Below are 115,343 nucleotides of genomic sequence, written 5' to 3'. Positions count from 1 at the left end.
GCCCTGATGGAGCAGTTCGGGGCCGACACGGGGCAATATGTAGGAGCTCATCCCTGGGCGTCCCGTCTCGACCGCAGCGTCAATCTGGCCACGAGGCGCATTGCCGGAGACATGCGCCTCAACGTGTTCCATTACCCGATCAACGGCTGGGTCGATGCGGTGGTGATGAACTGCCTGATGGGGCAGGCGACCGTGGTGCAGCTCGACGAATTGACACGCGGCTCCTACCAGCCGCTCGCCGACGTCCTTGCCGAGATCCTTCCTGTAGAGAGGCGCCACGCGGAACTGGGGGAACAGGGATTGCAGGCGGCTCTCGAGAGAGGCCACGACAGGATCGATGCTCAGGCCTCCGTCAACTACTGGTATCCGCGCGTGGCCGACACCTTCGGCAGCAGCGCGTCGGATCATTTCTCCCAGCATCGGAAGTTCGGATTGCGCCAGAAGGGCCGGGAGGAGCTGATGGCGCAGTGGCAGAGCCACGTTCATCCGTTGCTTTCGCGCTTCGGGCTCGAAGTTCCGGGCCATGGGTCGCGCGAGATCGGCGATCAGGTCTCGCTCCAGTAATCGTTTGACCATCGGGCCGGATGATGGACCGGGCTTTCCACGGACGCGGTGTCCGGTTCGCTGCGGGACGCCGAACCCTGGTGCCCCCATCTTGCCGCGCGGTTTCGGTTTTAGGAGTCTTCTATTCCGCCGCGCTGATGCGCCGGGACGCGGCCGCGGGCTCGGCCTGGAGATTGCGGGTTCCATCCACGATGAGCCGGGACACCAGCGCTGCATAATCTGCACGGGTGATCTCGCCGGTGCTCTTGAACCATAGATAATGCCAGTTGATCATGCCGAAGAGGGACATGGTCACAGGCTTGAGCAGCTTGGTTCCCTTGAGCTGCGGCGCAACGCCCGCCACCGCATCGGAGAAGATCTTGACCAGGTCCCGCTCCACCGCCTTGAGCTCGGCCTGGCGGTCGGTCGGGAGCAGGCGCATGCCGTTGATCTGCACGTTGTGCTGGGCGTCGGCATCGCGATAGGCCTCGAGCAGCGCCGCCACCAGCTCTCTCAAGCGGTCATCCGCAGCAAGGTCCGGGCGGTCGGCCGCCTCCACGACCTCGAGCAGTTCTTCGAGGTGGAAGCGGATGACGTCGAAGAGCAGCGCTTCCTTGTCCTTGTAGTAGTGGTACAGGTTGGCTTTGGAGACCCCGCAGGCCTCTGCGATCTTGCTCATCGAGGCGCGGTCGTAGCCGTGCTCGGCAAAGAGTTCGGCCGAGCGATCGAGGATCGCGCGGCGCTTGTCGTCGTAATCGGTGGCACGGGTACGGGCCATGGGGTTCTTCTATTCCTTCGGTCTGCGGTCGATCACGCGCCGCGCCTTGCCGAGCGAGCGCTCGATTCCTTCCGGGTCGAGGACATTGACCTGAGCCGTGATGCCGATGGTGTCCTTGATCGCCTGGGTCAGGCGGTCGGCGGCGGCTTTCCGCGTTTCCGGATAATCGGCATCCGGCCGGATCTCGGCCCTGATCTCCATCTGGTCCATCCGGCCCTCGCGGGTCAGTATGATCTGGTAATGTCCCGACAGGGTCGGGATGGCGAGGAGCTTCTCCTCGATCTGGGTCGGGAACACGTTGACGCCCCGGATGATCATCATGTCGTCCGTGCGGCCGGTGACCTTCTCCATGCGGCGCATGGTGCGCGCCGTGCCGGGCAGCAGGCGCGTCAGGTCCCGGGTGCGATAGCGGATGACGGGCATCGCCTCCTTGGTCAGGGAGGTGAAGACGAGCTCGCCTTCCTCGCCGTCCGGCAGGACTTCGCCCGTCACCGGGTTGATCACCTCGGGATAGAAATGATCCTCCCAGATGTGCAGTCCGTCCTTGCTCTCCACGCATTCGCAGGCAACGCCCGGCCCCATGACCTCGGACAGGCCATAGATGTCGACCGCATGGATGTCGAAGGCCTCTTCGATCTCGGTCCGCATGGCGTTGGTCCATGGCTCGGCGCCGAAGATCCCGACCTTCAGCGAGGATTGCCGCGGATCGAGGCCCTGCTTCTTGAACTCGTCGAGGATCGCCAGCATGTAGGACGGCGTGACCATGATGATGTCGGGCTGGAAGTCCTGGATGAGTTGCACCTGGCGCTCGGTCATGCCGCCGGACATCGGGATCACCATGCAGCCGAGGCGCTCGGCGCCGTAATGCGCGCCCAGTCCTCCGGTGAAGAGGCCGTAGCCGTAGGCCACGTGCACCTTCATGCCGGGACGCCCGCCGCTCGCCCGGATGGATCGCGCCACCACGTCCGCCCAGGTGTCGATGTCGCGCTTGGTGTAGCCGACCACGGTGGGCTTGCCGGTGGTGCCCGACGAGCCGTGCACGCGGGCGATCTGATCCTGCGGAACGGCGAACATGCCGAAGGGATAATTGTCCCGCAGGTCGGCCTTGGTGGTGAACGGGAACTTGGAGAGATCGCCTAGATCCCTGAAATCGTCCGGATGAACGCCTGCCGCGTCGAACTTCGCCCTGTAGTGCGGCACGTTCTCGTAGGCATGGCGCAGGGACCAGGCGAGACGCTCGCGCTGCCAGGCGGCCAACTCATCCCGCGACGCCAGTTCGAGGCGATCGAGCTGGGTCGCCTGGGGCTTGAGTTCGGACAGCTTGCGGTGCGGGATCTGAAGCAAGGGAACCTCCCATTCGTTCGTTCTTATGGGGTCTTTTCGGTGTCATCCGACGCGAGAAGCGTGCCCGCGATCGTGCGCGAGTGCCCGCGGAATTCGGCCACCGTTTCGCCCTGGCCGTTGCGGACGGTCACGTCGTAGATCCCCGAGCGGCCCGAACGGTGGCGCTCGACCGCATGGGCCGTGAGCGTGTCGCCCCGCCGGCCCGGCTGGAGGAACGTCACGGCGCATTGCTGAGCGACCGTGCGCTGGTCGTAGGTGTTGCAGGCGAACGCGAAGGCCGAGTCGGCGAGGGTGAAGATGAAGCCGCCGTGGCAGATGCCATGCCCGTTCGTCATGTCGGGGCGGATCGCCATGGACAGGACGGCCTCGCCGGGCGACACGCGCTCGACCCTCATCCCGAGCCCTTGGCTCGCCTGGTCCTCGGCCCACATGGCGTCGGCGCAGGCTGAAGCGAGGTCGTGGGCGGCACGTCCTGCGCGGGTCGATCCAGCGTCCATCATGCCCTCCCGGTGAATTTCGGCTGCCGCTTCTCGAAGAACGCCGTGACGCCCTCGATGTAGTCGGGCGTGCGGCCCGCCTGTCCCTGGAGATCGCGCTCCAGATCGAGCTGGCTGTCGAGATCGCGGGTCTCGGAGGCATCGAGCGCCTGCTTGATCAGACCGAGCCCGACGGTCGGCTGAACGGCGAAGTGGGCGGCAAGGCGATGGGCCTCGTCCATCAGGGCGCCGTCCTCGACCGCCTTCCAGATCATCCCCCAGGCCTCCGCCTGCTCGGCCGGAACAGGTTCGGCCAGGAGAGCGAGCGCGCGGGCGCGCGCCGGACCGACGAGGCGCGGCAGAAACCAGGTTCCTCCGGAATCGGGCACGAGGCCGAGCTTCGCGAAGGCCTGGATGAATTTGGCCGAACGCGCTGCCAGGACGATGTCGCAGGCCAGCGCGAGGTTAGCTCCGGCGCCCGCCGCGACGCCGTTGACCGCGCAGATGACCGGCATCCGCAGAGCGCGCAGCTTGCGCACGAGCGGGTTGTAGAGGCGCTCCAGGGTGGAGGAGAGATCCGGAACCTGGCCGGGGCTGAAAACCCGGTCCGACAGATCCTGTCCGGCGCAGAAGCCGCGTCCTGCTCCTGTCAGGACGAGAGCCCGGCAGGCCTCGTCCGCTTCGGCATCGAGAAGGGCCGACATCAGGGCCGCATGCATCGCCTCGTTGAAGGAGTTCAGACGATCGGCCCTGTTGAGGGTGATCACCCGATAACCCTCCCGGCGCTCCGTGATGACGAGATCGTTCTCCACCATGGCCCTCCCGAACATTCGCTGATGGCAAGCGGGTGGTCTTGCGACTTGTTTACTATTGACCAACCGTCCGGTCAATTATATTGATGGAACAAACAGCGTCAATAAGCCAACACTCGGCCCTTTACGGAGCGAAACGGGATGGCAGGTTTCGACGGCCGCCAGGATGCACGCGCACAGCAACGCCAGCGTTGCGCAGTCCTGTCCCATTGCTCCGTTCCCGCGATGACCGGCAGGCTCCCGGCAGCCTGACCCCTTGCGCAACAACAAAATCGGTAAACGACAAAGAACCTCGGAGGAAACACATGAACGCGAAGGCAACTCACAAGATCCTGCTGGCCACCTCTGTCATGGGCCTTGCTCTGTCTCATGGCGCGCTCGCGCAGGACACCGTCAAGATCGGATCCGTTCTCTCGGTCACCGGGCCGTCGTCCTTCCTGGGTGAGCCCGAGGACAAGACGCTCAAGCTCTACGTCGACAAGATCAATGCGGCCGGCGGCATCGCGGGCAAGAAGATCGAGCTCGTGATCTACGACGACGGTGGCGACGCCAACAAGGCACGCACCTTTGCGACCCGCCTCATCGAGGACGACGAGGTGATCGCCATGGTGGGCGGCACGACGACCGGCAGCACCATGGCGATGATCCCGGTCTTCGAAGACGCGAAGGTCCCGTTCATCTCGTTGGCCGGCGCCATCGAAGTCATCGACCCCGTGCGCAAGTTCGTCTTCAAGACGCCGCACACCGACAAGATGGCCTGCGAGAAGATCTTCGAGGATCTGAAGAAGCGCAATCTCACCAAGATCGGCATGATCTCCGGCACGGACGGCTTCGGAGCGTCCATGCGCGCGCAATGCGTCAAGGTCGCGCCGAATTACGGCATGCAGATCCTCATCGACGAGAATTACGGCCCTCGCGACAGCGACATGACCGCCCAGCTCACCAAGATCAAGAACACGGCCGGCGTGCAGGCGGTGGTCAATCCGGGCTTCGGCCAGGGGCCGGCCATCGTGACCCGCAACTATGCGCAGCTCGGCATGACGAGCATCCCGTTCTATCAGAGCCACGGCGTGGCCTCGAAGAGCTTCATCGATCTGGCGGGCCCGGCGGCGGAGGGCGTCCGTCTGCCGGCCGCCGCGCTCCTCGTCGGCGACAAGCTGCCCGAGAGCGATCCGCAGAAGAAGGTGGTGACCGAGTACAGGCAGGCCTACGAGGGTACCACGAAGCAGCCCGTCTCGACCTTCGGCGGCCATGCCTATGACGGCCTCTTCATCCTGGTCGAGGCCATGAAGCGCGCGAACTCGACCGACCCTCAGAAAATCCGCGACGAGATCGAGAAGACCAAGGGCTTCGTCGGTACAGGCGGCATCGTGAACATGTCCGCCACCGACCATCTCGGCCTCGACCTCTCGGCGTTCCGCATGCTCGAGATCAAGGGCGGCGACTGGAACCTGGTCGCCTCCGGAAGCTGATCCCACGCTGCAACCGATCGGACAGGAGGCTGCCGGTCAGCCTCCTGTCCGGCAACCTGAAGGTCGCGGGGCTGCATCATGGCCGAGTTCCTCCAGTTCCTCATCTCCGGTCTGACGGTGGGAGCCGTCTACGCGCTGGTCGCACTCGGCTTCACGCTGATCTACAACGCCTCGGGCGTGGTGAACTTCGCCCAGGGCGAGTTCGTCATGCTAGGCGGCATGGTGACGGTGTTCGCGTCGGCCGTCGGAGTGCCCCTGCCGCTGGCGGCCCTGGTCGCCATCGCGGCCGCCGTGGCAATCGGGCTCCTGCTCCACCGCTTCGCCATCGAGCCTGCGCGCGGCGCGTCGGCCGTGACGCTCATCATCATCACCATCGGAGCATCGATCCTGCTGCGCGGCGTCGCGGCGATCGTCTTCGACAAGCAGTTTCACAAGCTCCCCGCCTTCACGGGCGACACGCCGGTCGACGTGCTAGGGGCCGCCGTGCAGCCGCAGAGCTTCTGGGTGCTCGGCGGAACGGCCGTCGTCGTCCTGGCGCTCTACGTCTTTCTCGAACATACGCTCGTCGGCAAGGCCGTGCTGGCCACGGCGGCCAACCGTCTGGCCGCGCGGCTCGTCGGGATCAACACGACCACCATCATGGCGCTCGCCTTCGGCGGCTCCGCGGCCATCGGGGCGATCGCCGGCATCCTGGTCACGCCGATCACCCTGACGAGCTATGATGTGGGAACGCTGCTGGCCCTGAAGGGCTTTGCCGCCGCCATGCTGGGCGGCATGGGCAATCCGGTCGGTGCCGTGGTCGGCGGGCTCCTGCTCGGCCTGCTGGAGGCCTTTGGCGCGGGCTATCTCAGCTCGACCTACAAGGATGCCTTCGCGTTCCTGGTCATCCTCATCGTCCTGTTCGCGGCGCCCCAGGGCCTGTTCGGACGCCGGGTCGTGGAGAGGGTGTGAGCATGCGTGCACTCGTGAACCAGCGATTCGTCACCCTGCTCATCCTGGCCGTCGTGATCGCCATTCTCCCGTTCGTCTTTCCGTCGAGCTACTATTTCCGCGTCGCCTCGCTCGTCTGGGTCTCGGCGCTCGCGGCCATCGGGCTCAACATCCTCATGGGACAGGCGGGTCAGGTCAGCCTCGGTCACGCGGCGTTCTTCGGGATCGGCGCCTATGCGGTCGCCATCGGACCGACGCATCTCGGCATTCCCCCCTGGGCGGCGCTTCTCATCGGGGCGGTCCTCTCCGGCGTTCTGGCTTATCTTGTGGGGCGTCCCATCCTGCGCCTCAAAGGGCATTATCTGGCCATCGCCACCCTGGGGCTCGGGGTTCTCGTGGCGCTCGTCATCACGACCGAAAGCCGCTGGACCGGCGGCCCGGACGGCATGCCCGTCGAGCGGCTCACCCTGTTCGGCTGGCGGGTCAGCGGATCCTACACCTGGTACTGGGTGACCGGGGGGCTCCTGCTGGTCGGGACCTGGATCGCCCTCAACCTCGACGAGACGCCGACCGGGCGAGCCTTCCGCGCCCTGCACGACAGCGAGATCGCCGCGCAGGTGGTCGGCGTGGACGTGGCGCGCTTCAAGCTGCAGGCCTTCGTGATCGCCGCAATCTATGCATCCCTCGCCGGATCCGCGCTGGCCTTCATGAACGGGTTCATCAACCCGGATCAGGCGGGCTTCCTGCATTCGGTGGAGCTTGTGACGATCGTGGTGCTCGGCGGGCTCGGATCCGTGGTGGGGAGCATCGTGGGCGCCGCCGTGCTCGTCACGCTCCCGCAGGCTCTCACCGTCTTCCAGGAATACGAGCATCTTCTGCTCGGTCTCATCATCATCGTGGCGATGATCTTCATGCGCAACGGGATCGTCCCGAGCCTCTCGAACCTGCTTCTCCGGAGGGCGCGCTCATGAGCATCCTGAAGGCGACGGATGTGGGCATCTCCTTCGGCGGCGTGAAGGCCGTCGACGGCGTGAGCTTCTCGGTCAGCCCCGGCCAGATCGTGTCCATCATCGGGCCGAACGGGGCAGGGAAGACGACCTTGTTCAATATCGTGTCCGGTGTCTACGTGGCGAGCCGCGGGTCGATCCATCTCGCCGACGAGGACGTGACCGGGCTTGCGCCGCACAAGCTGGCGGCGCGCGGCTTGTCCCGCACCTTCCAGAACCTGCAGATCTTCCAGCGCATGACCGCCTGCGAGAACGTGATGGTAGGCCGTCACCTGCGGGAAAGGTGCAGCCTTCTGCCGGCTCTGTTCAGAACCCCTTCCGTCACGCGTCAGAACCGTGAGACGCGGGCCGCGGCACTCGCGCTCCTGGCCGATGTCGGTTTGAAGGATGTGGCGGACACCTCGGCAGGCTCGCTGCCCTACGGCGCCTGCAAGCGCCTCGAGATCGCCCGTGCGCTCGCCGCCGAACCGCGCGTGCTACTTCTCGACGAGCCGGCCGCCGGCTGCAACGCGGTGGAGACCGAGGAGATCGACCATCTCATCAAACAGGTTGCCGATCGGGGCGTGGCCGTCGTTCTCGTCGAGCACGACATGAAGCTCGTGATGAAGATCTCCGACAGGATCCTCGTGCTGGAGCGCGGCCGTCCGCTCGCCGAGGGAACGCCGCGGGAGGTACGCGATGATCCACGGGTCCTTGAGGCTTATCTGGGGCAGCACGGCGCACGGGAGGCCGCCCGTGCTTGAGGTGCGGGATCTGCGCAGCGCCTATGGGCGCATCGAGGTGCTCAAGGGCATCAGCCTCGAGGTCCGTTCGGGTGAGATCGTTGCGCTCGTCGGCTCGAACGGCGCGGGCAAGACCACGCTGCTGCGCACGCTGTCCGGCGTTCAGCCGATGACCGGCGGCGAAATCCGCTTCAAGGACCAACGGATCGACCGGCTGCCGCCGCACCGAAGAGTCGGGCTCGGCATCACGCAATCGCCGGAAGGCCGACAGGTGTTCGGCCCCCTGACCGTGGAGGACAACCTGCGCCTCGGTGCCTATCGTCGTCGAGACCGGGAGATCGACCAGGACCGCGATCGCATCTTCGCCATGTTCCCGGTTCTGGCCGAAAAGCGGCACCTTCTGGCCGGAGGCTTGTCGGGCGGTCAGCAGCAGATGCTGGCGATCGGCCGCGCGCTCATGGGCCGGCCGAGTCTTCTGCTTCTGGATGAGCCGTCTCTCGGCCTGTCGCCGCTTCTGGTCGACCAGATCCTCGATGCCATCGTGTCTCTCAAGAACGACGGCATCACGGTTCTTCTCGTCGAGCAGAATGCCAGTGCGGCTTTGGCCATCGCCGACAGGGGCTATGTGCTGGAGACCGGCAAGGTCGCCTACAGCGGGGCGGGCGCGGCCCTGCTGGCCGATCCACAGGTCAAGGCCGCCTATCTCGGCATCGCGTGATCAGACCGCTTCGCCCTGCGTCCGATTCAGGCTCTGCCGGGCGAGGGCGAGAGCCTCCTGCAGCACGGCGTGGTCGCCGATGTGATTGGCCAGGATCAGAACGAGGGCGCTGTTGAGAGCTGCGCTGTCCTCATCCGACAATCCCCGATGAGATTCGATCAGCGCACGATAGGCGCGGTCCGGATCGGGGAAGCGGCTGTCGGTCATGAGCGAGGTCATGCGCGATCCCCCTCCGATCCTCTGAGGCGGCGGGAGGCGCGCTCGATCTGTGATCTCGCCGGATGACGCCAGCGTGCCGCGAGATGCTGGTCCGGTCGCACGAGATAGGTGCTTCCGGGCGTCGAGTCGAAACGTCGGGCGAAATAGCCCTGCGCATCGATGAGGTCGTCCCCGATGACGAGCACGCGCTCGCCTGCGGGCTGCGGGGCACCGTCGGGCACATGGATGACGGTCTCTTCGCTGCCCAGTGCTTCGAGCAGCCAGACAGGCTGGCCGCTGCGGGTCCGCATCGGGGCATCGGGCAGGGGAGCGCCGAGGCGGGCGGATCCGGACCAGGTCTCACGATCCGGCGTCGACAGAGGCGTCTCATAGGTCGAGGGCAGCGACAGCCGGCCGGAATTCACCATTCGCTTGGCAAAGGGGGTGTGGCGCGCGAGAGCAAGGGTCGCATCGCGAAAGCGCCGTTCCTGCGCCGAGCGCGGGGCGATGAAGTCGGTCGAGCGGGTCGAATGACCGATGTTCTCGTCGGCGGCCGCCGAACGTTCGATATCGTAGGTGTCGATCAGGCGCTCCGGGGCCTCGCCCCTGACGACGAGCGCCAGCTTCCAGGCGAGGTTCTCCGCATCCTGAATGCCGGAATTCGCGCCGCGCGCGCCGAAGGGGGATACTTGGTGGGCGGCGTCGCCGGCAAAAACCACGCGTCCATGAACGAAGCGCTCCAGTCGGCGGCATTGGAACGTGTAGACCGACACCCATTCGAGCGTGAAGTTCTCATGCCCCAGCATCTGCCGAAGGCGCGGCATGACGCGCTCGGGCGTCTGTTCCGCTTTCGCGTCCGCATCGGGGCCGAGCTGCAGGTCGATGCGCCAGACATCGTCCGGCTGCTTGTGAAGGAGGGCCGAGCGGCCGTCATGGAAGGGCGGGTCGAACCAGAACCAGCGCTCGGGCGGAAAGTCGCCCTTCATCCTCACGTCGGCGATGAGAAAGCGATCCTCGAAGACCTCGCCCCGGAAATCCAGGCCGAGCATCCCGCGCAGGGCCGAGCGGGCGCCGTCCGCCGCCACCACCCAATCGGCCTCGAGATCATAGGCACCTTCCGGCGTCTCGATGGTGAGCGTCACGCCGTCGTTGCGGCGTTGGAGGCCAATGACCTTGTTGCGCCAGCGGATGTCGAGATCGGGCAGGTCTGCGGCACGCTCGACGAGCGCATGCTCGAGATAATACTGCTGAAGATTGATGAAGGCCGGCATCTTGTGCCCATCCTCGGGCAGCAGGTCGAAGGCATAGAGCTGGTCGTTGCGCTGGAACACCTTGCCGAGCTTCCAGGTCACGCCTCTCTCGAGACATGGCTCGGCGACGCCGAGCCGGTCGAGGATCTCGAGCGTGCGCTTGGCGTAGCAGATCCCGCGGGATCCCTCGCCGATCCGGTCTGCATCGTCGAGAAGCACCACGGGCACGCCGCGTTGCGCCAGGTCGATGGCCGTGCAAAGGCCCACGGGACCCGCGCCGACCACGATGACCGCATGCCGGGCAGGGGACGGGCGATCCTGATCCGCGCTACGGCGATAGCCGAACTGGAAGAGTGTCTTGCGGCTGTTCATCGCGGCTTCCTCCCGTTCGTCAGAGACTAGCCTTGCAGGGCCGCCCACATCTCCCGGTCGCGCTCCGCCGTCCAGATGACGGGATGATCGATGCCGGAAGCTTCGTCGAAGGCCCGCGAGACATTGAAGGGCAGGCAATGCTCGTAGATGGCGAAGCTTCCGAACTTCGGGTCCATCACGTCGCGCGTCGCCGCGAAGGTCTCCTTGAGAGAGCGTCCACGCGCCACCGACAATTCGGCGGCGCCATAGAGCGTGCCCACGAAGTCGCGCGTCATCGCCGCCGCCTCGCGCACCGCCTGCCCGCCCTGCAGCGCATCGCCCCGACCCGGGGCGATCGCCTTTGGTTGGAAGTCGAGGATCGAATCCAATGTCTGCGGCCACTCGCGCAGGTAAGCGTCGCCGCAATAGCAGGCGGAGTGGTACTCCACGAGATCGCCGGTGAACATCACCTCCGCGTCCGGCACCCAGGCCACGATATCGCCCGCCGTGTGGCCGGCACCGAGATGGAACAGCTTGACCTCGCGCTTGCCGAGAAAAACCGACATGCCGCTCTCGAAGGTGAGCGTCGGCCAGGTCAGACCGGGCGGGATGCTGCTCTCGCCGCGGAACAGGCGCGGGAAGCGGCCGATTTCGGACGCCTTGTCCTGCTCGCCGCGCTCGACGATCAGATCGTAGGTGGTGGTCGAAGCGATGATGCCCTGCGCCTCGTAAGCCGAGGCTCCGAGCACGCGCACGGCATGGTAGTGCGAGAGCACCACGTACTTGATCGGCTTGTCGGTGACGGTGCGTACGCGGGCGATCACGTCCTCGGCCATGGCCGGCGTGGCCTGCGCGTCGATGACGATGCAGCCGTCGTCGCCGACGATGATGCCTGAATTGGGATCGCCCTCGGCCGTGTAGGCATAGAGATCCGGGCCGATCTCCGTGAACGATACCGTCTTGGCGGCGGTGTCGCTTGTCGAGGCGAAAGCCTTATCGGCCATGGCGATTCTCCCTGTCCTGGAACGCAGCTCATGCCGTCGTCTTCAACGTCGAAGGTAACGGCCGGCGCCTTTGACCGACAGGGTAATGGCGATCCCGCGACCGTCAAGGTCGCGACCGTGGTTTGGCTCAGCGGATGTTGAAGCGCAGCGGCACGGTGAAGGTCGATTGCGGGATGAAGTCCGGAATGGGCGGCAGGGACGAACCGGGGCTCGCCGCAGCAAGCGCAGCCTGATCCAGCGCCGGATGGCCTGCACCCCGCACCAAGGACGCGCTGACGATTCGACCGGACCGATCCATGGTGAAGCGCACGGTTGCAACGCCCGTCACGCCCTGGCTGCGCGCGACGTCCGGATAGCGCAGGCGATTGCGCAGCGAGGCCACGAGGCTGGCCAGGTAGCGATTGCGTGCGGTCGGATCCGCGGAGGCCGCCTGGCCGCCCGTATCCTCGCGCGAGGCTGAAGCCTGGCCCTGGCGGGCATCGGAGGGAAGCGGCTTCGGTTCCGCGACGGTTCGGCGCGGAGGAGGCTTGCGCTCCACCAGCTTCGCCAGGGGCTTCTTCTCCGGCTTGGGCGGCGCAGGCGTCTCGAGCGGCTTGGCGACCACCGTGTCGGGGGGCGGCAGGATGACGGCCTCGGTCCGCGCGGTCTCCTGTTCGACCGGAACCGCTTCCACCGGAACCGCTTCGGTCGCGTCCTGAGGCTGGGCTTCGGCGATTTCCTCGGGCGGCGGCTCCTCGACGCTTTCCGTCTCGACCGGCAGGGCTTCGGTTTCGGCGGGAGGCACCTCCTGGGAATGTTCGAGCGATGGCGCGACCAACACGAGTTCTTCCATGGCGGGCGCGAGATCGATCGTGATCTCCTGCTCCCCGGGCGGCTTCTCCGCATCGGATGGCCACAGAGTCACGGCGGTCAGCGCCGCCCCGTGCAGCAGGAGCGCCGCGAGAAAGGCGATCCCGAGCCGGTTCGGCTCCTGCATCGGTCTGAGAATGTGTGCGGACATCGGGCTTGCTGCGGATCCTAGGGAGACGGTGATCCGCTCGGGGCCTGCGCGATCAAGGATACTTTGCTGAAGCCCGCGGCGTTGATCTGGCCCATGATCTCGATGATGCGCCCATAAGGAACGGCCTTGTCGCCACGGACGAGGACGACCTGGCTCGGATCCACGCCGGCGAGCTGCCGCAGGCGCGGCATCATGGTCTCGGGAGCGAGCGGCTCCTTGTCGAGGAACGGCTGGCCCTGCGCGTCGATGGTGACCACGACCGGCTGCTTCGGCTGCGACACCTTCGGGGCTGCCGTCTTCGGCAGCTGCACGGGCACGCCGACGGTCATCAGCGGTGCCGCCACCATGAAGATGATGAGCAGAACGAGCATCACATCCACCAGCGGCGTGACGTTGATCTCCGACAGGGGAGCGGACCCGAACTCGTCGTCCGTATCCTGCGCCCGGATTGGCCCCATGCCCATTATTCGGCAGCCTCCGCCCGAACGTGGGACTTGCGGTCGCGGGCGAGCCGGTCGCCGAGCGCCGTGATGCCGGCCGCGAAGGATTGCTGCAGGCGTCCGAGATCGGTCGTCAGTTTGTTGTAGGCCATGACGGCCGGAATGGCGGCCACGAGACCGATGGCGGTTGCAAACAACGCCTCGGCGATGCCCGGCGCCACGACGGAGAGGCTCGTGTCCTGGCTGGCGGCGATGGCCGAGAAGGAGTTCATGATGCCCCAGACCGTTCCGAACAGGCCGATGAACGGTGCCGCGGAGCCGATCGTGGCGAGGAACGGCAATCCAACCTGAAGCTGGCGCATGTCGACGGACAGGGCAGCCCGCATGGCCCGTTCGATGCGCTCCCGCCGCTCGGCGCGGCTCTCGGAGACGTCCTGATCGCGCCACGCCTCGTGACCGGCCGCGACGATCCGGCCCGTCGCCCCGGGCATCTGCGGATGAAGCCTATCACCCGAGCGCGCCGCAGCTTCGAAAGCGCGGGCCTGACGACGGATGCTTCCGAAGCGAAGGAGCTTCTCGATGACGATGGTCCAGCAGCCGAGGGAGGCCAGGACGAGCAGGATCATGACGCTTTTGACGATCGGATCGGCTTGCAGAAACAGGCCGAGGAAGGACATGTCATGCGTTGCGGCAGGCATGATCTCATTCATGAGGGCAATCTCACTTCACGAAGGATACGGCGTCGATCTTGGAGGCCGTCTCGATTCCGGACAGGCATTCCTCGCGCGCGCTGGTCGCGCCTTCGCAGGTCAGGACGTCGTTGAGCAGAACACGTCCGAAGCGCGAACAGGTCAGTCCCGGAAAGTCGAAGAGCTTGATGAGGGTTTTGCGGCGAGGCACCGGACCCACTTCCACCGCCAGCCTCTTGGCTGCCACGCCATCCGTATCCAGCGCGAAGAGATCGAGCTTCAGAGATTTCCAGCCCTCGCCCTTTTGATTGTCGATGAGAAAGTAGGTCCGGCAGTTCTCCCCCGATGCTTCGATCTTGTTCAACTCGATCCGCAAGGGGCTTGAAGCCGACGCATTGTCCTGGGCGAGCGCCATCCCGCTGAAAGGCAGGAGCAGAGCCAAGCAGGCGAAGACGCTTCCTGCTGCAAACCCAGGCTCATTCCATGTGCTCATGCCCATGAACTCATTCTCCTCATGCTGGCGAGCGACCGCCGGACGTGATGCGCAGTTCTGGATCCTTCAGCGAAAGAGCTGAACGAACGCACTTGCCTTCGGCAGATCGAACGAGTGCCCGAGACCGGGAGAATTCCCGCAGGGGCGTCCGATGAGATATCTGAAAGAATTGAGATTGATCAAGGGCTTAGCCAAAAATCAGAGGTGTTCTAAAACACCCGCTACAGCCTTGAGATCGGGGTGGTATTCGCTTCCTTAAAAGTGCTTCAAAGTAATTTTCTTCCGATTTGCCGCGCCATTCGGCGGCTGGCGGGACCTTGGCCCGGCTTCATCTTAGGCGGCCGCCCGCCGCACGAAGCTCGGCCGTTTTCGTTTGGATTTCACGAAAAGACCATTTTGCATGAAGAAGAGGAAGAAGAGAGAGCATGCCCTTGATTCAGGAGAACCTGCTTGAGCTTCAACGGTCACGACAAGCCCTTTCCCACCTGGTATCCCTATGCATTCGTGGGTGCGCTGGCAGCGATTGGCGCGGCGTTCTACGTGCTCGGCTAAGCCCACCCGATTATCGATTGGCCGTCCCTTGCTGCCGATGGCGGTGCTCGACGTCCTAAAAACGGCCGATGCGCGTAGTTCGACTGCATGCCGGGATGGGGCGGCACGGGCTCCAGCACTGCATCCCAAAGCGAAGCGAGGCGGTACATCCGCGCCCCGTTCGCATTTGGGAGAGTGTCGATCCGGCGAGGGATCAGCGGGAAGATCATCGCCCGGTGATGGTTAACAACGGGTTAACGGGCCTCCCGAGGAACGATGTGTCGCACTCGCCGCCCGTCCGGGATCATCGGACGGTCGGCGCCGCGCTGCGCTTACATCGTTGCGCCGACCTGCCACGGGACGAACTCGAGATCGCCGTAGCCGAGATCCTCCGACTTCGTGTGCTCCCCGGAGGCGACCCGGAGCAGGATCTCGAAGATTTCCTGGCCCTTCGTTTCCAGGGACACGCCGTCGAGAACATCGCCGCAATTGATGTCCATGTCGTCGAGCATGCGACGGTAGATGTCGGAATTGGTGGCGAGCTTCAGGGACGGCACGGGCTTGCAGCCGAATGCCGAGCCGCGGCCGGTCGTGAAGGCGATCAGGTTCGCGCCGCCGGCCACTTGGCCGGTCGCCGCAACAGGATCATAGCCGGGCGTATCCATGTAGACGAAGCCGTGGTCCTTCACGGGTTCGGCGTATTCGTAGACAGCCCGAAGGGTCGAGCGTCCGCCCTTCGCGGCGGCGCCCAGGGATTTCTCAAGGATCGTCGTCAATCCGCCGGCCTTGTTGCCGGGTGAGGGATTGTTGTTCATCTCGCCGCCGTTGCGGGCCGTGTAATCCTCCCACCATCTGATCCGCGACACGAGCTTCTCGCCGATGTCCGGGGTGGCGGCCCGCCGGGTCAGAAGATGCTCAGCACCGTAGATTTCAGGGGTTTCCGACAGGATCGACGTTCCGCCATGACGGACCAGCAGATCGGACGCGACACCCAGCGCCGGGTTGGCGGTGAGGGCTGAATAGCCGTCGGAACCGCCGCATTGAAGGGCCAGCACCAGTTCCGATGCGGGGCGCGTCTCCCGCTGAGCCCGAGCGACGATCGGGAGCATGTCCTTCACGGCCTCGACGATGGCCTGCACGGTGCGCCTCGTGCCGCCCGTCTCCTGAATGGTGAGGGTGCGGAAGGTTTCGCTTTCTGTAAGGCCGTATTCCTGCTTCATCCTGCCGATCTGAAACACCTCGCAGCCGAGACCGACCATGATGACGCCGGCGAAGTTGGGGTGGCTGGCATAACCCCATTGCGTACGACGCAGGATGTCGAACCCTTCGCCGTAGGCGGCGTGGCCGCAACCCGTCCCGTGAACGATCGCAACGACGCCGTCGATGCCGGGATAGTCGCGAAGAAGACCTGAGCGCTCGACTTCGGCGGCTGCGAAGCGTGCGACGGACGCGGAGCAATTCACCGATGTCAGAATGCCGATATAGTTCCGCGTGCCCGTTCGACCGGACGCGCGGCGGTACCCCTGGAAGGTGGCGCGCAGTCCGGGCGCAAGCAGATCGTCTTCCCGGGCATCTGCGCTGAAGGCGTAGTCCCGCTCGAAGTCGTGCAGACCGACATTGTGCTCGTGCACCCATTCGCCGGGCGCGATGTGGGTCTTGGCGAAGCCGATGATCTGGCCGAACTTGCGGATCGGCTCGCCTTCCCGGATCGGCTGCGCGGCCATCTTGTGTCCGCGCAGGATACGTTCGCGGGCCGTCAGTCCAGCCGCGCTCGCGCCCTGGTTCACGAGGTCGATGGCGATGACCACATTGTCATCGGGCGAGAGGCGGATGGTGCGGGGAGTGCTCATGAGTATCTCAATAATCGGTTAGGAATGTCTATCGAACGATCCACTATCGTCCCAAACCCATTTTCTGCGGGAGCCAAAGCGTCAGTTCCGGAATATAGGTGATCGCGATCAGCGCGAGCATCAAGGGGACGAGCCAGGGAAGGATCGCCACCGTGGTGCGCTCGACCGACAACCTGGAGACCCGCGCCAGAACGAAGAGCACCATGCCGAGAGGCGGATGGAGCAGGCCGATCATCAGATTGAGCGTCATGATAAGGCCGAAATGGATCGGGTCGATGCCAAGCTTGAGCACGATCGGCAGTAGGATCGGAACAAGGATCGTGATCGCCGCGATGGTGTCGATAAAGCAGCCGACGAACAGGATGAGGATGTTGGCAAGCAGCAGGAACACCCACTTGTTCTGCGTGAAGCCCAGGATCGCATCCGAGAGGATCTGCGCCGCCTGGCTGACCGTCAGAAGCCATGCGAAGATCGACGCCGCCGTGACGATGAAGAGAACCGATGCTGTCGTTTCGATGGTGTCGAAGGTCGCTTTGGCCAGGCTCCTGAACGTCATGGAGCGATAGCGGACGAGGCCCAAGAACAGCGACCAGATGACGGCAGCGACAGCCGCCTCCGTCGGGGTGAAAAGGCCGAGCGTCATGCCGCCGATCAGGATGACCGGCGCCATAAGGGCCATCACGGCCGAGAAGTCGAAATACCAGTCGAGGGCGAGCAGGACAGCGAGGGCGATCCCAATGGAGACGTTGGCGGAAAGTCCGGCCTGGATCATCAGCCAGACGGCGACCGGAAAGGCCAGAACGATGACGACCTCGATGGTGGCATTGCCCAGTTGAGCCCATGAGAAGGGAGTATCTGCGCCCCATCCGTTCCGATAGGCGAAGTAGGCTACGGTCCCCATCATCAGCAGGGTCATCACGATGCCCGGAATGAGGCCTCCCAGGAAGAGGGCACCGATAGAGACATTGGCCATCATCCCGTAGATCACGAACGGCAAGGAAGGTGGGATGATCGGCCCGAGGGTCGCAGATGCCGCCGTGACGCCGACGGCGAACTCCGTCGAATAGCCATGATCCTTCATGGCCTTGATCTCGATCGTGCCAAGGCCGGCCGCATCGGCGATGGCCGTCCCGGACATGCCCGAGAAGATCACCGATCCGATGATGTTCACTTGTCCGAGGCCGCCCTTCATCCACCCGACGAGGGCAACCGCAAACGAGTAGATGCGGCCCGTGACGCCGGCGATGTTCATGAGGTTGCCGGCCAGAATGAAGAACGGAACGGCCAGAAGCGGAAAGCTCTCGACGCCGGCAATCATGCGTTGCGCAACAATGACGTCCGGCACCGTGCCGCTGGCGATGATATAGAGCAGGGACGCGACGGCCATGGAGATGGCCACGGGCAGGCCGAGGACCATCAGAACGAGGAAAGAACCGATCAGGATGAGCATTATGTTTCCGCCACCAAGGGTGCATCGAATGCTTCGGGCCGCTCGAGCACGGAATAGCCACGGCGCCAGTTGGCGACAGCGACCTGAACGGAGCGGAAGAACATCAGGACGAACCCGATGAAGACAAAGGCGTAGCTGAGGTTTTTCGGGAGAGCGATGGTCGTCATCTGCTCGTCGCCGATGATGCTCATGAAGCGCCAGACCAGGAGGGCGCCATAAGCGAAGAAGGCGACGCGGATGACGTCGATCAGGGTTGCCAGCACGCGGGCGAGACCGGGTGATAGATAGCGATAGAGGAAGTCGACCTGGATGTGGCGGCTCATGCGCACGCACATGGCCGACCCGATGAAGACGAGAGCGACCAGGAGATTGGTCGCGATCTCCTCCGTCCAGGCGAAGGAATCGTTCAGCACGTAGCGTGTGAAGAATTGAACGAAAACCGCGAGCGACATCGCCCAGAACAGGGCTAAAGACAGCCAGTCCTCGAAGGCATAGCCCGATAGATCGACCGGTGCGTGCTCGCTCTCGTCGAAAGTCTGCGCCAGCTCCTCGGCGCTGACCTGGGTGTGAACCTCAGTCGTCATGTCTCAGTGAGCCTCGTTCCTGGAGGTCTGAAGTGATCCCTGCCGGGGCGGGCGGTGGGATCCTTGAACGGCGGAAAGGCGGGCCGCCGGAGACGGCCCGCCCGAAACCTCAAAGACCTTCCGACTTCAAGGCCTGGATCTTGTCGTAGTCGGCCTTGCGATAGCCCAAGGATTCCAGGGTGACGTTCTTCATCACGGCTTCCTTGAACTCGTCCTTGTTGACCTCGGTGATCGTCAAACCCTTCTGCTTGAAAGTCTCGATCAGTTCCTTCTCCTTCGCCTGGATTTCTCCCGAGGCGCGGACGGCCGCTTCCTGGGCGACTGTAGCGAAGATCTTCTTGTCCTCGTCCGAGAGCTTTGCCCAGAGCTGCTTGGAGACGATCGTCGCAAGATGATCGACGATATGGCCGGTCAGCACGATGTTCTTCTGGACCTCGTAGAACTTCTTCGCCTCGATCGTCGTCAGCGGGTTCTCCTGCGCGTCGACCGTGCCGTTCTGAAGGGCCAGGTAGACCTCCGCGAAGGCGATGGGCGAAGTATTGGCGCCGCAGGAGCGCGGCATGGCCAAGTAGGCGGGGGCATCGGGCACGCGGATCTTGAGACCCTTCATTTCGGCACAGGTCTTGAAGGGCTTGTTCGTGGAACTGTGGCGCACGCCATAATAGGTGAGGGCCAGCATCTGGTGCCCTGTCTTTTCAGCGTAGCCGGCGCTGAGCTCCTTGAAGACGTCGCTCTTCGCGAAGGCGAGCAGGTGGGCGGAGTCGCGGAAGATGTAGGGATAATACCCGATGCCGATCGGCGGATAGCTGCGCGCGGCGAAGCTTGGACCGGAGATGATCATGTCGACCGTGCCGAGCGACAGGCCCTGATTGATGTCGCTCTCCTTGCCGAGCTGCGATGCTGGATAGACGTCGATCTGATAGCGGTTGTTGGTGCGCTTCGCGATCTCCTGTGCCGCCCACACCGACTGGGTGTGGAAGGGCTCCGAGGTTTCGTAGACGTGAGCCCATTTCAGCTTCGTCTGGGCATTCGCCGGCAAGGTGGGAAGAATGGCGGCTGCGGCTGCGACGAGGCCGAACGCAAGGCGGCGGGTCAGAAATGGCATAGGCGTTTCTCCGAATGCCGGCTCTGTGGCCGGTTGAAACATGATCACGAGCGGTGCCGCTCGTAGGAGCTATCCGACGAGACGGTGGCGTCCGCTCAACGGTTCGGCTAACATGTTAGGCAAATGGACGCCGTGGACAAGAGAAAAAGTTATGTTTTCCTTGCTCCCCTCGAGCGAGGGAGCCGAGGCCATACGACGGATCTGGTGGAGCGCTCCTTGCGCTCGGCCATCGTGGCGCTCGACTTCGCCCCTGGCGAGTTCATCGACAAAGGTGCCGTCTGCAACGCGCTCAGGGTGTCCCGGTTCCCGGTTTCGGAGGCGCTGACACGCCTGGCCGCGGAGGGGCTCGTCGAGATCCTGCCTCAGCGCGGGTCGAGAGCGGCGCGCATCCGTCTGGCGGAAATCAGGGAATCCATGCTGATCCGTCAGGCTCTGGAAGGCATGGTGGCGGAGAATGCCGCACGGCATCTGTCCTGTCATGACATCGAGGCCCTGCGCGGCAACCTGGAGGCGCAGCAGGAGGCCGTCTTGAGGGGAGATCGTCCGGGCTTCCACGTGCTGGATCTCGAATTCCATACGATTCTCGTCGAAGGGCTCAAGCTGCCGCGGGTGGCCGCCGTGATCGACGCCTCCCGGGCGAACATCGATCGTGTGCGCCGTCTTCTCTCCTCGCCCCGCCGGCATATCGTGACCCTTGCCGAGCATTGGGAAATTTTCCGGGCTCTCGAGGCCCACGATGCGCCGGCCGCGCGCCGGGCCATGGAGGCGCACCTGGAGGCCGTCGTTGAGGAGTTGGGCCGATTCTCCGTCGAGCACGCGGAGGTGTTCGTGGAGGCTTGAAACCGTCTCGCAGTCCAAGGTGCCGATCCGGTGCCTGCGACCTGCCGCGGACACGCAGCCGGTCCTGCTCCGGGCGCCACTTCACCGGCAACGCTCTGCGGTATATAAGGGTCGGATTGCTTGCTCGATGCCCGACGAAGGGGCCAGGACGATCGTTCCGCAACCCGAGGCCCGATGGCCTTCCGTCCGCTGGTGGATGCCTGCGACCAGCGCCGCACCGCGTGCCGACTACAGGTTTGCGGCGACGCCGTCCGTTTTCGCCTCAAGGAGTGGAAGCCATGAGCACAGCGGCTTATCCGCAAGCAGGACCGGATCGCTCGGCTGGTCCACCGCAGGTCGAGGCGTTCTTCGATCAACGGACCTGCAGCATCCAGTATATCGTGGCCGATCCTGCAACGGGACGCTGCGCTCTCGTCGATCCCGTTCTCGACTATGATGAGAAGTCGGGATCGATCGCGACCGCGTCGGCCGATGCACTGCTGGCTCACGTGAGCGAGAAGGGCCTCACCGTCGATTGGATCCTCGATACGCATCCCCATGCAGATCACATGTCGGCCGCGGGCTATCTCAAGGACAGGACAGGGGCAAGGACGGCCATCGGAGAGCGGATCGTCAACGTGCAGCGGCTCTGGAAGGAGATCTACAACCTGAAGGAGTTTGCGGCCGACGGCTCGCAATGGGATCGCCTGCTCGCCGACGACGAGGTCTTTCAGATCGGAGACATGGATGCGCGAGTGATGTTCTCTCCAGGTCACACCCTCGCATCCATCACCTATGTCGTCGGGGATGCCGCCTTCATCCACGATACGCTCTTCATGCCGGATTTCGGCACGGCTCGGTGCGACTTCCCCGGCGGGGATGCAAGAGCCTTATGGCACACCATCCGGCGCATCCTGTCGCTGCCGGACGAGACCCGCCTGTTCTCGGGCCACGATTACAGCCCGGGAGGCCGGGACCCTGCCTGGGAAAGCACCGTCGCCAGCCAAAAGGCTTCCAACATCCACCTCGTCCGGGCTCGCACGGAGGACGCGTTCATCGCCATGCGCCAGGCACGGGATGCCAAGCTGCCGATGCCGAAGCTGATCCTGCATGCCCTGCAGGTGAACATGGCAGGAGGACGGCTGCCGGCCCCCGAGAGCAATGGAATGCGCTATCTCAAGATTCCGCTCGATGGGCTTGCCGATGCCGTCTGGGAGTGACTTCGCCACGTAGGCGGCGGAATGGCCACGGCCCGGAGTAGATCCGTTCCGGTCTGACGGCCTCCACTCGAGATCTGCGCTCTTCGCACGCCCGTCCCGGTGCTATAATGGGTTTCGCCCTGTAACGTTCTGACAAGAGCGCAAGCCTCCAGAACCGACCGGTGTCATCCGAGGGGGCCGAGGGAGCGCCGTCATGCTGCCGCAGAACGATCCTGCGCCTGTCCAGGCCCTGCGCCCGCCCGTCGAGGCGCCAGCTTTTCCCAGCACCTCCAGCGAGTTCGTCACCGTTATGGCGCATTACCACCGCGCCGAGATCGCCCGCATGGCCGGGTGGCGCGATCGGATCGACCGAACGACCAACTGGGCCATTACCGTGGTGGCCGCCATGCTGTCGGTCTCGCTCTCCACGCCAACGGCCCACCATGGGGTGCTGATCTTCGCCATGGTGCTTGTCCTGCTGCTCCTGGTGATCGAGGCACGCCGCTATCGCTTCTTCGACGTCTATCGCAATCGCGTGCGCCGGATGGAGCGCAACTACTTCGCCCAGATCTTCTCGCCCGAGGAGGGAACCACGGCCGACTGGGTCCAGAAGCTGGGCGACGACCTCAGGCGCCCCCTGTTCCTGACGAGCACCAGCCAAGCCCTCTCACGCCGCCTCCGCCGGAATTACTGCTGGATGTTCCTGATCCTGCTGTTCGCCTGGATCGTCAAAACCACCTTCATCAGAATGCAGGAAAATGCCGTCGACGCCCACCTCGTCACGTCGATGGAGGAATGGGTCCGGAATGCGGCGATCGGGCCGGTTCCCGGATGGGCGGTGATCGCCGCTCTGGCGATCTTCTATGGCTGGATTCTCTACGCCACGTTGCGCAAGCAGACAGGGGAAGGAGAGCTGGCCTTCGGCAACGTTCATGTCTGAGGCCCAGTTCATGTCTGAGACCCAAGGCTCGACGAGGAGTGGAGAAGATTGGATGTGCCGAAAGCGGAGTTCGGGAGTATAATGTTCCCGGGGCATCGGCTCGCAGGCTGACCGAGGTGGTTGCCATGAAGGCCATTCTGGTTCCGGTTGAGCAGCACAGCTTCATTCGCTCGGTCCTTGACGCCGCCCTCCTGGTGGCCGGCCGCTTCGGGAGCCATGTGGAAGGCCTGGCGCTCGGTCCCGACATTCCTGACGTCATCGCGTTCGATGTCCCGGTCGGATGGACGATCCTGAGCGAAAAGGAGCAGCGTGAGCTGGTGGAGCGCGCGCGCCACCTTTTCGAGGAGTTCATGCTCTCCTGCGCGGTGCCACGAAAGACGGAGGTGCCGGAGGAGGTCTCCTGTGGATGGATCGGCCCGCAGCTGTTTGGAGACAGCTACATCGGGAATTTCGGCAGGGTGTTCGATCTGATCGTCCTTGGTCGCCCGGGGGCAAGGGACGAGCCGCCGCGACTGGCTACCCTCGAGGCTGCCCTGTTCGAGGGAGGGCGGCCGGTGCTGATGGTTCCGCCCTCGACTCCGGCATCAATCGGCGAGACCATCGTGATTGCCTGGAACGGCAGTACGGAGACGGCTCGAACCGTGGCGCTCGCAATGCCTCTTCTGGCGAAGGCCGATCGCGTCGTCGTTCTGACCCTAGACGGATGGGGCGTGGATGGGCCGAGCGGCGCGGAACTGGCGCTTCGCCTCCAGCGGAACGGCGTCCGGGCCGAGACGGCGGCACGCAGGCTGAACACGCGCGCTCCCGGCGAAGCCATCCTGGAGGACGCGGCCTCGTTCCATGCGGACCTGCTCGTCAAGGGAGCCTATACCCAGAGCCGCCTCAGGCAGATGATTTTCGGCGGAGCCACCAGCCATATCATTGCCCACGCGGGTTTGCCGGTCCTGATGGCCCATTAGCGGGGCCATGGTCGCCTGCAGCGATCGACGGCGGTCGTCGTCGCGGGAGTTGTCCAGAATGGCTCCCTTGCGTTTGGGGTTGTGCTCGTCTGCGAAAGATGGAGGCATTCATGTATGTCGTCATCCGGAAATTCAGGAACATGCGCTCCGTGCCCGAAGCAGCTCGACGCGCCGAGAGCGGGATCGGCCAGATCCTGCGGCAGTCTCCTGGCTTTCAGCAGTATCATGTCTTCGATTGCGGCAACGGCATCGGCGGCTCGGTGACGCTGTTCGACAGCCGCGAGGCCGCGCTTGCGGCCAATGAGAAGGCTCTGACGTGGATCCATGCGAGTCTGGCCGATCTGATTCAAGGCGAGCCTGAAATCACGGCGGGCGAAGTTCTGGCGACCGTGAAGCCGTAACGGCCCGGCAGATTGGTCGGCGCTTCCGGAGCCTGTCGATAACCGGTCTCACCCTCTTTTGAAACGGCTCAGCCTATGGCCGAATGGTGTTTCGTTCCTAGTTCTCTCGGGAGGAGAACGAAAGACCATGACCGATTACGGACCGCTGACCCTTCACGTGCCCGAACCAGCCGTTCGACCCGGGGGGACACCCGACTTCTCGAATGTGAGGATCCCGAAAGCCGGCGCCGTCCCCCGGCCCGAGATCGACGTGGATCCGGAATCCATCCGCGATCTCGCCTTCTCCATCATCAGGGTCCTCAATCGCGCCGGAGAGGCGGTCGGCCCCTGGGCCGGGCTCCTGAGCGACGAGGAACTCATCGAGGGCATGCGCAACATGATGACGCTGCGCACCTTCGATGCCCGCATGCTGATCGCCCAGAGGCAGGGAAAGACATCCTTCTACATGCAGCATCTGGGCGAGGAGGCCATCAGCTCTGCCTTCCGCAAGGCGCTCCTGCCGGGGGACATGAACTTTCCGACCTATCGGCAGGCAGGCCTCCTGATCGCGGGCGGCTACTCGATGGTCGACATGATGTGTCAGGTCTATTCGAATTCCCGCGATCCCCTGAAGGGACGCCAGTTGCCCGTCATGTACTCCTCCAAGGAGCACGGGTTCTTCACGATCTCGGGCAATCTGGCCACGCAGTACGTTCAGGCGGTCGGCTGGGCGATGGCCTCGGCCATCCAGAACGATACCAAGATCGCCGCGGCCTGGATCGGCGACGGATCGACGGCGGAGTCGGACTTCCATGCGGCGCTCGTCTTCGCGTCCACCTACAAGGCCCCAGTCATCCTCAACATCGTCAACAATCAATGGGCGATCTCCACCTTCCAGGGCATCGCCCGGGGTGGGGCGGGGACGTTCGCCGCCCGTGGCCTGGGTTTCGGCATTCCGTCTCTTCGGGTCGACGGCAACGATTATCTCGCCGTCTATGCGGTGGCGAAATGGGCCGCCGAGCGGGCGCGGCGCAATCTCGGCCCGACGCTCGTCGAATACGTCACCTATCGGGTCGGCGCCCACTCGACGTCCGACGATCCCTCGGCCTATCGTCCCAAGACGGAGTCCGATGCCTGGCCCCTCGGCGATCCGGTCATCCGGCTGAAAAACCATCTGATCCTGCGCGGGGCCTGGTCGGAGGAGCGCCACAAGCAGGCGGAGGCCGAGATCCTCGACACGGTGATCACCGCGCAGAAGGAAGCAGAGAGCTACGGCACGCTCCACGCCGGTGCCAAGCCCTCGGCGCGCGAGATGTTCGATGGCGTCTATGCCGAGATGCCGCCGCATCTGCGCCGTCAGCGCCAGCAGGCAGGAGTCTGAGCCATGGCGCGCATGACGATGATCGAAGCCATCCGCGACGCGATGGACGTGATGATGGCGCGCGATGAGCGCGTGGTCGTCTTCGGCGAGGATGTCGGCTATTTCGGCGGCGTCTTCCGCTGCACCGCCGGACTCCAGCAGAAATACGGGAAGACGCGCTGCTTCGACGCGCCGATCAGCGAGGCCGGCATCGTCGGAACGGCGATCGGCATGGCGACCTACGGCCTGCATCCGTGCATCGAAATCCAATTCGCCGATTACATGTATCCGGCCTATGACCAGATCGTGTCCGAGGCGGCCCGGCTGCGCTATCGCTCGAATGGCGAATTCACCTGTCCGCTGGTGATCCGCATGCCGACCGGCGGCGGTATTTTCGGCGGACAGACCCACAGCCAGAGCCCCGAAGCCCTGTTCACCCACGTGGCGGGGTTGAAGACAGTGGTGCCGTCCAATCCCTATGACGCCAAGGGCCTTCTCATCGCGGCCATCGAGGATCCGGACCCGGTGATCTTCCTGGAGCCGAAACGTCTCTACAACGGCCCTTTCGACGGTCACCACGACCGTCCTGTGACGCCATGGTCGAAGCACGACCTGAGCGAAGTCCCGAGCGGCCATTTCAGCCTGCCGCTCGGCAAGGCTTCCATCGTGCGCGAAGGCGCCACCGTCACCGTGCTGGCCTATGGAACAATGGTCTATGTGGCGCAGGCCGCTGCCGCCGAGGCCGGGATCGATGCGGAAATCATCGATTTGCGGACGCTGATCCCGCTCGACATGGAAACGATCGCGGCATCCGTCCGGAAGACGGGCCGCTGCGTGGTGGTCCACGAGGCGACGCTGACGTCCGGCTTCGGAGCAGAGCTGGCAGCTCTCGTTCAGGAGGCCTGCTTCTTCCATCTGGAGGCTCCCGTCGCGCGGGTCACCGGGTGGGACACGCCTTACCCGCATGCTCAGGAATGGGATTACTTCCCGGGGCCGGCCCGTGTCGGACGCGCCCTCGTCGAGACGATGGAGGCCTGACATGGGCGAGCACCTGATCAAAATGCCCGATGTCGGCGAAGGGATCGCCGAGGCCGAACTCGTCGAGTGGCACGTCAAGGTCGGCGACCTCGTCCGCGAGGATGCCGTGCTCGCGGCGGTGATGACCGACAAGGCCACTGTGGAAATTCCCTCTCCCGTTGACGGCGAGGTGTTGTGGCTCGGAGCCGAGATCGGCGATGTGGTCGCCATCGGTTCCCCTCTGATCCGCTTGAAGGTCGAGGGGGAGGAGCGCGCGTCTTCCGAGAGCAGCCCGCCGGAGAAGGCCGCCGAGGCGCCCGCTCGGACTGGGGAGATCGAAGCCCAGGCAGACGGCGCCGTCAAAGTTCCGGAAGCCATCGTCGAACGGCAGGCTCGCAGCACGCCGCCGCAACCGGTGGAACGGCCGCCGGCACCGCCGGCGAGGATGCATCGCGCCCCGGCGATGCGCCCCGAGGGCGAGAGGCCGGTCGCATCGCCGGCCGTCCGGTTGCGCGCGAGCGAGGCTGGCGTCGATCTCCGGCAGGTTCCGGGTTCCGGTCCTGCGGGTCGGATCACCCATGAGGATCTCGATGCCTTCCTGACCCATGGCCGTCAGGTTTCCAAGGCACCGGGGCTCGCGCAGAACACGGGCGTCGAGCACATCAAGGTCATTGGGCTGCGGCGCAAGATCGCCGAGAAGATGGCGCTTGCGAAATCGCGCATCCCGCACATCACCTATGTGGAAGAGGTCGACGTGACGGCGCTCGAGGATCTGCGATCTTCGCTCAATGCGAACCGGCGGGGTGACCGGCCGAAGCTGACCCTTCTTCCCTTCCTGATGCGCGCGATGGTCAAGGCCATTGCCGAGCAGCCGCATCTGAATGCTATCTACGACGACGACGCGAGCGTCGTCCACCAGCATGGCGGCGTGCATATCGGCATTGCGACGCAGACAGGTTCCGGCCTCATGGTGCCGGTGGTGAAGCATGCGGAAGCCCGCGATCTCTGGGATTGCGCCACCGAGCTGAACCGTCTGGCCGAGGCGGCGAAGTCGGGCCTCGCGAGCCGTGAGGAGCTGAGCGGATCGACGATCACCATCACGTCGCTCGGCGCCATGGGGGGGATCGTCACGACGCCGGTGATCAATTATCCGGAGGTCGCGATCGTAGGGGTCAACAAGATGGTGGTGCGGCCGGTCTGGGATGGCTCCACGTTCATCCCCCGCAAAATGATGAACCTGTCCTCCAGCTTCGATCACCGGATCATCGACGGCTGGGACGCGGCCGTTTTCGTGCAGCGCATCAAGGCGCTTCTGGAGACGCCCGCCATGATCTTCGTGGAGACCTGAGACCGATGAAGGACATTTCCTGCAAGCTTCTGGTCATCGGGGCCGGACCCGGCGGCTATGTCTGCGCCATACGGGCCGGTCAACTGGGGATCGACACGGTCATCGTCGACGCGGGCAAGCCCGGTGGAACCTGTCTGAATGTCGGGTGCATTCCCTCGAAGGCGCTCATCCATGCGGCGGAGGAGTACGACAGGATCGTCCATCTTTCGAACGGTCGCAATTCCCTCGGGATCAGAGCGACGAAACCGGAACTCGATCTCGCTCAGACAATCGCCTGGAAGGACGGCATCGTCGGGCGGCTCAACAGCGGGGTATCGGGCCTTCTCAAGAAGGCGAAGGTGAAGATCGTTCAGGGACATGCACGCTTTCGCGACGGCAAGACGATCGAGGTCGAGACGGAAACGGGCCGGCAGATCGTCCGCGCCGAGACCGTCGTGATCGCAACGGGGTCTGCCCCCGTCGCATTGCCGAACCTGCCGTTCGGAGGAGCCGTGATCTCCTCCACGGAGGCGTTGGCACTGACTTCGGTTCCGGAGCGCCTTGTCGTGGTCGGGGGCGGCTATATCGGCCTGGAGCTCGGCACCGCCTTCGCCAAGATGGGAGCGAAGGTCACCGTCGTCGAGGCTCAAGGCCGCATCCTGCCGCAATACGACGCCGAGTTGACGCGTCCCGTGTCCAAGAGGCTGCAGGCTCTCGGCATCGACGTGATGACCGGGGCCAAGGCCAAAGGCTTGGCCAAGGCCGGCAGCACCCTGCTGGTCGAGGCGGAGGACGGATCCGAGACGTCGCTTACCGCAGACGGGGTCCTCGTCACGGTCGGGCGACGGCCCGTGACGCAGGGCTGGGGGCTGGACGAGCTCGTCCTCGACATGGACGGGCCCTTCATCCGCATCGACGAGCGGTGCCGGACATCCATGCGCGGGATCTATGCCATCGGCGACGTGACCGGGGAGCCGATGCTGGCTCATCGCGCCATGGGGCAGGGCGAGATGGTAGCCGAGATCATCGCCGGTCATAAGCGCGTCTGGGACAAGCGCAGTATTCCTGCCGTGTGCTTCACCGACCCCGAGATCGTGACCGTCGGCCTGTCACCGGAAGACGCTCGTCGAACGGGGATCGAGATCACGATCGGTCAGTTTCCGTTCTCGGCCAATGGTCGGGCGATGACCAAGATGGGTGAGGATGGATTCGTGCGGGTCGTTGCTCGCCTGGACAATCATCTGGTCCTCGGCATACAGGCCGTCGGTCATGGCGTCTCCGAACTGGCGGCAGCTTTCGGCCTCGCGGTTGAAATGGGCGCGCGCCTCGAAGACATCGCCGGCACGATCCATGCTCATCCGACCCAGGGCGAGGCGTTCCAGGAGGCGGCTCTCAAGGCGCTCGGACAGGAGCTTCACATCTGATCCGGTCCCGCGCTTCCGCGCGACCGAGCGGGGACGACCCGGTAGGCTTCCAGAACGCCTTTCCCTTTGATCGGCACCGGGCCCAGGGGGGAGGCGTCGATCCGGGTCTTCACCTGTTCCCATGCGGCTGCGCTGACATTGATGCTGGCGCTCGTGCCGTAGGCCGCCAGGCGAGCCGCGACGTTGACCGTGTCGCCCCAGATGTCGAAGCTGAATTTCTGACGGCCCACGACGCCGGCCACCACGGGGCCGACATGGATGCCCACCCGCACGTCCCACGGAATCGGCAGGCGGGATGCTGACGCGATGGTCGAGGCCGCGCATGCGATGCTGGACATCACCGGGTCCGGGTTGGACAGGAGAAGGCCAGCGGTGGCGAGAAGGCCGTCGCCGACCGTCTTGATCTTCTCGAGGCCATGTTCCGCCGCATTGTCCTCAAAGGCAGTGGCGAAGACGTGAAGGTTGGCGACGATCTCCTCGGGAGCGAGGAGGTCGCAATAGGCCGTGAAGCCCACCACGTCCGCGAAGAGCACGACGACGTTCTCATGCCGGCGCGGCGTGACGCTCTGAACGCTTTCGAGTTCCTCCACCGCCTGCGCCGGAAGGATGGCATGGAGAAGCGCCTCGGCTCGGGACCGCTGCCGCTCGATCTCCTTGAGGTAGCTCAATTCCTGATCGTGCAGCCTCTTCTTCTCCAGGCAGGCGCCGACCCTGGCCCGCAGGAGCGCCGGATTGAAGGGCTTCGGCAGGTAATCCTCCGCTCCGAGCTCGATGCAGCGGACGACGCTCTCGAACTCGGACAGGGCCGAGATCATCAACACAGGGATATCGCGGGTCGCGGGATTGGATTTCAGGTGCTTGAGAACCTCGTATCCGTTCAACTCGGGCATCATGATATCGAGGAGAATGAGGTCGAACCGCTCCTCAGCGACCCTGTCGAGGGCCTCGCGCCCGTTCTCGGCGGTGACCACGTCCGCCCAGCCTTCCCGCTGCAGGCGCCGCGTCAGTGTGTACCGGTTGTCCTCGTTGTCATCGACGACCAGGATACGAACGCCAGTATCGATCATGGTGCCGTCCGATCCTGCAGAAGGCTGTCGATCTTCGCCAGGAGCCTCTCGAATGCGATCGGCTTCGCGTCGTATTCGTCGCAGCCTGCCGCCAGGGCCCGTTCTCTGTCTCCTGGCATCGTATGGGCGGAGAGTGCGATGATCGGAATTCGCCGGGTGTCGGGTGCTCCCTTCAACAGACGGGCGGCGCTCCAGCCGTCGAGGGACGGCAGGCCGAGATCCATCAGGATGAGATCGGGCTTTTCCCGGCGGGCCGTCTCGACACCCTGCTCGCCGTCGCGGGCAACGAGAACGTCGAAGCCATGCCGCTTCAGGCGCTGAGACAGCATGTACACATTGTCCTCGTTGTCCTCGACATACAGAATCCGGATCATGCTCGCTCCCGATGCCCGGCATGTCCAGGCCGCATGCAATCGGCGATGACCTCCCGCAGGCTGGACAGCACCTCATCCTTTCCGCCGAGCCGCTTGCGCAGGATTTTGCGGATGCCGCCGCTGAGGCGGCGGTGGTCGTCGTCGCTGAGATCCGCGGCCGTCAGCACGATCAAGGGGAGATGGCGGGTTTTCTCGTCTCGGCGAATTTCGTCGACGAATTCGAACCCGTCCATCTCGGGCATCATCAGGTCGAGAAGGACGATATCCGGACCCACGACGGGAAGCCTTTCCAGGGCGACCCTTCCATTCTCCGCCTCGGCCGTTTCCCATCCATCCTCCCGGAGGATGCGCGTCAGCCAGCCGCGGGTCTGGGCATCGTCCTCGATGACCAGGACACGCGGGTTCGCATGCTCGGGACGGCATGACGCAAGCGCCTTCAGGAGGCACTCCCGGTTGACCGGCTTCGTCAGATAGGCTGCGGCGCCAAGCGCGTAACCGCGGTTCTCTTCATCCACGATGGTGACCATGATGACGGGGATGTCCCACAACGCGACATCCCGCTTCAACTCCTGAAGAGTGCTCCAGCCATCGGGATCCGCCATCAGCACGTCGAGCGTGATGACCGAGGGTCGAAAGTCCCGGGCCAGTTCGATTCCCCGACGACCGCTTTCGGCCGTTACGACCTCGAAGCCCTCCCGCGTCAGGAGCTGCCTCAGGATGTCGCGCGACGTGTCCTCGTCGTCGATGACCAGCGCGCGCTGCCCGCGTCCGACCGGGCGGGTGCCGATCGGCAGACGCTTCATGTCGGACCGCAGGCTGCGCATGCCTGGGGGACTTCGTCCAGCCGGCAGGGTGACGCTGAAGGTGCTTCCGCTCCCCGGGGAGCTGCGAACGGTGATATCCCCGCCCATGATCCGGCAGAGCCGGCGACTAATGGCGAGGCCCAGCCCGGTTCCTCCGTACTTCCGGGTGATCGAGCTGTCGGCTTGCGTGAATTCCTGGAAGAGATTGGCGCATTGAGCCTCCGTCAGGCCGATTCCCGTGTCGTGAACGGAAAGAACCACCTGGTCGCCGCCTGGACCGGTCTCGCGCCCGGCACGGAGAGTGACCGTTCCGCTCCTGGTGAACTTGCAGGCATTGCTCAGAAGATTGAGAACGACCTGACGGATCCGGACGGGGTCGGCATGGATGCTGCCGAGGTCCGCCGCGAGTTCGGTGACGAGACGGTTCTCGTTCTTGGCCGCAAGGGTCTCGGCCGTTCGAGCCGCGTCCTCCAACAGGCAGCCGAGCTCGATCTCCTCCGTATGGAGCTCGAGCTTGCCGGACTCGATCTTGGCGAGATCGAGAATCTCGTTGATGAGAGCCAGAAGATGCGCCCCGGCGTGGTGAATCCGGTCCAGCGGCTCGATCATGGTCGTCTCGCCCGTCTCCACCGCATCTTCCTTCAGCATCTCGGTGATCCCGATGATGGCGTTGAGCGGCGTTCTCAGCTCATGACTCATGTTGGTGAGGAACTGGCTCTTGGCCCGGGTCGCCGCCATGGCCTGGTCGCGGGCCAGTTCGAGCTGCGCCGCATGTCGCTTGACCTCGGTGACATCCGTATAGACGGCAACGATTCCGCCGCCGGCGATCCTGCGCTCGCTGACCTGGATCCAGCGGTCGCCCTCCCGGTGCTGCACTTCGGCCACGACCGGATTCCGGTGGCGGGCCAGTCGCTCGACCACCCAGGGGTCGATCCGTCCTCTCGCCTCCTTGATGAGCCCGAGCTCCGCGGCACGCCGGATCACCGTCTCGAACGATGTCCCGGGGGCCATGGGGACGTTCGTCGCGGGATAGAGAAGCTCCTGATAGCGGCTGTTGCACAGGACGAGGCGGTCATCGGCATCGTAGAGCGCAAAGCCCTCATTGATGCTCTCGATGGCGTCGATCAGACGCTGCCGGGCGTTGGCGACCTCGCGCAGGTTCTTCTCCTCGACCTCGATCGCCGTGTCGCGGAAGACGGCGAGCGCCTTGGCCATCTGTCCGATCTCGTCGCCGCTGTCGCCCGGCAGGGGAGCCCGCAGGTTGCCGCCGGCGATCGCCAGCATGCTGTCGCTCAGATTGCGCAGGCGTGCGACGAGGTTGCGGTCGACATAGAGCCAGACGATGAGAAGCGAGCTGAGGAGGCTCAACGCGACCACGCCGCGCAGCACGTTGTTGCCGACGCGCTGCGCCGTCAGCGCCTCCCGGCTGGCCGCCTGGATATCCAGCCGGGCCGCGGTGACGAGACCGTCGACGGCCTGGGTGAGCTGGGACGACAGGCCGGCGTTTTCCTGCAGGAGGCGCTCGGCATCCTCGATCAGGCCGAGTTCGGTCCTTCGCGCGGACAGTAGGCTGTCCGGTCCCTCGACGAGCTTGGCGAAGTCGGCGATGCGCTGCTCGAAGCGCGCGCGAAGGCGGGGATCCGCCAGGTCGGTGGAGATCTGGCGCAGGGCTGAGAGCGAGCGGTTCAAGGGGAAGCCGAGAACCGCGATGTCGGCCGCGTTGTCCGTCAAGGAGGCCTTGAGCAGGCCATCGCCGATCGCGGCGAATTCGAGCTGCGCCTTCTGCATCAGCAGATCGTCGGCGATCTCCTGAATGACCACCGCGGGAGGCTGCGGGGCCCCTTGTGTCGGTTGTTCGCGCCGTGAGGCGGCGAACTTGGAATCCAGCACGACGAGAGCCGGAGCAACCAGACGCTGCGCTGCGACCGTGGCGTTGGAAAGACGCCGCAGGAGCGCGTCCTTGTGCGTCGAGACGACGATCCGGCCGGCGACGAGGCCGGCGAGTGCCGTGAGATTGCGACGGAGCCGCTCGACGGCTGGCTCCATGGTGGTCCCTGTCGCGGGGTCGACATCGCTCTTGATCTCGGCGAGCAGAGCCTCGAGATGGTCGACCTCGGCCGTGATCGAGGCCGAGATCTCCCGGTACTGCATCTGTGAGCGCGCGCTCAGCAGAGTGGGGGCCGCCGCGACGATCCGTTCGGCCTGTCGGGACAAATCGAGAGCCGTGATGGCCGAGGGCACGCGCTGCTCCGTGATGCGCTCGATCACGAAGGCCATTTGGCGGAATGCGTAGGTGCCCGCCGCGGCCGCCAGTAGCGCGAAGGCGCTGATTCCGAGAAACGCAAGAAGGAGGCGCCAACGGACGCTCAGCCAGACGGGCATGATGGTAAGGGCATCGCCCCTCCCTTACTCCAGGGGAACATACCGGTCGCTCCGCCAGATGAACCATTCGAAACCGGGCTGCCGGACATCGCCTTTGTCGTCGAATCCGACCCGGCCGAGGATCGTATCGAACTCGCTGCCGCGCAGGGCATCGATGACGGTCTTGGTTTCCGTGGATGCTGCCCTCATGACCGCTTGGGCCCAGGCCTGCACGGCGCCGTAACTGTAGAGCGTGTAGCCTTCGGGTTCGAAGCCCTGTCGGCGGAAGCGCTCCACCACCGGTGCGGCCACGGGGCTGCGCCGCGGATCCCGGAAGGACGTGAAGAGGGTGCCCGTGCCGGCTTCTCCCGTGACCTGCACGAAGGCTTCGCTGGCGATCCCGTCCCCGGATACCAGTTGCAACCGATAGCCGTCCTCGCGTGCGCCTCGGATGAGCAATGCGGCTTCACGGTAGTAGCCGCCGAAATAGGCGACCTCGATCCCGGCGGCCCGCAATCTCGCGATCAGCGGAGAGTAATCGTTCTGTCCGGGGACGAGGGTCTCGAATACCGTCTCCATGACGCCATGCCTGTGGAGCTGGCGGCTCGTTTCTTCGGCGAGGCCCTTGCCGTAGACGGAATCGTCGTGGACGATGGCGATCTTGCCGCTTTTCCAGCGCGCTGCGAGGAAGTCGCCGGCGATAGCGCCCTGCTGATCGTCGCGCCCGCAAATCCGGAAGGTATTGGTTCTCCCCTCTTCGGTGAGGCGCGGATTGGTCGAGGCGGGGGTCATCTGGATGATGCCGGCCCGCGCATAGATCGCGGCGGCCGGGATGGATGCGCCCGAGCACTGATGTCCGACGACAAACGACACCTTGGCGGCAACAAGGCGCTGTGCGGCGGCGATCGCTTGCGCGCTGTCGCATGCATCATCAACGGAGATGAGCTTGATCTGCTGGCCGAGAAGGCCACCCGCGGCGTTGATGTCGGCGATCGCCATCTCGACGCCCTGCTGCTGCTGCTCCCCCTGATAGGCGTTGGGGCCCGTCAGTGCGCCCGCCATGCCAATCAGGATTTCTCCATGAGCTGCGGCAGCGCACAGGGTGCAAACGACGACGATGGAAAGACCCCGCAGCAGCCCTCTCATGGCGACCCTCCAACCCGGGAGCATCTTTGGAGTGTCGGCGGCTGACGGCGAGAGACAAGGTTACGTCAAGGCGGGGTTTGGCTTCTAGAAAGTCCTGACGGACCCGGCATCCTCCGCGAACCAAGAACGCCTTCCACCGGCAGCATCAAGTTACGCTCCAGTTTGCATACTAGACGATCTGTCCACGAGGGTCGATGCCATTCACCGTCTGCCAAAGGAGGTAAGCGAGAAGGATTGCATGGCGGCGGCTCTATCTAGGCACCGCGAGCCGCGCGGCAATTCCCCGCAAGAGGTAAATCACACAATAGAAACATCCAAGCAAATCCCATGATAAAACTTGATGTAGTTCCGACAGACGCGAGCTTGCTTTGAGTAATTGACGGCCATAACTCGCCGTGCCAGCATTCATTATTATAACGAATAACAATCCAGAACAGCTTCCATCGGGAGGATGCAATGCAGTTGAGGCAGCTTTCGCTAGTGTCTGCGGCAGTTTGGATTGCGGGCACGGGTCTGGCATTGGCACAGGGCCAGACCCTGACAATCGCGACGGTCAACAATGCGGACATGATCATCATGCAGCGTCTGTCGCCCAAATGGGAGCAGGCGACGGGCAACAAGCTGAACTGGGTGGTGCTCGAGGAGAACGTGCTGCGCCAGCGTGCGACCACCGATATCGCCACCAAGGGCGGGCAGTTCGACATCATCACGATCGGTTCCTATGAGGCTCCGATCTGGGGCAAGCAGAACTGGCTTGTTCCCCTGAATGATCTCGGCGCTGATTATGATTACGCTGATATCATTCCGTCGGTGATGAACGGCCTGTCCTACAACGGCAAGCTTTATGCCGTGCCGTTCTATGCCGAAAGCTCGTTCACCTTCTACCGAAAAGATCTGTTCGATCAGGCCGGCATCAAGATGCCCGACAAGCCCACCTACGACCAGATCGCGGAATATGCCGCCAAGCTCACCGACAAGTCGAAGGAGCAGTACGGGTTCTGCCAGCGCGGAAAGCCCGGCTGGGGCGAGAACATGGCCTTCATCGGCCCCATGGTGAATGCCTTCGGCGGGCGCTGGTTCAACGAGAAGTGGGAACCGCAGTTGACGACGGAGCCGTGGAAGAACGCGATCAACTACTACGTCAAGAACATGCGTGAATATGGCCCTCCGGGCGCGACGGCGAACGGGCATAACGAGAACCGGGCGCTGTTTGCCACCGGTCATTGCGCCATGTGGGTCGATGCCACGTCGGCTGCGGGCTACATCTACAACCCGAAGGAAAGCCAGGTGGCGGACAAGACCGCCTTCACGGCTGCCCCGGTGGAGGTCACGAGCAACGGATCGGGCTGGTTCTGGGCATGGGCGCTCGGCATCCCGGCATCCTCGAAGAAGGTCGATGCCGCCAAATCCTTCGTGAAATGGGCGACGTCCAAGGAGTACATCACGCTGGTGGGCAGCGAGGCCGGCTGGGTCGCAGCCCCTCCCGGAACGCGCAAGTCGACCTATGACAACCCGGAGTACCAGAAGGCGGCACCCTTCGCGAAGGTCGTGTACGACGCGATCGTCAATGCCGACTTGACCAAGCCGACCAAGGATCCCGTGCCCTATATCGGCATCCAGTATGTGGCCATTCCCGAGTTCCAGGGCATCGGCACGGCGGTCGGGCAGCAGATCGCGGCCGCCTTGGCCGGCCAGACAACCGTGGAGCAGGCCCTTGAAACGGCGCAGCGCTCGACCGAGCGCACGATGAAGCAGGCAGGCTACCCCAAATAAGCTGATCGCCATGCAATCGGCGGGCCCCTGGTCCGCCGGTTGCTCTCCAGCCGCGAGGATCGCAATGGCGAGCACCACCACGACCGTCTCCGTTACCGGCGCCACGGCTCCTGCCGGGAGACGCAGCCAGCGCAACGTCAAAACCCTTCCGCTGATTGCCCCGTCCGTGATCATCCTGTTCCTCTGGATGATCGTGCCGCTGGTGATGACGCTCTGGTTCTCGTTCCAGTACTACAACCTTCTTGACCCGTCGGTTGGCGGATTTGCGGGCTTCGAGAACTACACCTTCCTGCTCACCGATCCGTCCCTCTGGACGGCGATGGCGAATACCCTCTTTCTCGTCTTCTGGGTGATTGTGATCACGGTCGGACTCGGCACGCTGCTGGCGGTGCTGTTCGACCAGGAATTCTACGGCCGGAGCATTGCCAGACTGCTCGCCATCGCGCCGTTCTTCGTCATGCCGACGGTGAGCGCCCTGATCTGGAAGAACATGCTGATGCACCCGGTCAACGGGCTCTTCGCATTCTTCGCTCGCTCACTGGGCCTGCCGGCCATCGATTTCTTCGGCAGCTTCCCGCTGACCTCCGTCATCATCATCGTCGCATGGCAATGGCTGCCCTTCGCCCTGCTGATCCTGCTCACGGCGATCCAATCCCTCGACAGCGAGCAGAAGGAGGCCGCGCGCATGGACGGCGCAGGTCCCTTCTCGATGTTCTTCTTCATCATCCTGCCCCATCTCGGCCGCGCCATCAGCGTCGTCATCATGATCGAGACCATCTTCCTGCTGTCGGTCTTCGCCGAGATCTACGTCACGACATCGGGCGGCCCCGGGCTTGCCTCGACCAACCTGGCTTTCCTGATCTACCTGCGGGCCCTGCGCGAATACGACGTGGGCGGCGCTTCGGCGGCCGGCGTGATCGCCGTCATCCTGGCCAATATCGTGGCGATCTTCCTGGTCCGGTCGATCGCAAAGAACATCGCCGATTGAGGGTGAGCCATGCATCCCAAAACCCGCGAGAAGCTCATCCTCACAGTCGTCGGATGGCTCGCCGCCGGACTGATCTTCTTCCCGATCTTCTGGATGATCCTGACGAGCTTCAAGCCGGAAGTGGAGGCGATCGCGACGCCGCCCAAACTGTTCTTCACGCCCACGCTTGAGAACTACGTCACCGTCCGCGAGCGGGCCGACTACATTCATTTCGCGATGAACAGCATCATCATTTCCGTGGGCGCGACCCTGCTGGCGACGCTGATCGCCGTTCCGGCCGCCTACGCCATGGCGTTCTTCCCGGGAAAGCGCACGAAGGATCTGCTGCTCTGGATGCTGTCCACCAAGATGATGCCGGCCGTCGGCGTCCTCATCCCGATCTATCTGCTCTTCCGTGACACCGGCGCCATCGACACGCGCTGGGGCCTGATCGTCGTCTACACGCTCATGAACCTGCCGATCGTGGTGTGGATGCTCTACACCTTCTTCAAGGAAGTACCGAAGGACATCCTCGAGGCAGGACGCATGGACGGCGCGAAGCCGAAGCAGGAGGTCTGGATGCTCCTCCTGCCCCTGTCGCTGCCGGGCATCGCATCGACGGCGCTCCTGTCCATTATCCTGTGCTGGAACGAGGCCTTCTGGAGCCTGAATCTCACCACCTCGCAAGCCGCGCCGCTGACGACCTTCATCGCGTCGTTCTCGGCGCCGGAAGGCCTGTTCTGGGCCAAGCTCTCCGCCGCGTCGACGATCGCCATCGCGCCGATCCTGGTCTTCGGCTGGATGAGCCAGCGCCAGCTCGTGCGCGGTCTCACCTTCGGCGCGGTCAAGTAAACGGGAAACGCAGCATGTCGACGATCGTCCTGAAAGGCATTGAGAAGAGCTACGGTTCGGTGCAGGTCATCAAGGGGGTCGATCTCTCCATCGACGACCGCGAGTTCTGCGTCTTCGTCGGGCCTTCCGGATGCGGAAAGTCGACGCTTCTCAGGATGATCGCCGGCCTCGAGGAGATCACCGAGGGCGATCTTCTGATCGACGGGCAGAGGGTCAACGACGTGCCGCCGTCCGACCGTGGTCTGGCGATGGTGTTCCAGTCTTATGCTCTCTACCCGCACATGTCGGTTGCAGACAACATGGGGTTCTCGCTGCGGCTTGCCGGCGTGCCCAAGGAGGAGAGGCGCGCTAAGGTGGCGGAGGCCGCGCGCGTCCTGCACCTGGACAAGCTCCTGGACCGCAAGCCGAAGGAATTGTCCGGCGGCCAGCGGCAGCGCGTGGCGATCGGCCGGGCCATCGTGCGCAAGCCGAAGGTCTTTCTCTTCGATGAGCCGCTCTCCAACCTCGATGCGGCCTTGCGCGTCCAGATGCGCATCGAGCTGGCCCGGCTCCACGACGAGCTCGCCGCGACGATGATCTACGTCACCCACGACCAGGTCGAGGCCATGACGATGGCCGACAAGATCGTGGTGCTGCAGGGCGGCGTCGTCGAGCAGGCCGGTACGCCGCTGGAGCTCTATCATCACCCCAGGAACCTGTTCGTGGCAGGCTTCATCGGCAGTCCCAAGATGAATTTCCTGCCCGCAACGGTGACGTCGGTGACGGATGCGGCGACCACGATCCAGCTCGCCGGCGGGGCACCCCTGTCGGTGCCGGTCCGGCCTGGACGCCAGAGGGTCGGCGATGCCGTCACCCTCGGCATCCGCCCGGAGCACATGCGCCTGGCCGGCGAGGGGGAGATCACCGGGGAGGTGATGGTCGTCGAACGCCTCGGCGGCGAAACGTTCCTCTATACTCAGATCAAGGACGGCACGATGCTGATCGTACAAGCGGACGGGGAGATCCCGACCGCCGTGCATGAACGCATCGCGATCAAGCTCGATCCGGCGACCTGCCACCTGTTCGACGGCGACGGACTCGCGCTCGAGCGCGCGCAGAGGCACCCGCTCGCCAATCTGCGTCGGCTGCCGACCCGCAAGGCGAGCTGACGCCTTCCTGCGAGAGGCAGATCATGGCCTCCAGGCAGTTCGATTATATTGTCGTGGGCGGCGGCAGCGCAGGCTGCGTCGTGGCGAGCCGCCTCGTGGCCGAGCACGATGCCCGCGTGCTGCTCGTTGAGGCAGGGCGTCCCCGGGTGAGCCCGATCCTGGCCATGCCGGCGGGTTACATGAAGTTTCTCGCCCGGGACACCTATCTCACGATGCACCACGTGCTCCCCCAGGAGCAGCTCGGCGGCCGCGCTCCCATCGTGCCGCAGGCGAGGGTGCTGGGCGGCGGAAGCGCCGTCAACGCCATGGTCTACATCAGGGGCCAGACCGACGATTACGACGCATGGGACAGAGCCCTGGGCGGCGCCGGGTGGAGCTACAGGGATCTCCTTCCCCATTTCATCCGCCAGGAGGGCAACGATCACCTCGGCGCGCCCTATCACGGGGTGAGCGGTCCGTTGAAGGTGTCCCATCTGGGCCAGCACTGCGCCATGAGCCGCGCCTTCGTGCAGGCGATGCAAGAGATGGGCGTTCCCTTCACGCCCGACTTCAACGGCGCCAAGCAGAACGGCGTCGGGTTCATGCAGCACACGATCGACTGGACCACGCGCCGCCGGTGCAGCGCGGTCGACGCGTTCCTGCGGCCCGTGCTGTCTCACCCGAACCTGACGGTGCTGACGGACGCCACGGTCACCCGTGTTCGGCTCGAAAAGGCGCGGGCGGTCGGCGTGGATCTCGCCGGCGCCCCCGGATGGGAGAGCGCTTTCGCCGACGCGGAGGTGGTCCTCGCGGCCGGCACCTACATGACGCCGAAGCTTCTGATGCTGTCGGGCATCGGCCCGGCCGACGAGCTCTCGCGCCATGGGATCACGGTCTCCGTCGACCTGCCCGGCGTCGGCCGGAACCTGCAGGACCATCATGAAGTCCCCATCGTGGCCACGACCGCGGGGGACTTCGGCTATTTCGGCCAGGATCGCGGCCTCGCGATGCTGAGCAGCGGGCTGCAATTCGTGCTGTTCAAGTCGGGCGCCGTGACGACCACGGGAGTCGAGGCCTGCGCCTTCATCGATCCCGACGGCGGCGACCGGCCGACGATCCAGCTCTATTGCGTTCCGACCGTCTATCTCGATCGCGACGTCTCCGGAGTCGAGCCGACCCATGGCGTGACCATGAACCCCTGTCTGCTGCGGCCGAAGGCGCGCGGTTCGGTGCGGCTTGCATCCGCGGATCCCGCGGTATTGCCGCGGGTGGATCCGCAATTCTTCGGCCACCCCGACGACCTTCGCCTGAGCATTGCGGGATTGCGCTATGCCCGGGAGGTCCTCGCGACGAGCCCCGTCCGGGAAATGGTGGCCCGCGAGATCTTTCCCGGACCGGGCACCGCGTCGGATGCGGATCTTGCCGATCACTGCCGCAGGACCGTGAAGACCAACTACCACCCGGTTGGCACATGTCGCATGGGAACAGACGAAGATCACCATGCCGTCGTGACGCCGGATCTGTCGGTTCGCGGCATCGCTGGCTTGAGGATCGTCGACGCCTCCATCATGCCGACAATTCCTAGCGGCAACACCAATGCGCCCGTGCTCGCCATTGCCGACAAGGCCGTTGACATCATCACGGGACATCGCGGCATAGTCCGTGACCCGGCGGCCGCTCCCGCAAACCGTATCTCTCCCGTGCCCGATCAGGTCCAACCGTCATGACCCAGTCCTTGAATCTCGCCAGTCTCCCCCGTCTGTCGTCCGAGGTCGCCACGCCTCGATACGCGCGCGACGAGCTTCGGGCGGGCATCCTGCATATCGGCGTCGGCAACTTCCACCGGGCCCATCAGGCGGTCTACCTGGACGACCTCTTCAATGCCGGGAAAGATCGCGATTGGGCTCTGATCGGCGCGGGCATTCGCGCTGGCGACAGGGCGATGCGGCAGGCGCTGGAGCCTCAGGACTGGCTCACTACGGTGGTGGAACTCGATCCCGGCGCCAACATCGCCCGCGTGACCGGCGCCATGGTGGGGTTCGTGCCCGTGAACGAGGACGGACGCGCCATCGTGGCGGCCCTGGACGATCCGGCCCTGCGCATCGTGTCCCTGACCGTCACGGAGGGCGGCTACTGCATCGATCCGGCGACGGGAGCGTTCAATCCGAACCATCCGGACATCGTCCACGACGCCGCCCACATGGATGCGCCGAAAGGGGTATTCGGTGTTCTCCTGGCTGCGCTCCGGCGCCGCCGCGACCAGGGGCTTGCGCCCTTCACGGTGATGTCGTGCGACAACATCCCCCATAACGGGCAGGTGGCACAGGATGCGGTGGCGGGCCTCGCCGATCTCGTGGACCCGGCGCTCGCCGCCTACGTGCGGGAGCAGGTAGCCTTTCCGAGCAGCATGGTCGACCGGATCACGCCCGCGACGACGGACCGGGAGCGCGCCATCCTGAAGGAGCGGTTCGGGGTTCAGGACAACTGGCCGGTCTTCTGCGAGCCGTTCCGCCAGTGGGTCCTGGAAGACAACTTCCCGACGGGTCGTCCAGCCCTGGAGGAGGTCGGCGTCACGTTCACGCCGCATGTGGCGGCCTTCGAGCTCATGAAGCTTCGGATCCTCAACGGCGGCCATGCCACGATCGCCTATCCGGCAGGACTCCTGGGGATCCATTTCGTGCACGACGCCATGGCCGACCCGCTCGTGCGCGGCTTTCTGGACAAGCTCGAGACGGACGAGATCATCCCCTGCGTGCCGCCGGTGCCCGGAGTCGATCTTCAGGACTATTACGGTCTGATCGCCCGACGCTTCGCCAATCCGGATGTCGGAGACACGATCCCGCGTCTCGCTCAGGACGGTTCCAACCGGCAGCCCAAATTCATTCTTCCCTCCACGCGCGACCGACTGAAGATGGGCAGTGACGTGACGGGACTGGCCCTCGAATCCGCCCTGTGGTGCAGGTACTGTGCCGGAACGACCGATTCAGGCGAGCCTTTCACGCTCGACGATCCCAATGCCGGCCGCCTGACCACCGCGGCTTTGGCCGCGAAGGACGATCCGACGTCGTTTCTCGATCTGCGCGACATCTTCGGCGATGTCGCGGATGCGCCGCAATTCCGCTCGCGCTTCGAAGCGTCTTTGAACAATCTGTGGCGCGACGGCGTCCGCGCCACGCTGCAGCGCTACCTGAACGGCGGCGCCTGAGCCCGGTTCAACCCGGCATGTCGATCTGCACCTTCACGGAAGCGGGCGGCATGGCCTTGGCGAAATCGAACGCCTCGACGCTGTCCTTGAAGGCAAAGCGATCGGTGATCAGAGGCTTCACGTCGATTCGTCCTGACGCGATCATCGCCACCGCCCGCGGGTAGACATGGGCGTAGCGGAAGATGCTCTCGACTCGGACCTCCTTGACCTGCGCCTTGCTCACATCGAAGGCGAAGGGCTCGAGCGGAATGCCGACCAAAGCCACTTTCCCGCCCGGACAGACGAGGTCGAACATGTCCGCCATGGCGGGCGGGTAGCCCGAGCATTCGAAGATGACGTCCGCCCCCCAGTCGTCGCTCTCGCGCCTGACAGCGGCCAACAGATCCTCGCTTCTCACATTCACCGGGATGACGGGACCGAGCTTGCGGGCCATGTGCAGCTTCGGCTCGTGGATGTCGCTCACGATGACCCGGGAGCAGCCCGCAGCCAGGGCGGCCAGGATCGTCATCATGCCGATCGGTCCGGCTCCGATGACGACAGCCAGGTCGCCGGGTTGGACCTGCACCTTGGTGGCGGCGTGGACCCCCACGGCCAGAGGCTCGACCATGGCGCCTTCGGCGTAGGAGACATGACCGGGAAGCTTGAACGTGAAATCGGCAGGATGCACGACGGTCGGCCGCAGCACGCCGTGCACAGGCGGTGTTGCCCAGAAGCGAACGGCCGGATCGAGATTGTATTTGCCGAGACGCGTCGCGCGGCTCGTCGGATCGGGAATGCCGGGCTCCATGCAGACGCGATCGCCCGGGCTCAGTTCCGTCACGGCCGATCCGACCTCGACGACCTGTCCTGCCGCCTCATGCCCGAGGATCATCGGCTCCCTGACGACGAACGGCCCGATGGCTCCATGAGTGTAGTAATGCACGTCACTGCCACAGACGCCCACCGTTCGAAGGGCGATCCGCACGTCGCGAGGTCCCAGAGTTTCCTCGAGCGCAATGTCGCGCAAGTGGAGTTCGTCCTTGCGCTCCAGCACCAGCGCTTCCATGACTCACTCTCCTCATCGAGAGGTCATTCTGCCTCATCATGGTCGGAGTGCATAGCGTCTCCGAATGCGTATCCGGCGCTTCGATCGAGTGCGCCAGGATCGCGCGTGCCGCTCTCTCGCGCCGCCTGTGGAACAGGCGCATTCAACCTTCGGCAGGCGCATCGCGTGCCGCCATACGAGAGCGATGCAATGTCTGGTAGGCATCCCATCAGCCATGGCTGCCTAAGTCTGAAGCGGGCTTTCAGCATAGACGGTGGCCTTCGGTCATAACGGGGAGTCCGGAGAACGACCGACAATTCGAGCCAACGCCTCGAGGGTTCCTGCCCCTTCTGCAGCGTCAAAGGGCCGGCAAGATGAACGGAACATGAATAACGGCGGGATATATACTGTGGGATCAGAATGATGAACGTTTATTCATTCTGTCGGGTTCGCAAATCTTCCCCGACGTTCTCCAAGTTGCTTGGAAACTACTTGTTGGATGATGCGTTATCGGTTGCCGGGTGCGAAGCCCGAACGTTCATTCAGGAGTACGATCATGTCGAAGAAGATCCTTGTTGCCGGTATCGTTCTTGCCTCCCTGGCCCCTGCGGCTGCCTTCGCCCAGTCTGGCGGCGCTGCTGCCGGTGCGGCCACGGGTGCCGTCGGCGGCGCGATCGTCGGTGGTCCGGTCGGCGCTGCCGTGGGCGGCGTCACGGGCGCCATCGTGGGCGGCATCGCCGACCAGCAGCAGCCGGAATTCCGCCAGTACGTGACGACCCAGTCCGTGCCGTCCTACAGCTACAAGGAAGAGGTGCGTGTCGGCGCCACTCTGCCTGAGTCCGGCGTGACCTATTACGAGGTTCCGGCCCAGTACAAGGTGAAGGGCTACAAGTACACGGTGGTGAACAACACCCCGGTGCTGGTCGAGCCGGGCAGCCACAAGATCGTGCAGGTCATCCGCTAACAACCGCTCTTTCCCGAGTGCGGCATGGGCGGCCCATCAGGGCCGCCCTTTTTCTTGGACATGGGCGGCCCCGCCTGGGCTGCCTTTTTTCTCGGAGAGGTGGAAAGCCCTGTCCTGGACGATATCTTGTCCAGCAGGTGGAGCCGTCGACCTCCCATTCGGTCCGAGGGCTCCTCTCACGTCGTCGGGAATAAATCGGCTCGTTCCTTCGTTATGATGCGAAGAGTCCATGCGGAGCAGGAATGCCGGCAGCCATAGGACAGGAACTGGTGGCGCTTCTGCCCCGGCTCAGGCGCTTTGCGCTTGTGCTTTGCCGTTCGCAACCCCTGGCGGATGATCTCGTTCAGGGGGCCTGCGAGCGCGCCCTTGCCAATGCGGGCAGCTGGACGCCGGGGACCAAGTTCGATGCGTGGATGTTCCGCATTCTCCGCAACCACTGGATCGATCACCTCAGACGGATGAAGGCCGAAGGCATGACGGAAGATGTATCGCTGCAGACGCAGCTCATCGGGGATCCGGGAGAGGGGCCTGTCCTGAACAGGCTGGTCCTGTCGCAGGTTCAGCGCGCCATCGACAGCCTGCCGCAGGAGCAAAGGGAGGTTCTTGTTTTGGTCTGCGCCGAAGATCTCAGCTACCGGGAGGCTGCCGAGGTCCTGGGGGTTCCCATCGGGACGGTCATGAGCCGGCTCGCACGGGCGCGCAGGCGATTGATGGAGATGACGGACGCCGCCTAGGCGCCGACGAAAGGACCAGGGGAGCGATTGTGATGTCTCAGCTACACCTCAGTGATGAGATCCTGATGGCCTTTGCCGACGGCGAGCTCGAGGAACCCACGGCTGCTGCGATCGCCAAGGCGATGGCGGAGGATCCGGCCGTGGCCAGGCGGATCATGGAATTTCAGCAGAGCCGCCGCCTGACCCGTTCGGCCCTCTCGGATGCCCTGTCGCCCGATGTGCCGGCGCACTTGCGGTCCGCCGTTTCGGCCCAGATCAAGGCCTATGAGGCCGCAGCGGGAGCGACATCGGGGCCGCGCGTCAAGGTGTCGTGGGGCGAACGGCTGAGATCGAACCAAGCGCTCGGGCAATGGGCCATGGCCGCGTCCGTCGCCGCCGTCGCGCTTGCGTTGGGCTACTTTGCGGGTTGGTGGAACAGGCCCGAAGCGCATGGGCTGCTGGCTCGGTTGGACAGCCCCATCCTCCATCGTGAACTGGACAGAACGGGCTCGGGACAGGACGTGGACCTGCCGTTCGGCCGCCTGCGGGTGATCTCGACCTATCGCCTTGCGGACGGGTCCCTGTGTCGTGAATTTCGGCTGCATGCTCCTGCCGAGGCCGCCGAGGCGGTCGCGTGCCGCGATGGCGAGTGGAAGGCGACCTTCGCCCTCGCAACGCCCGTCGGCCAGGACGCGTACGTGCCGAGCGGCGGAGGCGATCCGACGGCGGCGTATCTGCAGACGATCGGGGCGGGTGAGCCTCTTGCCGAGGAGGCGGAGGCCAAGGCTCTCGCCGAGACCTCTCCGTGAGGTCGTTCCGCGAGGGGCAGCCTTCGCGGAGCCCCGGGTACTTGAGAATTTTTCTAGAAAAGGTGGAATAAACCCGCGGGCTCTTCCGTTCTCTGTCCAATCTGGCGAGTGATAGAGGATGAGTATGAGAGTCGCGTACCATCTGGCTTTTGCCGTCTTCTCCGTTGGGACCATTGCAACCCCCACCACGGCGCCGAATGCAACGGGCCCGCTTGCGACGGCCTCGGTCAACCCATCGCACGCCATCCCGGAGGCCGTTCGCACCATTGCGGCTGACCTGTCGGCCCGGCTGGCGGTCGGTCTGGAGCGGTCCCCGACGACCTCCGTCGCCCAAGGAACATCTGTCGGCGACAGTCTGTCCGAGACCGTCGAGCTGCACCCGATTCCGAAGCATGAGACCTATCGTTACGCGATGGTCGATGGCCGCCGCGTGATCGTCGATGCGACATCCCGCAAGATTGTCTACGTCATCCAGTGACGGCTGAGCCTGCATGACCAGAAAACATATTTGGAAAACACATTTGCGCAAAGAAAAGGCGAACACGACATGTCGTTACAAAGCGCCGGCGAAACCCGCTTGACCTATAACGATCGTGCCTGCTCATCGGCGATCGTCTTTCCGGTCTGCACAAATCCGCTGCTTCGCCTCGGTCTGGAAAACGTCCTGTCGGAGGCAGGCTTCATCGTCTGGCACGACATCATCGACGGGTTTTCAAGCCTGCCCCGGATCGAGGACGAGGCGTCCGTACTCTTCATCATCGATGGAAGCAGCTTCACGGACGGCACCATCGACCTGGTGAGACGGCTGAAGACCCATGCTCCCGATGCACGAATGGTGATGCTGGCCGATTCCTTCGATCCGGGCGTCGTGCACGCCGCGTGGAGCGCAGGAGTGCATGGCTTCTGCCTGTCAAATCAGCGGCAGGATGTGCTGGTCAAGTCGCTCGAACTGGTGATGCTGGGGGAGATCGTTCTTCCGGCCACCATCGTGCTGCCGATCGCACGGCTGGGGCTGAACGACGCCGAGGGTGATGCGGGCGAAGGTCTGGTTCCGATGAGCGTCAATGGCCATCAGAGCCGGAAGCTGTCCAGCCGGGAGGCCCAGATCCTCACCTGCCTGAGGGATGGGGCGCCCAACAAGGTCATCGCCCGCAGGCTGAACCTGTCCGAAGCCACGGTGAAGGTTCACGTCAAGGCGATCCTGAAGAAGATCGGAGCCTGCAATCGCACGCAGGCCGCGCTCTGGGCGGCGCGGTATGTCCGGACGGAGCCGAAGCCTCTGCAGTCCGTCTAGCGCCGCCGGCGCGATGGCCGATGACCCGGCCGAGATCTGCGGCTCCGCCGCCTAGCCTCGGACATAGCCGGGATACTTCGCCCGGATCTCGTCCACGTAGGACAGGGTCCCGGAGAGGTGGTGGCGCAGATGCTCCTGGGCGTCCTCGGGGCATCCATCGGCGATCGCCTGCACGATCAGCCTGTGATGCCGCACGATGTCCTGAGCCTTGCCCGGCGTGGGAAGATGGAGGCGGCGCAGGCGGTCGATATGGCCGCTGCGGCTGCGCACGAGACCCCACAGGTCGTTCATCCTGGCGGCTTCGTAGAGATGCTGGTGGAAGGCCTGGTCGGCCATGGAGAAGGCTTCGAAATCGGCCGCCTCCATCAGGGCCTGCTGCTGGGCCAGGAAGCCCTGAAGCCTGGCGACGAGCCTGGGGTCGCGGGCGAGCGCCAGGTCGCGGACGATCTCGAGCTCCAGGGAGCGGCGCAGGAAATGGGCCTGCTGGGCGAGCCTCAGGTCGATCGGGCTGACGACGGTCGCATGCTGCGGGAAGATGTCGACGAGTCCGTCCTCCTGGAGCCTCAGGAGCGCATCCCGGATCGGGGTCGAGCTGAGCCCGAATTCCTGCTGCAGGGTAACCCGGTTCAGGACTGTTCCGGGAGCCAGGGCCAGGGAGATGATCATCTCCCGCAGCTGCTCGAAGACCTGGGGGGCTGCCTGCCGGCCACGTTCGAGCCGATCCGTGGCGGGAATCGCGGGTCGTGGAGCGGAAGCGGTGCGGGATGGCGGCATCGGAAGGAACCTGAACTTTCGTCGGCCCTGTCTATACCACACTTGTGCCGAATGCACTAATGCATTAGTGTATGAGCTATCGGCTGATGGGCCGAGCTTGGCCATCGAGGCTCCCGACAAGAGGGGCCCACCATGAGGAAGCACCATGAAGAAGCAGATGAGGCGCCTGTGCGCCGGTATCGCGGCCGCCGTCGGGCTCGCCGCTCTCGCGAATCCGACCCTCGCGCAGCAGAAGAATGAGGTCTCGATCACGCGGCAGCCCGGCATCATCTACCTGCCGACCCACATCATCGAGAAGCAGCACCTCATCGAGAAGCACGCCGCCCGCCTCGGACTGCCCGACCTGAAGACCAAGTGGATCACCTTCAGCGGCGGCGGCGCGCAGACGGACGCGCTCCTGTCGGGTGGCGTCGACATGGTGAATACCGGCGTCGGCAACCTGCTCCTGCTCTGGGACCGGACCAAGGGCGGCGTGAAGGGCATCGTGGCCTCGTCGGCCCTGCCGCTCGCCTTCGTGACGCACGATCCCAAGATCAAGTCGCTGAAGGATTTCGGCCCGGGCGACAAGATCGCCGTGCCGACCGTCAAGGTCTCGACCCAGGCGATCCTGCTCCAGATGGCGAGTGCCAAGGAGTTCGGCGCCGACCAATGGTCGAAGCTCGACGCCAACACGGTGCAGCTCGGCCACCCCGACGCCGTCGTGGCCATGACCAATCCGCAGCACGAGGTGAAGAACCACTTCGCGGCGCCGCCCTTCCAGTACATCGAGATGAAGACCGTTCCCGGTGCCCGCATTATCCTGCAATCGCCCGACATCATCGGCGGGCCGCTCACGCAGGGCCAGTTCTTCACGACCACGAAGTTCGCCGAGGCCAACCCGAAGGTCATCGAGGCGGTCCGGGCCGCGTCGAAGGAGGCGCAGGACTTCATCCGCAGCGACACGAAGGCGGCGGTCGACATCTACAAGGAGATCACCGGCGACAAGACCAGCCCGGACGACCTGCTCGCATGGCTCAAGGAGCCCGGCATGATGGAATGGAACCTCGAGCCGCAGGGCACGATGAAGTTCGCCGACCACCTCTACAAGATCGGCACGCTCAAGACCCAGCCCAAATCCTGGAAGGACTTCTATCTGCCGATCGCGCACGATCTCAACGGCAGCTGACGAATCGCGCCTGGCGCCCGGCGCATAGGCCGGGCGCCCCATCCCTTTTCATGTCAGGTATTGATCGATGTCCGCTCTTCTCGACGTCAGTGGCGTCACGCTGCGCTACAAGACTCCCAGCGTTCTCGTAACGGCGACCGATCGGGTCAGCTTCCAGGTCAACCAGTCGGATCGCTTCGTTCTGCTCGGCCCGTCCGGATGCGGCAAGTCCACGCTCCTCAAGGCGGTCGGCGGCTACCTGAGCCCGAGCGAAGGGCGCATCCGTATCAAGGGTCGCGACGTCACCGAGCCCGGCGCCGACCGCATGATGGTGTTCCAGGAATTCGATCAGCTGCTGCCGTGGAAGACCGTTCTGGAGAACGTGATGTTTCCCCTGCTGGCCGCGCGAAAGCTGCCGCGCAAGGAGGCGGAGGACCGGGCCCGTGCCTATATTGAGAAGGTCAATCTCACGCGCGCCGTCAACTCCTACCCGCACACGCTGTCGGGCGGCATGAAGCAGCGCGTCGCGATCGCCCGCGGCATGGCCATGGAGCCGGACATCCTGCTCATGGACGAGCCCTTCGCAGCCCTCGACGCGCTCACACGGAGGACCTGCCAGGACGAGCTTCTGCAGCTCTGGGAGGACACGAAGTTCACCGTGATGTTCGTGACCCATTCCATCGCGGAAGCGATCAAGATCGGGAACCGCATCCTGCTTCTGTCGCCCCATCCCGGTCGCGTGAAGGCCGAGGTCAACGACGTGGACCGCGTCTCGCCCACGGACGGCAGCGCCGGGCAGCTCGAGAAACACATTCACGAACTTCTGTTCGCCGACGAAGTCGCACATTAGGGATGACGCTCATGAGCCAAGCACAGATCGTGATGCGCGCCGAGACGGCAGCAGCGCAAACGCATACGGGCGAGGTCGAGCGCAGGCTCAGCACCTTCGAGCTGGCCTGGGGAAACGGCTTCGTCCGCAAGACCGTGATCATTATCTTTCTCGGCATCGTCTGGGAGATCTACGGCCGTTACCTGGATAATCCGCTTCTCTTCCCGACCTTGAGCGACACGCTATCGACCATGGTCGACCGGATCGCCGACGGCACGCTCCCGGCGAGGGCCTGGACTTCGCTCAAAGTGCTCCTGATGGGCTACGCGTCCGGCGTCACCATCGCGTCGATCCTGACCATCCTGGCGATCAATACCCGCATCGGCACCGATTTCCTCGAAACGATGACGGCGATGTTCAACCCTCTGCCGGCCATCGCGCTGCTGCCCCTGGCCCTGATCTGGTTCGGCCTCGGCAACGGCAGCCTCGTCTTCATCCTGATCCATTCGGTTCTCTGGGCCGTGGCGCTCAACACCCATTCCGGATTCCTCGGCGTGTCGCAGACCCTGCGGATGGTGGGGCGCAACTACGGCCTGAAAGGGCTGTCCTACGTGTTCAAGATCCTGGTTCCGGCCGCCTTCCCGTCGATCCTGACGGGCCTCAAGATCGGCTGGGCCTTCGCCTGGCGCACGCTGATCGCCGCGGAGCTCGTCTTCGGCGTGTCGTCGGGCCAGGGGGGACTGGGCTGGTTCATCTTCGAGAACCGCAACCTGCTCGACATCCCGTCCGTGTTCGCGGGACTGCTGACCGTGATCATCATCGGTCTGGTGGTCGAGAACCTGATCTTCAGGACCATCGAGCGCAAGACCATCCGGAAGTGGGGCCTGCAGAGCTGAGCTGCCATCGGCTCCGCCCATCCTTCCTCTCAATCGACGAGTGTTCGCACCATGACTGCACGAAAGACGCCTGAGACGCTCAGGAGCGCGCGCTGGTTCGCGCCCGACGACCTGCGGGGCTTCGGTCATCGCTCCCGCATGATGCAGATGGGCTACGCCCCCAAGGATTGGGTCGGCCGCCCCGTCATCGCCATCCTCAACACCTGGTCCGACATCAACCCGTGCCACGCGCATTTCAAGCAGCGCGTCGACGATGTGAAGCGGGGCGTCCTTCAGGCCGGGGGCTTCCCGGTCGAGCTCCCCGGGATCTCGCTGGCCGAGCAATACGTCAAGCCGACCACCATGCTCTACCGCAACATGCTGGCCATGGACGTTGAGGAGCTGCTGCGGTCGCATCCCGTCGACGGCGTCGTCCTGATGGGCGGTTGCGACAAGACCACTCCCGCGCTGCTTCTGGGCGCCACGAGCGCGGGGCTGCCGGCCATCTACCTGCCGGCGGGCCCGATGCTGCGCGGCAACTGGAAGGGCAGGATCCTGGGATCCGGCTCGGATGCCTGGAAGTACTGGGACGAACGCCGGGCCGGCACGATCACGGATGCCGACTGGCTCAACATGGAGGCCGGAATCGCACGCAGCCACGGCACCTGCATGACCATGGGCACGGCCTCGACCATGACGGCGATCGCCGAGGCCATCGGCATGACCCTGCCGGGGGCGTCGTCCATTCCGGCCCCCGACGCCAACCATGTCCGCATGAGCGCCGAATGCGGACGGCGAATCGTGGAGATGGTCTGGGAGGATCTGACCCCTGGCCGGATCCAGACCCGCGAGGCGTTCCTGAATGGCATCGCGGTCGCCATGGCGATGGGCTGCTCGACCAACGCCATCATCCACCTGATCGCCCAGGCGCGGCGGGCCGGTCAGGAGATCGGCCTCGACGATTTCGAGGCGGCCAGCCGCAAAGTGCCGGTCATCGCCAATGTCAGGCCGAGCGGCGACACGTACCTGATGGAGGATTTCTTCTATGCCGGCGGTCTTCCGGCGCTGATGACCCGCATCAGGGATCATCTCCACCTCGATGCCATGACCGTCAGCGGCCGGACCCTGGGCGAGAACATCGCCGGGGCGGAGGTCTACAACGACGACGTCATCCGCGGCGTCGACAACCCGATCTATGCCGAGGGCGCGCTCGCGGTCCTCAAGGGGAACCTCGCTCCCGACGGCTGCGTGATCAAGCCGAGCGCCTGCGATCCGCGCTATCTGAAGCACACGGGGCCTGCTCTCGTGTTCGACGATTATCCCTCCATGAAGGCCGCCATCGACGACGAGAACCTGGACGTGACGGCCGACCACATCCTCATTCTGCGCAACGCAGGCCCGCAGGGAGGGCCCGGCATGCCGGAATGGGGCATGCTGCCGATCCCGAGGAAACTGGTAAAGCAGGGCGTGCGTGACATGCTGCGCCTGTCGGATGCCCGCATGAGCGGCACGAGCTACGGCGCGTGCATCCTGCATGTCTCGCCGGAATCCTATATCGGCGGGCCGCTGGCCCTGGTAAAGACCGGCGACATGATTTCGGTGAACGTAGCGGAGCGCACCATCAGCCTCGATGTCCCCGACGAGGAGCTCGAGCGGCGTCGCGCCGCATGGGTCAGGCCCGAGCCGCGTTTCGAGCGCGGTTATGGTTGGATGTTCACCCGGCACATCAAGCAGGCGCACGAGGGCTGCGACTTCGACTTCCTGGAGACGAGCTTCGGTGCGCCCACGGGCGAGCCGGCGATCTACTGACAGATGGAGACAATCATGACCACGCTCAAACCGGACACCCGCGAGAAGCTCAAGGCCGTCAGCACGGCGACCCTGTGCACGGCCCTCTTCAAGCGCGGATTGCGCAACCAGTTCATCCAGGACGTTCGCCCGCTCAACCCGAATCTCGGCAACATGGTCGGCGAGGCCTTCACCCTCCGCTACATCCCGGCCCGGGAGGACCTGAACCCGATCGGCGTGTTCCAGGATCGCGCCCACCCGCAGCGCAAGGCCGTCGAGGAGTGCCCGCCCGGCGCCGTCATGGTGATCGACAGCCGCAAGGATGCCCGCGCGGCTTCGGCGGGCGGCATTCTGGTCTCCCGCCTGATGAAGCGCGGAGTCGCCGGCGTGGTGACCGACGGCGGCTTCCGGGACTCGCCCGAGATCGCGCGGCTCGACATCCCGGCCTATCACAACCGCCCCTCGGCGCCGACCAACCTGACCCACCATCAGGCCCTCGACATCAACGTTCCCATCGGATGCGGTGACGTGCCCGTGTGGCCCGGCGACGTCGTGGTGGGCGACGGCGAGGGCGTGGTGGTGATCCCGGCGCATCTGGCCGACGAGATCGCCGCGGAGGCCGTCGAGATGACGGCGTTCGAGGACTTCGTGCAGGAGGAGGTGCTGAAGGGCCGCTCGATCCTGGGCCTCTACCCGCCGACGGATGAGCGGACGCACGGCGACTTCGCAGCCTGGCGCAAGGCGAACGGACGCTGAGCCTGAGGGGCCGGCGCAGGCATCTGGCGCCGGTCTCTTCTTTTGACGGCGGCGGGCTCCGCGCGCTACACGATCAGGACGGTCATTTGCCAGCGGGCCAGGAGGCGGGATGGAGCCGAACAGAATCAAGTCTCTCTGGGCGGACGGGAAGCCCGTCCTGAACGGCTGGCTGTCGATCGCCAATGCCTTCACGGCCGAGATCCTGGCGGAGCAGGGCTACGATTCCCTCACCATCGACCTGCAGCATGGCGTCATCGACTACCAGGCCGCGGTCGGCATGCTGCAGGCCATGCGCTCGAGCGACGTCACGCCCCTGGTGCGTGTGCCGTGGCTCGATCCTGCGGCCATCATGAAGGCGCTCGATGCCGGCGCCTATGGGGTGATCTGCCCCATGATCAACACTCGTGCGCAGGCGGCGGAGCTGGTCTCCTATGTCCGCTATCCGCCGGGCGGAACCCGCAGCCTGGGGCCAACCCGGGCCAATTTCTCGGCCGGGTCGAACTATGCGGGCGAGGCCGACGACAACGTGCTCTGTTTCGCGATGATCGAAACGGCGGAGGCCTTCCGCAACCTCGATGAGATCGTCGCGACGCCGGGGCTCGACGGCGTCTATATCGGTCCCGCCGATCTGACTCTCGGGCTCACCGGCAAGCGCTATCCCGTCGGCTTCGACCGCGAGGAGCCGGAGATGGTCGAGGCCATTCAGACCATTCTGGCGACGGCTCATCAGGCCGGGATCCGTGCGGCGCTCCATTGCGGCTCGCCGGGCTATGCGGCCAAGGCCATCGGCTGGGGCTTCGACCTCGTGACCCTGCCCAACGACGTGCGCCTCCTCGCCACGGCGGCCGGCGCCAGCGTCGCCGAGGCCCGCAGGCTCATGCGGACCTGACGGCCCGTCGTCACATCTCGGGCGGAGCCGCCATGGACGTGAGAAGCGTCTGCGACGCCAGGCGGATCGGCGCGTTCGTCGCGCCGTAGCCCTGGTAGCCGCGCCGTTCGACGATCTCGAAGAAGAACCCGCCCTCGAGGGTTCCGGTATAGACCTGGAAGTATTCGGCCGCGCCCTCCCGGTCATACAGGATGTGGCAGGCGCGCAGCCGCGCGACCTCGTCCGCGGAGAGGTCCGTTCTCACCTCGAGATCGTCATAATAGTTGTCCGGAATGGGCAGGAGATCGACGCCGTTCGCCCTGAGTTGCTCGACCGTCGCGAAGATGTCGTCGGTCGACAGGGCGATGTGCTGGACGCCCGATCCGAAGAGATCGTTCAGGAAACGGGACGACAGCGTGCGCTGGCTCTGGGATGCGTTGAGGATGAGCCGCAGCGCGCCGTCGGCGGTCTCGATGGCCTGGCTCTGCACCACGCCGCCGGGATCGATCACCGCCTGAACGGGCGTTTTCCGCACCTCCAGCAGGGAGGTGTAGAACAACAGCCACGTCAGCACCTCCTCGTAATGCATCGATTGCGACACGTGGTCGACCGCCTTTAGGCCAGCTCCTGCGGCGTCATCGGTGTCGACGGCCTGGAAATCCACATCCCAGAGCCGGTCGAGACCGGTCTTGTTGTCGACGAAATACAGAAGGCTTCCGCCGAGGCCGCGCACGGCCGGGATGGTCATCTCGCCCGGACCGACCGGCTGCTGGAACGGCTGATCCAGCAGGGCGACCGCCCGGTCGACCGCCCCCGGAGCGTCGTCGACGCGCAGGGCCAGGGCGCAGACGGCGGTGCCGTGCGTGATGTTGAAGGAATGGGCGAAGCCCTCCTTGTCCGCATTGACCACGATGTTGATCCCGCCCTGTCGCCATCGCGTCACGGCCTTGGAGCGGTGGATGCCGGCCTTCCGGAAGCCGAGCCGGCCCAAGGTGCGCTCGAACTCCACCGCACCCCGTTCGTCGATGGCGAACTCGACGAACTCCACCCCGGAGCAGATGGCCTTCGGCGGCAGCGCCGGCAGATCCGGGGAGGCGGTGCCCGTGCGCCGGCGCAGCTCGTCGAGCATGACGATCAGGGACCTGTGCCCGTCGACCGCGACGCTGCGCGCCGAGCCCGCCCGGAACCGGTCGTTGAAGATCTCCAGGGACAGGAGCCCATTGAAGCCGGTCGCGTTCAGCGCGAGCATGAACTCGTCGACAGGCAGGTCGCCCTGTCCGGGGAAGCACCGGTAATGCCGGCTCCAGGACAGGTAATCCATGGCGAGCCTCGGCGCATCGGCCATCTGCACCAGGAAGATCTTGTCGGCCGGAATGGACCGGATCGCCGCGAGGTCCGTCCCTCGCGCGAGGATATGGAAGGAATCCAGCACGAGCCCGACCGCAGGATGATCGGCCCGGCGGACCACCTCCCAGGCGTCGCGGTAATCATGGATGTGGCGCCCCCAGGAGAGCGCTTCGAACGCGACGCGCACGCCGCGCTTTTCCGCCCGTTCGCCGAGTTCCCGGAAATCGGCGGCCGCCCGCTCGATCCCGCCGAGGGAATCCGGAGAGACGTTGCTGCACACCATGAGGAGATCGCAGCCGAGCTCCTGCATCACGTCGAACTTGCGCTCGGCCCGGGCGAAGACCTTGGAGCGCTGCGGCTCGGGCATGCCTTCGAAGTCGCGGAACGGCTGGAACGTGATCGTCTCAAGCCCATGGCCCTCGACCATGCGTCGCACATCGGCCGGTGTGCCGTTGAAGGACAAGAGATCGTTCTCGAAGATCTCCACGCCCTTGAACCGTGCGGCCGCGATGGCTTCGATCTTTTCGCTGAGGGTCCCGCTCAGGCAAACGGTGGCGATGGCTGTGCGCATGCTCCTCGTCCATGTCCTCTCGGGGCCGGGAGCAGGGCTGATCCCGCCGGCCGCGTCCGATGTCATCTGATGGTGCCGGTGGCGAGGGCGTGTTCGACGCCGCCGGCGACGTGTTGCGTGAGGACTTCGCAGGCCCGCTTCGCGTCCCGCTTCAGGGCGCATTCCATGAGTTGTGCATGCTCCCGTTCCGCGATGTCGCCGCGATAGCTCAAGGCGATCATCTGATAGCGAAGGTACTTGTCGAAGACGGCCGCATGGGTGTCGATCAGCATCTTCGATCCGCAGGCCGAGATCAGCGCCTGGTGGAACTGCCAGTCGTACCGCTTCCACTCCTCGGAATGCGTTCTGTCGCCATGAGCCATCCGCTCCTCCATGCGGGCCAGCCGGTGATGGGCGGCGACGACCCGGCCTTCCCACTCCATGTCGCCGGCCCGGAATGACTGCTCCAGGGCCCGACATTCGAGGAGCTGGCGCAGGGCAGCGATCTCCCGCAGGTTCGCGATCGACACGGGCGCGACCTCGAATCCCTTCTGGCCTTCGGCGACCACCAGACGTTCCGATTGGAGCCGGTTGAGGATTTCCCGGAGCGTGCTGATGCTGGCACCGTAATCGGCTTTCAGCCCGTCGAGCCTCAGCTTCTTGCCGGGCGGAAGGCGACCGAACACGATGTCGGCGCGGACCTTCTGGTAGGCGGTTTCTCCAACTGTCGAAGGCTGTGGAATCTCCTGTCCGTGATCTGTCATTTCAAGGCCCCGCTTTCCAGGGTGAAGGCCACGCATCCGTTCACATGCCCGGTCAGTACCTGGCAGGCCCGGTCCGCATCGCGTGCAAGAGCGCAGTCGAGCAACGCCTTGTGTTCCCTAGCGGCAATCTCGCCACGGAACACGACCGCTACCATCTGGTACCGGAGGTACTGGTCGAAAACGCCGCCATAGAGATCAAGCAGGGTCTGAGAAGCGCAGGCTCCAATGAGAGATTGGTGGAACTCCCTATCATATCGTTTCCAGAGCTCCGTGCCGCCCTGATCCCCGGCCAGCATCCGCCGCTCCAGGGAAGCGAGCTTGTGATGGGCGGCGACGACGCGACTCTCCCATTCCAGGTCGCCGGCCGCAAAGGACAGAGGCAGCGCATAGGTTTCAAGGAGAAGCCGCATCGCCGCGACATCCTCGAAACCTTGAGGGGAGACCGGAGCGACCCGAAAGCCGCGCTGGCCTTCGGCGATGACAAGCCCCTCGGACGACAAGCGACTGAGAATCTCGCGCAGGGTGCTGACTCCCGCCCCGTACAGGCTCGAAAGCCGGTCCAGCCGCAGCTTGGTTCCAGGGGAGAGGCGCCCGAAAATAATATCGTCCCGGATTCGGGTATGGGCTTGGTCGGCAATAGACGTTGCCACCAGTTCAATGCTCATTCAGCCACTTCCCCATGATCGAGCCTGAGCTTCCTCCGACAGTGCCGCGTTCTACATGCATTCGAAAATAACTGCTGAAATCCAGATTATCAGAGATTTTCGATATCGACTATTGATTCTTGGTTTCTCAAAGCAGATAGTACGGCAAAGACGCAGACTAATGCGCAACACGAAGAGGAGAGGGAACTATGACATTCACGATCAATCGTCGCTTCCTGGTGGGTGCGTGTGCGGCCCTTTTGGCTTGCGGCATGAGCGGCAGCACCCAGGCTCAGGCCCCGACTAATCTCAGATTCTCGGCGGTCTTCTCGGAGCAGGATATCCGGGCCGAGATGATGAAGCGGTTCGGAGAAGAGATAAAAGCGCAGGGGTTTGCTCTCCAACCGTATTATGGTGGCACCCTGTTCAAGCAGGGAACCGAACTCGTCGCGATGCAACGCGGCAACCTCGAGATGGGCAATATCGCCCCACAGGACATCTCCAACCAGATCCCGGCTTGGTCCATCGTGACATCCGCTTACCTCTTCCGCGACGCCGATCACTTGAAGAAGGTGTTCGCGAGCGATGTTGGCCAGCAGCTCAAAAAAATGGCCTCCGACCAGCTTGGTATTCACATCCTCGGCCCAACTTATTTCGGCGCCAGGCACGTGGGTCTCAAGCCAAGCAAGAAGATCAGCAAGCCTGAGGACCTTGCCGGCATCAAGCTTCGAATGCCTGGAGGCGATGCCTGGCAGTTCCTGGGTCAATCACTCGGTGCAAACCCGACGCCCATGGCCTATGCCGAAGTTTATACAGGGTTGCAGACCGGCGCCATCGACGGTCAGGACAATCCGCTTCCGAACGTACAGAACATGAAGTTCTATGAGGTCATGTCTCAGGTCGCTCTGACCTCGCACCTTGTGGGGTTCGACGTTCTGGCCGTATCCAACAAGGTTTGGAATGCTATGTCGCCTGAAAAGCAGGCAGCCTTCCAGGCCGCTGCCGACAAGGCCATCGAATGGAGCACGCAGGAGCATCTGAAAAAGGAGGCTGAGCTCGCGACGTTCTTCAAGGAAAGGGGCTTGGATGTCTATACACCCGACCTGAAAGCCTTCCGCGAATATGCACAGAAGAAGTACCTGGCGTCCGACCTGGCGAAGGGTTGGCAGCCTGGCATGCTCGACAAGATCAACGCGATGTAGCGAGAACCTGCAGTCGTCGGTGCGCAATCGTCCGGCGACTGCACTTCCCCATCGGCTCGGTGCCTCCTTAGGAAGCGGTGGCTTTCATGACTTTATCCTTGCGATTGATTGGTGCCTGGCTCGCTCGCCGTGCCGAGAATGTGGCGGCCGCTATGCTGGGTGCGATGTTCCTGGCCTTTCTATTGCAGATCGCATTCCGGTATCTCCTCGGCCTCCCGATCGGATGGACCCATGAGATCAGTGTCGTCCTCTGGATCTGGCTCGTCCTCTGGGGGGCCTCGTTCGTCGTCACCGAACGCGAGGAAATCCGGTTCGATATCATCTACGGTGCAGTCGGTCCCCAGGCCCGCAGGGTCATGTGCGTCATCACCGCCATAGCGCTTATCGCACTGTATCTCGTCTCGCTCCCGGCAGTTTTCGACTATGTCACCTTCATGAAGGTAGAAAAGACCAGCTATCTCAAAATCCGGTTCGACTGGTTGTTTTCGATCTATCTCGTTTTCGTCGTTGCAACCATCATCCGCTACATCTGGCTCGCGTGGCAGGCAGTGCGCGGCGTCGCGCCGGATGATTTTGATCCCACCAAGGCGAGTTCCGGCGTATGAACCTGACCAGCCCCTTCTCGCTGTCACTCGTCGCGATCACCGCTCTTGCATTCCTGGGGTTGCCGATCGGGCATTCGATGATTGCAGGGTCGATCTTGTATCTGCTCCTGGCCGGCCAAGACATGGGCACTGCTGCCGAGCAACTCCTCAACGGAATGTACTCCAACTACGTGATTCTCTCTGTTCCTTTATTCATCCTTGCCGCCGAGTTCATGAATATCGGCAGCATGACCGACCGACTCATGGCCTTCTGCAATGCCCTCGTTGGCCGTTTCCGCGGCGGGCTTGCACAGGTCAACATTCTACAGAGTATCATCTTCGCCGGGATGTCGGGATCGGCCATCGCCGATGCTGCCGGCACGGGTCGCATGATGCAGGTCATGATGACCCGGGACGGGCGATACACGCCGAGCTATGCCGCCGCCGTAACGGCAGTATCCTCCGTCATCGGCCCCATCATCCCGCCGTCCATTCCGATGGTGCTGTATGCACTTGTTTCCGATGCCTCCATCGGATTTCTGTTCCTTGGTGGGGTCATCCCGGGATTACTCATGGCGCTGAGCCAGATGATCATTGTCGCCATCACGGCCCGCCGCAAGAACTTCCCGGTTGAAAAACCGGTCCCTCTGCGAAAAATTCCACGCATCACGTGGGAGGCACTTCCATCGCTCATGATGCCAGTCGTTCTCCTCGGCGGCATCTATAGCGGCGTCATGACGCCCACAGAGGCCGCCGCGGTCGCTGCAGCGTATGCCCTTCTCATCTCCGCCGGGCTCTACCGCAGCGTGAGTTGGCGCGATTTCTATCAGTCGCTTGCAGTCAGTGCGCGTACCACGTCGTCGATCGGAATGCTGATCGCAGGCGCGCTCGTTTTCAATTACGTGGTCACTGTCGAAAATATTCCGGAAGGGGTGAAGGCGCTGCTGGCCGGGTGGGACCTCTCCCCGGTCGGATTCCTGATCTTCGTGAACATTCTTCTCCTGCTCCTCGGTTGCGTCCTGGAAGGAACCGCAATCCTGCTCATCGTGGTTCCGGTCTTCATTCCGACGGCTCAGGCTCTCGGCATCGACCTTGTCCATTTCGGGGTCGTGGTCGTCGTCAATATCATGATCGGGCTGATCACCCCGCCGTACGGCTTGCTTCTCTTCATCATGGCGAACATATCAGGCGAGCCCCTGCGGGACATCGTTCGGGACACTCTGCCCTTTTTGTTCGCCATGATCGTCGCCCTGGCCATCCTGACATTCGTTCCTGAAACCGTGCTCTGGCTGCCGCGCCTGTTCGGCTACCAGGGATAAGCCTGCTCCAATCGCGAGAAGCACCTCAATGAGCAAGCCGATCTACATCCTCAATGGGCCCAATCTCAATCGTCTCGGAACGCGAGAACCGGAGATTTATGGGCGCACGACCTTGGATGGAGTCGAGGCCCTGTGCCGGGGCGCCGCAGGCGACCACCCGTTGGTGTTCCGACAGTCCAACCGGGAATATGAGCTTATCGAATGGGTTCATGAAGCCATCGACGAGGGATGTGGGATCATCATCAATCCGGCGGCCTTCACTTTCACCTCCATGGCGATCATGGACGCCTTGAAGATGTTTCCGGGTCCGATTATCGAGCTTCATATCTCGAACATCCATCGGCGCGAACCGATCTATCACAAATCCTATGTTTCTCCGGTGGCGACCGCTGTTATTGCAGGCTTGGGCACTGACGGCTACCCGACGGCTGTGCGCTCCCTGCTCGCCATGATCTCGAAATCAACGAAGGCTGGTTGAGTTCATGGAGAGCGAAGATCTGATGGAACTGAAGTCTCATGGTGATGAAGGCTTGGGCTCTTGGAAACGACCGTCTGTCCTTGCTGGCCTCGTAGGCACCGGTATTCAGGCGTCGCGAACACCCAGCTTGCACGAGCGGGAAGGGGCACGTCAGGGTTTTCGATACATTTACAAGCTGATTGATTTCGAAGCGCTCGGTCTAGACCATCATTCGCTTCCGGATATCGTGGCCGCTGCCGAACATTTCGGGTTTGCAGGACTCAACATCACCCATCCGTTCAAGCAGGCTGTAATCCCGCTGGTTGGCGAACTGGCACCCGACGCGGCGGCGCTCGGCGCCGTCAACACGGTTGTGCTGAAGGATGGGCATCGCATTGGGCACAATACTGACTGGTGGGGGTTCGCACAAAGCTTTCAGCGCGAACTGCCCGACGTCGAACGCGACCGAGTGGTTCAGTTCGGGGCCGGCGGAGCAGGGGCCGCCGTTGCCCACGCACTTCTGACACTGGGGACAGGTCAGGTAATCGTGATCGATACTGATAGGGCTAGGGCTGATGTTCTCGCGGCAGATTTGTGCAACCGCTTCGGTCCTGAGCGCGCCTTTTCCGGCGTGTCTCCTGCGGAGGCGCTTGCGACTGCTCACGGCGTGGTGAACACGACTCCGCTCGGCATGGCCAAGTATCCTGGCATGGCCTTCTCCGCGGACCTACTGCATCGCGATTTATGGGTTTCCGACATTGTCTACTTTCCGCTGGAAACGGAATTGCTACGGCAGGCCCGGGCGCGAGGCTGCCGCACCATGTCTGGTGGAGGAATGGCGGTCTTTCAAGCCGTTGGCGCTTTTCGCCTCTTCACCGGGATTGAACCGGACGCGACTCGAATGCTTCAGCATTTCAGCGAGATGTGAGCCTCGATTGATCATTTCTCCCGGCACTGAGCAGACACGGCAGAAACGGTATGCGATTGGTTCAGGAGGCTAGCCGCTTCTGAGAAAGGTGATTGGATGCCACAAGAGCGGCTTCCACCCTGTTCCGGACATGCAGCTTTTGAAGAATGTTCGTCAGATGATGTTTGATGGTCTTCTCGCTCAATTCGAGTTTGCTGCCAATCTCCTTGTTGCTGCGGCCTTGAGCGAGAATCGACAAGATCTGCTGTTCGCGCGGTGTCAGGTGTGACAGATGACCTGATCCCGTTGCCTCGCTTGTCGCTTCAGGGCCAGTCCGCATGAGCAGCTTCGCCGCGAGACTTGGCGAGATGAAGCACTGTCCTAGGCTCAGCGCCCGCACGGTTTCGGCCAACTCGCCGGCGCTGCTACCTTTCAGCAGGTAGCCCCGCACGCCACGCTTCAAAGCTGCGCGGATATGGTCCTCGGATGCCTCATCAGCAAGAATAAGGATCCGGATTGAGGGATGCTGCTGGAGGATCGACTCGACCGCTCCCATGCTGCAATCCAAAGTGCCGGCATCAACCACGATCACGTGCGGTTGAGACTTCTCCGCCAGGTCGATCGCGTCCCAAATCGAAGCCCCTTGGCCAACGACCTCTATGTCCGCCTGAGTGCGCAGCGCGAGGACTACACCATCCCGAAAGAGAGGGTGCTTGTCGATCACGCCCACCCGAATTCCTGCTGTCATTGGAGCCCCCCAGTTCCAATCTCGGTCGCCGTTTAGAGGTTCGGCGGATATTCTTGAGTTTAGTAGTCTACGTACAGAGCTCTTGCCTGTATTTAGGATATCGATCTTAGATCGGACGTAGCAATATCTACGAAGTGCGAGTGTGCCTTCTTCCAGGCGCTTCAGTGTTATCTCCAAAGGGGTAGGGGCCGTGTCTCCATCGACCGCGCAGCACCTCCGTCCCTTGTAAGAAGCCGAGGTTAAGGATGAGCGCTTGGGGAGCAAATCTCAGGGCGCGATCATCGGCGTGTGAGCGCCAAGCGCCTGAAATCGGCAGATCGGCCTGGAGAAGCCGTCTCTGGAGAGATTGGCACTCAGCGGGTTTCACCCGGTCGCTGATGCTGCTCGAGATATGTCCGCAGCGATTTCCCGACGTCCTCGATATGTGCCCTCAAAAGATCGCAGGCCGCTGTGATCTGCCCGGTCTCGCAGAGATGAAGGAGATCAGCATGCTCTGCCTCTGCGCGCTTCATGCCATCCGTGAGGGAGAGCTGGAGGCGGGTATGCCGGTCGCATTCCTGAAGGAGATTAACCACGATCGCTAATGTACGAGGCTGTTCTGCGTGACGGTACAAAAGCACGTGAAACTGTGTATTCAATTCGCCCCAGCGCCTGACATGGTTCGCCCGGAGTTCAGCACTGTACTCCTGAAGGATCTGTTTGAGCGTCTTGTAATCATCCTGCGTGAGACGGTTGGCGGACGCCCCTAAAAGTCGCGGCTCAAGCAAGGCTCTGAGCTCAAAAAGCTCCTCGACTTCCTCTGTCGAAAGCTCCGAGACTATGGCTCCCCGGTGAGGGTGAATCTTGACGAGCCCTTCTGCCTCAAGTTGCATCAATGCTTCGCGAATGGGGATTCGGCTCACGCCAAACTCGTTTGCCAAGGCGTCCTGCCGCAGGGGAAATCCGGCCTTGAAATCGCCGTCCAAAATTCGCTCTCGCAGACTTTCTGCTACCGCAGCAGCGATTGTCCGATGCTGAAGGGATTTTTGTGTCGGCTTGGCGACTAATTTCGTTTCAAGGCCCATTGGATCGCCGTTGATGAGGTCAATGCACGTGAGTCATCGCCGCTAAAGCAACATACCCCCGTCTGACTTGACAAGGTAGATTTTATACAATCTACAATAATGCCCATCAATGTCCAGTATCGGAGAAGGCGGAATGGCCAAGATCGGATGGGAGGGGGTTTTCCCCGCGGTTACCACTCAGTTTAAATCGAACTACGAGCTGGACCTCGAGGCCACGGCCCAGGTGATAGATGGGTTGATCAGAGACGGTGTCTCCGGGCTGATCGTCTGCGGAACGGTGGGGGAAAACACGTCACTAAGCCGAGCCGAAAAGGTGGCAATCATGGAGACTGCCAAAGGGGTCGCTCGGGGACGAGTTCCGGTGATCGCCGGGATCGCTGAGTTTACGACGGCCTTCGCCTCGGAGGTTGCCAGAGAAGCCGAGCGGGTAGGGCTCGATGGCGTCATGGTCATGCCGGCCCTGGTCTATTCCTCCAAGCCGCACGAGACCGCCGCACATTTCCGGGGCGTCGCCAAAGCGACCGACCTACCTGTGATGGTTTATAACAACCCTCCGATCTACAAAAATGACGTGACCCCCGACATCCTGGTCTCTCTCGCCGATTGTGAAACGATCGTCTGCTTCAAAGATTCGTCAGGGGATACCCGCCGGTTTACCGATACGAAGAACATGGTTGGTGATCGCTTCGTTCTGTTCGCCGGTCTTGACGATGTCGTGGTTGAGAGCGTGATGCTCGGCGCTGCCGGCTGGGTCTCCGGCATGTCGAATGCCTTTCCTCAGGAAGGCGAAACCCTGTTCAGGCTGGCAAAGGCGGGTCGCTATGAAGAAGCGAAGGCGCTCTATGAATGGTTCATGCCGCTGCTTCACCTCGACGCTCGTCCGGATCTCGTGCAATGCATCAAGCTCTGTGAGGCAATCATGGGCCGTGGAACGGAACTAACTCGCCCGCCGCGCCTCCCTCTGAACGCCCACGAGCGCGCAGAGGTGGAGGCGATCATGGACAAGGCCCTGAGAAGCCGTCCGACTCTTCCGGACGTCGGCTTGAAATCAGCTGCCTGAGGAAGTCGCGGCGAAGGACTGACGATATCCTTCGCCGCTTCGATGGAAGTTGGCAATATCTCTGATCAGCGAGCGAGCGATGGCGCGTCACACCTTCTTTTGCATTGATGGCCATACCTGCGGCAACCCGGTTCGGGTGGTGTCCGGCGGTAGCATTCCCCAGTTGAAGGGGGAGACGATGTTCGACCGCCGGCAGCATTTCATTGCCGAGTACGATTGGATTCGCACAGGTCTGATGTTCGAACCTCGCGGACACGACATGATGTCCGGCTCGATCCTTTACCCGCCTACGCGCTCCGATTGCGACGTGGGCATTTTGTTCATTGAGACGTCCGGCTGTCTCCCAATGTGTGGGCACGGGACGATCGGGACCGTCACCATTGCGCTTGAGAACGGTTTGATCCATCCCAGGATGCCGGGCCTCCTGCGGCTCGACACGCCGGCAGGGGTGGTCGAGGCGCGCTATGAGCAGAATGGCCCCTTTATCGAACGGGTTCGGATCACCAACATTCCGTCTTTCCTCTATGGCACAGGATACGAGGTCGAGGTGGAAGGGCTCGGTTCTCTAACCGTGGACGTCGCTTATGGCGGCAACTTCTACGCCATCGTCGAACCGCAGGCTCTCTACTCCGACTTGGCGGACATCAATCCATCCGATGTCCTGCGCTGGAGCCCCAGGCTGAGGGAAGCCTTCAACGCCCGTTATCGGATTGCGCATCCCGAAAACCCGGAGATCAACCGCCTGACTCATGTTCTGTGGACGGGACGGGCGCAGACGAAGGGCGGAACGGCTCGGAACGCCGTGTTCTATGGCGACAAGGCCATCGATCGATCGCCGTGTGGCACGGGGACATCGGCCCGAATGGCGCATCTCGCGGCGCGGGGGGATCTGAAAGAAAGCGATGAGTTCGTTCATGAGAGCATCATCGGCTCCACCTTCATTGGGCGCATCGAAGGGCGCACGAAGGTCGGAGACCGCGACGCCATCATTCCCTCCATCGAGGGATGGGCGCGGGTCACAGGCTTCAACACCATCGTCATCGACGATCGCGATCCCTTCGCGCACGGATTCCAGGTTGTGGATCGAACCGTGCGAGCCTGATGCCCCGGTTGTCGGGGCGTGTGTATTCAAGTGAACAGGATGCAGGATGCGGATCGCAATCGTCGGTGCTGGAATCGTCGGCCTAACGGCCGCGCATGCCCTCCTCGACAGAGGTCATCGGGTCACTCTCATTGACCCGGGCAATCAGGCGAGGCGGCCGACGGACGGCAATGCCGGCTGGATTGCCCATACCGACATCATGCCACTCGCGTCGCCGAAAGTCTGGCGGAATCTTCCAGGCTGGCTCGTGGATCCGCTGGGACCCCTTACCATCAGGCCAACCTATCTTCCGGCGCTGATGCCATGGCTCATCCGTTTCGTGCTATCCTCATCGCCCATGCGGATCAAGGCGAGCATGGCGGCCATTCGTGCCATCAACGCGGAAGCGCTACCGTCTTGGAAGGCGCTTCTATCCTCGTTGAATCTGAGCACGCATCTGCGAGAGAACGGAATCATGTCCGTGTGGAGGCGTCAGGAGGCCTTTTTGCGGGCCAGGGATGTCCTCGATCACCAGCGTGAACTCGGCATTGAGATCGATGTGCTTGATGGCAACGATCTCAAGCGACTGGAGCCTGCGCTTCAAAACATCGAAGCTGGTGCTCTCTATCCGGATGCGTGCCACATCTCCGATCCTGCCGATTTGGCGTCCGATCTTATGAGGCTCGTTCAGGAGCGAGGTGCAGTGCGTGTAGTCTCCCGCGCTCTAGCGGTGGAGGCAGAGGACAGCGGAATCCATGTGCGAACGAACGATTCCGAAAGAAGTGTCTCTGCCGACAAGGTCGTCATTGCAGCTGGGATATGGTCACGTCCGATCGCAAGGATGCTGGGAGATAGGATCCCTCTCGACACGGAGCGCGGCTATAATGCCACCTATCCCAAGGGTGCTTTCGGTCTCAACCGTCCGATCATGTTCGAGGGCGAGGGTTTTGTCACCACGCCCCTTGATACCGGTGACAGGGTTGGCGGCGCCGTCGAGTTCGCCGGACTGGACTCCCATCCCAATCATGACCGCACATCGGCGATGATCTCTCGCCTGAAGCGCTTCCTTCCCGACTTCGATGCGACACAAAATGCAAGACTCTGGATGGGCTTTCGGCCGTCCATTCCCGACTCTCTTCCCGTCATCGGCGCATCCAGACGAGACGCCCGCGTGGTCTATGCGTTCGGTCATGGTCATCATGGTCTGACCCAGGCGGCGATCACATCACTGCTGGTCGCAGACTTGGTCGATGGAAGGCCTAGCTCGATCGATCTAAAGCCTTATTCGGCGCAGCGCTTCTGAAGAGGCACATCGTCAGGGCTTCCGCGCAGTCCATAGCAGTCTAGGCGCCGATACCCATCATGCGGTCGGTTGAGGCGTAGTCGGCGTGACAGGGATCTCTGGTGGTGATGTGGGAGGCACTCCGATCGGTTCACCCGGCGGTGGTATATCGCCCGGCGTCGTAGGCGGAACGCCGATAGGTTCGGGCTGAGGAGCCTCTGGCGGAGTAGGGGGGCTCACCGGCGCTGGATTGGGGTCAGACGGCGTCGGTTCGGGGTAAGGCTGGTTGGGCAAAGGAATGGGCATCCAGGCGGCGCTCCACTGTCTGATGCGTTTGTCAGAGTCCGTAAAAGGCAATCACCAGCCAAGCACTAGGTTCCGCTCGCAGGGAATCAAGATCCGGTCAGTCCACGTAAAATGTGACGCTATAGCAATAATCGACGATTTAGGAACGCCTAGATGTCCTTGCCGGGCACATTCCATCTGCAGGCTTAGGGAAGGTTCCAAGCCATGAAGTCGTCCGGTTCTGGTAGAGACGTTCGAAGTTGAACTGATCCACGGAGACGAACTCAGCGCCATTCAACGTCGATCGCTGAGGCGTCAATTTCGGGAAGCAGATTCTACCGTGCCGCTGAAACACGGGCTGCTGACGCAAAGTGCTTGAAAGGCCCTCAGAGCGGCATTGTCGGTTACCGACGACCTCATCCCGGCTTCCTGCAATGCCAAACCGTAGCGCCGGCATAAGGCAGGAGCGCCGATCAGCGTAACATGGTTGTCAGGAGCGCTGAACTCCGCGATCGCCTCCCTCACCTCCGCGCCAATCAACAGGCCCGAAAGGTAATCGCTGATCTCTGCGGGAGATAGTTCTCCACACAGAGCGCCGCTGCGTGCCGAGAAAATGCGCCGCAGGACGTGGCCTCCAATGCAGCGGTCCTGCGCAAGCCTGACACCGCGCAGGAAAGCCTCCTGGCTGTCGATTGATTGTTCCGGAATCAGCTTGCTGACGAGGGAGTTCGACTTCAGCAATGTGGCAATCTCCCCCGACATATAAGTGGCGAAATGTTCGATCCGACCCTTCTTGACGGAGACCCACTTGCTGTGAGCGCCGGGAAGGACGACAAGGCCGCTGTTTAGTCCCATCGCGCCGAAAATCTTGAGTTCCTCGCCTCGCATCATGTCGGGCAGGGGATCGCGTACTGAGACGCCCGGAAGAAACACGAGGGACGGCAAGCCGTCCATAAGCTTTATGACTGCTTGCGCAGCGACATCATCCAGAGAGGCAGGCGCCTGCGCATAAGGTGTCTCCACCCAGCCATTGCGGCTGGTGATCATGCCGGAGAGATAGATGCGGCTGGCCTTTGTCGTCCAATCTCCGACGATGTCGCGGAGAGTCTTTTCAAAGGCGCCACCACCGATATGGTTGATACCTCTCGCCTCCTGCCGCTCTCCCCGAAGGGACCCGTCATTGGACAAGAGGAAGGCGTGGAAGGTCATCGAGGTCCATTCGATCGCAATGAACATGCTGGATCCCTCTAGTAGGCTGGCTTGACCGGAAACCAGTCTTTGCGCTCCTCGTCGAGGTAGGCGCCCACGATGCTGTCGACCGCATAGCGTCGCACCGCCTCTTCGTCGACCTCGACGCCAAGGCCTGGCGTGTCTGGGACCTGAAAACGTCCGAGCAGCAAAGCAGGAGGAGCGGCGGAAATGTCTCCGCCGAGATAAGCACGTTCCGTATCGATGGCGAGGCTCATGTTGGGGATCGATGCTGCGAGGTGGATGTAGCCCGCCTGGGACAGCGCCAGTTCTGCGCCCGAGTGCAGCGTCACCGGGATTCCGACGGCCTCGCAGATGGCCGCGGCCTTGATCGTCTGCCACAGCCCACCTTCCTCGTGCGGATCGAGCAACACCACGTCTGCGGCATCGGCACGCACGATGTTGCCGATATCGGACAGAGTGTAGGCACTCTCGTCGAGGGCGATTGGAACCGGCGTCGATCGCCTCAGGAGCGTATGGCCTGCAAGATCATCGAGTTCCAGGGGCTGCTCCACATAGGCCGGGTCGAAGGCTCGCAGCTTTTCCAGTTGCCGCTTGGCGGTGCCGGGTGTCCAGGCGCCGTTCACGTCAAGGCGCAGAGCCCGTGTGCCGATGGCCTCACGGGAGGTCGCTGCCAATTCGATATCGCTCGGCTCGTCGAAGCCAATCTTGACCTTGAAGGTCTCGTAGCCAGCGTCGAGGAACCTTCCGATCCTCTCCTTCAGCTGTTTCACGTCCTTTGTGAACAGATAGGCGGCTGCTTCCACATCCTTGCGCCACCGCCCACCCCAGAGGCTTGACAAGGGAAGCTTCGCCTGCTTGCCGAGAGCATCCCACATGGCCATCTCGAGCGCAGCAACCGCCATCACGGCCGCTCTCTTGTGGTGGTAGTAGCCAGAGCCCAGAACATGCCGGTGCAGGCGCTCCACGTCGGCCACAGGATAGCCTAATCCTACCTTGGCAACGATATCGGCGAACACTGCCGGTACGGCTGCGATCAGCGAGATCGTCTCGCCCCATCCGACGATCCCAGCATCGGTCTCGATCCGGCAGATGAGCCGGGTCGTTCCGATCCTGCGGCCCGACCCCCAAAGAATATTTTCCGTGAACGGGATCCGCACAAGAGCATGGTGAATGGCTGTGATTCTCATTGGGGCGGACCTCTTCAACGAAAGGCGAGTTGACTTGGAACTCGGTTCCAACATAATTCCACCCATCCGGAAGGGTCAATTGGACAAGAGGCTCATCCTTTCGACGGAGCTGTGATGGGACGCATGCAGGCGGAGCTGAGAATCGACGATGAGGTCGAAAGCGGCCCTTCTGGGCCAGTTCCAGGCGTGCAGGCGCTCACGCGAGGCATTCAGCTCATCGAGCTCGTGGCTTCGGCTGCAGTGCCGCCCCGATTTACGGATCTTCTTGACGGCTCCGGCATGCCCAAGGGCACACTGCATCGCATCCTTCAGGCACTTGTTGATGAGCGGCTTCTGAAGCTCGATGGCCGGGATCAGACTTATCGCCTTGGCTCGCGCCTGTTCCAATGGGCACACCGGGTCTGGGACGATTTCGACCTGCGCGGCGCGGCCGAGCCGGAGCTCGAGCGCCTGCGGGACCTCACAGGCGAGACGGTGCGACTCGGAATCCTTGATAGGGATGAGATCCTCTACATCGATCAGCGCGAGGCCCCGCAGCCGGTACGCCTCGGCAACGGCGTCGGAAGCCGAGCCAAACCCTATGCAAGCGGTCTCGGCAAGGCGATCCTTGCGCATCTCTCGCTCGAAATGCGACGCAGACTCCTGGGTGAGGCAGAGCTGCAGCGCCTGACCCCTCACACGATTGCGGATTTCAACGAACTCCTCAGTCAGCTCGATCTCACCAAGGCTCGTGGTTACGCGGTTTCCATCGACGAGCAGAATATCGGCATCAGCTCAGTGGCCGCGCCCATTCTGGATCATGAGGCCAAGCCATTGGGTGCGATCGGGGTTATCGGCCCGTCCTTCCGGTTGCCGCCCGAGCGCCTCCATGCTCTCGGACGTGACGTCATCGAGGCTGCCCGGCGAATTTCCGGCAATATCGGCGAGGTGGCAATGTCGTTGAATATTAACCCCCGGCCGCTCGGTGCCGACCGGGACGACGTGCGATGCGCCATTCCCGCGAGTCTCTTCCTGGGTGAAGGGCCGCATTGGTCTATTCACGACCAGCAGCTCTACTTCGTCGACATTCTCGCGCCGTCCGTCTGCATTGGCGACCCGATCAAGGGGACTTACCGCTCCTGGCCGATGCCCGAGCTGACGAGCTTCCTGATCCCGCGCAAGGCAGGTGGATTCATTGCCGGCATGCAGAACGAGGTGCGAGCCATCAATCCGGAATCGAACGAGAGCATGGTGCTTGCCCGACCCGAGATCGGCCGTCCGGGGAACCGGTTCAATGATGGAAAGTGCGATCGCCATGGCCGGCTATGGGCCGGTACGCTCGCCATCGACACGACTCCGGGGCAAGGCTCGCTCTGGCGGCTTGATCCCGACGGGAGGGTTCATGAAATGGACCGGGGCTTCCACGTCTCGAATGGCCTAGGCTGGAGCCCCGACGATCGTCTCTTTTATTTCACCGATACCGCGAAGCAGACAATCTACGTCTATGATTTCGACAGTACGACCGGATCCATAGAGAACAGGCGCATTTTCGTGACCGTGCCGGAGAGCGAAGGCAAGCCGGACGGCTTGACCATTGATGGCGAAGGGTTCGTATGGAGCGCACATTGGGACGGCTGGTGCGTCACGCGGTATGATCCGGAAGGGCGTGTGGAGCGCGTCATCAACTTGCCGGTGCCCCGGCCGACCAGCTGCGTATTCGGCGGCGCGGAGATGCACACCCTCTTCGTGACTTCGGCCCGCATTCGCCTGTCTGCGGGACAAATCGCCGATGCTCCGCTGTCGGGCAGCGTTTTTGCCATTGAGACCGGCATCAAGGGGCTACCGGAAAACGTCTTCGGCGGGTGACAGATACTTCAGGGACACGCAATCGATATGGCCAAACTAGAGCTTCATCAGGTCCGGAAGTCGTTCGGAAGTGTCGACGTGCTCAAGGGGATCGACCTGACGGTCGAAGACGGTGAGTTCGCCGCCTTCGTTGGGCCGTCAGGATGTGGCAAGTCCACACTTCTGCGCTTGATCTGCGGTCTCGATGAGATCTCGTCCGGTCAGATGATCATCGACGGTCACGTGGTGAATGACGTGCCTCCGGCCAAGCGCGGGATCGCCATGGTGTTTCAGTCATATGCCCTGTATCCGCACATGACCGTCGCCGACAATATGGGCTATGCCTTGAGACTGGCAGGAACACCGCGCGAGGAGATCCGCCGTCGGGTTGAGGCGGCCGCCCGGGTGCTGCGGATCTCCGAATACGTGGACCGCAAGCCCCGCCAGTTGTCGGGCGGCCAACGTCAACGCGTCGCGATCGGTCGTGCCATCGTTCGGGAGCCGAAGATCTTCCTGTTCGACGAGCCCCTCTCCAATCTGGATGCGGCACTCCGGGTCGAGATGCGCATTGAGATTGCGCGCATGAAGGAACGTCTCGGCACCACAATGATCTATGTCACTCACGATCAGATCGAGGCCATGACGCTGGCCGACAAGATCGTAGTGCTCAATGCCGGTAAGGTCGAGCAAATCGGGTCTCCGCTCGATCTTTACAACACCCCGGCCAATCGTTTCGTTGCAGGCTTCATAGGAAGTCCGCGGATGAACTTCTTAATCGTCCAGGGGCACCGCCTCGATGGCGGACGGGTGAGAATGCCCGGCGGGTCCATCTCGTTGAACACGTCGGCGCCTGAAGCTGCCCACGAGATTGGTGTGCGGCCAGAGCATCTTGAACTCTGCGCACCGGGGACCAGCAATGCTCTCGACGGTCGCGTCGCCATGACAGAGCATCTCGGCAGCGATACCTACGCCTATGTGGCACTTGATGGCACCGACGAGATGATTGTCGTTCGTCTCGATGGAGAGCGCCCCATCAGCCAGGGCGAACGGGTAGGCGTCTTGGTCAATCCAGATGCCGTCCATGTCTTCTCGAAAGACGGACGGACGCTGGCTTCCGCAAAGCCGATGGCGAGGAATGCGGCATGAGCCTCCATCCTGAGCTCATCCCACGCGTGACGGTGGATTGCGCCACCTATCCGAGCTTGAGGGAAAAAGGCGTTCTGATTACGGGAGGCGGGTCCGGAATCGGAGCATCCCTGGTTGAGCACTTCTGCGGACAGGGCGCACGCGTTGGCTTCATTGATCTGAGCCAGGACTACGCACATGAGACGGCTCGGCGTGTTGCGGCGGCGACGGGCAACCAGCCGCATTATGAGGCGGCAGATCTGCGCGACATCCGGGCGCTTCGATCTGCCATCAGGTCACTTTCGGAGCGGATCGGGCCAGTTCGGATCCTGATCAATAATGCCGGCAATGACGACCGCATGCCGATCGAAGACGTAACGCCCGAATATTGGGACGAGCGCTTCCAGACCAACCTGCGACACCAGTTCTTTGCCGCGCAGGCCGTGATCGGTGAGATGACCCGGGCAGGGGGCGGCTCCATCATCAATATGGGATCGATCTCCTGGATGCGAGGAGCCTCCGGCCTAATTTTCTATACGACAGCGAAATCTGCCGTGATGGGTTTGACCAAATCGCTCGCGCGAGAGCTCGGCGAGCGCAACATCCGAGTCAATTCCATCGCACCGGGCTGGGTCCTGACAGAGCGCCAGGTCGAGCGGGCAAAGCGCATCTATCAGGGGAAGTTTTCAGAATACCTCGAAGTACAGTGCCTCAAGGAACATCTCTTGCCTCCGGACATCGCCCGGATGGCGCTCTGGCTCGGCGCCGACGACTCGCGTCTCGTTACGGCGCAGATGTTCATCGTCGACGGAGGGGTGGTCTAGCGCACGGCCATCCTCGGTCAAAGCACGTGCGCAGAAATATGGGGCTTTGCTCCGTATCGGGAGGAAGAACGATGAAACGATTCGCACCGGTTGCGTCCGCCGCTATATTGGCAGCGAGTCTCGCTCTATCGGGTCAGGCCGCGAAGGCCGCCGATGTCAGCTTCATGAGCTTCAGCTATGCGGAAGAGGCCGCCAAGCCATCCGTTGACGCATTGCTCAAGGGCTTCGAGGCTCAGACCAAGCTCACGGTCGAGCCCCTGGGCTATGCCTGGGGCGACATGCAGAAGAACATCTTCTTGAGAGCGCGTTCCAAAACTCTGCCGAGTGTCGCTCAACTGTCCGAGCGCTGGCTGCCAAGCTTTGCCAACGTGGCTGGTCTCGTCGATCTGAACGAGGTCTATGGCAAGGACAAGCTGGCTGCGACGTTCGCTCCCGATGCTCTCGCCATGGGACAGGTCGGCTCGAAGCAACTGGCTTTGCCGCTCATCTCCGGTTCCATCGGCCTCATTGCTAACAAGGCGGTGCTGGAGAAGGCCGGCGTCAGCAAGACGCCGACGACTATCGAGGAGTTCCGGAGCGCCCTGGTGGCGGTACGTGACAAAGTACCGAACTCGGTGCCATACACGATGGCAACCAAGAATAACGGCTCGATCCTGCTCGACTTCATGATCTGGACCTGGACCTTCGGTGGTGAAATCATCGACGAACAGGGAAAGGTGAAAATCGGGAGCGCGGATGCCGGCAAGCAGGCGCTTGGCTTCATGGTTGGGCTGATGAAAGATCGTCTAGCCGCCCCCGAGATCGATCGACCCGATGCTCGTCGCCTTGTGGCGCAGGGAGCCTCCGCCTTCTTCTTCGATGCACCGCAGGCCAGGACCCACCTGCGCAGCTTCTCCGGCCAGGGGTCGGCCTTCGATGCGAACGTCCTGCCTCTTGCGACGCCGATCGCTATCGCCGGCCGGGAGCCCGCCTCGATTCAGTGGGGTCATCTGCTGGTGCAGTTCTCATCCACCGGCAAGGCCAATGCCGATGCGGCGGCTAGCCAGTTCATTACCTATCTGACGTCCGACGAGGCGCAATCCAAGTTCCCGCTTGAACAGAGCGCTCTTCCTGTCACGAAATCCGCACGCGCCAATCCAAAGGTAGCAGGCGACGCGTTCCTGACGGCTTGGGCAAAGGCTGCAGGCAACCCGCGCCGTAACGAAGTCGGTATTTGGCCGAACGCTGCCGAACTCACGCAGATTATCGGCGAGGAGGTGCAAGGCGCGTTGCTGGGCCAGAAGAGCATCGACGATTCGATCCAGTCGATGCAGAAGCGACTTGAGACATCCATGGCGAATGTCATTAAGCAGAACTGACCGGCATGGCTGGCTGCCTTTGAGGGCAGCCAGTCGCGATTCACACGCATCTCTTTGCACGCGATGATCCTATGACCCTTGCCGCCGAGATCCCATCAAGTCCTGCACCTGCCCAGGTGTCACCGCATGCCGTCCGCGGCGGTCTTAAGGCCGGTCAGCGCCGAGTTGGACTGATGCTCCTCCTTCCGGCGGCGATCGCCTTTGGAGGCATCATCCTCTATCCCTTCCTCCAGGCGCTGGCGCTCTCACTCTTCGAATACACGCTTGAGACGCCCGCACCTCGATTCGACGGCCTGGGGAATTTCACCAAGATCGCCGCAACACCAGACGTATGGCAGGCTTTCCTGACGACTGCCATTTACGTGTTCTTCACAACCGCTGGGACGCTCGTCCTGGGACTCGCATGGGCGCTTATTCTGAACCAGCCCTTCCGCGGCCGTGGGTTCCTGCGCTCCATGTCGCTCCTTCCCTGGGTGTTGCCGAGCACGGTGAGTGCCTTCATCTGGGGTTGGATCTTCAACAGCCGCTACGGGGTGCTGAATGCGTTTCTGCTGGAGATGGGCTTTATCGAGATGCCACAGGCTTGGCTTTCCACCTCAGCGGGAGCCATGGTCGCCGTGATCATCACCAAGATCTGGTTGTCGATCCCGCTCTTCATGGCGTTCTTTCTGGCGGGGTTGCAGAACCTGGATCGGGAGCAGGTTGATGCCGCCCGAGTCGATGGCGCCAATAACTGGGCGATCCTACGCGATCATGTTCTTCCTCACCTTCGTCCGGTGCTGATCGTCGTTGTAGTGCTCGGCGTCATCGGGAACCTGCAGCAATTCGACACGATCTATGCCTTGACCGGGGGCGGACCGGTGCGCGCGACCGCCGTTCTCTCGGTCGAAGTCTACCGTCGCGCCTTTGAACAATGGGATGTCGGCTTGGCGTCGGCAATCGGCGTCCTGTGGGTGGCGACTCTGCTGCCGCCCGCGTTCCTGTATCTGCGTATGCTGGTGAAAGGCGCCTGACATGTTTGATCTTTCCAGCACCGTCTCGAAGGTGGTCTTCAGCCTGACGCTCGCGCTGATCGGCCTGTTTCTGTTCTTTCCGCTCTATTGGCTAGTGATATCCTCTATGAAATCGAACGCTGAGCTTTACAGCATCGTTCCGACTCCGTTTCCGACGACTCCGACTTTGACGCATTTCGTGACGGCGCTGACGACAGGCAAGCTGCCGATGTATTTGTTCAACAGCCTGATCGCCTCGGGATCGAGTGCGGCCCTCAACACGCTTCTGGCGCTTTACGCGGGCTACAGCTTTGCAAAGTATCGCTTTGCCGGGCGGCAGCCGGCAATGCTCTTCATGCTGTCCGCGCAGATGTTTCCGTTCGGCCTGCTTCTCATCAGCATCTATCCACTGATGAGCGAGGCTGGGCTCCTGGACACCCGTCCTGGTCTAATTCTGAGTTACATCGTTTTTGCCCTGCCCGTATCCACCTATATGCTCTATAGCTATTTCTCGCAGGTGCCCGACGAATTGATCGAAGCTGCGCGGGCGGACGGCGCCAGTGATCTGCGCATCCTCCACACAATCGTCGTCCCGATCTCGATCCCGCCCATCGTGACAGTCTTCCTCTACTCGTTCATGTGGTCATGGAACGATCTTCTCTATTCGATGACACTTATCGTCTCGGACGACAAGCGAACCATCGGGCCCGGCCTGCTGCTCACGTATCTGAACGAAGTCAATTCTGATTGGGGTGGCGCGATGGCAGCATCCTTACTGGCGTCGGCTCCCATCGTGGCGGCTTTCCTTTTCCTCCAGCGATACTTTATCCAGGGCGTTACGGCAGGAGCTGTCAAATGAAGACCCCGCTTTCAGGTGCTTTCCCCGTCCTTGCGACTCCCTTCCGTTCAAATGGCGCTATCGATGAAACGGACTTTCTGTCGATCATCCGCTTTGCACTTGAGAGCGCCGTCGATGGAGTCGTCTATCCGGGTGTGGCCAGCGAAGTGGAGACTCTGAGTGAGGAGGAGCGGCGTAATCAAGTCAATCTTCTCGCCAGAGAAATCAATGGGCGCGTTCCCATCATCATCGGCGGCAGTGATCCCGATCCCGCCGTGGCCGCCCGTCATGTGGCCCATGCGGCGGAGATCGGTGCTGCCGCCGTGATGGTGATGGCTCCGGGGCATCTCGGAAACTCAATCGAAGCCCAGACCGAGTATTTTCAACAGGTGGCGGCGAATGCCACCGTCCCGCTTATGCTGCAAAACCAGCCCAAGCCAATCGGTGCCGGATTGACGCCAGAGGAAGTGGCGGCCGTAGCGTCTGCCGTCGACATGGTACGGTACATCAAGGAGGAAACGCCACCTTGCGGACAACACCTCACGCGGATCAAGAACGCAGTGGGCGGTTCAGTGGATGCAATATTCGGCGGGGCTGGCGGACGCTATGTCATGGACGAGATGGCCCGCGGCGCAGCCGGCACCATGCCCGCTTGTGAGTTCGCCGACATCCACGCCATGATGATCGGGTCATGGCACCAGGGCGATGTCGCAACCGCGCGGAGGCTGTACTCCGCCTCGCTACCTCTTCTCACTTTTCAGGCGATCTTCCGCATGCATATGACCAAGGAAGTTCTGCGTCGGCGTGGAGTCGTTCGCAACACCTTCGTCCGCGCCAAAGGGCCAAAACTCGACGATGGCGATCGAGCCGAGCTCACTCTCCTGCTTCAGGAAGCATCGCTTCCGTACAAGCATCATCGTCCGGTTTGACCAATCATGAACAAGTCAGTCGATGCCATTGTCCAGGTCGAGACCTACATCATATCGATTCCGCGCGAGGTTCCCTATCTCGGGCCGTTGAAGGATGGAGAGCGCGTCAACGAGCGTGGTTACCTAATCCGCAAAGGCAATCGTACGATCTATCCGTCGACGGATATGACCCTGCTCATCAAAGTAACCGGCGAAAGCGGACACGTGGGGTGGGGGGAATGCTATGGGATCGTAGCACCCGAGGCGACGAAGGCGATCATCGACGATATTCTTGGACCCGTCATCATTGGACGCGACCCGGGCGACGCTGTGGTGATCCACGAGGATCTTTACGACCTCATGCGGGTGAGGGGATTCTTCGGGGGCTACTATGTGGATGCCCTTGCCGGGGTCGATATTGCCCTTTGGGATCTCGCCGGAAAGAATCTGGGCGTTTCCATCTCTACTCTGCTCGGGGGGAGACGGCACTCCACCATCCCGGCCTATGTCTCAGGACTTCCGAGAGCGACCTTGCAGGAGCGCTGTGATCTCGCCGTGGAGTGGGTGGCCAAAGGCTATCGTGGCATCAAGTTTGCGGCGGTCGTGTCCGATGAGGGGATCGTTCAGGAGATGCTCGCATTACGCGAGGCTGTCGGACCCGACATTGACCTGATGGTCGACCTACACTGGAAGTTCGAGAGTTCGGAAGCCATACGCCTGATCCGGCGCCTTGAGGCTTCGAACCTCTACTTCGCCGAAGCCCCATGTCAACCAGAGGATCTCGAAGGGCAGACCAAGGTCGCGAGGAACATTGGCGTGCCCTTGGCTCTCGGAGAGGAATGGCGCACCGTCTATGAGTATCGACCGAGGCTTGAGGCTCGTTGCATGGGCGTCATCCAACCGGAGATTGGCCACACCGGCATCACTGAATTCATCCAGATCGGCCGGATGGCTCAGACCTTCCACATCAACACCATCCCGCATGCATCCATCAGCGTTGGCATCTTCATGGCGGCGAGCCTTGTCACGTCATCGGCTCTCCAGCGCGTTCCCTATCATGAGTACCAGCATTCCGTCTTCGACCGGAACCTCGCCTTTACGAGGGGCGGCATGGGCTGCGCGCGAGGACATTACACAGTGCCGACCGGGCTAGGCCTCGGCGTCGAGCCCGCAGACGCGTTGTTCGATTTCGTAGTTGCCGAGGGGCGCAGCTCTGCGCGCTGATGGAGTTTCCGGCGAAACTGGATCCTATCAGTCCAGGCTAACCTCGAAGCGGACTAAGTCCCTGTTCATGGTGGGGCGCTTCGACTGCCAATTGAAGCGGGTCATGTAGAGGTAGAACGTGCTCCCGACCGTCTGGAAAACCGGCGACGGGCTGTCGTGATCGATGATCGAGGGATAATCGTAATAGGCTTTCTTCTCCGAAGTACCCCATGGCGGCTCGAACGGGGCAAGCAGGAAGGCCGCCGACCAGTTCCGAAGGTCTGGCGAGGTTGCATAATAGATTCCCCCAATATCGTTCACCCGTGTGGACCACACGACCATCCAGAGTTTCCTGGATTCTAGTCGAATCAGGGACCGTATTTTGCCGGTGATGTCACCATTCCCGAGGCGGTCGCATGTGGCTTGAACGGGGTTCCGGCCGTCGGCCGGGTAAGGGTTAGGGGGAGGAACGAAGCGGCCTTCGCCCATCACTTGCCAACCGGCTACGAGATCGGATCGCGGGGCGCGGAACAGGCAGTTCCCGCGTCCATCCGGCTTTGCGGCGTCTTCCGTCCAGGCGACGAAATAGGCGTGCTCTCCATCGAACACGGTATTTGAGAGCGTGAGGAATCCCGCCGCCTTGGTGCTGGTGTCAAAGCGCTTGTTCGATCCGGCGATAAGGCGCCGGTTGCGGGGCAGCAGCGTGAAGGAGAAGTCCCGCTCATTCGCCTCCAGGGCCACGAGCGAAAGGTACCAGCATTCCGGCCTGCCGGCCCCCTTTGCGCAAAGCCCGTCATGGCGCAGTCCAGAGAATTCCTGGCTCGCCAATCCGAGAACACGGCCACCATCGAGAGGAATGAGGCTTTGGACCCAGAAGCGATCATCGAAGACCGAGGGATCCGCCGATTCCTTACCCTGAGAGACGACGGAACAGCGGGGATGCAGATCGGCAAAGCTTGAGCCCTCCAGAACCCTGTTCCGGAAGTGCGCTGCGATCAGGGCAACGGAACCGTCTTGTCGGCGGTAGGCCCTGGCGGGCGAGTCTGGGATCATGCGCCAGTCGCAGCGCTGCCGCTCATAGCTGTAGACCACCTCGGGCTCGGGAGAGATCCGGAAGCGAAGCGGTTCGCTGGCGATTTCGGCCCTGCTCATCATCAGTAGAAGAAGCACAGGCCACACGAGGGTGTTCCAACGTCCCATCCTCATCATGAAGTCTTCATCTCAGGTAGCGGCTGCAATCCGTTGCAGGAAGGATGCCGGCTGGAGACTGTTTGCTGTGAGGAAGTCCACGTACCGCGACGCTGCCTCACTCCGATGCCGGTCATAGGCATCCGGATCGAATCGAATCATCCTCTTCAGGCTGGAGCGGGTGAGCGGCGCAGTCAGGTCGGCTGCGGCGACATGCGGGACGCCCGTGTTCTCGCAGAGCTCCCGAGTTCGAGAATCGATCGTCACCGTCAAGCCCATTCGCTCCGCCTGAAGAGCCAGGGCGACACCATGATACCGGGACCCGACTGTGAGGTCATGCCGGCGCAACGTGTCCATCCAAGCCGGAATGTCATAGAAGGAGCGGACGTAGTTTCGGCACCAAGCTTTGAATTCGTCGAAGGAATAATGCGGAACGGTATGGTTGTGGATCTCCTTCAGCGCATGCGGATCGATCTCGTCGAAGATCTCCCGGGAGACCCGGATCATCTCTCCCATCGATTGAACCACATATTGGCCCGGGTACAGGGGATCCATCATGAGGCCGATCAGCTGATGCTCGATCTCACGTGTCTTCAGCCAAGCTTGATGCCCCGCAGCGATCGAGAGGGAGCGCGGCAGAGAGAGGTCTGACCACTGCTTGTGGATCTTCTGGCCGAGACCCGGATTTGGGTTCGTGAAATAGGAAGGGCAGCCGCCCGCAATCGAGCCACGGATGCCCAGCTTGTCGAGTTGCGACGTGGTGAACGCGCCGCGAGTATAGATGTTTGAGCCGGCCGAGGACGGATTGGAGCGCGCGATGACTTGGGCCCACCGACGGGTCCCATCAGTGAGCTGGATGTCCTGATCGTAGCTGTCAGCTTGAGCACCAAGCCCAATAGCGACAATCGGCAGGCCCGCTTTCTCCAGGTTGTCCGCCATGTTGCCATAATTTGTATGGCGCCCCAACTGATTGGCGCATGGAATGACGATGATGTCGGCATTCTCTTTCAGATTCTCGGCCGAAGCGCTCCAGCTGAAGAACTTGATCGGATTGGAAATGTGGCTGGCGATGGCATAGACGAAAGCCAGATTGCCGTTGTTATGACCAATCCCATTGTAGAGATCCTCGAACGCAGCGTTCGAGTAGAGCCCCAGGGACGGATACTTCCACAGGATCGCGACCCGTAGAGGTTTGGCAGGAGCCTTCGGCTTGGATGCAGGTTGATCAAGAGGCTTGTCTACAGTCATCACGTCGAGCATATGGAATCATCCTGGAATCGGGTGTTTGCCGGAGTAAGGCCGGTTAACCGCAGATGTTGGGGCAGGTCCGAGACGGAATTCGGAGGCGTATGGGCAGGGGAGGGACTCTGCTAAGCGGCTTCCGCTCTGCGCAGCTTCAGGCTGTTCTCCCACGCCAAGGCGTGGCGGATGATCGCCTCAAGATCGTTGAGCTTCGGAGACCAACCCAGGGTCTCGCGGATCCGCTCGGCGCTTGCGATCAGGGTGGCGGGATCGCCGGCGCGTCGCGAAGAAAGGTTCACCGGGAAATCGACGCCGGAGACCTGCTTCACGGCCTCGACGACTTCGCGCACTGAGTATCCACGGCCGTAGCCGCAGTTGAACACGGTGCTATTGCCGCCTGCATCGAGATAATCGAGTGCGAGCATGTGAGCGTGGGCTAGGTCCGATACGTGAATGTAGTCACGTAGGCATGTGCCGTCAGGCGTGGGATAGTCGGTGCCGAAGATGTCGAGGTGGGATCTCTCGCCGAGAGCCGCTTGGGTCGCGACTTTGATGAGATGGGTTGCCTGGCGTGTGCTTTGCCCGCTGCGGCCCAGAGGATCGGCGCCCGCGACATTGAAATACCGGAGGGCCACGAAACGCATAGGATGTGCACGTGTCACGTCCCTCAGCATCATCTCGGTCATGAGCTTCGATGTGCCATAGGGCGAGACGGGGTTGAGCGGCGCACCCTCGGAAATTGAGCACTCCCTGGCATCGCCATAGACGGCGGCGGTCGAGGAGAAGAGGAACTGCTCGACCCCGCTCTGTACCGCCGCGCTGATGAGCGACCGCGACCTGACCGTGTTGTTCATGTAGTATTTCAGCGGGTCGGTGACGGATTCCGGAACGACGATCGAGCCCGCGAAATGAGCGATCACCTTGATGGAATGCTTGCGAATGATCTGCGAAACGAGAGTCTCGTCACCCACGTCGCCCTTGATGAAGATCGCGGCTGGGTGGACCATCCAGTCGAATCCGGTGCTGAGATCGTCCAGGACGACCACATCCCTTCCGGCATCGGCTAATGCCAGAACCATATGGCTTCCGATATAACCTGCGCCGCCCGTTACCAACACAGCCATGACTGCCCCTCGTTTCTTGCGTGACGTGGAGAGAAGTTGTAGGGATGCCAGAATACGACCGGTACCCCGATGGGACTATCAGGCAGCTTGCAGCTGCCTGAACTCACCCTGCCGCATCACAGGATGCATCTTCGTATCCGCGCCGTTCTCGACCAGGAACTGATGCATCTCGCGGTAAGTGTGATGATAGGCTCGGTTGAACCTGTCGAAGAGCGACTGATCCCAGTAATCCTCGAGCTTGAACTCCTTGCCCGAGAAGACGTCGAAGCTCGGGATCTGATAGGTCTCGGCGAATTCGACCGTACGGCTGTCATAGGTGAAGTAGATCGACGGCACGCCGTTCGCGAGCGCCATCAAGTTGCCATGGAGCCGGTATCCGAGGACTAGATCCTTCTGCTGGACGAGATTCTCATAATCCGCAACTACGTCGGAATAGAACAGCCTCTCCCTATGGAGCTTCTCCATAGTTTCGTCGAGATACCAGTCGTTGACCTGCTTGTCAGCCCGCAGAGCCTTGATCGCCTCTTCCCGCTGCTCCGCCGTGCCGAGAACGATCTTCTTCTCCTCGACTTCGCCCTGCGCCATCAACACCACATCGAATCGGTCCGCTAAGCTTTTCACGAGGTCGCGATGGAACGTCAGGTACTGCTGGATGTCGCGAGCATAGGTGGACGACACCTCGCGACGAACCGTGATGCCCGCCGTCCGGATTTTCTCTAGAGGCGGCAGCCGGATGTTCAAGTCGGGATTGTTCCGGCGGAATGCAGTTGGGCAGCCGACGATGCGGATGTTCTTGATCCCGAGATCCCAGAGGACCTGCGCCGAGTAGGCGCCGCGCACGCCGATGGAGGTGGTGGAATCGGCCATCACGCGAAGGACGGTCTTTGTTTCCTCCGACAACTCGATCTTACCCTTGACCGGCGCCTGGGCACCGATACCCCAGGCGATAACAGGTATTTTGAGTCTCTTGAGAACGTCGACCGCCTGATCCCAGACCATGTCCTTGTGAACATAGTTCGAGCCTCGCAGGAACACATAATCGTACTCGGCATTGATCCGGTCGATCTGGGTCAGGTCCGGATTGGCAATCTCGAGGGCATCAAGCTTGTCGTAGTTCAGAAGCTTCAGCGAGGAGTCGAAGACGAAAGCGTCCCCGATGTTGTGATAATGATTGATGCTGCGCTGAATATCCTTGTGTCGGTACCAGCGGACATTGTCGTGGTTGTAGACTTCGCCCGAAGGACTGATGACGAGAATGCGCTTCATGATTGTGCCTCCAAATAGTTTCGCCAGTAAGAGACTAAGCCGTCAGCGCGACTGCTGACGAGCTTGTCGTCTTTTTCGCGGCAAGTTCCTGATAAAGATCGAGATGAATCCGGGCGCATTCTTCGTAGTTGATCGGTTGCCCGATGCCCGCGCGCAGGTCGTTCCAAAGCTTCGGGTTCGTCAGCGCCTCGGTCATTCGGTCGACGAGATCTTGTGATGAACCAACGCGAAAGTGCAGCCCATTAACGCCGTCGACGATCTTCTCGGCCATGCCGCCGATATTGCTGCAGATCATGGGGCGTCCGTGATGGAAGGATTCCTGGATCACGATGGGCGAGTTCTCCCACCAGATCGAGGGAATGATGGTCCAGTCGATCGAGCGCATAAGGCGCGGCATCTCGCTGTTCTGGTAGGCCCCGTAGAACCGGACCCGGGATCCGGCGCGCTCCACCAACTTTCTGATCTCCTCCTGAAATGCTTCCGGCTGTCGCTCCAGGTTCCCACCGAAGATCATCAGCTGGGCATCGTCGCCCCAGACGGCGTCCGGAATGCACGTGACTGCGTCGAGCAGCACATCAACGCCCTTGAATTGTGTGATCTGGCCGAAATAGCCGAACCGGGAGCGCCGGCTTCCCAGTTGGGGCAGGCTTCGCGGCGGCGCGGTTTCGGCAATGTCCAGTCCGTTCTCGATGACGATGAAGCGCGAGCGATCAAGTCCCCAGTCCACATATCGGTCGACGAGAAATTGGCTGGGTGACACGAAGAAGTCGGCCACGTCGAGAAGCCCGCGGATGAAATGCTCGCGACGCAGGAACCGCGCCGGCGAAACTTCCGGAAAGCAGGCATTGCAATCGGACGGCGAGGCCCTGTGGCAGAGTTTCGTCCCTCCGGTCTTCACCATCTGCCCGTGATGGCTGCAGATCGACAGGAATTCATGGAATGTGATGACAATCACGCAATCCGGACGTGCCCGGCGAACGGCATAGATCATCTCGAGACCCAGGCCGATGAAGTGATGGAAGTGAACGACGTCCGGTTTCAAGTCCTTCAGGACACGGAGGAAGTCGCGCTCGATCTCCTCCGTATTCCGGTTTGAAATAAGAAAATGATCGTACTCGTCGGCGTGATAGAGAAACTCGCCTTCAGTCTGCCGGAGGCTCATCAGGGCCGTTCGGCTGTGACGCGCGACCGGGTGCCCGACGCGGGCGAGGAAACGGGATTCGACGTTGCCGATCCGGTTGAGGCCTTTGTGCAGATTGTACGCGGCAATCTCGGCGCCTCCGAGGGAGAAGCTCGGATGACCGTGCGAGACGATAAGTACGCGGGGAGAGGGATTGGACATGCTTTCACTACCTCATATTGTTGATGAGGAGCGACCATTTTCGGTCAAAGCTCCAGCGGTCGATTTTCTGAGCCAAGCGGTGCGCCGGAAAAGCCGAGGGGCCGACATCATTGTCAGCCGAAATCATCTCGACGTCTGGGAGCCAGACTGCGGGCGTCCCGCCGAGCCTCATCTTGAGGCAGAGGTCGCGCCCCTTCTCACCGGAACTCAGATAGGAGCGCGTAAAGCCGCCGACTGACGCGATGGATTCGCGCGAGACGATGCAGCACGAGAGCGATCCGGCGATGACTTCCGTCGGTTGCGATCCGCGCACGACATCGCGCGGGTATCCGATATAGCGGTCGACGAGCTTCTGCTCCTCCTGGTCTAGCCAGGTTCCCGCGAAGCGGATGGAATTGTCTTCATAGAGGATCGTGGGGCTGATCAGCGCCTTGCCCCCGCGTTTGCGATAGGCCCGTTCCAGCGACGAGATCCATCCAGCTTGGCGCGGCAGGACGCCAGCGGCGAGGAAGATCAGCGTATCCGCCTTCGTTGCCTGAATAGCGGACTCGAACGCGTCGCAGGCATCCTGCACGCCCGTTGCGCCGATCACCCTGATCTTGATCCCATAGAAGCGCGAGAGCCGTTCCGCTTCCGGAGCTATGCTGTCGAAAGCTTCCAGGGGCGCGGCGACGATGATCGGCATTTCCTTCGTTTCCGCATCGAGCGCGAGCAGCGATAAGGTTACGGCCGCCTCCTCGACATCGATTCCGGCTCCGATCACCAGGGTCCGGCCGGTCTCTGAATCGTTGAAATCGAAGTCGCGAATTTCGATGACGGTCGGCGCGGGTGCGGCCATTGCCTGCATCATGGGGCCGATATGGCGCTCAATGGCGGATCCGGCCGTTGCCGTCCTCGGGTCGAGGGGTGAGATGAGCCGTTCGAGGGATCGGCGGGACATGCCGCGAAGGGGCATGAGAGGATAGAACGCGACGGTGTCGCCGACGGCCATCTCGAAATAGGCCGGTCCATCGGTGGCTGAGGGAGGACCGGGGACGAAGGCCAAGAAGCCGTGATCGTTGCGGGCCGGGTCGAGACGTCCGGCGAAGAGGCCGTTGTGCTGGAACGCCGATGAGACATCGGAGCGAGGAAGGCGGGTCCAGGTCTCGTCGATCCGCTGCTGGATTGCGCCGGCTCGCAGGGTGAGGGAATCCACGTGGCCTTCCGGATCGAGCATCCAGCCGGCCACCAGCATCCCACCGCCTGGAATCTCGGCCGCCATGTCCATGCCGATGCGAACCGGCAGCTTGAGGTCCGACACGGTATCGCGCCCGTCGAAGCGTTCTCCGGCCCGCCGAAGGGTCAGCATTGTGTCCGGATTTGCATTCGCGTGGACCAGACCGTCCCGGATGTGAGCGGGCACATCCGTCGGGGAGAGGAGAACGCGCCGATCATAGATCTCGAGACTCCGCCACCCGTCACGCCCGCGAAAGAACAGCTTCTTGAGCTTGCCCGGGTCAATCGCGGATGCTCCCGTGTCGAGCAGGCCCACGAAGCCTTTGCCTTTCTCCCCTAGGTCGTTGCGGATGACGGATGCCGACTTGAAGTCGCCGGCCATCAGTCCCTCGTGGGCCGCAAGGACCCGCACCCTGTCGCAAGGCAGATCGGTGGCCCAACCCTGAAGGAAGATTTGGCCCGTATCAATCGAACCGATGACCTCGATCCATCCATCCGTCGCGCCCGCGGCGCCGAGGACCGATATGGCTGCCTCTAGCCGCTTCTGGCTGGATTTCCCGCCGATCAGCGCGTGAATAATGCGGTCGATGACGATCGACGACCGATCACCCGCGTCAGCGGCGATGATAGAGATCAGTGTGCCAAGTGGAACCGCCGGCTTGATCAGAGTGTAGCGGATTGGCGGTCCTCTGCGCCGCATCACCACCGAGCGCAGGCGAACCTTGGCAGCGAGGCGGATCGGCACAATTGAGACGAAACCAATCGCAGCATCCGCGGGCGCATCCCTGCGGTCCCAGCTGACGGTATCAGCCTTCATGGACATCGAAGGATCACCGTTGAGCAACGTTTCGACCTGATCGGTCATAGCGTCGGCCACGCCGGCAATCAGCGCAAGATCGTCGCCGATCGGGGTGACGAGTGCGCTCTCGCCGTCCAGAGGCAAGTCGCGCATATCTAGCGGTTGCGTATTGTAATGCATGGGAGACCTGAAATTCTGTTCGCTATGCGTTTTCGCTCGTGACTTGGGGGGCACTACCAAGGAGGATGACGCAGAAGGACGACAAGCGCCGCGATGGCACTTACGGCGGAAATTCCCCCGAACGCCATCAGGAGAGTGACGGCCCTCTTCATCGGGCGGTCGACGGACGATCCGAGGTCATCGATCTGCTTTCCGAAATCAGCCAGCACCCGGTCGAAGCGCATATGGAAGACTTCGATGTCTGATATCTTCTTGGCGAGGTCGGATTGATTGGCCCGGACAGCGTCGAGAGCGGCCGCGATGCCGTTCTCTTCGCCGACGATCTCGCTGATCTGAGCCGAAGTCCCCCGAAGACTCTCGACAGCCTCGCGCTGCAGAACCTGAGACCGCCTTTGCGCTTCAATCAGAAGGTCGAGGCGGTCGAACACGCGGCTCAGCGGCGCGTTGATCGCAGTCTCGGCAGCGCGCTCGTGCTGGCTCGGAGCCTGCAGGACGAGTTCCTCGCCGGTCGAGGGCGCGATCGCCACCACAGCGAGGCCGGCCGTGTCCTGACCGACGCTGTCTGGCAACTCGACTTCGAAGGCGTGTCCGCCGTCGCCGATCCCGTTGCGGCGCAGATCGACGCGGGGCATGTCGGCCGTGGCCGACGCGATACTCCCGCCATTCAGCGTGATCCGAATGAGGAGACGCTCCGTCGGGTGAGTGCGATTCCAGACCCACCCATAGAGGCGCCGTCCTTCGATGGCATCGACGCGGCCCTGGAGCTGTGAAGCCACTGGAACGGCCACTGCGTCTCTTGACTGTGCTGTGCTCATGCGGCGTTCGCCTTCAGTTCGATGATATCGGCACCTTTGAGGAGGCTGCGATAGAGAGTGAGGTGGCGTTCCGCGACGACCGCCATGTCGGCCGGCTGGTTGATCCCCGCCACCAGTGTCTCCCAAAGGTCTGGTGTCTCTATGGCCTGCTGCATGGTGCGCGCGAGCAGGGATGGGTCGTCGGGACGGACATGCAGACCGTCGATCCCATCTCTGACGGCTTCCGCCATTCCCCCAATGCTGCTCGTGATGACGGGGCGTCGATGGGCGAACGCCTCCTGGATCACCAGAGGAGCGTTCTCCCACCAGACCGACGGCACCACCACCCAGTCGACGGAAGCCATGAGGTCAGGAATGTCCTCACGTCCATAAGGCCCGAGCCTCAGAACCTGAGGCTCTGTCGCGTTAAGAAGGTTATCGACCGTCGTGACGAACTCTTTGGCCTGAAAAGGAGCGCCACCATGCAGGCGGAGCTCAAAATCGCCGACGCCATCCGCGATGAGACGCTGTGCCGCCTTGAGGAGGACGGAAATGCCCTTCCAGGGATTGAGGTTGCCGAAATACCCGAATACGGACCGCCTGCCCGAGGAAGCTGCCCGATGGGCGGAGGGAACGACGGCGGGCCGACCGTTCGGAATGACCTCGATCAAGCCGGACGGTAGTCCCCAACTCACAAAGCGCTCTTTGAGAAAGCGGCTGGGAGCAACGAACCTGTGAACCTGGTCGAGATGAGTCCGAATATACAGCTCGCGTAGAAGAAACCGATCCGCCGGGACATTCGGGAAACACCCGTTGCAGCGATTGGGCGTCGCATGGTCGCATCGTTCCTTCCCTGTGGTTCGCATCATCAGCCCGTCATGAGCGCAGATCGGATAGTAGTCGTGGAGCGTCATGACGATGCGAGCGTTTGGGAGAATTCGGCGCACCAGCGCGATGAACTCCACCCCCATGAGCAGAACATGATGGATGTGAACGATGTCAGGACGGAAGTCCTCAAGCAGGCTGACGAGATGAGGCACGACGCCGTATGCATCGACCTGGCTTAAATTGAACTGGTCGAAATGCCCGCACCACATGACGACTTCGTCCGGAGCCCCTCCAGGCGACTGGAAGCTCGTTCCCGGCCTTTGGCCACGATGGAGATTGTTCGTGGCCGCCAGGAACAGCGCTTCGACGTCAGGAAGCGAGCGGTACTCACGGAAGAGATCATGAGCGAGGATTTCCGTCCCGCCGGGATGAAAATCCGGATGATTGTGGGCAACGACCAGAACGCGTGTTGTCACGTGATCTACTCCGGCTTCACGGCGATGATGACATCCTGATAGTGATCGCTCACGATACCACGCCAATGGCCGAGGCTCAGGCGGCGGATCTGAAGGCCGGCCTTCGTGAGAATGTTCTCAATGATTCCCGCATCGAAGCCGATGGCCCCGAGTGGCGCCAAAGGATCGCCGTACCATGTGCCGGGTGTCTCCCCACGGGTGAATCGCGGACGGGCCGTCGGCCTGTCCGGGTCTCCTGCGGCGACCACGAAGGCGGTCAGGAACAGGCGTCCGCCGGGTCTCAGCAGGCGCATGACCTCACGCGCGTAAGCGGAAATCTCCTCTTCCGGGAGATGAGTTGCAACGGACACCATCGTGACGAAGTCGAACTTCGCTTCGGAGAACGGCAGGACGATCTCATGTCCAGCGATTGCCCCGCCTGGGTTGTATAATTCATGAGCGACATCCACGCGGCAGAATCGGAAGTGCGGGTAGGATGCCGTGATATTCTGCACGCACCACTCGATTCCCGCATTGACGGGATCGATGCCCTCATAGAGAGCTGTCTCGGGATCGAGGTATTGCGTCAGCGGAACGGCCATTCGCCCGATGCCGCATCCGATGTCAAGCACTGACTCGGACGGCTGAAGCTCGCCGATCCGAATGAAGTGGCCGAGATATTCGACGCCGATCGCACGGTAATCACCATCACCCACGAAGACGTTCTCAGGCGGCGGAGCCGGCAAAGAATCGTTGAGCGCAATTTCTTCCATCAAGCTCTTGATGCTCAAGTTCACATCGGGAATGAGCTTCGGTGCACGCGAGGTGTTCGTGAGATCGAACTGTGCATTCATATGGCGGCATTCCTTATTTTGCGGGGGCGTCCGGTCTGCATTGCGGCAATCATGACATCGCGCCAACGCTCGGTATGAAGAGCGCAATTGTACTGCCAGGCGATCCCGCGCATGTACTCGGAGTTAAGAGACATCGACTTCCGTTCGAGATGGTAAAGCTCGATGTCGGGGGCGTATGCGATCTTGCGCTCCGTCATGGTGATTTTGAGGCAGAGATCGCTGTCTTCGTAATCTCCGACCACATAATCCTCCGTGAAGCCCCCGACGGATTCAAACAATGCTCTCGTAGTGACGAGGCAGGCGCCGGTTACGGCGGGGACGACGCGCTCCTCGCAGGCTGGAGCATAGTCGCGCGGCATGCCCTTGTGAAAATGCTGGTTGAGCCAGTAACCACGATGATCCTGCGAGAAGTACATGCCGGCGTGCTGGATGGATCCGTCCTCGAACAAAAGCTTCGGTCCGACGGCGCCGATACGGCGGCGACCGTTCAGCCGCGACGCCATCGCTTCCAGCCATCCCGGAGAAACCGGGATGATGTCAGAGTTGACCAGCGCCAGAACGTCGCCTCGCGCAACAGACACGCCCACATTATTGGCGCGGGCATATCCGCCGTTCCTCTCCATGACCACGAGAATAACGGGAAGGCCATAAATAAGATGGAGGCCGCCCAGGAGATGTTCGACCTCCTGAGCCTGTTCGGGAGAGTCGAGCACATATACCAGCTCCGCATTTGCGCGAATCCATGGGTCGGTTGCGAAGGCGGCAATCTGGAAGCGAAGAAACTCCAGATTCCGGTAAAGCGGAATGATCATCGACGCTTTCGGACATCGGTGAGAGAAGCCGATTCTTCGGATTGTGTGGCGCCCGATCTGGTTGCCGACCTGTGCGTGAAGATCGGCGATGGCCGGTCGGAGAACCTGCATGAGGATGGACTGATCGACGTGCTGCGCCGGAATGGCCCGCAAAGCCGTCGCGCGAGCCTGAGCGGGATCTGCAGGCTGAGGATGTGGAACGAGAGAATGACGGGCGCCCGATTTCAGGCGAAGATGAAAGCGTGGTTGCAGGTTCTGCTCCGCTCCCCTTCCGGTGGGCGCTAGAACAGCGAAGCCCGTAGCCGTAAGACGGGATCCTTTCGTCGGCCCTGCGACTTCCACGGGAAAGGTGAACAGGGCTTTCGTCAGATCTAGAGGTTCGATCTCAGGTCCGCTGGCTTCGATGCCTGCGAACAGGTTCACCGGATCACGGTACCAACCGGTCACCAGAGTGCCTGCGGATGTCGCCAGCGCGGAGACGATCTCGGCCGATGGGGCCGTGAGGTTGCCCGAAAGTCGGCGAGGGCGCAAAGGAAACCGCAACTGCAGCTCGAGCGCATAAGCGGACCCCGCCGCCGAGCGTTTGGCAATTTCCCTCAGCACGTGCTCACGCAGGCCGGGCGCTGCATGCGCCCGCTCGTGGAACCAGCGTTCGATGGAGGGAAGGCGGGCCTCCGGCCTGAGCAGGCGGCGGATGGATAGGCCTCCAGGGCCGAGCAGAACCAGGAGAGTATCCTCGGCAGGAATGCGCGCGCGATCAATCAGGAGATGGATGACATCCCGCCCATCCTTCCCATCTGGGATCCTGTGAGGACTGGCAAGGATACGCGTCGGTCCGTTCCTGCCGAACGTATAGATCGCGTCGATCTTGCCGAAGCCCGCAACGACCGATGTCCGCGTCAGGACAAAATCATCGGCAACCTGCGCAATGGCGACAGCCGGTCCGGGTGTCGGAGCCATCTGGGAGACAAGGTCGCCGAGAAGATCGATGAAGGCCTTCTCCCGGCGGAGGTGAAACATCGCACCCCACACGTTGAACAGCGCGGATGCGAGGGCTACTCGACCATGGCTGTCAAGTCCGCCGATCATGCTGTCGGCGTCGGCAGTGGAAAACACGGCATCGTCACCGATGGAGACAATCGTTCCAAGCCTAGGCGTTTCGAGGCGCAGATCCTTATTTGCCGCTTCGCCGACCGGGCGCCGGAACACCAAGAAGAGGCGTTCTCCGCCGCCGGACAAGGAGAGACGAAGCGATGCGGAAGGCCAAATGTCTTGGCCGTCGCATCTAGGGTTCGAAGGTGAACACTGATCGATGTGCGGCATGTCCCAGGTGAGCAGAACAACGTCTCGCCCGAGAGATGCCACCTTCAGGGAGGCAAAGTCATCGGCCGGTGATGTGAGCATGGCAAGATTCGCCATCGCGTCCTGTCTCCATTTGGTTTGATGGGATGCCGCAGAAGACTCCGCGACATCCGCTCTTCAGGAGAGAAGCGGATCAGTGAACCGAGAAAAAATCGCTCGGGTTGCTGTTGATGTCGTCGGCATTCACGTTCACGAGAGTGATCGTATCGCCATTTCCGAGATCGACAATCGTATTGCTGCCGACCTGGTGAACACGGCTGGCAAGATCGTCTGCCGATGCAATGTCTGTTCCGTTGATCCCTTTGGAGATCTGCAGGATGTCCTGACCGGCTTTGAAGTCGAGAACGACATCATTGCCGCCGCCGCCACTGAAGACGAATGTATCGCCGCCAGCGCCACCGTGGAGAATGTCGTCGCCAGCGCCGCCATCCAAGATCTCATTCCCGGATCCGCCGCGCAGAATGTCGTCACCAGCGCCGCCCTGGAGGATGTCGTCGCCTGAGCCGCCTTCGAGAACATCGCTCCCGTCGCCGCCACGCAGGATATCGTTGCCGTTGCCGCCCCGAAGATAATCGTCTCCGGCGCCGCCGAGCAGAATATCGTCGCTGTTGCCGCCTAACAGGATGTCGCTTCCGGCATCGCCTTGAAGCACATCAGCCCCAACGCCGCCAAACAGAACGTCATCATCGGTGCCACCAGAGATCCAATCGTCTCCAGATCCGCCGAAGAGAACATCGGCTCCGTCGCCGCCGGAGATGGCGTCACTGTCGCCACCGCCGAGGATCAAGTCATCGCCGCCATGTCCGAAGATCACGTCTGCACCGGAGGTGCCATGCAAGGAATCGCTTGAGGCTCCACCACCAATAGTCGCCATGTCTCTCATCCTTATTGTCAGCACCGGGCAAGCTGCGATTCGCCCGGTCGCGTGTTCGAGCCAAAATGAAGCGCTTTGTGCGCGAGGAGATTTCCGGGAAGTGCTTGTGTCGAGAGTGTCCCGGCAGGCATTAAGTAAGACAATAAGTAGTTGTTGTAAATACCAAAGTATAAGCTTGGAGTTACGGGAAATTATAGTTAGACATGGTTCAATTTTGTTTGTGTGTTATTAGATTATATATATTGATATGTTGTATTTTAATTCGAAATTCGAACTATCGTTCGGGTGGGATCGGATGCCGCCTCGCGGCAGTAATGCGCCGAGTATTGGCGGTGCCGAATGCCTTCTGATTACTCTTCCCGGAAGGCCCGGTCGAAGCTCTCCGTGATCGGGGCCAACAGGTAATCGATGGCGCGTCTCGGCTTGTTGATAATCAGAACCTCGGCCGGCATCCCGGGGTAGAGAGTCGTCTTAGAGTTCGCCTTGAGACTTCCCGGTTCGATTTCAGCGCGTGCGACGAAGTAGGCGTAGTTGTTGCGTTCGTCCATCTGCTGGTCGGCTGAAAGATAAGTCAGTTTTCCCGCGAGGGGCGGAGTGCTGCGGCTGTTATAGGCGGTCAGCCGGATTTGAACCGGTGCGCCGACGCGGACAGAATCGACATCACGTAGGCCGATTTTCGCCTCGACGACCAATGGCTCATTTTCCGGAACGATGTCGAGGATGGGCTGCCCAGCGCCGATAACGCTGCCCAGGGTATGGGAGCGGATATTCGTCACGATGCCTCTCTCAGGGGAGACGATCTCGACACGCCGTAAAATATCGGTGGCAGCGTCTATTCGTCCAACTGTATCAGCCAATTCGAGCTGCGCGGTCTGGATGTCCGAAGCGACCTGCTGCTGAAAGTCGTTGCCGAGGGAAAGGATCTCCAGTTCCGCCGCCGCCCTGGCTTGTTCGGCCTTCGCCCTACGGGACGCCAGTTCGCCGGCATCGCCCTGGAGCTGACTTTCTCGCGTCTGCATTTCCGTAAGGCGCGGACGCGGCGCATAGCCCTTCTCGACGAGGCTTGCGATGGCCCTGAGCTCCCGGTCGAGCAGTTCCGATTGTCGAGTATTCGCGTCGGTCTGAGACTTCACGGCCTGGATTTCCGCCACCTGCTGCTCGATAGTCTTGCGCTGGATGTCGACGCGGCGATCGAACATCTCACGCCTGGCCTTGAAGAATTTCCGCTCAGCCTTCAGGATCTCCTCTGCCGTCGGCCCTCCGGCTTGGAGCAGGTTCTCGGGAAAGGTGAGATCATCCAACCCGGACTGCTCGGCCCGAAGGCGCACAAGCCGAGCCTCAAGGCCGATCCGCCTGGAGCGCAATTGCTCTAACTCGGCCTTTGCCCGCGTATCGTCGAGACGAAGGAGCGGCTGCCCGGCCTGCACGATCTCTCCCTCGCGGACAAGCAGCGTTTTGAGAATCCCGCCTTCCAGGTGGCTGATGGTCTTGCGCTTGGAATCGACGACGACAGTGGCCGCCGCAATCGCAGCACTGTCGAGATGGGCTGAGAAGGCCCAGGTGGTGAGGCCGCCGAGACCAAGGAAGATGGTCGCCAAGCCTGCGATCACCGGTCCACGATAGGAGGGCTCGCCAGGATCGCGACCCCGGAAGCGGTCTTTCGCCGGTTCAATATCCACGGCCATGTATGTCGCGGGGCGCGATGTCGTCTGCTCCATAGTTTGCGAACGCTTTTTCATGCGCTTCCTTTCACTGCGGCAATCGGCTTCTCGCCGGGAGTGATTGCGCTGACGACCGAAGTTCGTGGGCCGAATTGGCTGATCCTGCCCTCCTGCAGAACCATGAGCTTGTCGGCGGCCTGCATGACGGAGGGCCGGTGTGCGATCAGGATGATGATCGACCCATCCGCGCGTAGGGCCTCGATGGTCCGCAAGAGAGCGCGTTCGCCGTCGGTGTCGAGATTGGAGTTTGGTTCGTCGAGGACGACCAAGCGCGGCCTGCCGTACACTGCCCGCGCCAGCCCGATCCGCTGACGCTGGCCGCCGGAGAGGGCATGGCCGCCATCCCCCAATACGGTATCGTACCCGAGAGGTAGGCGGCCGATCATTTCATGAACGTCCGCGAGGCGGGCGGCTTCCAGCACCATACGGGGGTCGGCTTCCCGCATCCGGGCGATGTTGTCCCGGATCGTCCCGTCAAGAAGCGACACGCTCTGTGGCAAATAACCTACCATGTCGCCGAATGAACTACGTTCCCAGAGATAAACGTTGTTGCCGTCGAGATAGACGCCGCCGGATGTCGGCTTGATCACCCCGATGAGCGTGCGGGCAAGCGTGGACTTGCCAGCTGCCGAGGGACCGACGATACCGAGCACCTCGCCCGGCGACAGGCTGAACGAGAGCCCCTTGAGCACAGGTACATCGGAACCGGGAGGGGCATAGACCAGCCGGTCGACCGTGAGTTCGCCTTGGGTGCGCGGCGTCGGCTTGGATTCTCGCTTAGGGGCTTGATGCTCGAGAAGCTCTTTCACATTCTTCCAGGCTGAAATGGCAAGCACCCATTGCCGCCAGCCATCGACCATCGAGTCGAAGGGCAGAAGCATGCGACCCATGATAATGCTTGAGGCCACCATCGACCCTGGGCTGACTTCCTGTTGGATGACCAGGATTGCGCCGACCGATAGAACCGCGATCTGCATGACATAGCGGCAGGTCCGAGTGAACGATGCCATGGCGCGGCTCCGGCGTGTCACCACATCGAGAAGGTCCTGCGTGTGCAATTGGGATTGCCGCCAACGCTCCGAGAGGGCTGGAAGCATTCCCATGGCTTCGACCGCCTCGGCATGACGGAGGGTGCCGCCGATTTCACTGATGTTCTGCATGGAGGACTCATTGGCGCGCTTCATGGCTCTGCGCGTCAGGAAATCGGACAAAAGGCTGAGAGAGATGATGATAACCGCCGAAGTCAATGCCACCAGGCCATAAAGCCAATGGAGAGCAAACAGGACGGCAAGGAAGATTGGCGCCCAAAATGCCTCCAGCGGGACACTGATGGCGTTCCCAACGATGAATGACCGGATGTCGTTGAGGTCACGGATCGCTTGACTGGACTTGGAGATGCCCTTCGTCACGGACGCAGATATGGCGGCCTCCAGGACGGGGAGGTTCAGCTTTCTGATCAGCTTGCTCGCCATGACCTGATAGGTGAGGGCACGCACATAATCGAGGATGCAGTAGATGGCTAGGCCTATGACGGAAACGACAATCAGCATGACCAGCGTGTCCGTGCTTTGACTGTTCACGACACGGTCATGGACTTGCAGCATGAACAGAGGAACCGTCAGCTGAAGCACGTTGATGATCGCACTCAGGGCGCCCGCATAGGCGATGCCGCTTGCAAATGCTCTGCGCCCTTGGTGGAGGGTATCGGCGGCTTCTGGATGGGCCATTTTCGTCATGCAGAAGTGACTCCAAAAGAGGCAATGATGCGGCAGATCTCAATTTTGCCTAAAAGTTATTCGAGGGAATTTATGAATCACCGATGGCAGAACGTCTACCCATAAAGTATGATTCGCCTAACAATAAAAAAGCTAAGGCAGAGGAAATGACAATAAGGGCTAGCAGTTTATCCAGCTTATTTCTTGGATATGCTGCCAATGCCAGGAGAAATATTAAATTAGTTCGAATTTCGAACTAATTTAATTAATGGATAACGGGGTATAATGTGCAAAATATATCAAATTCCTTGCCTTGGATTGTCGCTCACGATGAAGCGGAGTCCAAATTTCCGACAACGCTGCATACTCTGCACCGGAGGAGCGGTGAGCCAGTGAGCCGCACGGAAGGTCCTCAGGCTCCTCAGGCAGAGCCAACGGGTATCACCCATATCGAGATCGTGAGGGTCATCGAGAGATTGCATAGGCGTTCGCTCGACCTCGTGCGTGCCGATCTGATCGAAGCCGGCATCGACGACCTGAGTCCGTCCCAGGTGATGATGCTGTTCACCATCGGATCGAACGAGTTGTCGGTTCGCGACTTGATCGAGCGTGGCTATTATCTTGGTTCGAACGCGTCCTACAGTCTGAAGCGGCTCGTCGAAGCCGAATACGTCATTCGCACAGCATCGGAGCGGGATCGACGGTCCGCTCGCATCCGCTTGTCGGAAAAAGGGCGAGCATTGTGCGATCTGATCAGGCGGAACGACAAAGCCTATCAGCAGCTTGTGGCGCGCAACGAGGCGGAGATGCGTGATCTGGAAACCACATTCAGGACGCTGAAACGCATCGAGCAGACATGGAGCAACGCGGTTCGTTATCGCGATATGGGCTCGGATGACTGAACCGAGCTCCTTGCATTCGTGCTCTCACCATGAAGAGATATGGAAGCTATGCGCAGCTCTTTGGCAGAGTGGGCGTCCACCCGGCTCGATGCGTGGCGTTCCGGTAACTCATTGAAGGACACTTCGGCCGACGATGAGTGGCCGAGGGCGCAGCTCTGCTTGGAGAAACGGATGAGCGACGGCGACAGGCAAAGTTTTGGAGAAAGGTGATCATGTGACGTTGCAAGAACCGATTGGAACTCAAACAATCCGCATTCAGAATTCGGACCATCTCATTTTTGAGCAGGATTCTGATCGAAAGAAGCTGCTGATCGTTTTTGCTTATATCAACCAGAAGCTCGGAACGCGGTCACATTCTAGTTTCCTGCGCAATGTCGATTGTAAGAAGCTCTTCTTGAATCCGGGTTTGAACGATTGGTACCAGACAGGCGTCCCAGGAGTCGCCTCTTCCTATTCGGGACTTCTTGCGTTCCTCCAGAATGTGAAATCGAGTTTCGTCGACCACGAAATCCTGTGCCTTGGACACTCGATGGGAGGCTTCCCTGCATTGGGCATTGGAGTCAGCATCGGGGCCGACCGCATCTTGGCCTCTGCGCCGGAGTTCATCCTGAACACTCCAGACAGTTTGAGTATTCGCCATTTAGAGGGCAAGCTGATCGAATGTGGAGATTTAACTCCCGTCCTGTCCTCAAATTCCAAGAGCATGATCACGGTCGTGGTTGGCAACCAGAATGCATTTGACATGCGCGTCGCGCGCCGACTGGGCGAGTTTCCGCATACCAGAACCATCGAACTGGAAACGGGACACAATACCTTTCCCTATTTAAGGGATGTCGGGAAGCTTGGGGCAGTGTTGGAGGCGTTTGTTGAGGGTGAAGCTATCCGACCCGTCGTTGAGGGCATATGATGCCCAGCTCACTCTGCCTCTTCATCGGTTCTTCGGCTGGAGGATATGCCGCGTGATGATGTCTTTGAGCTGCTGCACATCCCGTGCTTCGAGCGCTTTGATCATTTCATGATGCTCTCGACTTGATTGCTCAACGCGTGCCCGCGTGCTCCATTGCCCAGCCAAGGCCGAGGACGTCCGGCTGCGGAGGTCAGTTACGAGACTGAATAGCTCGGGGTTGGAGCACAGGCTGAGCAAGTCGCGATGAAAAGCAAGATTTGCTTCATATTGATCCAGGATTGTTCCGTTCAGGATCATTTCGTCGAATCTCCACGCCTGCGCATCGATCCGCATGATGGCATCAGGGGTCGCGTTGGCCACGATACTGTCGACAGCGGCCGTTTCAAGAATTATGCGGAGCTCGAGAATATGGGCGGTCTGGTCGCTGTCCGGTAGAACAACATGGTACCCGCGATTGGGGACGTGCTGCACCAATCGCTTCTGAGCAAGATAATCGAGAGCACGCCGAATATCGGATCGCCCGCATCTGTAACGGTGTTCCAGATCGATCTGCTTCAGCCACGACCCGGGGGCGAAGGTGCCAGCTCGGACATCGCGCGCGATCAGGTCGGCCACGCTCATCCATTCCGTCTTCAAAGGTGCATCCGTTCAGGTTGTTGCAAGTCAGTTACATATTTTTGAGAGGCGCTGCTTCTTCTTTAGGCAGAAAGTCCAGCTACTGCAAAATTGTTCGCTTGACCTTCCTTGCGCAGAGACAAAAGCCATGCATGATATTGGTACCAATTTTGGCGAATATCTGTCTGACAGAGCTGATATGTCAGCTACTGCTTCAGGCGGAGTGCTCAGAGAAGAGGTCCGCCCGTGCCTAGCAAGAACGTCTCCGAGGTTTGGGACCTCATCGAAGCTAAACGAGATACCTTTTTCGAACTTAGCGATCGCATATGGGACATGCCCGAACTCAACTTTGAAGAGCGTCGTTCCTGTGCCGAGCACATCGCCGTTCTTGAACAGCAGGGATTTCGGACCACCCGGAACATCGCCGGTATCCCGACGGCCGTCATGGGCGAGGCGGGCGAAGGTGGGCCCGTCATCGCTATTCTGGGCGAGTATGATGCTCTGCCGGGCCTCAGCCAAGTCGCAGGCTTAGCGGAGCAGAAGCCCGTTAGTGAGGGCGGCAACGGACATGGGTGCGGGCACAACCTGCTCGGAAGTGGTTCGTTGATGGCTGCTACGGCTGTGAAGGATTATCTGGAGGCGAACGGCCTGAAGGGGCGCATTCGCTATTACGGCTGCCCGGCCGAGGAAGGTGGGTCCGCTAAGGGCTTCATGGTGCGGGCAGGAGTATTTGACGACGTTGACATCGCCATCTCCTGGCACCCGGCACCCTTTGCAGGTGTGAACAACCCGATTTCGCTGGCCTGCAACGAGATCAATTTTCACTTCAGCGGACGAGCCTCCCATGCGGCAGCGTCGCCACATCTCGGGCGAAGCGCACTTGATGCCGTGGAACTTATGAACGTTGGCGTGAACTACATGCGCGAGCATATGCCGAGCACGGCGCGCATCCATTATGCCATCACAGACACCGGAGGTTCGGCGCCGAACGTCGTGCAGGCCAACGCGACGGTGCGTTATCTGATTCGTGCCCGTGAACTGCCGGAGATGCAGGGATTGCTTCGCCGGGTGAAGAAGATTGCCGAAGGCGCGGCACTCATGACTGAGACGACGGTCTGCAGCGAGATCGTCAGCGGCGATGCTAATCTCGTCGGTAATACGCCGCTCGAGCAGCTGATGCACCAGAATCTGGAGCGTCTCGGGCCGCCCGTCTTCGACGAGCAGGACAATGCCTTCGCGGCCGAGATTCAAAAAACGCTGACCGATGAAGACATCAAATCCTCCTTTGCGCGCTTTGGACTAAAGCCCCGCATGGGAGCTCCTCTCTGCGACACGATCTTCCCACCCGGCAGCGGTGATGGAACGTTGGTAGGATCAACTGATGTTGGAACTGTCAGCTGGGTGGTTCCGACTGTTCAAATGCGCGGCGCCACTTACGCCATAGGGACGCCTGGCCACTCCTGGCAGCTCGTGGCGCAAGGAAAAGCGCCTGCGGCCCATAAGGGAATGGAACATGCGGCCAAGGTCATGGCCGGAACGGCGGTCGATCTCTTCCTCACCCCATCGCTGATCGCCGCGGCAAAGGCTGACCTGCGTGAGCGACTGGCTGGTACGCCCTTCGTGAACCCGATTCCGGATGACGTGAATCCGCCTGTCGGCGCAATGGAGGCTGAAACCTCGGCATGATTGATCGTGGCTGCTCCCAGCCCCAGTCCGTTCGTTCCAGCACAGTCCGCATCCCTACTGTTAACAAAGGAAAGACCATGAAGATCATCGGCAAGATTTTGGCGTTCGCGCTCACCGGCGCGACGATTGTCCTCGGGACAGATGCGATGGCGCAGGACAAGACCTGGGCGAAGGTTCGGATCGCTACGGAGGGGGCCTTCGCGCCTTGGAATTTCACGAAGCCCGATGGATCGCTCGATGGGTTTGAGATCGAGCTTTACCAGGATCTGTGCAGGCGTATGAAAGTCGAATGCACGATCGAGGCCCAGTCCTTCGATGGCATCATTCCGGCGCTGAACGCCGGAAAGTTCGATGCTATCATGGCCGGCATGTCGGCGACCGCCAAACGCGAAGAGGTCATGGCCTTCACTCAGCCCTATGGCACCACCGGTCAGACCTTTGCCGTTCTCAAGTCGAGTCCACTTGCAACCATGCCCTTGAACGGCAAGATCTTTTCATTGGCAACCAATGAGGCCGGTGCTGCCGCCGCGGTCGAAGAACTCAAGCCGATCCTGAAAGGCAAGACAATCGGCGTTCAGGGATCCTCGATTGCGGCGAATTTCCTCGACAAATACTTGAAGGGGACTGCCGAGATCCGGGAATACAAGACCACTGAGCAGCATGACCTCGACCTCACGGCCGGGCGCATCGATGCGATCATGGCGTCGACTGCGTACCTGTCCGGTTCTGCCGCCAAGGTCGGCAATGAGGAGATGACGCTTGTGGGGCCGCGGTTCCAGGGAGGCATGCTCGGTCGCGGCAGCTCGGTCGGCCTCCGCAAGAGTGATCCGGAGCTGAAGTCCATGTTTGACAAGGCCATTACGGAAGCGAAGGCGGATGGAACGATCGAAAAGCTTTCAATGAAGTATTTCGGCTTCGACGTCACGCCTCGTTGAAAGCGTCAGGGGCGGCGTGGTCTCAAAGGCCAATGCGTTCCCGACGATGTGCCGCTTTAAACCCAGATCAACGCACCCGGAAAATTTGCTCGAGCCGCTCCAACACGGTCAGGAGCGGCTCGGCTTCCGTTCCGAGATCGTCCAGAACGCGGCGTTCGAACGCCACCGCCTTTGGGACGATGTCGCGATAAGCCCTCTGGCCATCCACCGTGAGAGTCAGGATTTCCTCCCGTCTGTCCTCCTCACTGCCGCGGCGCTTGAGCCACCGTCTCTCCTCCAGAGTCCGGACAGCCCGGCTCACTTTCGTCTTGTGCATGGACGAGTGTCGACCGATCTCCTTGGCGCTGAGCTCCTCGAACTGCCCAAGCGTGGCCAGCACCCGCCATTCCGGGATCGTTAGGTCGTAGTGCGGGCCATAGATGGAGCGGAAATCCTGCGAAACCGCAGAAGCGAGGCGGTTGAGGCGATAAGGCAGAAACTGCTCGAGCTGAAGTTTGGCCATGGCGTTGTTGGTTACAAAATTGACAGTTACAATCGTGACCAATTGTGGAGGTCACGTTCATGAATGTCCAGAACCCGCCTTTGCGGAACGAGATGGCCGATCGGCTGGAGAGCGCCATTCAGCCGGGCTACATGTCAGGCTTCGGCAACGGCTTTGAGACAGAGGCGCTGCCCGGGGCTCTTCCCATCGGCCGGAACTCCCCTCAGAAATGCTCCTACGGCCTCTATGCCGAGCAGCTGTCCGGGTCGCCCTTTACAGCGCCTCGCACTACAAACGAGCGCTCTTGGCTGTACCGGATCCGACCAACTGTGACCCACTGGGGAGAGTTCCGGAAGGCGGAGATCGGTCTGTGGCGCACGGCGCCTGCCGTCGAGGTTGAGGTGCCGATCGCGCCTATGCGCTGGAGTCCGATCCCGTTGCCGGCTGAGAGCGTATCCTTTCTGGAGGGCGTCCACACCATCACCACGGCGGGTGATGCCGGTTCTCAGGCGGGGATGGGTGCGCATGTCTACCTGATCACCCGGTCCATGGTGGACGAATATTTCTATAATGCCGATGGCGAGATGCTGTTCGTGCCGCAGCAGGGCGGCATCCGCCTGTGGACCGAGTTCGGCATTATCGACATTGAACCGGGCGAGATTGCAGTGATCCCTCGAGGCGTGAAGATCCGGGTCGAGCTCACGACCGGACCGGCTCGGGGATATTTCTGTGAGAATTACGGTGGCGCATTCACCTTGCCGGAGCGCGGGCCGATCGGCGCCAACTGCTTGGCCAACCCTCGCGACTTCCTCACGCCCGTGGCGGCCTATGAGGATAAGGACGCACCATCCAAGATGTACGTGAAGTGGGGAGGGGCACTCTGGGCTGCAGACATGGACCACTCGCCGCTCGACGTGGTGGCTTGGCACGGCAACTACGCCCCTTACAAGTATAATCTCCGGCGCTACTCGCCCGTAGGGCCCGTGCTGTACGACCATGCTGATCCGTCGATTTTCACGGTCTTGACTTCACCGTCCGAGACGCCGGGTACGGCCAACATCGACTTTGTGATTTTCCCGGATCGCTGGCTGGTGGCGGAAAACACTTTCCGCCCGCCATGGTACCACATGAACGTGATGAGCGAGTTCATGGGCCTGATCTACGGCGTTTATGATGCGAAAACTGGAGGAGGCTTCATGCCGGGCGGAATCTCACTCCACAATATGATGCTGCCGCATGGGCCGGACGTCGACGCGTTCGAGAAGGCGAGCAACGTAGAACTCAAACCGCATCGGCTGGAAGGCACGATGGCGTTCATGTTCGAGACACGCTTCCCACAGAAGGTGACTGCCTTTGCCGCCGGTAGTGAGGCTCTGCAGAAGGACTATGCCGCTTACGGGCATAAGCTGCAGAAGCACTTCAACCCGAACCAGCGGTAAGGTATCGTGCCTCACTGGCTTCGGGCTCGTGACGGAGTTGGACGGTCTCGTGCATTCTCCTGTCTAACGGGCACACGCCCGTCTTGAGGACATCTGCTCCGGGGCGAGGAGACGATCGCCGACAGTCTCGTTGCTCCGACCGTGGGCGGGAATGTCCCCACGGTCGGCTCCAACATCACAATCTCATCGGCCATTGACCCTGCGATCATCGCCAGGCTCAAAGCGTCTGTCACGGCTGAGGCGGCCTCCCTTGTCATCCAGCGTGCCTGCATCATCGGCGCCACGCCCGCGAACCTGCATCACCTCCATGCGATCATCTGCCCCGCGGGTGCGTGTACGTGTTTGATGCTGCTCCCTTGTTCGGTCTATCGACGACATTGCGGCTCTCGCGCCATCATCCGCCCCATGGCCGCGTCGCTCGCCGCCCTGTGCGCGAGGACCCCCTTGATCGCCTCTGTCACGTTCCGCGCCTCTTCCACCATTGTCTCCGCCGCGGCCCCCGCGTCCGCCATCGCCATCGGAACGTCCGCCTCGGTCATCGCCGCCCTGACCTCCACGACCATCGTGGTCGCTGCCTCCGCGATTGCCTCCATGATCATCACCTCCGCGGCTTCCGCCGTGATCATCACCGCCACGGGCGAGCGCTGGTGATAACGTTGCGTGCATGACCACGGCCGGTATGGCAGCGGTCAACGACGCCAGAACTGTCCCAAGAGCCAGAATGCTCGTCTTTGTCGCAACTCGCTTCAACATCGTCTCTCTCCCTTCATCCGAAGCGCAACAAGCGCCGGTAAGAGACAGCATGGGTGAAGCTAGACATACAAACCTGACAGGGCATGTCAGCGAAATATCAGGTTGGATATGCTAAGCTGAGGAACTTTGGATGTTCCTATGATCCGGCGCCACTTCCTCGTCTTCATTGTTGCGGCCTTGACTGCTGCCGCTGTGCAGACCAGTCACCCAACGATCACGTTCGCAAAAGATGGCGGTGGGGGCGGAGGCGGTGATGGAGGAGGACACGGCGGTGGAGATAACAGCGGCCGGGGCAGCGACAACAGTGGCTCTGGCAATAGGTCAAGCGGAGAAGGTCAAGGTCGTGGTGGAGATGACAGTTCTGGTCGTGGGCGCGGTCGTGGGAGTGACGACGACGAAATCTCTACGTCACGCGGCTGGGGCAGCACCTCCCCCGAGAGTGCCAGGGAGGCGGTCTCGCAGGGGTGGGCCCTTGCTTTGAGTACTGTGCTTCCCATGGTCTCGCGAGCTGTTCCGGGTCAGGTTTTGGAGGTTGATCTGCGCCAATCCTGGACTGGTGAATGGCGTTATGAATTCCTCATTCTCACGCGCGACCGTCGGTATCAGGAGGTCGTCGTCGATGCACGGAACAGCCGGATCCTGCAAATCAGGAGACGCTGATGAGAATACTTCTCGTCGAAGATGAGGCGGCTATCGCCCGGGACATCCATCATGCTTTGGCTGAAACTGGATATGTAGTCGACATCGCCCGGGATGGCGAGGAAGCATGGTTCCGGGCATCGACCGAGGAATACGATGCGCTCATCCTCGATCTCGGACTGCCGAAGCTCGACGGCCTATCTGTGGTACGGCGATTGCGAGAGGAGGCCAGCACAGTTCCAATCCTGGTTTTGACGGCCCGAGGATCATGGCTTCAACGAGTTGAGGGCATCGACGCTGGAGCCGATGATTATCTGACGAAACCCTTCGAGATGGAGGAGCTCCTGGCCCGATTGGCTGCGCTGCTGCGGCGGGTGGGGCGCCACGTTACACCTCTTATTGAAATTGGCGCTCTGCATATCGACACGCGGCGTTTGAGAGTCCTGCTCAACGGCAGGGCGATCGAGCTATCACCGCTTGAGTTCCGCTTGCTCAGATACTTGGCCCATAACCGAGATCGCGTCGTCACTCAGGGTGAGCTCGTCGAGCATGTATATGGCTCGGACGAGCCGGAGAGTAATGCCGTTGAGGCCCTCGTGGCTCGCCTGCGCCGCAAAATTGGAGCGAAAGCGATCGGAACCCGGCGCGGTCACGGATACATCATGGAGACGCCCGCGTTATGACACGAAATTCGATAAGGCTCCGGCTCCTGTTCGTCGCCGTCATGTCGATCGTCGCAACGATTGCGGTCGCAGGAGCATCCCTCGTCTTCTTCTTCGAGCGACAGATTCTCCGGTATGTCGAGCAGGACCTTAACATTCACTGGACGGAACTGGCAACGGCTTTCGGTGCAGGAGGCGAGGACCAGATCAGAGAGAAGCTGACGGACCCGCGCTATCACCAACCCTATGGCGGAGCTTATTGGCAGGTCTCCGAGGGTGGACGAGCGATCGTGCGGTCGCGTTCGCTATGGGATAAGGAGCTTCCAACGAATGGACATCGAGAGCGCGGTGAACACGACCGCGCATTCGAGGTTGAGGGGCCCGACGGCTCTGAACTCTACATCATTGAACGAGAGGTCGCGACCGATGGCCCGCAGGGCCCACGTCGTGTGAGTCTCGCCGTCGCCCTCGATCACGATCAGATCGTAGAGCTGCGTCAGGCTTTTGGATGGGATGTGACGCGGGTCCTCATCCCGATTGCCGCTGTGCTTGTGCTGTTCGCCTGGCTTCAGCTCTGGCTGGGGTTGCGTCCGCTAAGGTCCGTTGGACAGGAGCTGAATGCAGTTCGGACCGGCCAGATCCGGCGTATGACGCGACCCTTTCCCGACGAACTGTCCCCGCTCGTCGATAGCATCAACAATCTCCTTGACCGTCAGGAAGATCTCGTCCGCAAGGCGCGCGACCGCGCCGGCGCGCTGGCTCACGGCTTGAAAACGCCTTTGACAATATTGGGCGGTGAGGTGCGGCGCCTCGAGCAGGCGGGGCTTCAAGAGGCCGCCGAATGCATGCAGGACCAGCTTCGATTGATCTACACGCATGTGGAGCGCGAACTCGCACGGGTTCGCACGAGCGGCGCGCCGGCCGCCTGTGGGGCGTATACGCAGGTCGAGCCGACCGTTGCTCGTCTTCTGCGATTGATGCAGCACATGCCGAGAGGTGAGCGGCTGATGTGGCAAACCGATATCCCAGGCGATGTGGCCATCGATATGGATCCCCACGATTTCGGTGAGGTCATGGGTAATCTGCTCGACAACGCGCGCAAATGGGCAAATGCATGTGTCACCATCCAGGTAGAAAGATTAGACGATAGGGCAAGGATCAGCGTCACGGATGATGGCCCTGGCTTCTCCGGCAAAGGACAGGGGCAAAGACCTGAGCGGGGCGTTCCAGGGCGGTTGGAGCCAGGTTCAAGCGGAATTGGCCTCGGCATCGTGGAGGATATCCTGAATGAGTACGGAATCGATGCGGAGATTGAAAGCAACGGACACTGCCGCGTCGTCTTCGACGTTCCGTTGTGCCGCCCAGGGCAAGTTGAAAATGCACCAAGGAGTGTAATGCCTACGAATTCCTGAAGCGCTGCCGGGAGGGGCGGCATCCGATGTAGCGATGCTCTGAGTGCGTGGACGACTTTCTTCCAGAAGGACACCATGACGCGTCGCCATGAAGCAATGCACCGAACCGGTTCACGGGCAGCATCCGTTGTTCTTTCCCTCGGAGCGGCCTTCTTGTCACGCCAGTTATAAGCGCGGGCGAAAGCGGAAATTCCGGAGGAAGTAGCGCCGTAGGAGACGGTAGTAACATCCAACAGGGTGAGCGCAGCGGGTCCGGCTCGATCAACATGGCAAGGTTTCCGAGGGGACAAGTCTGAAGGGCCTTGAAGGGACGGCGCCCTCTACCGGCGAGATTGCTGCACTATGACGGCGAGACGATTTTCTCAGGGCGTCCAGCGCCGTACGCGCGCCGCTCCACGAATGGGAACGATTCGAGAGGCGGAATAGACATGGACGAATATGGGCCGCTTAGAAGAGCCTCGTCAGCCGCGGGGATCAGCAGCCAAGATACCTAATCGTAAGATTTCGTTCCGGTAGGAATGAACGGTCGAAAGAGCTATCATTCCTTGGAACACAAAGGTTCGGCTGTGTACCAGTCTCGGGACGGCGCCAGTGTTTTCGACATCTGGGTCGACGCCGCCGAGGCGTCGGAGAGCCGCGCTGACCCTGAAGCAGCCGTTGTCTTTCCAGACAAAGACCTCCTTTTTAATGCGGAATTCAGGCGATCTGGAACCGATCTTCTGCTGGCGAGGCATGACGCTAAAGCAGTCATTCTCGATTATTTCAGCGGGGACAGACGCCTGAACATCACGACCCCCGAAGGAGCGAGCCTGACGGCACAGACGATCGAGTTGCTGGCAGGGGCCGATCTGTCAGGACAATATGCCCAGCTCTCGGGTGCTCCTGCTGGTCGCACGCCGATCGGGCGGGTCGAGAAGGTGTCGGGAACGGCGACGGTTCTGCGAAATGGTGTGTCGGTCGACCTGCAGGTCGGCGACACAGTCGCAAAAGGTGACGTCGTTCAAACGGGAACGGCGTCCTCATTGACGATCAAATTCAACGACGGGGCGGTTTTCAATCTGTCTGCCAGCGCCCGGATGGTGCTGAACGACATGATCTACGCTGCGGATTCGAGTTCGAATTCGGCGCTGTTCACCCTCGTGCAAGGTCTGATCGGGTTTGTTGCGGGTCGGATCGCCAAGACAGGTGATCTCAAGGTCGACACGCCCGTTGCCACCATGGCCATCAGGGGAACCGCTGTACAAGCAGAGGTCGCTGCTGTCAGCGGCGCTACGCGGTTCTCGCTGCTCACTGAGCCGGACGGAACGGTCGGCTCCTTCCTCCTGCTCGACAAAGTTAACCCATCGCAGGTGATCACCGCGATGTCGGACGCCCGCACGTCGACGCTTCTGACCCCTGTTTCCGGCTCTGAACCGCGAATGACGCAGATCACGAAAACAGGCGACGACATCCGTGGCGAAAGCGACTTTGTCCGGGATCTCTTTCAGGTGTTCTCCCAGGAGCCGCGACAGAGGAGGGGCAGCAGCGATTTCGAGGACGCGCCGATCGTTCCGGTGAACCTGCCCCAGCCGGTCGAAACACCCGACCCATCGCAGTTCAGCGTCATTACCCCTTCCGGCACGGGGCGCGCAACGCCCTCCAACCTGATCATTCCGGCGATCATAACGGCTCCTGCCGAAGTTCTCGGCGAGGCAATCGAGGATGGGCCGCTTGCCCGGCTCGGCGCATTGCCCGACACTCTGATCCGGGAAGCGGCGGGGCTGCCCGTCTTGATCGTACCAACCGGGCTGCCTGCGGGCGTACGATATCTCGCCGGTTCGCGGAGTTTTTCCCTCAATCCGTCGCACCCAGCCTACCAGCACCTGGGAGAACGCGAATTCCAAGTCGTCACCGTCGACTACGTCCTGCAGATCGACGAAAACGTCCGCGTTCCCGCTTCGGTATCTTGGACCGTCATTGGTCGCAACGACGCTCCGAATGCTGTGAGCGACCGCATTCTCGATGTTGCGGAGCTCGGGCGACGGGTCTTGGCTGTGCGCGAGAACGACCGTGATGTGGATGGCAATAAGATCCATATCACGAGCTGGACTGCTCCGCTCGAGGGCTCGGTCTTCCGGAACCCGTCCGGAGATCTCGTTTTCGATCCGGGAACGGAATTCCAGGCGCTCAGCGCAGGTGAGACCGCGACGGTGACATTCACCTACACGATCTCCGACGCGAAGGGAGGGAGCGATACGGCGGACGTCACCGTGCAGGTCCACGGCACGGGAACGTTTTCGTCGCCCCATGTGTCGGCTTCGAGCGGTGGCTCCCTCGGGTTCAACAACCAGCCGGTCTCTCTCACCATCGATGCGCCGTCGGCAACGACGACAGCAACAGCGGACCTCGATCTCGTCGTCAGTCTGGGACCGGTTCTGAAGCCACAAATGAATGTCCTTTACCTCGTCGATATCTCGGGCAGTACGTCGGGTCTGTTTGAGGGAGCGCCGGTCGGCGATCTGAATGGCGACGGGCGCGCCGATACGGTTCTGGATGCTGAAATCGCCAGTTTGATCGCGCTGACCGAGCGGATCAGAGGATTGGGGTTTTCCCCAGCTGACGTCACGGTGACAGTGATCCCGTTCAATGGCAGCGCCGACCCGGCCGAAGCCTCGGCTGGAGGAACCGTGAACGCCATGACGTTCAGCCTCGGGAGCATAGGCGAAGGCGCGATTGCGAGCCATCTGAGAGGGTTGAACGCAGGAGGCGGCACGAATTTCGCAGACGCGCTGCGGGCAGCCAACGAACGGCTGCAGGATTTGGACCAGGGAGGAGAGAAAAACTTTCTGTACTTCCTCTCCGACGGCAACGGGCAAGGCGCGTTCAATGCGGAACTCGCCACTCTGAACGACGTCCATGAGGCTAGGATCACAGCCCTTGGCGTTGGCGCCAGTGCAAACCTTTCCCAGCTGAACGTGATCGACAATACGGGCGGGGCCTCGCGCCTGACGGCGCCAGATCAGATCGATGTCTCCGCCCTCGGAGCACCGCTCCCGAGCGGGGTCGTCAGCGATCTCGACGTCTTCGTGAACGGAATCGAAGTTCCGGAGTTTGGTCCCGAAGACCTCGTCGCGACATCGAGCGGGTTTGTCCTCGACGCCTCGGTCGGAGGCCTGAGACGGTTGGCAGGCGATGGGAACACGGTGTCTGCCATTGTCACTTTCGCCAGCGGCGAGGTCCTGACGACGGAGTTGACGATCGCGGGTGCTCTCCCTCGTTCGACGGACCTCATCCTGTGAGGGACTCATGACCCGACCGACATGTCTCTTCATTCCCTTCTGCAAGCTGTCTGGCACAAGCATCCAAGGAAGCGGGACCGTCCGTTGGATCCGTAGCTCCACGGATCCAGCCCAGTGACCGTGATCCTCAAAAAGCTGCGGCGCCTCGGGATCGGGCGGATCGTCAGCCTGCTGCTTCTCGTCAGCCTTCTGGCCTTGCGGGTCTGGGATCCCGGCCCGGTGGAGGCGCTGCGCCAGAAATCCTTCGATATCTATCAGCTCATGCATCCTCGCACCGAACGCAAGGATCTCGTCAGCATCATCGATATCGACGAGCAGAGTCTGAGGATTCTGGGACAATGGCCCTGGCCTCGCACGGTCATGGCCGAGATGATCTCGAAGATCGTGGCACTCGGCGGAGAGGTCATCGGATTCGACGTGCTTTTTCCCGAAGAGGATCGCAGCTCTCCGGGCGTTGCGGCGAAAACTTTTCAGGGACTGGACGATGCCACGATGGAGAGGCTTCGGCGTCTCCCCGGCAACGATGCGATCTTTGCCGAGGCGATACGCAACGCGAAGGTCGTTCTCGGACAGTCGGGCTATCGCGTATCGGGAGCGGCGCTGAGCGCCCGGCCAGCCAGCCAGGCGCCGATCGCCACGCTGGGCCCGGATCCACGCGCATTCCTGGTGGATTTCCCGCAGCTTCTGCGCAACCTGCCCATCCTGGACGATGCAGCGCAGGGGCATGGCCTTTTCTCGATCAGCCCGGAAGGGGATGGAACAGTCCGCCGCGTTCCGGTCGTCGCCGTGGCGAACCAAACCGTGGTTCCGTCGCTGTCTCTCGAAATGCTGCGGGTTGCCACGGGAGCCGGAGGCATCCTCGTCAAGACGGATCTGAGCGGCGTGCGAAGCGTCAGCGTGCAGGATTTCGAGATCCCGACCGATGGCAAGGGACGGATCTGGATTCATTTCTCGGCTCCCGATCTGAGCAAGTACATCTCCGCCATCGACCTGCTGGAAGGCCGTGTTCCGGCCGACCGGATCGCTGGAAAGATGGTGCTGATCGGGACCTCGGCGGCCGGGCTGCTCGATCTCAAGGTGACGCCGGTCCATCCGGCGCTTCCCGGAGTCGAACTGCACGCGCAACTGCTCGAGAGCGCTCTGACGCGATCGACCCTGAGCCGCCCCAGCTACACGGCCTTCGCCGAAATCCTGCTGGCAGCCCTGCTCGGTCTGACGGTCATCGGGTTGGCGCCCACGGTGAGCGCCGGGCCGCTCTTCGTGCTCGGCGGCCTGATCGCGGCCCTGATCCTGGGCATGTCGTGGTACTGCTTCTCGTATCTCGATCTTCTGATCGACTACACGTTCCCGCTGACCTCGAGCTTCCTCGTCTATGCCGTCCTGGTATGCACGAACTACATGACCGTGTCGGCCGATCGCCGCTGGATCAGGTCGGCCTTCAGCCAATACATCTCCCCCGATCTCGTCGAGCAGCTGGCGCATTCGCCCGAGCGGCTGAAGCTCGGTGGCGAGCAGCGCGAGCTCACCGTGCTGTTCTCCGACATCCGCGGCTTCACGGCCATCTCGGAGGCGTACAAGGACGATCCGCAGGGATTGACCGCTCTGATCAATCGCCTCTTCACGCCCCTGACCAAGGACATCGTGAAGCATCGGGGAACCATCGACAAATATATGGGCGATGCCATCATGGCGTTCTGGAACGCCCCGCTCGACGACATCTCCCATGAAGCGCATGCCTGCGAGGCCGCTCTCACCATGCAGGAGAGCCTCGAGATTCTGAACGAGGAGCGCCGGCGGGAGGCCGACCCGACGCAGTGGGTCGCGCCGCTCCGGATCGGGATCGGCCTGAACACGGGTGTCTGCGTGGTCGGCAATTTCGGCTCCGACCTGCACTTCAACTATTCCGTCCTGGGCGACACGGTCAATCTGGCATCCCGCCTGGAGGGGCTGACGAAGCAGTACGGCGTCTCGATCATCGTCGGGGAGAAGACCGCCCAGGCGGTGCGCTCGCGGTTTGCCGTTCTCGAACTGGATCATCTGCAGGTCCGCGGAAAGCAGGAGCCCGAGCGCATCTTCGCGCTGCTCGGACGGGCCGACATGGCCTCGGATCCCGACTTCGTCGGCCTGCTGGAGCGGAACGACGCGATGCTCGCGGCCTATCGGGCCAGGGAATGGTCGCAGGCCCTCGAGACGATCCTGCTCGGTCGGGAGACCGGCAAGGTTTTCGGGCTCGACGACTACCACGACTTCTACATAAAGCGAATCCGGCATCAGATCGAGGCTCCCGCATCGTCCAAATGACCTTGAGCATCCGTTCCGATGCTCCTGCCTTTTCCGATGCTCCTGCCTGTTTTGAAGAGCGCGTCGTTCGAGCGGACCCGAAGGGCCGCGTCAGCGAAAACCGGATCCACGTTTCCGCACGATGCGCTAGCCTTGATCAGGTCTTCTGCGGCGTGGCCTCCGGCGCTACCTCGCTGCGGACGAGCTGATCGCGCTGGGCGAGATCCGGAAACCAGAACCGCCAGAGCCCTGCGAGCATGAGGGTCCCGATGCCCCCGATCACGACGGCGGGCGAGGCCCCCACGAGCCAGGCGAGCGTTCCCGACTCGAACTCGCCGAGCTCGTTCGACGCGCCGATGAACACCGTGTTGACGGCGGCCACGCGCCCGCGCAGATCGTCCGGCGTCTCCGCCTGGACGAGGGTCTGGCGCACCACGACGCTGACCATGTCGGCCGCCCCCAGGATGGCGAGCAGCACCAGGGTCAGGCCGAAGCTCGTGGACAGGCCGAACCCCACGGTCGCGAGGCCGAAGACGCCGACCGCCTGCAGCATGCGCAGGCCCGCCCGGCGCGACAGGAGCGACGAATGGGCCAGGACCACCGCCATGATGACGGCCCCGACCGCCGGCATGGATCGCAGGAGGCCGAGCCCCCAGGGGCCCACATGGAACACGTCGCGGGCGAAGATCGGCATCAGGGCCGTGGCCCCGCCGAGGAGGACGGCGAAGAGGTCCAGGGAGATCGCCCCGAGGAGAAGCGGCCGCGTGCGCAGGAAGACGAGGCCCGCCACGAGGCGGGACCAGGTCACCGGCTCCCGCTTGGCGTCGGCCGGGCGCAGGCGCAGGGCCGCCACGAGCAGGGCAGCGAGCCCGAAGCACACGGCCGATCCCATGAACGGCGCCGTCGGATGGACCGCGTACAGGATGCCCCCGACCGCCGGGCCGCTGATGGTGGCCACCTGCTGGACCGAGGAGTTCCAGGCGATCGCGTTGGCGAGGTCGCCGGACGGCACGAGGCCCGGCACGATGGCCTGGGCGGCGGGATTGCCGAAGGCCCGGGCGGCCCCGAAGGCCACCAGGAGACCGTAGATCGGCCAGAGCGCCGGCACGCCCGCCTGCACTTGCGTGAGCAGGCCCAGCGAGGTCAGCATCATGGCCGAGAAGACCAGCATGAGGATCCAGCGCCGGCTGTACCGGTCGGCCACGAGGCCGGTCACGAGCACGAGGGCCATGGTGGGCAGGAACGACGCGAGCCCGACCAGGCCGAGGTTGAGCGCGCTGCCGCTGGCATCGTAGACCAGCCAGGCGACCGCGACCGTCTGGACCTGCACGGCCAGCGCCATGGCGAACCGGGCCGCGCAGAACAGCCGGAAATCCCTGTGGCGGAAGGCCGCCCAGCCTTTGGATGCCATGTCGCTCGTCCCTCGTTCCCCGGCCGATCCCGCGGGCGCTTCTGTAGACCATTTTTGGGCCGAGCGGAGCGTTTCGCCGGCAAAAAATTGCCGCACGGCAGGAGAAGGCACGGCGGGCCGCGTTGCGCCTCCTCCTGCCGGACCGGGAACGACGCCCCGGTCGCCGTCGTGGGCCCCGTGCCGGTGCTTCCGGTCATGCGGGGCGCGGCTGTTCGATCGGGGCCGGCGGGACATGCCCGGCCAGGATGCAGCCTGGTCGGCCCCTCGGCGGGTTCGTCACCGCCGCAGAGCCGCCTTCGCGGCCTCCCGCTGCTTGTGCCAGTACCCCCGATACTGGTCGAGCTCGTAGAGGACCGCATCGGCGAAGAGATGGCGCTGCTGCAGATAGCATGGCGGCCCATACCCGCCCTGGCAGCTTTCGTTCTTCTGACACGTGCGCCTGCGGCAGATGCTGTGCGCCATGAGCAGATCGGACAAGCGGCGCAGGGTGTCGTCGTAGTCGGGCATGTTGAACAGGGGGATGTCGCTGTCCTGGATCATGATGGGTCTCTCGGCAATGATGGTGGTGAGGAATGGATGCAAGGAATGGATGAAGAGGCGTGCGCACAGGCACGGGTCTTCGGCCCGGGGCCGGACAGGCCCCGGGTTTGAAGGCAGTCGAGGGTGGCGCGAGTGGCGGCCCGGCTCGATGCTATGGGTGGGATGGAAGAGCAGGACCGCCC

General features: G+C 62.2%; 104 protein-coding genes (1 of these 104 running past the window's edge). 59 read left to right on the top strand and 45 right to left on the bottom strand.

The features are described from left to right. On the top strand, positions 1-564 hold the 3' portion of the coding sequence (locus KBI52_RS31505) for a Phenylacetic acid catabolic protein (protein WP_210812775.1). 240 nt of this gene lie to the left of the window's left edge; the window shows 564 of its 804 coding nt (coding positions 241-804); its start codon lies beyond the left edge, outside the window; its stop codon occupies positions 562-564. Between the two features lie 121 nt (positions 565-685). On the opposite strand, the gene KBI52_RS31500 is transcribed toward KBI52_RS31505, so the two are convergent. Genes KBI52_RS31500 through paaG form a run of 4 tightly spaced genes read right to left on the bottom strand, consistent with a single transcriptional unit; the run spans position 686 to position 3,953 of the window. Continuing rightward, complete coding sequence (locus KBI52_RS31500; RefSeq protein ID WP_173950110.1) at positions 686-1,321, bottom strand: TetR/AcrR family transcriptional regulator; 636 nt, start codon at positions 1,319-1,321, stop codon at positions 686-688. 9 nt (positions 1,322-1,330) lie between these two features. Next, on the bottom strand, positions 1,331-2,665 hold the full coding sequence (gene paaK, locus KBI52_RS31495; protein ID WP_247654764.1) for a phenylacetate--CoA ligase PaaK: 1,335 nt from the start codon (positions 2,663-2,665) through the stop codon (positions 1,331-1,333). A gap of 23 nt (positions 2,666-2,688) precedes the next feature. Next, the gene (gene paaI, locus KBI52_RS31490; protein WP_173950111.1) at positions 2,689-3,162 is read right to left on the bottom strand and encodes a hydroxyphenylacetyl-CoA thioesterase PaaI; all 474 of its coding nucleotides are present in this window, start codon (positions 3,160-3,162) and stop codon (positions 2,689-2,691) included. Then, positions 3,162-3,953 (bottom strand): 2-(1,2-epoxy-1,2-dihydrophenyl)acetyl-CoA isomerase PaaG, encoded by a 792-nt coding sequence (gene paaG, locus KBI52_RS31485; protein ID WP_173950222.1) that lies wholly within the window; start codon positions 3,951-3,953, stop codon positions 3,162-3,164. Before paaG ends, paaI begins: the two co-directional genes overlap by 1 nt. A gap of 350 nt (positions 3,954-4,303) precedes the next feature. On the opposite strand from paaG, the gene KBI52_RS31480 reads away from it, so the two are divergent. The 5 genes from KBI52_RS31480 (at position 4,304) to KBI52_RS31460 (ending at position 8,802) form a co-directional block, all read left to right on the top strand. Continuing rightward, positions 4,304-5,425 carry an ABC transporter substrate-binding protein gene (locus KBI52_RS31480; RefSeq protein ID WP_247654782.1) on the top strand — a complete coding sequence of 374 codons (1,122 nt, stop codon included), beginning with the start codon at positions 4,304-4,306 and terminating at the stop codon, positions 5,423-5,425. A 78-nt stretch (positions 5,426-5,503) separates the two neighbouring features. Next, complete coding sequence (locus KBI52_RS31475) at positions 5,504-6,376, top strand: branched-chain amino acid ABC transporter permease (RefSeq protein ID WP_210812773.1); 873 nt, start codon at positions 5,504-5,506, stop codon at positions 6,374-6,376. A gap of 2 nt (positions 6,377-6,378) precedes the next feature. Continuing rightward, complete coding sequence (locus KBI52_RS31470) at positions 6,379-7,326, top strand: branched-chain amino acid ABC transporter permease (RefSeq protein ID WP_173950114.1); 948 nt, start codon at positions 6,379-6,381, stop codon at positions 7,324-7,326. Then, positions 7,323-8,105, top strand: a complete 783-nt coding sequence (locus tag KBI52_RS31465; RefSeq protein WP_173950115.1) for an ABC transporter ATP-binding protein — start codon at positions 7,323-7,325, stop codon at positions 8,103-8,105. Before KBI52_RS31470 ends, KBI52_RS31465 begins: the two co-directional genes overlap by 4 nt. Then, positions 8,098-8,802: an ABC transporter ATP-binding protein gene (locus KBI52_RS31460; protein ID WP_173950116.1), complete on the top strand. Its 705-nt coding sequence runs from the start codon at positions 8,098-8,100 to the stop codon at positions 8,800-8,802. Before KBI52_RS31465 ends, KBI52_RS31460 begins: the two co-directional genes overlap by 8 nt. Here the strand turns inward: KBI52_RS31460 and KBI52_RS31455 are convergent, their stop codons facing one another. From KBI52_RS31455 to KBI52_RS31405, 11 genes are all read right to left on the bottom strand, one after another. Continuing rightward, positions 8,803-9,021, bottom strand: a complete 219-nt coding sequence (locus KBI52_RS31455; protein ID WP_173950117.1) for a DUF2783 domain-containing protein — start codon at positions 9,019-9,021, stop codon at positions 8,803-8,805. It abuts the gene before it with no gap. Next, entirely contained in the window at positions 9,018-10,622 is a 1,605-nt protein-coding gene (locus KBI52_RS31450; protein ID WP_173950118.1) for an FAD-dependent oxidoreductase, read from the bottom strand. Before KBI52_RS31450 ends, KBI52_RS31455 begins: the two co-directional genes overlap by 4 nt. Before the next feature lie 26 nt (positions 10,623-10,648). Beyond that, entirely contained in the window at positions 10,649-11,605 is a 957-nt protein-coding gene (locus tag KBI52_RS31445; protein WP_173950119.1) for an MBL fold metallo-hydrolase, read from the bottom strand. Positions 11,606-11,732: 127 nt separating this feature from the next. Beyond that, entirely contained in the window at positions 11,733-12,605 is an 873-nt protein-coding gene (locus KBI52_RS31440; RefSeq protein ID WP_210812772.1) for a TonB family protein, read from the bottom strand. Between the two features lie 17 nt (positions 12,606-12,622). Beyond that, the gene (locus KBI52_RS31435; RefSeq protein ID WP_173950121.1) at positions 12,623-13,069 is read right to left on the bottom strand and encodes a biopolymer transporter ExbD; all 447 of its coding nucleotides are present in this window, start codon (positions 13,067-13,069) and stop codon (positions 12,623-12,625) included. After that, positions 13,069-13,755 carry a MotA/TolQ/ExbB proton channel family protein gene (locus tag KBI52_RS31430; RefSeq protein WP_210812771.1) on the bottom strand — a complete coding sequence of 229 codons (687 nt, stop codon included), beginning with the start codon at positions 13,753-13,755 and terminating at the stop codon, positions 13,069-13,071. The genes KBI52_RS31435 and KBI52_RS31430 overlap by 1 nt, the downstream gene beginning before the upstream one ends. A 10-nt stretch (positions 13,756-13,765) precedes the next feature. Further along, positions 13,766-14,227, bottom strand: a complete 462-nt coding sequence (locus KBI52_RS31425; protein ID WP_247654763.1) for a Tat pathway signal protein — start codon at positions 14,225-14,227, stop codon at positions 13,766-13,768. Positions 14,228-15,090: 863 nt separating this feature from the next. Next, positions 15,091-16,608: a UxaA family hydrolase gene (locus KBI52_RS31420; protein WP_173950124.1), complete on the bottom strand. Its 1,518-nt coding sequence runs from the start codon at positions 16,606-16,608 to the stop codon at positions 15,091-15,093. A 43-nt stretch (positions 16,609-16,651) separates the two neighbouring features. After that, on the bottom strand, positions 16,652-18,058 hold the full coding sequence (locus KBI52_RS31415) for a TRAP transporter large permease (protein WP_210812770.1): 1,407 nt from the start codon (positions 18,056-18,058) through the stop codon (positions 16,652-16,654). Next, a complete protein-coding gene (locus KBI52_RS31410) occupies positions 18,058-18,642 on the bottom strand; it encodes a TRAP transporter small permease (RefSeq protein ID WP_173950126.1) in 585 nt (194 codons plus the stop codon). The genes KBI52_RS31415 and KBI52_RS31410 overlap by 1 nt, the downstream gene beginning before the upstream one ends. Before the next feature lie 109 nt (positions 18,643-18,751). Continuing rightward, complete coding sequence (locus KBI52_RS31405; protein WP_173950127.1) at positions 18,752-19,747, bottom strand: sialic acid TRAP transporter substrate-binding protein SiaP; 996 nt, start codon at positions 19,745-19,747, stop codon at positions 18,752-18,754. A 204-nt stretch (positions 19,748-19,951) separates the two neighbouring features. On the opposite strand from KBI52_RS31405, the gene KBI52_RS31400 reads away from it, so the two are divergent. The 9 genes from KBI52_RS31400 (at position 19,952) to lpdA (ending at position 29,172) form a co-directional block, all read left to right on the top strand. Beyond that, the gene (locus tag KBI52_RS31400; protein ID WP_210812769.1) at positions 19,952-20,587 is read left to right on the top strand and encodes a GntR family transcriptional regulator; all 636 of its coding nucleotides are present in this window, start codon (positions 19,952-19,954) and stop codon (positions 20,585-20,587) included. A gap of 278 nt (positions 20,588-20,865) precedes the next feature. After that, positions 20,866-21,786: an MBL fold metallo-hydrolase gene (locus tag KBI52_RS31395; RefSeq protein WP_210812768.1), complete on the top strand. Its 921-nt coding sequence runs from the start codon at positions 20,866-20,868 to the stop codon at positions 21,784-21,786. Between the two features lie 193 nt (positions 21,787-21,979). After that, positions 21,980-22,705, top strand: coding sequence for a DUF2270 domain-containing protein (locus KBI52_RS31390; RefSeq protein WP_173950130.1), 726 nt, complete (start codon positions 21,980-21,982; stop codon positions 22,703-22,705). 125 nt (positions 22,706-22,830) lie between these two features. Continuing rightward, positions 22,831-23,664 (top strand): universal stress protein, encoded by an 834-nt coding sequence (locus tag KBI52_RS31385; protein WP_247654761.1) that lies wholly within the window; start codon positions 22,831-22,833, stop codon positions 23,662-23,664. Positions 23,665-23,774: 110 nt separating this feature from the next. Continuing rightward, positions 23,775-24,065 (top strand): hypothetical protein, encoded by a 291-nt coding sequence (locus KBI52_RS31380; RefSeq protein WP_173950131.1) that lies wholly within the window; start codon positions 23,775-23,777, stop codon positions 24,063-24,065. Positions 24,066-24,192: 127 nt separating this feature from the next. Continuing rightward, complete coding sequence (locus KBI52_RS31375) at positions 24,193-25,425, top strand: 3-methyl-2-oxobutanoate dehydrogenase (2-methylpropanoyl-transferring) subunit alpha (protein WP_173950132.1); 1,233 nt, start codon at positions 24,193-24,195, stop codon at positions 25,423-25,425. A 3-nt stretch (positions 25,426-25,428) separates the two neighbouring features. Then, positions 25,429-26,442, top strand: coding sequence for an alpha-ketoacid dehydrogenase subunit beta (locus KBI52_RS31370; RefSeq protein ID WP_173950133.1), 1,014 nt, complete (start codon positions 25,429-25,431; stop codon positions 26,440-26,442). A gap of 1 nt (position 26,443) precedes the next feature. After that, positions 26,444-27,769: a dihydrolipoamide acetyltransferase family protein gene (locus tag KBI52_RS31365; RefSeq protein WP_210812767.1), complete on the top strand. Its 1,326-nt coding sequence runs from the start codon at positions 26,444-26,446 to the stop codon at positions 27,767-27,769. 5 nt (positions 27,770-27,774) lie between these two features. Then, on the top strand, positions 27,775-29,172 hold the full coding sequence (lpdA, locus tag KBI52_RS31360; RefSeq protein WP_210812766.1) for a dihydrolipoyl dehydrogenase: 1,398 nt from the start codon (positions 27,775-27,777) through the stop codon (positions 29,170-29,172). Here the strand turns inward: lpdA and KBI52_RS31355 are convergent. From KBI52_RS31355 to KBI52_RS31340, 4 genes are read right to left on the bottom strand one after another with little or no spacing between them, the layout of a single operon-like run. Then, positions 29,163-30,239 (bottom strand): adenylate/guanylate cyclase domain-containing protein, encoded by a 1,077-nt coding sequence (locus KBI52_RS31355; RefSeq protein ID WP_173950136.1) that lies wholly within the window; start codon positions 30,237-30,239, stop codon positions 29,163-29,165. The genes lpdA and KBI52_RS31355 overlap by 10 nt on opposite strands. Then, a complete protein-coding gene (locus KBI52_RS31350) occupies positions 30,236-30,613 on the bottom strand; it encodes a response regulator (RefSeq protein WP_173950137.1) in 378 nt (125 codons plus the stop codon). Before KBI52_RS31350 ends, KBI52_RS31355 begins: the two co-directional genes overlap by 4 nt. Next, positions 30,610-33,798 carry a response regulator gene (locus tag KBI52_RS31345; protein WP_210812765.1) on the bottom strand — a complete coding sequence of 1,063 codons (3,189 nt, stop codon included), beginning with the start codon at positions 33,796-33,798 and terminating at the stop codon, positions 30,610-30,612. The genes KBI52_RS31350 and KBI52_RS31345 overlap by 4 nt, the downstream gene beginning before the upstream one ends. Positions 33,799-33,822: 24 nt before the next feature. Next, positions 33,823-34,923 carry a branched-chain amino acid ABC transporter substrate-binding protein gene (locus tag KBI52_RS31340; RefSeq protein WP_210812764.1) on the bottom strand — a complete coding sequence of 367 codons (1,101 nt, stop codon included), beginning with the start codon at positions 34,921-34,923 and terminating at the stop codon, positions 33,823-33,825. A 456-nt stretch (positions 34,924-35,379) separates the two neighbouring features. Here KBI52_RS31340 and KBI52_RS31335 point away from each other — a divergent pair, with 456 nt between their 5' ends. From KBI52_RS31335 to KBI52_RS31310, 6 genes are all read left to right on the top strand, one after another. Continuing rightward, positions 35,380-36,696: a sugar ABC transporter substrate-binding protein gene (locus KBI52_RS31335; protein WP_173950140.1), complete on the top strand. Its 1,317-nt coding sequence runs from the start codon at positions 35,380-35,382 to the stop codon at positions 36,694-36,696. A 64-nt stretch (positions 36,697-36,760) separates the two neighbouring features. Then, positions 36,761-37,684, top strand: a complete 924-nt coding sequence (locus KBI52_RS31330) for a carbohydrate ABC transporter permease (protein ID WP_247654760.1) — start codon at positions 36,761-36,763, stop codon at positions 37,682-37,684. A 9-nt stretch (positions 37,685-37,693) separates the two neighbouring features. Next, positions 37,694-38,515, top strand: coding sequence for a carbohydrate ABC transporter permease (locus KBI52_RS31325; protein ID WP_173950142.1), 822 nt, complete (start codon positions 37,694-37,696; stop codon positions 38,513-38,515). 14 nt (positions 38,516-38,529) lie between these two features. Then, complete coding sequence (locus tag KBI52_RS31320) at positions 38,530-39,663, top strand: ABC transporter ATP-binding protein (protein WP_173950143.1); 1,134 nt, start codon at positions 38,530-38,532, stop codon at positions 39,661-39,663. A gap of 23 nt (positions 39,664-39,686) precedes the next feature. Further along, positions 39,687-41,369: a GMC family oxidoreductase gene (locus tag KBI52_RS31315; protein WP_210812763.1), complete on the top strand. Its 1,683-nt coding sequence runs from the start codon at positions 39,687-39,689 to the stop codon at positions 41,367-41,369. Next, positions 41,366-42,847, top strand: a complete 1,482-nt coding sequence (locus KBI52_RS31310) for a mannitol dehydrogenase family protein (RefSeq protein ID WP_173950145.1) — start codon at positions 41,366-41,368, stop codon at positions 42,845-42,847. Before KBI52_RS31315 ends, KBI52_RS31310 begins: the two co-directional genes overlap by 4 nt. Positions 42,848-42,854: 7 nt before the next feature. On the opposite strand, the gene KBI52_RS31305 is transcribed toward KBI52_RS31310, so the two are convergent. Further along, on the bottom strand, positions 42,855-43,892 hold the full coding sequence (locus KBI52_RS31305) for an NAD(P)-dependent alcohol dehydrogenase (RefSeq protein WP_173950146.1): 1,038 nt from the start codon (positions 43,890-43,892) through the stop codon (positions 42,855-42,857). 535 nt (positions 43,893-44,427) lie between these two features. On the opposite strand from KBI52_RS31305, the gene KBI52_RS31300 reads away from it, so the two are divergent. From KBI52_RS31300 to KBI52_RS31280, 5 genes are all read left to right on the top strand, one after another. After that, positions 44,428-44,835: a DUF1236 domain-containing protein gene (locus KBI52_RS31300; protein ID WP_173950147.1), complete on the top strand. Its 408-nt coding sequence runs from the start codon at positions 44,428-44,430 to the stop codon at positions 44,833-44,835. Positions 44,836-45,077: 242 nt separating this feature from the next. Further along, complete coding sequence (locus KBI52_RS31295) at positions 45,078-45,569, top strand: RNA polymerase sigma factor (protein ID WP_210812762.1); 492 nt, start codon at positions 45,078-45,080, stop codon at positions 45,567-45,569. A gap of 32 nt (positions 45,570-45,601) precedes the next feature. Further along, entirely contained in the window at positions 45,602-46,357 is a 756-nt protein-coding gene (locus KBI52_RS31290) for a hypothetical protein (RefSeq protein WP_210812761.1), read from the top strand. A gap of 124 nt (positions 46,358-46,481) precedes the next feature. After that, positions 46,482-46,835 (top strand): DUF1236 domain-containing protein, encoded by a 354-nt coding sequence (locus KBI52_RS31285; RefSeq protein WP_247654759.1) that lies wholly within the window; start codon positions 46,482-46,484, stop codon positions 46,833-46,835. A gap of 69 nt (positions 46,836-46,904) precedes the next feature. Beyond that, positions 46,905-47,651: a response regulator transcription factor gene (locus KBI52_RS31280; protein WP_210812760.1), complete on the top strand. Its 747-nt coding sequence runs from the start codon at positions 46,905-46,907 to the stop codon at positions 47,649-47,651. A 51-nt stretch (positions 47,652-47,702) separates the two neighbouring features. Here KBI52_RS31280 and KBI52_RS31275 read toward each other — a convergent pair whose 3' ends face one another. Next, positions 47,703-48,425 carry a GntR family transcriptional regulator gene (locus KBI52_RS31275; protein WP_210812759.1) on the bottom strand — a complete coding sequence of 241 codons (723 nt, stop codon included), beginning with the start codon at positions 48,423-48,425 and terminating at the stop codon, positions 47,703-47,705. A 145-nt stretch (positions 48,426-48,570) separates the two neighbouring features. On the opposite strand from KBI52_RS31275, the gene KBI52_RS31270 reads away from it, so the two are divergent. The 6 genes from KBI52_RS31270 (at position 48,571) to KBI52_RS31245 (ending at position 54,706) form a co-directional block, all read left to right on the top strand. Further along, entirely contained in the window at positions 48,571-49,590 is a 1,020-nt protein-coding gene (locus tag KBI52_RS31270; protein ID WP_371823234.1) for an ABC transporter substrate-binding protein, read from the top strand. A gap of 67 nt (positions 49,591-49,657) precedes the next feature. After that, positions 49,658-50,419 carry an ABC transporter ATP-binding protein gene (locus KBI52_RS31265; RefSeq protein ID WP_173950153.1) on the top strand — a complete coding sequence of 254 codons (762 nt, stop codon included), beginning with the start codon at positions 49,658-49,660 and terminating at the stop codon, positions 50,417-50,419. An 11-nt stretch (positions 50,420-50,430) separates the two neighbouring features. Beyond that, the gene (locus KBI52_RS31260) at positions 50,431-51,294 is read left to right on the top strand and encodes an ABC transporter permease (RefSeq protein WP_173950154.1); all 864 of its coding nucleotides are present in this window, start codon (positions 50,431-50,433) and stop codon (positions 51,292-51,294) included. Between the two features lie 51 nt (positions 51,295-51,345). After that, positions 51,346-53,082, top strand: coding sequence for an L-arabinonate dehydratase (araD, locus tag KBI52_RS31255; RefSeq protein ID WP_173950155.1), 1,737 nt, complete (start codon positions 51,346-51,348; stop codon positions 53,080-53,082). A gap of 15 nt (positions 53,083-53,097) precedes the next feature. Next, on the top strand, positions 53,098-53,817 hold the full coding sequence (locus KBI52_RS31250) for a ribonuclease activity regulator RraA (RefSeq protein WP_173950156.1): 720 nt from the start codon (positions 53,098-53,100) through the stop codon (positions 53,815-53,817). Between the two features lie 109 nt (positions 53,818-53,926). Continuing rightward, positions 53,927-54,706, top strand: coding sequence for an HpcH/HpaI aldolase/citrate lyase family protein (locus tag KBI52_RS31245; protein WP_210812758.1), 780 nt, complete (start codon positions 53,927-53,929; stop codon positions 54,704-54,706). A gap of 10 nt (positions 54,707-54,716) precedes the next feature. Here the strand turns inward: KBI52_RS31245 and KBI52_RS31240 are convergent, their stop codons facing one another. The 3 genes from KBI52_RS31240 to KBI52_RS31230 all read right to left on the bottom strand — a co-directional run bounded on the left by KBI52_RS31240 (position 54,717) and on the right by KBI52_RS31230 (position 58,011). Continuing rightward, positions 54,717-56,603 (bottom strand): bifunctional sugar phosphate isomerase/epimerase/4-hydroxyphenylpyruvate dioxygenase family protein, encoded by a 1,887-nt coding sequence (locus KBI52_RS31240; RefSeq protein ID WP_210812757.1) that lies wholly within the window; start codon positions 56,601-56,603, stop codon positions 54,717-54,719. Between the two features lie 62 nt (positions 56,604-56,665). Beyond that, the gene (locus KBI52_RS31235; protein WP_210812756.1) at positions 56,666-57,346 is read right to left on the bottom strand and encodes a GntR family transcriptional regulator; all 681 of its coding nucleotides are present in this window, start codon (positions 57,344-57,346) and stop codon (positions 56,666-56,668) included. After that, the gene (locus tag KBI52_RS31230; RefSeq protein WP_210812755.1) at positions 57,343-58,011 is read right to left on the bottom strand and encodes a GntR family transcriptional regulator; all 669 of its coding nucleotides are present in this window, start codon (positions 58,009-58,011) and stop codon (positions 57,343-57,345) included. The genes KBI52_RS31235 and KBI52_RS31230 overlap by 4 nt, the downstream gene beginning before the upstream one ends. A gap of 188 nt (positions 58,012-58,199) precedes the next feature. Here KBI52_RS31230 and dctP point away from each other — a divergent pair, with 188 nt between their 5' ends. The 5 genes from dctP to KBI52_RS31205 all read left to right on the top strand — a co-directional run bounded on the left by dctP (position 58,200) and on the right by KBI52_RS31205 (position 62,480). After that, complete coding sequence (gene dctP, locus KBI52_RS31225) at positions 58,200-59,192, top strand: TRAP transporter substrate-binding protein DctP (RefSeq protein ID WP_210812754.1); 993 nt, start codon at positions 58,200-58,202, stop codon at positions 59,190-59,192. A gap of 86 nt (positions 59,193-59,278) precedes the next feature. Then, a complete protein-coding gene (locus KBI52_RS31220; protein WP_210812860.1) occupies positions 59,279-59,797 on the top strand; it encodes a TRAP transporter small permease in 519 nt (172 codons plus the stop codon). Beyond that, positions 59,794-61,095 carry a TRAP transporter large permease gene (locus KBI52_RS31215; RefSeq protein ID WP_173950163.1) on the top strand — a complete coding sequence of 434 codons (1,302 nt, stop codon included), beginning with the start codon at positions 59,794-59,796 and terminating at the stop codon, positions 61,093-61,095. The genes KBI52_RS31220 and KBI52_RS31215 overlap by 4 nt, the downstream gene beginning before the upstream one ends. Positions 61,096-61,123: 28 nt before the next feature. Next, a complete protein-coding gene (locus KBI52_RS31210) occupies positions 61,124-61,573 on the top strand; it encodes a type II 3-dehydroquinate dehydratase (RefSeq protein WP_173950164.1) in 450 nt (149 codons plus the stop codon). Between the two features lie 22 nt (positions 61,574-61,595). Then, entirely contained in the window at positions 61,596-62,480 is an 885-nt protein-coding gene (locus tag KBI52_RS31205; RefSeq protein WP_173950225.1) for a shikimate dehydrogenase, read from the top strand. A 61-nt stretch (positions 62,481-62,541) separates the two neighbouring features. Here KBI52_RS31205 and KBI52_RS31200 read toward each other — a convergent pair whose 3' ends face one another. Both KBI52_RS31200 and KBI52_RS31195 read right to left on the bottom strand, forming a co-directional pair. Then, positions 62,542-63,207: a response regulator transcription factor gene (locus KBI52_RS31200; RefSeq protein ID WP_210812753.1), complete on the bottom strand. Its 666-nt coding sequence runs from the start codon at positions 63,205-63,207 to the stop codon at positions 62,542-62,544. Positions 63,208-63,560: 353 nt separating this feature from the next. Then, on the bottom strand, positions 63,561-64,271 hold the full coding sequence (locus tag KBI52_RS31195) for a GntR family transcriptional regulator (RefSeq protein WP_173950166.1): 711 nt from the start codon (positions 64,269-64,271) through the stop codon (positions 63,561-63,563). A gap of 133 nt (positions 64,272-64,404) precedes the next feature. On the opposite strand from KBI52_RS31195, the gene KBI52_RS31190 reads away from it, so the two are divergent. From KBI52_RS31190 to KBI52_RS31180, 3 genes are all read left to right on the top strand, one after another. After that, the gene (locus KBI52_RS31190; protein WP_173950167.1) at positions 64,405-65,331 is read left to right on the top strand and encodes a dihydrodipicolinate synthase family protein; all 927 of its coding nucleotides are present in this window, start codon (positions 64,405-64,407) and stop codon (positions 65,329-65,331) included. A gap of 79 nt (positions 65,332-65,410) precedes the next feature. Beyond that, the gene (locus KBI52_RS31185) at positions 65,411-66,433 is read left to right on the top strand and encodes a 4-hydroxyproline epimerase (protein ID WP_210812752.1); all 1,023 of its coding nucleotides are present in this window, start codon (positions 65,411-65,413) and stop codon (positions 66,431-66,433) included. A 46-nt stretch (positions 66,434-66,479) separates the two neighbouring features. Next, positions 66,480-67,715 (top strand): FAD-binding oxidoreductase, encoded by a 1,236-nt coding sequence (locus KBI52_RS31180; RefSeq protein WP_173950169.1) that lies wholly within the window; start codon positions 66,480-66,482, stop codon positions 67,713-67,715. A 579-nt stretch (positions 67,716-68,294) separates the two neighbouring features. On the opposite strand, the gene KBI52_RS31175 is transcribed toward KBI52_RS31180, so the two are convergent. Beyond that, the gene (locus KBI52_RS31175; RefSeq protein ID WP_210812751.1) at positions 68,295-69,215 is read right to left on the bottom strand and encodes a 2-dehydro-3-deoxygalactonokinase; all 921 of its coding nucleotides are present in this window, start codon (positions 69,213-69,215) and stop codon (positions 68,295-68,297) included. An 11-nt stretch (positions 69,216-69,226) separates the two neighbouring features. After that, positions 69,227-70,378: a mandelate racemase/muconate lactonizing enzyme family protein gene (locus tag KBI52_RS31170; protein ID WP_210812750.1), complete on the bottom strand. Its 1,152-nt coding sequence runs from the start codon at positions 70,376-70,378 to the stop codon at positions 69,227-69,229. A gap of 114 nt (positions 70,379-70,492) precedes the next feature. Here KBI52_RS31170 and KBI52_RS31165 point away from each other — a divergent pair, with 114 nt between their 5' ends. The 8 genes from KBI52_RS31165 (at position 70,493) to KBI52_RS31130 (ending at position 79,471) form a co-directional block, all read left to right on the top strand. Next, positions 70,493-72,223 carry an SMP-30/gluconolactonase/LRE family protein gene (locus KBI52_RS31165; RefSeq protein ID WP_259060470.1) on the top strand — a complete coding sequence of 577 codons (1,731 nt, stop codon included), beginning with the start codon at positions 70,493-70,495 and terminating at the stop codon, positions 72,221-72,223. Positions 72,224-72,250: 27 nt separating this feature from the next. After that, complete coding sequence (locus tag KBI52_RS31160; protein WP_173950172.1) at positions 72,251-73,348, top strand: ABC transporter ATP-binding protein; 1,098 nt, start codon at positions 72,251-72,253, stop codon at positions 73,346-73,348. Then, positions 73,345-74,151, top strand: coding sequence for an SDR family NAD(P)-dependent oxidoreductase (locus tag KBI52_RS31155; protein WP_173950173.1), 807 nt, complete (start codon positions 73,345-73,347; stop codon positions 74,149-74,151). Before KBI52_RS31160 ends, KBI52_RS31155 begins: the two co-directional genes overlap by 4 nt. 164 nt (positions 74,152-74,315) lie before the next feature. Then, positions 74,316-75,509: an extracellular solute-binding protein gene (locus KBI52_RS31150; RefSeq protein WP_210812749.1), complete on the top strand. Its 1,194-nt coding sequence runs from the start codon at positions 74,316-74,318 to the stop codon at positions 75,507-75,509. A 173-nt stretch (positions 75,510-75,682) separates the two neighbouring features. Then, the gene (locus KBI52_RS31145; RefSeq protein ID WP_210812748.1) at positions 75,683-76,522 is read left to right on the top strand and encodes a carbohydrate ABC transporter permease; all 840 of its coding nucleotides are present in this window, start codon (positions 75,683-75,685) and stop codon (positions 76,520-76,522) included. 1 nt (position 76,523) lies between these two features. After that, complete coding sequence (locus KBI52_RS31140; RefSeq protein WP_210812747.1) at positions 76,524-77,360, top strand: carbohydrate ABC transporter permease; 837 nt, start codon at positions 76,524-76,526, stop codon at positions 77,358-77,360. Further along, positions 77,357-78,268 (top strand): dihydrodipicolinate synthase family protein, encoded by a 912-nt coding sequence (locus KBI52_RS31135; RefSeq protein ID WP_173950177.1) that lies wholly within the window; start codon positions 77,357-77,359, stop codon positions 78,266-78,268. Before KBI52_RS31140 ends, KBI52_RS31135 begins: the two co-directional genes overlap by 4 nt. A gap of 6 nt (positions 78,269-78,274) precedes the next feature. Continuing rightward, the gene (locus KBI52_RS31130) at positions 78,275-79,471 is read left to right on the top strand and encodes a mandelate racemase/muconate lactonizing enzyme family protein (RefSeq protein ID WP_210812746.1); all 1,197 of its coding nucleotides are present in this window, start codon (positions 78,275-78,277) and stop codon (positions 79,469-79,471) included. 27 nt (positions 79,472-79,498) lie between these two features. On the opposite strand, the gene KBI52_RS31125 is transcribed toward KBI52_RS31130, so the two are convergent. From KBI52_RS31125 to KBI52_RS33230, 10 genes are all read right to left on the bottom strand, one after another. Then, the gene (locus KBI52_RS31125; RefSeq protein WP_210812745.1) at positions 79,499-80,656 is read right to left on the bottom strand and encodes a hypothetical protein; all 1,158 of its coding nucleotides are present in this window, start codon (positions 80,654-80,656) and stop codon (positions 79,499-79,501) included. 15 nt (positions 80,657-80,671) lie between these two features. After that, on the bottom strand, positions 80,672-81,898 hold the full coding sequence (locus KBI52_RS31120; protein WP_210812744.1) for a polysaccharide pyruvyl transferase family protein: 1,227 nt from the start codon (positions 81,896-81,898) through the stop codon (positions 80,672-80,674). Positions 81,899-82,008: 110 nt separating this feature from the next. Beyond that, positions 82,009-83,004, bottom strand: coding sequence for a UDP-glucose 4-epimerase GalE (galE, locus tag KBI52_RS31115; RefSeq protein WP_210812743.1), 996 nt, complete (start codon positions 83,002-83,004; stop codon positions 82,009-82,011). 78 nt (positions 83,005-83,082) lie between these two features. After that, entirely contained in the window at positions 83,083-84,270 is a 1,188-nt protein-coding gene (locus KBI52_RS31110) for a polysaccharide pyruvyl transferase family protein (RefSeq protein WP_173950183.1), read from the bottom strand. A gap of 34 nt (positions 84,271-84,304) precedes the next feature. Next, positions 84,305-85,612, bottom strand: coding sequence for a glycosyltransferase family 4 protein (locus tag KBI52_RS31105; RefSeq protein WP_210812742.1), 1,308 nt, complete (start codon positions 85,610-85,612; stop codon positions 84,305-84,307). A gap of 7 nt (positions 85,613-85,619) precedes the next feature. Beyond that, positions 85,620-87,779, bottom strand: coding sequence for a hypothetical protein (locus KBI52_RS31100; RefSeq protein ID WP_247654758.1), 2,160 nt, complete (start codon positions 87,777-87,779; stop codon positions 85,620-85,622). Between the two features lie 80 nt (positions 87,780-87,859). Then, positions 87,860-88,621, bottom strand: coding sequence for a hypothetical protein (locus KBI52_RS31095; protein ID WP_210812740.1), 762 nt, complete (start codon positions 88,619-88,621; stop codon positions 87,860-87,862). Beyond that, positions 88,618-89,904, bottom strand: coding sequence for a glycosyltransferase family 4 protein (locus tag KBI52_RS31090; protein WP_210812739.1), 1,287 nt, complete (start codon positions 89,902-89,904; stop codon positions 88,618-88,620). Before KBI52_RS31090 ends, KBI52_RS31095 begins: the two co-directional genes overlap by 4 nt. 5 nt (positions 89,905-89,909) lie before the next feature. Beyond that, the gene (locus KBI52_RS31085; protein ID WP_210812738.1) at positions 89,910-90,737 is read right to left on the bottom strand and encodes a class I SAM-dependent methyltransferase; all 828 of its coding nucleotides are present in this window, start codon (positions 90,735-90,737) and stop codon (positions 89,910-89,912) included. Beyond that, a complete protein-coding gene (locus KBI52_RS33230) occupies positions 90,734-91,702 on the bottom strand; it encodes a glycosyltransferase (protein ID WP_247654757.1) in 969 nt (322 codons plus the stop codon). The genes KBI52_RS31085 and KBI52_RS33230 overlap by 4 nt, the downstream gene beginning before the upstream one ends. Positions 91,703-92,317: 615 nt before the next feature. Here KBI52_RS33230 and KBI52_RS33225 point away from each other — a divergent pair. Then, positions 92,318-92,851, top strand: a complete 534-nt coding sequence (locus KBI52_RS33225; protein WP_247654756.1) for a hypothetical protein — start codon at positions 92,318-92,320, stop codon at positions 92,849-92,851. Between the two features lie 193 nt (positions 92,852-93,044). Here the strand turns inward: KBI52_RS33225 and KBI52_RS31075 are convergent, their stop codons facing one another. From KBI52_RS31075 to KBI52_RS31065, 3 genes are all read right to left on the bottom strand, one after another. After that, a complete protein-coding gene (locus KBI52_RS31075; protein ID WP_210812859.1) occupies positions 93,045-93,785 on the bottom strand; it encodes a calcium-binding protein in 741 nt (246 codons plus the stop codon). Between the two features lie 350 nt (positions 93,786-94,135). Beyond that, positions 94,136-95,524, bottom strand: a complete 1,389-nt coding sequence (locus tag KBI52_RS31070; protein ID WP_210812736.1) for an HlyD family type I secretion periplasmic adaptor subunit — start codon at positions 95,522-95,524, stop codon at positions 94,136-94,138. Then, positions 95,521-97,242 (bottom strand): type I secretion system permease/ATPase, encoded by a 1,722-nt coding sequence (locus KBI52_RS31065; RefSeq protein WP_210812735.1) that lies wholly within the window; start codon positions 97,240-97,242, stop codon positions 95,521-95,523. Before KBI52_RS31065 ends, KBI52_RS31070 begins: the two co-directional genes overlap by 4 nt. A 287-nt stretch (positions 97,243-97,529) precedes the next feature. Between KBI52_RS31065 and KBI52_RS31060 the strand changes: the two genes are divergently transcribed. Next, positions 97,530-98,123 carry a winged helix DNA-binding protein gene (locus tag KBI52_RS31060; protein WP_247654755.1) on the top strand — a complete coding sequence of 198 codons (594 nt, stop codon included), beginning with the start codon at positions 97,530-97,532 and terminating at the stop codon, positions 98,121-98,123. A gap of 214 nt (positions 98,124-98,337) precedes the next feature. Beyond that, a complete protein-coding gene (locus KBI52_RS31055) occupies positions 98,338-99,030 on the top strand; it encodes a hypothetical protein (RefSeq protein ID WP_173950196.1) in 693 nt (230 codons plus the stop codon). A gap of 21 nt (positions 99,031-99,051) precedes the next feature. Here KBI52_RS31055 and KBI52_RS31050 read toward each other — a convergent pair whose 3' ends face one another. Next, on the bottom strand, positions 99,052-99,651 hold the full coding sequence (locus KBI52_RS31050; RefSeq protein ID WP_210812734.1) for a GntR family transcriptional regulator: 600 nt from the start codon (positions 99,649-99,651) through the stop codon (positions 99,052-99,054). Positions 99,652-99,891: 240 nt separating this feature from the next. Between KBI52_RS31050 and KBI52_RS31045 the strand changes: the two genes are divergently transcribed. Next, positions 99,892-101,331 (top strand): M20 family metallopeptidase, encoded by a 1,440-nt coding sequence (locus KBI52_RS31045; RefSeq protein WP_210812733.1) that lies wholly within the window; start codon positions 99,892-99,894, stop codon positions 101,329-101,331. Positions 101,332-101,408: 77 nt separating this feature from the next. Further along, positions 101,409-102,266: a transporter substrate-binding domain-containing protein gene (locus tag KBI52_RS31040; RefSeq protein WP_210812732.1), complete on the top strand. Its 858-nt coding sequence runs from the start codon at positions 101,409-101,411 to the stop codon at positions 102,264-102,266. Between the two features lie 67 nt (positions 102,267-102,333). Here KBI52_RS31040 and KBI52_RS31035 read toward each other — a convergent pair whose 3' ends face one another. Further along, positions 102,334-102,768, bottom strand: a complete 435-nt coding sequence (locus KBI52_RS31035) for a MarR family winged helix-turn-helix transcriptional regulator (RefSeq protein WP_210812731.1) — start codon at positions 102,766-102,768, stop codon at positions 102,334-102,336. A gap of 59 nt (positions 102,769-102,827) precedes the next feature. Between KBI52_RS31035 and hmgA the strand changes: the two genes are divergently transcribed. The 6 genes from hmgA to KBI52_RS31005 all read left to right on the top strand — a co-directional run bounded on the left by hmgA (position 102,828) and on the right by KBI52_RS31005 (position 113,231). Beyond that, on the top strand, positions 102,828-104,186 hold the full coding sequence (gene hmgA, locus KBI52_RS31030; protein ID WP_371823233.1) for a homogentisate 1,2-dioxygenase: 1,359 nt from the start codon (positions 102,828-102,830) through the stop codon (positions 104,184-104,186). Between the two features lie 444 nt (positions 104,187-104,630). Beyond that, positions 104,631-104,837, top strand: a complete 207-nt coding sequence (locus KBI52_RS31025) for a hypothetical protein (protein WP_173950203.1) — start codon at positions 104,631-104,633, stop codon at positions 104,835-104,837. Positions 104,838-105,598: 761 nt separating this feature from the next. Beyond that, positions 105,599-106,261, top strand: a complete 663-nt coding sequence (locus KBI52_RS31020; protein WP_210812730.1) for a response regulator transcription factor — start codon at positions 105,599-105,601, stop codon at positions 106,259-106,261. Beyond that, on the top strand, positions 106,258-107,652 hold the full coding sequence (locus KBI52_RS31015; protein WP_210812729.1) for a HAMP domain-containing sensor histidine kinase: 1,395 nt from the start codon (positions 106,258-106,260) through the stop codon (positions 107,650-107,652). Before KBI52_RS31020 ends, KBI52_RS31015 begins: the two co-directional genes overlap by 4 nt. 545 nt (positions 107,653-108,197) lie before the next feature. Next, on the top strand, positions 108,198-110,930 hold the full coding sequence (locus KBI52_RS31010) for an Ig-like domain-containing protein (protein WP_210812728.1): 2,733 nt from the start codon (positions 108,198-108,200) through the stop codon (positions 110,928-110,930). A gap of 114 nt (positions 110,931-111,044) precedes the next feature. Continuing rightward, on the top strand, positions 111,045-113,231 hold the full coding sequence (locus tag KBI52_RS31005; RefSeq protein WP_210812727.1) for a CHASE2 domain-containing protein: 2,187 nt from the start codon (positions 111,045-111,047) through the stop codon (positions 113,229-113,231). A 136-nt stretch (positions 113,232-113,367) separates the two neighbouring features. Here KBI52_RS31005 and KBI52_RS31000 read toward each other — a convergent pair whose 3' ends face one another. Continuing rightward, positions 113,368-114,621 (bottom strand): MFS transporter, encoded by a 1,254-nt coding sequence (locus tag KBI52_RS31000; RefSeq protein WP_210812726.1) that lies wholly within the window; start codon positions 114,619-114,621, stop codon positions 113,368-113,370. 276 nt (positions 114,622-114,897) lie between these two features. Further along, the coding region (locus KBI52_RS30995; RefSeq protein ID WP_210812725.1) for a hypothetical protein at positions 114,898-115,343 on the bottom strand (446 nt) is incomplete at its 5' end.

The sequence above is a fragment of the Microvirga sp. HBU67558 genome, from assembly GCF_018069605.1.
Taxonomy (GTDB): Bacteria; Pseudomonadota; Alphaproteobacteria; order Rhizobiales; family Beijerinckiaceae; genus Microvirga; species Microvirga terrae.
The sequence above is the reverse complement of the archived record's forward strand: the minus strand, read 5'-3'. Positions and strand labels throughout refer to the sequence as shown.

Bases quoted from the DNA above. Each gene is read 5' to 3' on its own strand.
- KBI52_RS31450 (WP_173950118.1), bottom strand. From the start codon at position 10,622: ATGAACAGCCGCAAGACACTCTTCCAGTTCGGCTATCGCCGTAGCGCG.
- KBI52_RS31480 (WP_247654782.1), top strand. From the start codon at position 4,304: ATGGGCCTTGCTCTGTCTCATGGCGCGCTCGCGCAGGACACCGTCAAG.
- KBI52_RS31165 (WP_259060470.1), top strand. From the start codon at position 70,493: ATGGGACGCATGCAGGCGGAGCTGAGAATCGACGATGAGGTCGAAAGC.
- lpdA (WP_210812766.1), top strand. From the start codon at position 27,775: ATGAAGGACATTTCCTGCAAGCTTCTGGTCATCGGGGCCGGACCCGGC.
- araD (WP_173950155.1), top strand. From the start codon at position 51,346: ATGACTGCACGAAAGACGCCTGAGACGCTCAGGAGCGCGCGCTGGTTC.
- KBI52_RS31315 (WP_210812763.1), top strand. From the start codon at position 39,687: ATGGCCTCCAGGCAGTTCGATTATATTGTCGTGGGCGGCGGCAGCGCA.
- KBI52_RS33225 (WP_247654756.1), top strand. From the start codon at position 92,318: ATGGATGACATCCCGCCCATCCTTCCCATCTGGGATCCTGTGAGGACT.
- KBI52_RS31120 (WP_210812744.1), bottom strand. From the start codon at position 81,898: ATGCTCGACGTGATGACTGTAGACAAGCCTCTTGATCAACCTGCATCC.
- KBI52_RS31140 (WP_210812747.1), top strand. From the start codon at position 76,524: ATGTTTGATCTTTCCAGCACCGTCTCGAAGGTGGTCTTCAGCCTGACG.
- KBI52_RS31475 (WP_210812773.1), top strand. From the start codon at position 5,504: ATGGCCGAGTTCCTCCAGTTCCTCATCTCCGGTCTGACGGTGGGAGCC.
- KBI52_RS31070 (WP_210812736.1), bottom strand. From the start codon at position 95,524: ATGAAAAAGCGTTCGCAAACTATGGAGCAGACGACATCGCGCCCCGCG.
- KBI52_RS31300 (WP_173950147.1), top strand. From the start codon at position 44,428: ATGTCGAAGAAGATCCTTGTTGCCGGTATCGTTCTTGCCTCCCTGGCC.
- KBI52_RS31110 (WP_173950183.1), bottom strand. From the start codon at position 84,270: ATGAAGCGCATTCTCGTCATCAGTCCTTCGGGCGAAGTCTACAACCAC.
- KBI52_RS31330 (WP_247654760.1), top strand. From the start codon at position 36,761: ATGGCGAGCACCACCACGACCGTCTCCGTTACCGGCGCCACGGCTCCT.
- KBI52_RS31035 (WP_210812731.1), bottom strand. From the start codon at position 102,768: ATGGCCAAACTTCAGCTCGAGCAGTTTCTGCCTTATCGCCTCAACCGC.
- KBI52_RS31470 (WP_173950114.1), top strand. From the start codon at position 6,379: ATGCGTGCACTCGTGAACCAGCGATTCGTCACCCTGCTCATCCTGGCC.
- KBI52_RS31405 (WP_173950127.1), bottom strand. From the start codon at position 19,747: ATGCCATTTCTGACCCGCCGCCTTGCGTTCGGCCTCGTCGCAGCCGCA.
- KBI52_RS31440 (WP_210812772.1), bottom strand. From the start codon at position 12,605: ATGTCCGCACACATTCTCAGACCGATGCAGGAGCCGAACCGGCTCGGG.
- KBI52_RS31500 (WP_173950110.1), bottom strand. From the start codon at position 1,321: ATGGCCCGTACCCGTGCCACCGATTACGACGACAAGCGCCGCGCGATC.
- KBI52_RS31280 (WP_210812760.1), top strand. From the start codon at position 46,905: ATGTCGTTACAAAGCGCCGGCGAAACCCGCTTGACCTATAACGATCGT.
- KBI52_RS31245 (WP_210812758.1), top strand. From the start codon at position 53,927: ATGGAGCCGAACAGAATCAAGTCTCTCTGGGCGGACGGGAAGCCCGTC.
- KBI52_RS31320 (WP_173950143.1), top strand. From the start codon at position 38,530: ATGTCGACGATCGTCCTGAAAGGCATTGAGAAGAGCTACGGTTCGGTG.
- KBI52_RS31135 (WP_173950177.1), top strand. From the start codon at position 77,357: ATGAAGACCCCGCTTTCAGGTGCTTTCCCCGTCCTTGCGACTCCCTTC.
- KBI52_RS31385 (WP_247654761.1), top strand. From the start codon at position 22,831: ATGAAGGCCATTCTGGTTCCGGTTGAGCAGCACAGCTTCATTCGCTCG.
- galE (WP_210812743.1), bottom strand. From the start codon at position 83,004: ATGGCTGTGTTGGTAACGGGCGGCGCAGGTTATATCGGAAGCCATATG.
- KBI52_RS31170 (WP_210812750.1), bottom strand. From the start codon at position 70,378: ATGAGAATCACAGCCATTCACCATGCTCTTGTGCGGATCCCGTTCACG.
- KBI52_RS31325 (WP_173950142.1), top strand. From the start codon at position 37,694: ATGCATCCCAAAACCCGCGAGAAGCTCATCCTCACAGTCGTCGGATGG.
- KBI52_RS31175 (WP_210812751.1), bottom strand. From the start codon at position 69,215: ATGTTCATTGCGATCGAATGGACCTCGATGACCTTCCACGCCTTCCTC.
- KBI52_RS31075 (WP_210812859.1), bottom strand. From the start codon at position 93,785: ATGGCGACTATTGGTGGTGGAGCCTCAAGCGATTCCTTGCATGGCACC.
- KBI52_RS31200 (WP_210812753.1), bottom strand. From the start codon at position 63,207: ATGACAGCAGGAATTCGGGTGGGCGTGATCGACAAGCACCCTCTCTTT.
- KBI52_RS31420 (WP_173950124.1), bottom strand. From the start codon at position 16,608: ATGAGCACTCCCCGCACCATCCGCCTCTCGCCCGATGACAATGTGGTC.
- KBI52_RS31365 (WP_210812767.1), top strand. From the start codon at position 26,444: ATGGGCGAGCACCTGATCAAAATGCCCGATGTCGGCGAAGGGATCGCC.
- KBI52_RS31290 (WP_210812761.1), top strand. From the start codon at position 45,602: ATGTCTCAGCTACACCTCAGTGATGAGATCCTGATGGCCTTTGCCGAC.
- KBI52_RS31370 (WP_173950133.1), top strand. From the start codon at position 25,429: ATGGCGCGCATGACGATGATCGAAGCCATCCGCGACGCGATGGACGTG.
- KBI52_RS31295 (WP_210812762.1), top strand. From the start codon at position 45,078: ATGCCGGCAGCCATAGGACAGGAACTGGTGGCGCTTCTGCCCCGGCTC.
- KBI52_RS31415 (WP_210812770.1), bottom strand. From the start codon at position 18,058: ATGCTCATCCTGATCGGTTCTTTCCTCGTTCTGATGGTCCTCGGCCTG.
- KBI52_RS31040 (WP_210812732.1), top strand. From the start codon at position 101,409: ATGAAGATCATCGGCAAGATTTTGGCGTTCGCGCTCACCGGCGCGACG.
- KBI52_RS31260 (WP_173950154.1), top strand. From the start codon at position 50,431: ATGAGCCAAGCACAGATCGTGATGCGCGCCGAGACGGCAGCAGCGCAA.
- KBI52_RS31265 (WP_173950153.1), top strand. From the start codon at position 49,658: ATGTCCGCTCTTCTCGACGTCAGTGGCGTCACGCTGCGCTACAAGACT.
- KBI52_RS31340 (WP_210812764.1), bottom strand. From the start codon at position 34,923: ATGAGAGGGCTGCTGCGGGGTCTTTCCATCGTCGTCGTTTGCACCCTG.
- KBI52_RS31085 (WP_210812738.1), bottom strand. From the start codon at position 90,737: ATGAATGCACAGTTCGATCTCACGAACACCTCGCGTGCACCGAAGCTC.
- KBI52_RS31355 (WP_173950136.1), bottom strand. From the start codon at position 30,239: ATGATCGATACTGGCGTTCGTATCCTGGTCGTCGATGACAACGAGGAC.
- KBI52_RS31270 (WP_371823234.1), top strand. From the start codon at position 48,571: ATGAAGAAGCAGATGAGGCGCCTGTGCGCCGGTATCGCGGCCGCCGTC.
- hmgA (WP_371823233.1), top strand. From the start codon at position 102,828: ATGAATGTCCAGAACCCGCCTTTGCGGAACGAGATGGCCGATCGGCTG.
- KBI52_RS31125 (WP_210812745.1), bottom strand. From the start codon at position 80,656: ATGAGGATGGGACGTTGGAACACCCTCGTGTGGCCTGTGCTTCTTCTA.
- KBI52_RS31190 (WP_173950167.1), top strand. From the start codon at position 64,405: ATGGCCAAGATCGGATGGGAGGGGGTTTTCCCCGCGGTTACCACTCAG.
- KBI52_RS31430 (WP_210812771.1), bottom strand. From the start codon at position 13,755: ATGAATGAGATCATGCCTGCCGCAACGCATGACATGTCCTTCCTCGGC.
- KBI52_RS31250 (WP_173950156.1), top strand. From the start codon at position 53,098: ATGACCACGCTCAAACCGGACACCCGCGAGAAGCTCAAGGCCGTCAGC.
- dctP (WP_210812754.1), top strand. From the start codon at position 58,200: ATGACATTCACGATCAATCGTCGCTTCCTGGTGGGTGCGTGTGCGGCC.
- KBI52_RS31205 (WP_173950225.1), top strand. From the start codon at position 61,596: ATGGAACTGAAGTCTCATGGTGATGAAGGCTTGGGCTCTTGGAAACGA.
- KBI52_RS31410 (WP_173950126.1), bottom strand. From the start codon at position 18,642: ATGACGACTGAGGTTCACACCCAGGTCAGCGCCGAGGAGCTGGCGCAG.
- KBI52_RS31390 (WP_173950130.1), top strand. From the start codon at position 21,980: ATGCTGCCGCAGAACGATCCTGCGCCTGTCCAGGCCCTGCGCCCGCCC.
- KBI52_RS31130 (WP_210812746.1), top strand. From the start codon at position 78,275: ATGAACAAGTCAGTCGATGCCATTGTCCAGGTCGAGACCTACATCATA.
- KBI52_RS31105 (WP_210812742.1), bottom strand. From the start codon at position 85,612: ATGTCCAATCCCTCTCCCCGCGTACTTATCGTCTCGCACGGTCATCCG.
- KBI52_RS31020 (WP_210812730.1), top strand. From the start codon at position 105,599: ATGAGAATACTTCTCGTCGAAGATGAGGCGGCTATCGCCCGGGACATC.
- KBI52_RS31285 (WP_247654759.1), top strand. From the start codon at position 46,482: ATGAGAGTCGCGTACCATCTGGCTTTTGCCGTCTTCTCCGTTGGGACC.
- KBI52_RS31375 (WP_173950132.1), top strand. From the start codon at position 24,193: ATGACCGATTACGGACCGCTGACCCTTCACGTGCCCGAACCAGCCGTT.
- KBI52_RS31305 (WP_173950146.1), bottom strand. From the start codon at position 43,892: ATGGAAGCGCTGGTGCTGGAGCGCAAGGACGAACTCCACTTGCGCGAC.
- KBI52_RS31155 (WP_173950173.1), top strand. From the start codon at position 73,345: ATGAGCCTCCATCCTGAGCTCATCCCACGCGTGACGGTGGATTGCGCC.
- KBI52_RS31000 (WP_210812726.1), bottom strand. From the start codon at position 114,621: ATGGCATCCAAAGGCTGGGCGGCCTTCCGCCACAGGGATTTCCGGCTG.
- KBI52_RS31160 (WP_173950172.1), top strand. From the start codon at position 72,251: ATGGCCAAACTAGAGCTTCATCAGGTCCGGAAGTCGTTCGGAAGTGTC.
- paaI (WP_173950111.1), bottom strand. From the start codon at position 3,162: ATGGACGCTGGATCGACCCGCGCAGGACGTGCCGCCCACGACCTCGCT.
- KBI52_RS31465 (WP_173950115.1), top strand. From the start codon at position 7,323: ATGAGCATCCTGAAGGCGACGGATGTGGGCATCTCCTTCGGCGGCGTG.
- KBI52_RS31380 (WP_173950131.1), top strand. From the start codon at position 23,775: ATGTATGTCGTCATCCGGAAATTCAGGAACATGCGCTCCGTGCCCGAA.
- KBI52_RS31350 (WP_173950137.1), bottom strand. From the start codon at position 30,613: ATGATCCGGATTCTGTATGTCGAGGACAACGAGGACAATGTGTACATG.
- KBI52_RS31425 (WP_247654763.1), bottom strand. From the start codon at position 14,227: ATGAGCACATGGAATGAGCCTGGGTTTGCAGCAGGAAGCGTCTTCGCC.
- KBI52_RS31180 (WP_173950169.1), top strand. From the start codon at position 66,480: ATGCGGATCGCAATCGTCGGTGCTGGAATCGTCGGCCTAACGGCCGCG.
- KBI52_RS31230 (WP_210812755.1), bottom strand. From the start codon at position 58,011: ATGAGCATTGAACTGGTGGCAACGTCTATTGCCGACCAAGCCCATACC.
- KBI52_RS31335 (WP_173950140.1), top strand. From the start codon at position 35,380: ATGCAGTTGAGGCAGCTTTCGCTAGTGTCTGCGGCAGTTTGGATTGCG.
- KBI52_RS31015 (WP_210812729.1), top strand. From the start codon at position 106,258: ATGACACGAAATTCGATAAGGCTCCGGCTCCTGTTCGTCGCCGTCATG.
- KBI52_RS31150 (WP_210812749.1), top strand. From the start codon at position 74,316: ATGAGCTTCAGCTATGCGGAAGAGGCCGCCAAGCCATCCGTTGACGCA.
- KBI52_RS31100 (WP_247654758.1), bottom strand. From the start codon at position 87,779: ATGCGCGACTTGCCTCTGGACGGCGAGAGCGCACTCGTCACCCCGATC.
- KBI52_RS31240 (WP_210812757.1), bottom strand. From the start codon at position 56,603: ATGCGCACAGCCATCGCCACCGTTTGCCTGAGCGGGACCCTCAGCGAA.
- KBI52_RS31275 (WP_210812759.1), bottom strand. From the start codon at position 48,425: ATGCCGCCATCCCGCACCGCTTCCGCTCCACGACCCGCGATTCCCGCC.
- KBI52_RS31210 (WP_173950164.1), top strand. From the start codon at position 61,124: ATGAGCAAGCCGATCTACATCCTCAATGGGCCCAATCTCAATCGTCTC.
- KBI52_RS31050 (WP_210812734.1), bottom strand. From the start codon at position 99,651: ATGAGCGTGGCCGACCTGATCGCGCGCGATGTCCGAGCTGGCACCTTC.
- KBI52_RS31215 (WP_173950163.1), top strand. From the start codon at position 59,794: ATGAACCTGACCAGCCCCTTCTCGCTGTCACTCGTCGCGATCACCGCT.
- KBI52_RS31310 (WP_173950145.1), top strand. From the start codon at position 41,366: ATGACCCAGTCCTTGAATCTCGCCAGTCTCCCCCGTCTGTCGTCCGAG.
- KBI52_RS31445 (WP_173950119.1), bottom strand. From the start codon at position 11,605: ATGGCCGATAAGGCTTTCGCCTCGACAAGCGACACCGCCGCCAAGACG.
- KBI52_RS31220 (WP_210812860.1), top strand. From the start codon at position 59,279: ATGACTTTATCCTTGCGATTGATTGGTGCCTGGCTCGCTCGCCGTGCC.
- KBI52_RS31095 (WP_210812740.1), bottom strand. From the start codon at position 88,621: ATGAGCACAGCACAGTCAAGAGACGCAGTGGCCGTTCCAGTGGCTTCA.
- KBI52_RS31065 (WP_210812735.1), bottom strand. From the start codon at position 97,242: ATGACGAAAATGGCCCATCCAGAAGCCGCCGATACCCTCCACCAAGGG.
- KBI52_RS31195 (WP_173950166.1), bottom strand. From the start codon at position 64,271: ATGGGCCTTGAAACGAAATTAGTCGCCAAGCCGACACAAAAATCCCTT.
- KBI52_RS31235 (WP_210812756.1), bottom strand. From the start codon at position 57,346: ATGACAGATCACGGACAGGAGATTCCACAGCCTTCGACAGTTGGAGAA.
- KBI52_RS31435 (WP_173950121.1), bottom strand. From the start codon at position 13,069: ATGGGCATGGGGCCAATCCGGGCGCAGGATACGGACGACGAGTTCGGG.
- KBI52_RS31395 (WP_210812768.1), top strand. From the start codon at position 20,866: ATGAGCACAGCGGCTTATCCGCAAGCAGGACCGGATCGCTCGGCTGGT.
- KBI52_RS31145 (WP_210812748.1), top strand. From the start codon at position 75,683: ATGCTCCTCCTTCCGGCGGCGATCGCCTTTGGAGGCATCATCCTCTAT.
- KBI52_RS31345 (WP_210812765.1), bottom strand. From the start codon at position 33,798: ATGCCCGTCTGGCTGAGCGTCCGTTGGCGCCTCCTTCTTGCGTTTCTC.
- KBI52_RS31455 (WP_173950117.1), bottom strand. From the start codon at position 9,021: ATGACCTCGCTCATGACCGACAGCCGCTTCCCCGATCCGGACCGCGCC.
- KBI52_RS31185 (WP_210812752.1), top strand. From the start codon at position 65,411: ATGGCGCGTCACACCTTCTTTTGCATTGATGGCCATACCTGCGGCAAC.